Annotated in this window: 110 protein-coding genes, 7 tRNA genes and 2 pseudogenes (2 of these 119 running past the window's edge); 32 read left to right on the plus strand and 87 right to left on the minus strand. The window is 70.9% G+C overall.

Features of this window, described 5'->3' with window-relative positions:
- The 6 genes from carB to pyrR all read right to left on the minus strand — a co-directional run.
- Window positions 1–709 carry the 5' portion of a carbamoyl-phosphate synthase large subunit gene (gene carB / locus ADL25_RS00475; RefSeq protein WP_059125538.1) on the minus strand. 2600 nt of this gene lie to the left of the window's left edge, so 709 of the gene's 3309 nt are visible here — the first part of the coding sequence; its start codon is at window positions 707–709; its stop codon lies off the left edge, out of view.
- Window positions 702–1844: a glutamine-hydrolyzing carbamoyl-phosphate synthase small subunit gene (gene carA / locus ADL25_RS00480; protein ID WP_059125539.1), complete on the minus strand. Its 1143-nt coding sequence runs from the start codon at window positions 1842–1844 to the stop codon at window positions 702–704. The genes carB and carA overlap by 8 nt, the downstream gene beginning before the upstream one ends.
- Complete coding sequence (locus tag ADL25_RS00485; RefSeq protein WP_059125540.1) at window positions 1841–2401, minus strand: hypothetical protein; 561 nt, start codon at window positions 2399–2401, stop codon at window positions 1841–1843. The genes carA and ADL25_RS00485 overlap by 4 nt, the downstream gene beginning before the upstream one ends.
- A complete protein-coding gene (locus ADL25_RS00490) occupies window positions 2398–3684 on the minus strand; it encodes a dihydroorotase (RefSeq protein ID WP_059125541.1) in 1287 nt (428 codons plus the stop codon). Before ADL25_RS00490 ends, ADL25_RS00485 begins: the two co-directional genes overlap by 4 nt.
- Before the next feature lie 5 nt (window positions 3685–3689).
- Window positions 3690–4721 carry an aspartate carbamoyltransferase catalytic subunit gene (locus ADL25_RS00495; protein ID WP_059125542.1) on the minus strand — a complete coding sequence of 344 codons (1032 nt, stop codon included), beginning with the start codon at window positions 4719–4721 and terminating at the stop codon, window positions 3690–3692.
- A gap of 88 nt (window positions 4722–4809) precedes the next feature.
- Window positions 4810–5382: a bifunctional pyr operon transcriptional regulator/uracil phosphoribosyltransferase PyrR gene (pyrR, locus tag ADL25_RS00500; RefSeq protein ID WP_059125543.1), complete on the minus strand. Its 573-nt coding sequence runs from the start codon at window positions 5380–5382 to the stop codon at window positions 4810–4812.
- A gap of 266 nt (window positions 5383–5648) precedes the next feature.
- On the opposite strand from pyrR, the gene bldD reads away from it, so the two are divergent.
- Window positions 5649–6149, plus strand: a complete 501-nt coding sequence (bldD, locus tag ADL25_RS00505; protein WP_055492879.1) for a transcriptional regulator BldD — start codon at window positions 5649–5651, stop codon at window positions 6147–6149.
- Between the two features lie 156 nt (window positions 6150–6305).
- Here the strand turns inward: bldD and nusB are convergent, their stop codons facing one another.
- The 18 genes from nusB to ADL25_RS00595 form a co-directional block, all read right to left on the minus strand.
- Window positions 6306–6737: a transcription antitermination factor NusB gene (nusB, locus tag ADL25_RS00510; RefSeq protein WP_059125544.1), complete on the minus strand. Its 432-nt coding sequence runs from the start codon at window positions 6735–6737 to the stop codon at window positions 6306–6308.
- A gap of 2 nt (window positions 6738–6739) precedes the next feature.
- A complete protein-coding gene (gene efp / locus ADL25_RS00515; protein ID WP_059125545.1) occupies window positions 6740–7306 on the minus strand; it encodes an elongation factor P in 567 nt (188 codons plus the stop codon).
- 45 nt (window positions 7307–7351) lie between these two features.
- Window positions 7352–8458 (minus strand): aminopeptidase P family protein, encoded by a 1107-nt coding sequence (locus ADL25_RS00520; RefSeq protein ID WP_059125546.1) that lies wholly within the window; start codon window positions 8456–8458, stop codon window positions 7352–7354.
- 236 nt (window positions 8459–8694) lie between these two features.
- Window positions 8695–9567 carry a Pro-rich N-terminal domain-containing protein gene (locus ADL25_RS00525; RefSeq protein WP_079050099.1) on the minus strand — a complete coding sequence of 291 codons (873 nt, stop codon included), beginning with the start codon at window positions 9565–9567 and terminating at the stop codon, window positions 8695–8697.
- A gap of 258 nt (window positions 9568–9825) precedes the next feature.
- A complete protein-coding gene (gene aroB, locus ADL25_RS00530) occupies window positions 9826–10917 on the minus strand; it encodes a 3-dehydroquinate synthase (RefSeq protein WP_059125548.1) in 1092 nt (363 codons plus the stop codon).
- Window positions 10914–11429: a shikimate kinase gene (locus ADL25_RS00535; protein ID WP_107116470.1), complete on the minus strand. Its 516-nt coding sequence runs from the start codon at window positions 11427–11429 to the stop codon at window positions 10914–10916. Before ADL25_RS00535 ends, aroB begins: the two co-directional genes overlap by 4 nt.
- Entirely contained in the window at window positions 11426–12610 is a 1185-nt protein-coding gene (gene aroC / locus ADL25_RS00540; protein WP_059125549.1) for a chorismate synthase, read from the minus strand. Before aroC ends, ADL25_RS00535 begins: the two co-directional genes overlap by 4 nt.
- A gap of 182 nt (window positions 12611–12792) precedes the next feature.
- Window positions 12793–13635, minus strand: coding sequence for a shikimate dehydrogenase (locus tag ADL25_RS00545; RefSeq protein WP_059125550.1), 843 nt, complete (start codon window positions 13633–13635; stop codon window positions 12793–12795).
- Complete coding sequence (mltG, locus tag ADL25_RS00550) at window positions 13632–15473, minus strand: endolytic transglycosylase MltG (RefSeq protein WP_059125551.1); 1842 nt, start codon at window positions 15471–15473, stop codon at window positions 13632–13634. Before mltG ends, ADL25_RS00545 begins: the two co-directional genes overlap by 4 nt.
- A gap of 123 nt (window positions 15474–15596) precedes the next feature.
- Window positions 15597–16061, minus strand: coding sequence for a Holliday junction resolvase RuvX (gene ruvX, locus ADL25_RS00555; protein WP_059125552.1), 465 nt, complete (start codon window positions 16059–16061; stop codon window positions 15597–15599).
- 14 nt (window positions 16062–16075) lie between these two features.
- Window positions 16076–18748, minus strand: coding sequence for an alanine--tRNA ligase (gene alaS, locus ADL25_RS00560; protein WP_059125553.1), 2673 nt, complete (start codon window positions 18746–18748; stop codon window positions 16076–16078).
- Entirely contained in the window at window positions 18748–19095 is a 348-nt protein-coding gene (locus ADL25_RS00565; RefSeq protein WP_059125554.1) for a hypothetical protein, read from the minus strand. Before ADL25_RS00565 ends, alaS begins: the two co-directional genes overlap by 1 nt.
- A gap of 7 nt (window positions 19096–19102) precedes the next feature.
- Window positions 19103–19558: a DUF948 domain-containing protein gene (locus ADL25_RS00570; protein WP_059125555.1), complete on the minus strand. Its 456-nt coding sequence runs from the start codon at window positions 19556–19558 to the stop codon at window positions 19103–19105.
- Window positions 19559–19749: 191 nt separating this feature from the next.
- On the minus strand, window positions 19750–20364 hold the full coding sequence (gene rpsD / locus ADL25_RS00575) for a 30S ribosomal protein S4 (protein ID WP_059125556.1): 615 nt from the start codon (window positions 20362–20364) through the stop codon (window positions 19750–19752).
- A 340-nt stretch (window positions 20365–20704) separates the two neighbouring features.
- Window positions 20705–22060, minus strand: coding sequence for a replication-associated recombination protein A (locus ADL25_RS00580; RefSeq protein WP_059125557.1), 1356 nt, complete (start codon window positions 22058–22060; stop codon window positions 20705–20707).
- A gap of 79 nt (window positions 22061–22139) precedes the next feature.
- Window positions 22140–22796: a vitamin K epoxide reductase family protein gene (locus tag ADL25_RS00585; protein WP_059125558.1), complete on the minus strand. Its 657-nt coding sequence runs from the start codon at window positions 22794–22796 to the stop codon at window positions 22140–22142.
- Between the two features lie 421 nt (window positions 22797–23217).
- A complete protein-coding gene (gene hisS, locus ADL25_RS00590; RefSeq protein ID WP_059125559.1) occupies window positions 23218–24480 on the minus strand; it encodes a histidine--tRNA ligase in 1263 nt (420 codons plus the stop codon).
- 11 nt (window positions 24481–24491) lie between these two features.
- Complete coding sequence (locus ADL25_RS00595) at window positions 24492–25205, minus strand: MBL fold metallo-hydrolase (RefSeq protein WP_059125560.1); 714 nt, start codon at window positions 25203–25205, stop codon at window positions 24492–24494.
- A gap of 167 nt (window positions 25206–25372) precedes the next feature.
- Between ADL25_RS00595 and ADL25_RS00600 the strand changes: the two genes are divergently transcribed.
- The gene (locus ADL25_RS00600; protein WP_059125561.1) at window positions 25373–26194 is read left to right on the plus strand and encodes a peptidylprolyl isomerase; all 822 of its coding nucleotides are present in this window, start codon (window positions 25373–25375) and stop codon (window positions 26192–26194) included.
- Between the two features lie 134 nt (window positions 26195–26328).
- Window positions 26329–27558, plus strand: a complete 1230-nt coding sequence (locus ADL25_RS00605; RefSeq protein WP_059125562.1) for a DUF349 domain-containing protein — start codon at window positions 26329–26331, stop codon at window positions 27556–27558.
- Window positions 27559–27649: 91 nt separating this feature from the next.
- Here the strand turns inward: ADL25_RS00605 and ADL25_RS00610 are convergent, their stop codons facing one another.
- The 15 genes from ADL25_RS00610 to pgsA form a co-directional block, all read right to left on the minus strand.
- Entirely contained in the window at window positions 27650–30169 is a 2520-nt protein-coding gene (locus ADL25_RS00610; protein WP_059125563.1) for a RelA/SpoT family protein, read from the minus strand.
- Between the two features lie 204 nt (window positions 30170–30373).
- Window positions 30374–30913 (minus strand): adenine phosphoribosyltransferase, encoded by a 540-nt coding sequence (locus ADL25_RS00615; RefSeq protein ID WP_059125564.1) that lies wholly within the window; start codon window positions 30911–30913, stop codon window positions 30374–30376.
- The gene (secF, locus tag ADL25_RS00620) at window positions 30910–32025 is read right to left on the minus strand and encodes a protein translocase subunit SecF (protein WP_059125565.1); all 1116 of its coding nucleotides are present in this window, start codon (window positions 32023–32025) and stop codon (window positions 30910–30912) included. The genes ADL25_RS00615 and secF overlap by 4 nt, the downstream gene beginning before the upstream one ends.
- Before the next feature lie 3 nt (window positions 32026–32028).
- Complete coding sequence (secD, locus tag ADL25_RS00625) at window positions 32029–33792, minus strand: protein translocase subunit SecD (protein ID WP_059125566.1); 1764 nt, start codon at window positions 33790–33792, stop codon at window positions 32029–32031.
- 133 nt (window positions 33793–33925) lie between these two features.
- The gene (gene yajC / locus ADL25_RS00630; RefSeq protein ID WP_059125567.1) at window positions 33926–34417 is read right to left on the minus strand and encodes a preprotein translocase subunit YajC; all 492 of its coding nucleotides are present in this window, start codon (window positions 34415–34417) and stop codon (window positions 33926–33928) included.
- 164 nt (window positions 34418–34581) lie between these two features.
- Window positions 34582–35652, minus strand: a complete 1071-nt coding sequence (gene ruvB, locus ADL25_RS00635) for a Holliday junction branch migration DNA helicase RuvB (protein ID WP_059125568.1) — start codon at window positions 35650–35652, stop codon at window positions 34582–34584.
- A 37-nt stretch (window positions 35653–35689) separates the two neighbouring features.
- A complete protein-coding gene (ruvA, locus tag ADL25_RS00640) occupies window positions 35690–36295 on the minus strand; it encodes a Holliday junction branch migration protein RuvA (protein ID WP_059125569.1) in 606 nt (201 codons plus the stop codon).
- The gene (ruvC, locus tag ADL25_RS00645) at window positions 36292–36822 is read right to left on the minus strand and encodes a crossover junction endodeoxyribonuclease RuvC (RefSeq protein ID WP_059125570.1); all 531 of its coding nucleotides are present in this window, start codon (window positions 36820–36822) and stop codon (window positions 36292–36294) included. The genes ruvA and ruvC overlap by 4 nt, the downstream gene beginning before the upstream one ends.
- Before the next feature lie 141 nt (window positions 36823–36963).
- Window positions 36964–37716: a YebC/PmpR family DNA-binding transcriptional regulator gene (locus ADL25_RS00650; RefSeq protein WP_059125571.1), complete on the minus strand. Its 753-nt coding sequence runs from the start codon at window positions 37714–37716 to the stop codon at window positions 36964–36966.
- Between the two features lie 48 nt (window positions 37717–37764).
- Window positions 37765–38373, minus strand: a complete 609-nt coding sequence (gene pdxT / locus ADL25_RS00655) for a pyridoxal 5'-phosphate synthase glutaminase subunit PdxT (protein ID WP_059125572.1) — start codon at window positions 38371–38373, stop codon at window positions 37765–37767.
- 37 nt (window positions 38374–38410) lie between these two features.
- Window positions 38411–39322: a pyridoxal 5'-phosphate synthase lyase subunit PdxS gene (gene pdxS / locus ADL25_RS00660; RefSeq protein ID WP_059125573.1), complete on the minus strand. Its 912-nt coding sequence runs from the start codon at window positions 39320–39322 to the stop codon at window positions 38411–38413.
- Between the two features lie 152 nt (window positions 39323–39474).
- Complete coding sequence (locus tag ADL25_RS00665) at window positions 39475–40029, minus strand: hypothetical protein (protein WP_079050100.1); 555 nt, start codon at window positions 40027–40029, stop codon at window positions 39475–39477.
- A 303-nt stretch (window positions 40030–40332) separates the two neighbouring features.
- On the minus strand, window positions 40333–41493 hold the full coding sequence (locus ADL25_RS00670) for a glycosyltransferase family 4 protein (RefSeq protein WP_059125575.1): 1161 nt from the start codon (window positions 41491–41493) through the stop codon (window positions 40333–40335).
- Window positions 41490–42422: a phosphatidylinositol mannoside acyltransferase gene (locus tag ADL25_RS00675; RefSeq protein WP_059125576.1), complete on the minus strand. Its 933-nt coding sequence runs from the start codon at window positions 42420–42422 to the stop codon at window positions 41490–41492. The genes ADL25_RS00670 and ADL25_RS00675 overlap by 4 nt, the downstream gene beginning before the upstream one ends.
- 37 nt (window positions 42423–42459) lie before the next feature.
- On the minus strand, window positions 42460–43146 hold the full coding sequence (pgsA, locus tag ADL25_RS00680) for a phosphatidylinositol phosphate synthase (protein ID WP_059125577.1): 687 nt from the start codon (window positions 43144–43146) through the stop codon (window positions 42460–42462).
- 303 nt (window positions 43147–43449) lie between these two features.
- Between pgsA and ADL25_RS00685 the strand changes: the two genes are divergently transcribed.
- Together ADL25_RS00685 and ADL25_RS00690 are read left to right on the plus strand one after the other, a co-directional pair.
- Entirely contained in the window at window positions 43450–45648 is a 2199-nt protein-coding gene (locus tag ADL25_RS00685) for an elongation factor G-like protein EF-G2 (RefSeq protein WP_059125578.1), read from the plus strand.
- Between the two features lie 285 nt (window positions 45649–45933).
- On the plus strand, window positions 45934–47592 hold the full coding sequence (locus tag ADL25_RS00690; protein WP_059125579.1) for a hypothetical protein: 1659 nt from the start codon (window positions 45934–45936) through the stop codon (window positions 47590–47592).
- Between the two features lie 66 nt (window positions 47593–47658).
- Here the strand turns inward: ADL25_RS00690 and ADL25_RS00695 are convergent, their stop codons facing one another.
- The gene (locus tag ADL25_RS00695; RefSeq protein ID WP_059125580.1) at window positions 47659–48237 is read right to left on the minus strand and encodes an HIT family protein; all 579 of its coding nucleotides are present in this window, start codon (window positions 48235–48237) and stop codon (window positions 47659–47661) included.
- 67 nt (window positions 48238–48304) lie between these two features.
- Between ADL25_RS00695 and ADL25_RS00700 the strand changes: the two are divergent.
- Window positions 48305–48948, plus strand: a pseudogene (locus ADL25_RS00700) (two pore domain potassium channel family protein); the annotation flags it as partial.
- 37 nt (window positions 48949–48985) lie between these two features.
- On the opposite strand, the gene thrS reads toward ADL25_RS00700, so the two are convergent.
- From thrS to ADL25_RS00715, 3 genes are all read right to left on the minus strand, one after another.
- Window positions 48986–50962: a threonine--tRNA ligase gene (gene thrS, locus ADL25_RS00705; protein WP_059125581.1), complete on the minus strand. Its 1977-nt coding sequence runs from the start codon at window positions 50960–50962 to the stop codon at window positions 48986–48988.
- Window positions 50963–51062: 100 nt separating this feature from the next.
- Window positions 51063–52280, minus strand: coding sequence for a hypothetical protein (locus tag ADL25_RS00710; RefSeq protein ID WP_059125582.1), 1218 nt, complete (start codon window positions 52278–52280; stop codon window positions 51063–51065).
- Window positions 52277–52846 (minus strand): DUF4365 domain-containing protein, encoded by a 570-nt coding sequence (locus ADL25_RS00715; RefSeq protein WP_059125583.1) that lies wholly within the window; start codon window positions 52844–52846, stop codon window positions 52277–52279. The genes ADL25_RS00710 and ADL25_RS00715 overlap by 4 nt, the downstream gene beginning before the upstream one ends.
- A 169-nt stretch (window positions 52847–53015) precedes the next feature.
- On the opposite strand from ADL25_RS00715, the gene ADL25_RS00720 reads away from it, so the two are divergent.
- Complete coding sequence (locus tag ADL25_RS00720) at window positions 53016–53741, plus strand: 3'-5' exonuclease (RefSeq protein ID WP_059125584.1); 726 nt, start codon at window positions 53016–53018, stop codon at window positions 53739–53741.
- Window positions 53742–53786: 45 nt separating this feature from the next.
- Here ADL25_RS00720 and ADL25_RS00725 read toward each other — a convergent pair.
- The 4 genes from ADL25_RS00725 to ADL25_RS00740 form a co-directional block, all read right to left on the minus strand.
- Window positions 53787–53858 (minus strand) — tRNA-Val (locus ADL25_RS00725).
- Between the two features lie 39 nt (window positions 53859–53897).
- Complete coding sequence (locus ADL25_RS00730) at window positions 53898–54344, minus strand: SRPBCC family protein (RefSeq protein ID WP_059125585.1); 447 nt, start codon at window positions 54342–54344, stop codon at window positions 53898–53900.
- A 613-nt stretch (window positions 54345–54957) separates the two neighbouring features.
- Window positions 54958–55029, minus strand: a tRNA-Val gene (locus ADL25_RS00735).
- Between the two features lie 67 nt (window positions 55030–55096).
- Window positions 55097–55531 carry a TIGR02611 family protein gene (locus ADL25_RS00740; RefSeq protein WP_059125586.1) on the minus strand — a complete coding sequence of 145 codons (435 nt, stop codon included), beginning with the start codon at window positions 55529–55531 and terminating at the stop codon, window positions 55097–55099.
- Window positions 55532–55722: 191 nt separating this feature from the next.
- Here ADL25_RS00740 and ADL25_RS00745 point away from each other — a divergent pair, with 191 nt between their 5' ends.
- Both ADL25_RS00745 and ADL25_RS00750 read left to right on the plus strand, forming a co-directional pair.
- Window positions 55723–56136, plus strand: a complete 414-nt coding sequence (locus ADL25_RS00745) for an SsgA family sporulation/cell division regulator (RefSeq protein WP_003959770.1) — start codon at window positions 55723–55725, stop codon at window positions 56134–56136.
- Between the two features lie 307 nt (window positions 56137–56443).
- The gene (locus ADL25_RS00750) at window positions 56444–57001 is read left to right on the plus strand and encodes a CGNR zinc finger domain-containing protein (RefSeq protein ID WP_059125848.1); all 558 of its coding nucleotides are present in this window, start codon (window positions 56444–56446) and stop codon (window positions 56999–57001) included.
- A 99-nt stretch (window positions 57002–57100) separates the two neighbouring features.
- Here ADL25_RS00750 and ADL25_RS49600 read toward each other — a convergent pair whose 3' ends face one another.
- Window positions 57101–57253, minus strand: a complete 153-nt coding sequence (locus tag ADL25_RS49600) for a hypothetical protein (protein ID WP_181923014.1) — start codon at window positions 57251–57253, stop codon at window positions 57101–57103.
- Between the two features lie 188 nt (window positions 57254–57441).
- Window positions 57442–57888 carry a hypothetical protein gene (locus tag ADL25_RS00755; RefSeq protein ID WP_059125587.1) on the minus strand — a complete coding sequence of 149 codons (447 nt, stop codon included), beginning with the start codon at window positions 57886–57888 and terminating at the stop codon, window positions 57442–57444.
- Between the two features lie 230 nt (window positions 57889–58118).
- Between ADL25_RS00755 and ADL25_RS00760 the strand changes: the two genes are divergently transcribed.
- Window positions 58119–58640, plus strand: a complete 522-nt coding sequence (locus ADL25_RS00760) for a DsbA family protein (RefSeq protein WP_059125588.1) — start codon at window positions 58119–58121, stop codon at window positions 58638–58640.
- A gap of 3 nt (window positions 58641–58643) precedes the next feature.
- Here ADL25_RS00760 and ADL25_RS00765 read toward each other — a convergent pair whose 3' ends face one another.
- Genes ADL25_RS00765 through ADL25_RS00775 form a run of 3 tightly spaced genes read right to left on the minus strand, consistent with a single transcriptional unit; the run spans window position 58644 to window position 61391 of the window.
- Window positions 58644–59468, minus strand: a complete 825-nt coding sequence (locus ADL25_RS00765) for a GNAT family N-acetyltransferase (RefSeq protein WP_059125589.1) — start codon at window positions 59466–59468, stop codon at window positions 58644–58646.
- Between the two features lie 52 nt (window positions 59469–59520).
- On the minus strand, window positions 59521–60342 hold the full coding sequence (locus tag ADL25_RS00770) for an aminotransferase class IV (protein WP_059125590.1): 822 nt from the start codon (window positions 60340–60342) through the stop codon (window positions 59521–59523).
- Window positions 60339–61391 (minus strand): chorismate-binding protein, encoded by a 1053-nt coding sequence (locus ADL25_RS00775; protein WP_059125591.1) that lies wholly within the window; start codon window positions 61389–61391, stop codon window positions 60339–60341. The genes ADL25_RS00770 and ADL25_RS00775 overlap by 4 nt, the downstream gene beginning before the upstream one ends.
- Before the next feature lie 176 nt (window positions 61392–61567).
- Between ADL25_RS00775 and ADL25_RS00780 the strand changes: the two genes are divergently transcribed.
- The 5 genes from ADL25_RS00780 (at window position 61568) to ADL25_RS00800 (ending at window position 62031) form a co-directional block, all read left to right on the plus strand.
- Window positions 61568–61640 (plus strand) — tRNA-Gly (locus ADL25_RS00780).
- A 39-nt stretch (window positions 61641–61679) separates the two neighbouring features.
- Window positions 61680–61753: transfer RNA gene (locus tag ADL25_RS00785), tRNA-Cys, on the plus strand.
- 1 nt (window position 61754) lies between these two features.
- Window positions 61755–61826, plus strand: a tRNA-Val gene (locus tag ADL25_RS00790).
- Between the two features lie 19 nt (window positions 61827–61845).
- A tRNA-Val gene (locus ADL25_RS00795) sits at window positions 61846–61917 on the plus strand.
- Window positions 61918–61959: 42 nt separating this feature from the next.
- Window positions 61960–62031: transfer RNA gene (locus tag ADL25_RS00800), tRNA-Val, on the plus strand.
- A 130-nt stretch (window positions 62032–62161) separates the two neighbouring features.
- Here the strand turns inward: ADL25_RS00800 and ADL25_RS00805 are convergent.
- The 4 genes from ADL25_RS00805 to ADL25_RS00820 form a co-directional block, all read right to left on the minus strand.
- Window positions 62162–62446, minus strand: a complete 285-nt coding sequence (locus ADL25_RS00805) for a zf-TFIIB domain-containing protein (RefSeq protein ID WP_079050101.1) — start codon at window positions 62444–62446, stop codon at window positions 62162–62164.
- 98 nt (window positions 62447–62544) lie between these two features.
- Entirely contained in the window at window positions 62545–63462 is a 918-nt protein-coding gene (locus ADL25_RS00810) for a phosphotransferase family protein (RefSeq protein ID WP_059125593.1), read from the minus strand.
- Window positions 63463–63636: 174 nt separating this feature from the next.
- Complete coding sequence (locus tag ADL25_RS00815) at window positions 63637–63846, minus strand: hypothetical protein (protein WP_059125594.1); 210 nt, start codon at window positions 63844–63846, stop codon at window positions 63637–63639.
- Window positions 63847–64045: 199 nt separating this feature from the next.
- Window positions 64046–64321, minus strand: coding sequence for a hypothetical protein (locus tag ADL25_RS00820; RefSeq protein WP_059125595.1), 276 nt, complete (start codon window positions 64319–64321; stop codon window positions 64046–64048).
- A 196-nt stretch (window positions 64322–64517) separates the two neighbouring features.
- On the opposite strand from ADL25_RS00820, the gene ADL25_RS00825 reads away from it, so the two are divergent.
- Complete coding sequence (locus ADL25_RS00825) at window positions 64518–65825, plus strand: serine/threonine-protein kinase (protein ID WP_059125596.1); 1308 nt, start codon at window positions 64518–64520, stop codon at window positions 65823–65825.
- 63 nt (window positions 65826–65888) lie between these two features.
- Here ADL25_RS00825 and ADL25_RS00830 read toward each other — a convergent pair whose 3' ends face one another.
- The 10 genes from ADL25_RS00830 to ADL25_RS00875 form a co-directional block, all read right to left on the minus strand.
- On the minus strand, window positions 65889–66281 hold the full coding sequence (locus ADL25_RS00830; protein WP_059125597.1) for an NUDIX domain-containing protein: 393 nt from the start codon (window positions 66279–66281) through the stop codon (window positions 65889–65891).
- Between the two features lie 11 nt (window positions 66282–66292).
- Window positions 66293–67111, minus strand: coding sequence for a TrmH family RNA methyltransferase (locus ADL25_RS00835; RefSeq protein ID WP_059125598.1), 819 nt, complete (start codon window positions 67109–67111; stop codon window positions 66293–66295).
- 63 nt (window positions 67112–67174) lie between these two features.
- Window positions 67175–68407 (minus strand): uroporphyrinogen-III C-methyltransferase, encoded by a 1233-nt coding sequence (cobA, locus tag ADL25_RS00840; protein WP_059125599.1) that lies wholly within the window; start codon window positions 68405–68407, stop codon window positions 67175–67177.
- 176 nt (window positions 68408–68583) lie between these two features.
- Window positions 68584–72099, minus strand: a complete 3516-nt coding sequence (gene cobT, locus ADL25_RS00845; protein ID WP_059125600.1) for a nicotinate-nucleotide--dimethylbenzimidazole phosphoribosyltransferase — start codon at window positions 72097–72099, stop codon at window positions 68584–68586.
- A gap of 345 nt (window positions 72100–72444) precedes the next feature.
- Window positions 72445–73656, minus strand: a complete 1212-nt coding sequence (gene cbiE, locus ADL25_RS00850) for a precorrin-6y C5,15-methyltransferase (decarboxylating) subunit CbiE (RefSeq protein WP_059125601.1) — start codon at window positions 73654–73656, stop codon at window positions 72445–72447.
- A 126-nt stretch (window positions 73657–73782) separates the two neighbouring features.
- Complete coding sequence (locus ADL25_RS00855) at window positions 73783–74421, minus strand: GNAT family N-acetyltransferase (protein WP_059125602.1); 639 nt, start codon at window positions 74419–74421, stop codon at window positions 73783–73785.
- 151 nt (window positions 74422–74572) lie between these two features.
- Complete coding sequence (locus tag ADL25_RS00860) at window positions 74573–75406, minus strand: MetQ/NlpA family ABC transporter substrate-binding protein (RefSeq protein WP_059125603.1); 834 nt, start codon at window positions 75404–75406, stop codon at window positions 74573–74575.
- Between the two features lie 66 nt (window positions 75407–75472).
- On the minus strand, window positions 75473–76222 hold the full coding sequence (locus tag ADL25_RS00865; protein WP_059125604.1) for a methionine ABC transporter permease: 750 nt from the start codon (window positions 76220–76222) through the stop codon (window positions 75473–75475).
- Window positions 76219–77262: a methionine ABC transporter ATP-binding protein gene (locus tag ADL25_RS00870; protein WP_059125605.1), complete on the minus strand. Its 1044-nt coding sequence runs from the start codon at window positions 77260–77262 to the stop codon at window positions 76219–76221. The genes ADL25_RS00865 and ADL25_RS00870 overlap by 4 nt, the downstream gene beginning before the upstream one ends.
- A gap of 397 nt (window positions 77263–77659) precedes the next feature.
- Window positions 77660–78310, minus strand: a complete 651-nt coding sequence (locus ADL25_RS00875) for an HAD-IA family hydrolase (RefSeq protein ID WP_059125606.1) — start codon at window positions 78308–78310, stop codon at window positions 77660–77662.
- Between the two features lie 70 nt (window positions 78311–78380).
- Here ADL25_RS00875 and ADL25_RS00880 point away from each other — a divergent pair, with 70 nt between their 5' ends.
- Both ADL25_RS00880 and ADL25_RS00885 read left to right on the plus strand, forming a co-directional pair.
- Window positions 78381–78740: a hypothetical protein gene (locus ADL25_RS00880; RefSeq protein ID WP_059125607.1), complete on the plus strand. Its 360-nt coding sequence runs from the start codon at window positions 78381–78383 to the stop codon at window positions 78738–78740.
- A 1-nt stretch (window position 78741) separates the two neighbouring features.
- Window positions 78742–79182 (plus strand): hypothetical protein, encoded by a 441-nt coding sequence (locus ADL25_RS00885; RefSeq protein ID WP_059125608.1) that lies wholly within the window; start codon window positions 78742–78744, stop codon window positions 79180–79182.
- Between the two features lie 107 nt (window positions 79183–79289).
- Here the strand turns inward: ADL25_RS00885 and ADL25_RS00890 are convergent, their stop codons facing one another.
- The 3 genes from ADL25_RS00890 to ADL25_RS00900 all read right to left on the minus strand — a co-directional run bounded on the left by ADL25_RS00890 (window position 79290) and on the right by ADL25_RS00900 (window position 81605).
- Window positions 79290–79793 carry a GNAT family N-acetyltransferase gene (locus ADL25_RS00890; RefSeq protein WP_059125609.1) on the minus strand — a complete coding sequence of 168 codons (504 nt, stop codon included), beginning with the start codon at window positions 79791–79793 and terminating at the stop codon, window positions 79290–79292.
- 45 nt (window positions 79794–79838) lie between these two features.
- On the minus strand, window positions 79839–80345 hold the full coding sequence (locus ADL25_RS00895; RefSeq protein ID WP_059125610.1) for an RNA polymerase sigma factor: 507 nt from the start codon (window positions 80343–80345) through the stop codon (window positions 79839–79841).
- Window positions 80346–80444: 99 nt separating this feature from the next.
- The gene (locus tag ADL25_RS00900) at window positions 80445–81605 is read right to left on the minus strand and encodes a glycerophosphodiester phosphodiesterase (protein WP_059125611.1); all 1161 of its coding nucleotides are present in this window, start codon (window positions 81603–81605) and stop codon (window positions 80445–80447) included.
- A gap of 323 nt (window positions 81606–81928) precedes the next feature.
- Between ADL25_RS00900 and ADL25_RS00905 the strand changes: the two genes are divergently transcribed.
- Window positions 81929–82618 (plus strand): lysophospholipid acyltransferase family protein, encoded by a 690-nt coding sequence (locus ADL25_RS00905; RefSeq protein ID WP_079050102.1) that lies wholly within the window; start codon window positions 81929–81931, stop codon window positions 82616–82618.
- An 84-nt stretch (window positions 82619–82702) separates the two neighbouring features.
- Here ADL25_RS00905 and ADL25_RS00910 read toward each other — a convergent pair whose 3' ends face one another.
- The 5 genes from ADL25_RS00910 to ADL25_RS00930 all read right to left on the minus strand — a co-directional run bounded on the left by ADL25_RS00910 (window position 82703) and on the right by ADL25_RS00930 (window position 88694).
- Window positions 82703–84268 (minus strand): MFS transporter, encoded by a 1566-nt coding sequence (locus tag ADL25_RS00910; protein WP_059125613.1) that lies wholly within the window; start codon window positions 84266–84268, stop codon window positions 82703–82705.
- On the minus strand, window positions 84265–84816 hold the full coding sequence (locus ADL25_RS00915; protein WP_059125614.1) for a TetR/AcrR family transcriptional regulator: 552 nt from the start codon (window positions 84814–84816) through the stop codon (window positions 84265–84267). The genes ADL25_RS00910 and ADL25_RS00915 overlap by 4 nt, the downstream gene beginning before the upstream one ends.
- A gap of 80 nt (window positions 84817–84896) precedes the next feature.
- On the minus strand, window positions 84897–85868 hold the full coding sequence (locus tag ADL25_RS00920) for an aldo/keto reductase (protein WP_059125615.1): 972 nt from the start codon (window positions 85866–85868) through the stop codon (window positions 84897–84899).
- 74 nt (window positions 85869–85942) lie between these two features.
- Window positions 85943–87376: an argininosuccinate lyase gene (gene argH, locus ADL25_RS00925; RefSeq protein WP_059125616.1), complete on the minus strand. Its 1434-nt coding sequence runs from the start codon at window positions 87374–87376 to the stop codon at window positions 85943–85945.
- Window positions 87377–87491: 115 nt separating this feature from the next.
- Window positions 87492–88694, minus strand: coding sequence for an argininosuccinate synthase (locus tag ADL25_RS00930; protein ID WP_059125617.1), 1203 nt, complete (start codon window positions 88692–88694; stop codon window positions 87492–87494).
- A 379-nt stretch (window positions 88695–89073) separates the two neighbouring features.
- Here ADL25_RS00930 and ADL25_RS00935 point away from each other — a divergent pair, with 379 nt between their 5' ends.
- On the plus strand, window positions 89074–89661 hold the full coding sequence (locus ADL25_RS00935; protein ID WP_059125618.1) for a pyridoxamine 5'-phosphate oxidase family protein: 588 nt from the start codon (window positions 89074–89076) through the stop codon (window positions 89659–89661).
- Window positions 89662–89664: 3 nt separating this feature from the next.
- Window positions 89665–90366 carry a L,D-transpeptidase family protein gene (locus ADL25_RS00940; RefSeq protein WP_059125619.1) on the plus strand — a complete coding sequence of 234 codons (702 nt, stop codon included), beginning with the start codon at window positions 89665–89667 and terminating at the stop codon, window positions 90364–90366.
- On the opposite strand, the gene ADL25_RS00945 is transcribed toward ADL25_RS00940, so the two are convergent.
- Window positions 90363–91844 carry a sensor histidine kinase gene (locus tag ADL25_RS00945; RefSeq protein WP_234380272.1) on the minus strand — a complete coding sequence of 494 codons (1482 nt, stop codon included), beginning with the start codon at window positions 91842–91844 and terminating at the stop codon, window positions 90363–90365. The genes ADL25_RS00940 and ADL25_RS00945 overlap by 4 nt on opposite strands.
- Entirely contained in the window at window positions 91841–92581 is a 741-nt protein-coding gene (locus ADL25_RS00950; RefSeq protein ID WP_059125849.1) for a response regulator transcription factor, read from the minus strand. The genes ADL25_RS00945 and ADL25_RS00950 overlap by 4 nt, the downstream gene beginning before the upstream one ends.
- 203 nt (window positions 92582–92784) lie before the next feature.
- Here ADL25_RS00950 and ADL25_RS00955 point away from each other — a divergent pair, with 203 nt between their 5' ends.
- The 5 genes and pseudogenes from ADL25_RS00955 (at window position 92785) to ADL25_RS00975 (ending at window position 97390) form a co-directional block, all read left to right on the plus strand.
- Complete coding sequence (locus ADL25_RS00955) at window positions 92785–94134, plus strand: ferric reductase-like transmembrane domain-containing protein (RefSeq protein WP_059125620.1); 1350 nt, start codon at window positions 92785–92787, stop codon at window positions 94132–94134.
- 7 nt (window positions 94135–94141) lie between these two features.
- The gene (locus ADL25_RS00960) at window positions 94142–94636 is read left to right on the plus strand and encodes an FMN-binding protein (protein WP_059125621.1); all 495 of its coding nucleotides are present in this window, start codon (window positions 94142–94144) and stop codon (window positions 94634–94636) included.
- Window positions 94637–94760: 124 nt separating this feature from the next.
- A complete protein-coding gene (locus tag ADL25_RS00965) occupies window positions 94761–96098 on the plus strand; it encodes a ferric reductase-like transmembrane domain-containing protein (protein WP_059125851.1) in 1338 nt (445 codons plus the stop codon).
- Window positions 96099–96127: 29 nt separating this feature from the next.
- A pseudogene (locus tag ADL25_RS00970) lies at window positions 96128–96580 on the plus strand (FMN-binding protein); the annotation flags it as partial.
- 72 nt (window positions 96581–96652) lie between these two features.
- Window positions 96653–97390, plus strand: coding sequence for an FAD:protein FMN transferase (locus ADL25_RS00975; RefSeq protein ID WP_079050120.1), 738 nt, complete (start codon window positions 96653–96655; stop codon window positions 97388–97390).
- Between the two features lie 54 nt (window positions 97391–97444).
- On the opposite strand, the gene ADL25_RS00980 is transcribed toward ADL25_RS00975, so the two are convergent.
- From ADL25_RS00980 to ADL25_RS01010, 7 genes are all read right to left on the minus strand, one after another.
- Complete coding sequence (locus ADL25_RS00980; RefSeq protein WP_059125623.1) at window positions 97445–97981, minus strand: arginine repressor; 537 nt, start codon at window positions 97979–97981, stop codon at window positions 97445–97447.
- Between the two features lie 7 nt (window positions 97982–97988).
- Window positions 97989–99197, minus strand: a complete 1209-nt coding sequence (locus ADL25_RS00985; protein WP_059125624.1) for an acetylornithine transaminase — start codon at window positions 99195–99197, stop codon at window positions 97989–97991.
- Window positions 99194–100108 (minus strand): acetylglutamate kinase, encoded by a 915-nt coding sequence (gene argB / locus ADL25_RS00990; RefSeq protein ID WP_059125625.1) that lies wholly within the window; start codon window positions 100106–100108, stop codon window positions 99194–99196. The genes ADL25_RS00985 and argB overlap by 4 nt, the downstream gene beginning before the upstream one ends.
- Window positions 100105–101256 carry a bifunctional glutamate N-acetyltransferase/amino-acid acetyltransferase ArgJ gene (gene argJ / locus ADL25_RS00995; RefSeq protein WP_059125626.1) on the minus strand — a complete coding sequence of 384 codons (1152 nt, stop codon included), beginning with the start codon at window positions 101254–101256 and terminating at the stop codon, window positions 100105–100107. Before argJ ends, argB begins: the two co-directional genes overlap by 4 nt.
- Complete coding sequence (gene argC, locus ADL25_RS01000; RefSeq protein ID WP_059125627.1) at window positions 101253–102281, minus strand: N-acetyl-gamma-glutamyl-phosphate reductase; 1029 nt, start codon at window positions 102279–102281, stop codon at window positions 101253–101255. Before argC ends, argJ begins: the two co-directional genes overlap by 4 nt.
- A gap of 384 nt (window positions 102282–102665) precedes the next feature.
- Complete coding sequence (locus tag ADL25_RS01005) at window positions 102666–105383, minus strand: YfhO family protein (protein ID WP_420711329.1); 2718 nt, start codon at window positions 105381–105383, stop codon at window positions 102666–102668.
- A 350-nt stretch (window positions 105384–105733) separates the two neighbouring features.
- A complete protein-coding gene (locus tag ADL25_RS01010; RefSeq protein ID WP_059125628.1) occupies window positions 105734–106321 on the minus strand; it encodes an ABATE domain-containing protein in 588 nt (195 codons plus the stop codon).
- An 89-nt stretch (window positions 106322–106410) separates the two neighbouring features.
- Here ADL25_RS01010 and ADL25_RS01015 point away from each other — a divergent pair, with 89 nt between their 5' ends.
- From ADL25_RS01015 to ADL25_RS01030, 4 genes are all read left to right on the plus strand, one after another.
- Window positions 106411–107643, plus strand: a complete 1233-nt coding sequence (locus tag ADL25_RS01015; protein ID WP_059125629.1) for a cysteine desulfurase — start codon at window positions 106411–106413, stop codon at window positions 107641–107643.
- 51 nt (window positions 107644–107694) lie between these two features.
- On the plus strand, window positions 107695–108117 hold the full coding sequence (locus tag ADL25_RS01020) for a MerR family transcriptional regulator (protein WP_059125630.1): 423 nt from the start codon (window positions 107695–107697) through the stop codon (window positions 108115–108117).
- Window positions 108114–108554, plus strand: a complete 441-nt coding sequence (locus ADL25_RS01025; protein WP_059125631.1) for a carboxymuconolactone decarboxylase family protein — start codon at window positions 108114–108116, stop codon at window positions 108552–108554. Before ADL25_RS01020 ends, ADL25_RS01025 begins: the two co-directional genes overlap by 4 nt.
- Before the next feature lie 69 nt (window positions 108555–108623).
- A complete protein-coding gene (locus ADL25_RS01030; protein ID WP_059125632.1) occupies window positions 108624–109100 on the plus strand; it encodes a DUF6314 family protein in 477 nt (158 codons plus the stop codon).
- On the opposite strand, the gene ADL25_RS01035 is transcribed toward ADL25_RS01030, so the two are convergent.
- The 3 genes from ADL25_RS01035 to ADL25_RS01045 all read right to left on the minus strand — a co-directional run bounded on the left by ADL25_RS01035 (window position 109083) and on the right by ADL25_RS01045 (window position 111738).
- Entirely contained in the window at window positions 109083–109670 is a 588-nt protein-coding gene (locus tag ADL25_RS01035) for a histidine phosphatase family protein (protein ID WP_059125633.1), read from the minus strand. The two genes, ADL25_RS01030 and ADL25_RS01035, sit on opposite strands and share 18 nt — an antisense overlap.
- A gap of 45 nt (window positions 109671–109715) precedes the next feature.
- On the minus strand, window positions 109716–110201 hold the full coding sequence (locus tag ADL25_RS01040; RefSeq protein WP_059125854.1) for a GNAT family N-acetyltransferase: 486 nt from the start codon (window positions 110199–110201) through the stop codon (window positions 109716–109718).
- A 70-nt stretch (window positions 110202–110271) separates the two neighbouring features.
- Window positions 110272–111738 (minus strand): PLP-dependent aminotransferase family protein, encoded by a 1467-nt coding sequence (locus tag ADL25_RS01045; RefSeq protein WP_059125634.1) that lies wholly within the window; start codon window positions 111736–111738, stop codon window positions 110272–110274.
- On the opposite strand from ADL25_RS01045, the gene ADL25_RS01050 reads away from it, so the two are divergent.
- Complete coding sequence (locus tag ADL25_RS01050; protein ID WP_059125635.1) at window positions 111737–112711, plus strand: DMT family transporter; 975 nt, start codon at window positions 111737–111739, stop codon at window positions 112709–112711. The genes ADL25_RS01045 and ADL25_RS01050 overlap by 2 nt on opposite strands.
- Window positions 112712–112806: 95 nt before the next feature.
- Window positions 112807–113013, plus strand: coding sequence for a DUF1918 domain-containing protein (locus ADL25_RS01055; protein WP_059125636.1), 207 nt, complete (start codon window positions 112807–112809; stop codon window positions 113011–113013).
- A 13-nt stretch (window positions 113014–113026) separates the two neighbouring features.
- Here ADL25_RS01055 and ADL25_RS01060 read toward each other — a convergent pair whose 3' ends face one another.
- Window positions 113027–113103, minus strand: the end of a protein-coding gene (locus tag ADL25_RS01060; protein ID WP_059125637.1) for a glycoside hydrolase family 10 protein. The gene runs 1147 nt beyond the window's last position; the window shows 77 of its 1224 coding nt (coding positions 1148–1224); the start codon falls outside the window, past its right edge; the stop codon is at window positions 113027–113029.

Raw genomic sequence — 113103 nt, forward strand, 5'->3', positions numbered from 1 at the left:
CGACCACGACGTTGTCGTGCTTGTCGCGCATCAGCTCCAGCTCGTACTCCTTCCAGCCGAGGATGGACTCCTCCAGGAGCACCTCGGTGGTCGGCGACAGGGTGAGGCCCTGCCCGGCGATGCGGCGCAGTTCCTCCTCGTCGTGCGCGAAGCCGGAGCCGGCGCCGCCCATGGTGAAGGAGGGCCGGACGACCACCGGATAGCCGCCGAGCTGCTCGACGCCGGCCAGGACCTCGTCCATGGAGTGGCAGATCACGGACCGGGCGGACTCGCCGTGCCCGATCTTCCTGCGGACCTCCTCCACGACCTCCTTGAACTGGTCGCGGTCCTCGCCCTTGTGGATCGCCGCGACATTGGCGCCGATCAGCTCGACGCCGTACTTCTCCAGAACGCCGTTCTCGTCCAGCTTGATGGCCGTGTTCAGCGCCGTCTGACCGCCCAGGGTGGGCAGCAGCGCGTCGGGGCGCTCCTTGGCAATGATCTTCTCGACGAACTCGGGGGTGATCGGCTCCACATAGGTGGCGTCGGCGATCTCCGGGTCGGTCATGATCGTCGCCGGGTTGGAGTTGACGAGGACGACCCGCAGGCCCTCGGACCTGAGGACGCGGCACGCCTGGGTGCCGGAGTAGTCGAACTCGGCGGCCTGCCCGATGACGATCGGGCCGGAGCCGATGACCAGGACGGACTGGATATCGGTGCGCTTAGGCACGCTGGCCCTCCATCAGGGAAACGAAGCGGTCGAACAGGTAGGCGGCGTCGTGGGGGCCCGCTGCCGCTTCGGGGTGGTACTGGACGCTGAAGGCCGGCCGGTCGAGCAGTTGGAGGCCCTCGACCACGTTGTCGTTGAGGCAGACGTGGGAGACCTCGGCGCGGCCGTAGGGAGTGTCGGACACCTGGTCGAGCGGGGCGTCGACGGCGAAGCCGTGGTTGTGCGCGGTGACCTCGACCTTGCCGGTCGTACGGTCCTGCACCGGCTGGTTGATGCCGCGGTGGCCGTACTTCAGCTTGTACGTGCCGAACCCGAGCGCCCGGCCCAGGATCTGGTTGCCGAAGCAGATGCCGAACAGGGGCGTTCCGCGCTCCAGTACCGCCTGCATGACGGCGACCGGACGGTCGGCGGTGGCCGGGTCGCCCGGGCCGTTGGAGAAGAACACGCCGTCCGGGTTCACGGCGTACACGTCCTCGACGGTGGCCGTCGCGGGCAGCACGTGCACCTCGATGCCGCGCTCGGCCATGCGGCTGGGGGTCATGCCCTTGATGCCGAGGTCCACCGCGGCGACGGTGAACTTCTTCTCGCCGATCGCGGGCACCACGTAGGGCTCGGTGGTGGCGACCTCCGCGGCGAGGTCCGCGCCCTTCATCTCCGGGGCCTGACGCACCTCGGCGAGCATCGTGCCTTCGTCGGGCAGCGCGTTGCCGGAGAAGATGCCGACGCGCATGGCGCCGCGCTCGCGCAGGTGGCGGGTCAGCGCCCGGGTGTCGATGCCGCAGATGCCGACGACGCCCTGGTGGCGCAGCTCCTCGTCCAGCGAGCGCTTGGCGCGCCAGTTGGAGGGCACGCGCGCGGGGTCGCGCACGACGTAGCCCGCGACCCAGATCCGCTTGGACTCGGGGTCCTCGTCGTTGACGCCGGTGTTGCCGACGTGGGGGGCGGTCATCACGACGACCTGGCGGTGGTACGACGGGTCGGTGAGGGTCTCCTGGTAACCGGTCATGCCGGTGGAGAACACGGCTTCGCCGAAGGTCACCCCCACGGCCCCGTAGGCGCGGCCGCGGAACATCCGGCCGTCCTCCAGGACGAGTACGGCGGGAACCTTGGAGGCTTCCCTGGTGGAGGTCGTCATCGTGCGCCTTCCGTCTTGTTGATCATCTGGTTCAGGGTCTCGACCCAGTCGTTGTGCTCGGCCGCGTGGTCGGAGCGGAACCCGGAGTCGATCAGCCTGTCGCCGAGCTCCCAGGTCACCACCAGCAGTCCGCCCTCGGTGAGCACCTTGCCCGCGATTCCCTTGTCGAGGCGGGCACCGCGCAGCCGGTCGGCGGGGACGAAGAAGTCGCTCGCCCCGGGGCGGACCACGTCCAGACCCGCGTCGGTCAGCGTGAGCTCGACCCGGCTGCGGGTGCCGAGGCCGTGGGCCACGATGCGGTCCAGCCACTGCCCCGCGGTGGTGGAGCCGTGGTAACGGCCGCTCATGCCCAGTCTCGCCGGACCCGGCTCCGCGGGCGCGGTGAACGGCTCGGGCAGGCCGCCCTGGAGGGTGCCGCGCCACTTCCAGCCTTCGCGCATCAGCCAGTAGACGAGCGCGATGAACAGGGCGAGCCCCACCAGCCAGCCGATGCGCGCGGCCCAGTCGGTCACTTCCGCCGATTGCTTCTCTGCGGCGAGCAGGATTTCAGGTGTCACGCGAGCTTCCCGTCGACGAGCGTGGCCTTGCCCCGCAGCCATGTGTGCGTGACACGGCCCGGCAGCTCACGGCCCTCGTACGGGGTGTTGCGGCTGCGCGAGGCGAAGCCCGCGGGGTTCACGGGCCCACGGTATGCCGTGTCCACGAGCGTGAGGTTCGCGGGTTCACCCGCCGCGAGGGGGCGGCCGTGGCCGGTCGCCCGGCCGATCCTCGCGGGCTTGAAGGACATCCGGTCGGCGACGCCCGCCCAGTCGAGCAGGCCGGTGTCGACCATCGTCTCCTGGACGACGGACAGCGCGGTCTCCAGGCCGACCATGCCCATGGCGGCCGCGGCCCACTCGCAGTCCTTGTCCTCGTGCGGGTGCGGGGCGTGGTCGGTGGCGACGATGTCGATCGTGCCGTCGGCGAGCGCCTCGCGCAGGGCCGTGACGTCGCGCTCGGTGCGCAGCGGCGGGTTGACCTTGTAGACCGGGTTGTAGCTGCGCACCAGCTCATCGGTGAGGAGGAGGTGGTGCGGGGTGACCTCCGCCGTGACGTCGATGCCGCGGGACTTGGCCCAGCGGACGATCTCGACGGATCCGGCGGTCGACAGATGGCAGATGTGCACCCGGGAGCCGACATGCTCGGCGAGCAGGACGTCCCGCGCGATGATCGATTCCTCGGCGACCGCCGGCCAGCCGCCGAGACCCAGTTCGGCGGAGACGACGCCCTCGTTCATCTGGGCGCCCTCGGTCAGCCGCGGCTCCTGGGCGTGCTGGGCGACCACACCGCCGAACGCCTTCACGTACTCCAGGGCGCGGCGCATGATGACGGCGTCGTCGACGCACTTGCCGTCGTCGGAGAAGACGGTGACACCGGCCGCCGACTCGTGCATGGCCCCCAGTTCGGCGAGCTTCTGGCCCTCCAGCCCGACCGTGACGGCACCGACGGGCTGCACGTCGCAGTAGCCGTGCTCCCTGCCGAGCCGCCAGACCTGCTCGACGACGCCCGCGGTGTCGGCCACCGGGAAGGTGTTGGCCATGGCGAACACCGCCGTGTAGCCCCCGCTCGCGGCGGCCCGCGTACCGGTGAGGACGGTCTCGGAGTCCTCGCGGCCGGGCTCGCGCAGATGGGTGTGCAGGTCGACGAGGCCCGGGAGCAGCACCTTGCCTTCGGCATCCACCACCTCGGCGCCCTCGGCGCTCAGGCCGGTGCCCACGCCGGCGATCGTCTCGCCCTCGATCAGCACGTCCTGCGGCTCGCCGCCGAGCACTTTCGCACCACGGATCAGGATCTTGCTCATCTGTCTTACTTCTCCTCGTCCGTGGAAACGGTGTGCGCGGGGCGCCGGTCGGAAGGCTGCTGGGAGACGGACGGGCGCGCCTGGCCGACGGCGGGCTCGTTCCCTCCCAGCAGCAGGTAGAGGACGGCCATGCGGATGGAGACGCCGTTGGCCACCTGTTCGATGGCGGTGCAGCGGTCGGAGTCCGCGACCTCGGCGGTGATCTCCATACCGCGGACCATCGGGCCGGGGTGCATCACTATGGCGTCCGCGGGCATCTTGGCCATGCGGTCGGCGTCGAGGCCGTAGCGCCGCGCGTACTCCCGCTCGGTCGGGAAGAAGGCGGCGTTCATGCGCTCGCGCTGGACCCGCAGCATCATCACCGCGTCGGCCTTGGGCAGCGTGCTGTCGAGGTCGTACGACACCTCGCAGGGCCAGGACCCGATGCCGACCGGCAGCAGGGTCGGCGGGGCGACCAGCGTGACCTCGGCGCCCAGGGTGTGCAGCAGGTCGACGTTGGAGCGGGCGACCCGGCTGTGAAGCACGTCGCCGACGATCGTGATGCGCTTGCCGGCCAGGTCGCGGCCGAGCCCCACGTCCCGGCCGACGAGACGGCGGCGCATGGTGAAGGCGTCGAGCAGGGCCTGGGTCGGGTGCTGGTGGGTGCCGTCGCCGGCGTTGATCACGGCGGCGTCGATCCAGCCGGAGTTGGCCAGGGTGTACGGGGCCCCGGAGGCGCCGTGCCGGATGACGACGGCGTCGACGCCCATGGCCTCCAGGGTCTGGGCGGTGTCCTTCAGGGACTCGCCCTTGGACACGCTTGACCCCTTGGCGGAGAAGTTGATCACGTCCGCGGACAGCCGCTTCTCGGCGGCCTCGAAGGAGATCCGGGTGCGGGTGGAGTCCTCGAAGAAGAGGTTGACCACGGTGCGGCCGCGCAGGGTCGGCAGCTTCTTGATCGGCCGGTCCGCGACCCGGGCCATCTCCTCGGCGGTGTCGAGGATCAGGACGGCGTCGTCGCGGGTGAGGTCGGCGGCCGAGATGAGATGACGCTGCATCTTTCAGGCTCCGTAAAAAAGTTCATTCGGGAGATTTTGGGCAGGCGGGCGCGCGCCGGAGCGCACTCGCGGGACGTACGCCGGAGTGCTAGCGCTGCGCGCCCGGGACGGTCTGCTTCACACCGAGCAGCACGGTGTCGCGACCGTCCTCCTCGGCGAGCTGGACCTTGACCGTCTCCCGCAGCGACGTGGGGAGGTTCTTGCCGACATAGTCGGCGCGGATCGGGAGTTCGCGGTGTCCGCGGTCGACGAGGACCGCGAGCTGGACCGCGCGCGGGCGCCCGATGTCGTTCAGTGCGTCGAGGGCGGCGCGGATGGTGCGGCCGGAGAAGAGCACGTCGTCCACGAGGACGACGAGGCGGCCGTCGACGCCGTCACCGGGGATCTCGGTGCGGGCCAGCGCCCTCGGCGGCTGCATGCGCAGGTCGTCGCGGTACATGGTGATGTCGAGGGAGCCGACCGGGATCCTGCGGCCGGTCACCTGCTCCAGCTTGTCGGCGAGCCGCCGGGCGAGGAAGACGCCCCGGGTCGGGATGCCGAGGAGCACCACGTCGTCGGCGCCCTTGGCGCGCTCGACGATCTCGTGGGCGATGCGGGTCAACACCCGCGCGATGTCGGGGCCTTCGAGAACGGGCCGGGCATCGGAATGCTGTGTGTCCATACGAAACGGACCTCCTTCTCCGCCTCACGGGACGGACCTTAAAGGACGTCGGAATTGCGCCATACACGTTACCAGCCTTCCGAAGGGGCGCCGATCACCCCCCTGGGTTCACGCGTCACCCGTTCGGCGGCATCGCAGACCGCCTACCACGGAAGGGTCGGTCCGGACCATTCGGCTTGACGGGGCAGAGTCACGCTGCGTAACCTCACAGTGAGTCACCAGCCGCGCGGCCGAGCCGCACGTCGACACCGTGTCCGGGGAGCTATATGTCCAGCGAATACGCCAAACAGCTCGGGGCCAAGCTCCGGGCGATCCGCACCCAGCAGGGCCTTTCCCTCCACGGTGTGGAGGAGAAGTCCCAGGGACGCTGGAAGGCGGTCGTGGTCGGTTCGTACGAGCGCGGAGACCGCGCCGTCACCGTGCAGCGCCTCGCCGAGCTGGCGGATTTCTACGGGGTCCCGGTGCAGGAGCTGCTGCCTGGCACCACCCCCGGTGGTGCCGCCGAGCCGCCGCCGAAGCTTGTCCTCGATCTTGAGCGGCTGGCCAATGTGCCGGCCGAGAAGGCGGGCCCGCTTCAGCGCTACGCCGCGACGATCCAGTCGCAGCGCGGAGACTACAACGGCAAGGTGCTGTCGATCCGCCAGGACGACCTGCGCACGCTCGCTGTCATCTACGACCAGTCGCCCTCGGTCCTGACCGAGCAGCTGATCAGCTGGGGCGTACTGGACGCGGACGCGCGCCGCGCCGTCTCCCACGAAGAGAGCTGACCTCTCCACCCTTCAGCAGAAACGTGCCGCCGGGTCGGCCGGAACCGCTTGGCTCCGGACGGGCCGGCGGCTTTTCGACGGTGTCGCGGCGCTCTCCACCAACGCCGGAGGGGCCCGCAGCACCTGTGCTGCGGGCCCCTCCGGCGTTCGTGTACGTCAGCCCTCGCGGCGCAGGGACGGCTTGAGGTCCTTGAGCCGACCGAGCAGCCCATTGACGAACGAGGGCGACTCGTCCGTCGAGAACTCCTTGGCGAGCTGCACCATCTCGTCCAGCACCACGGCGTCGGGGGTCTCGTCGACCCAGATCAGCTCGTAGGCGCCGAGACGCAGGATGTTGCGGTCGACGACCGGCATCCGGTCGAGCGTCCAGCCGACCGCGTACTGCGCGATGAGCTCGTCGATGCGCCTTGCGTGCTCCGCGTAGCCCTCGACCAGCTGCATCGTGTACTCGCTCACCGGCGGCTGCCGGGTGTCGCCGCGCGAGTGCCGGATCCAGTCCGCGAGGACCGTGAGGACGTCGGCCCCGCGCTGGTCCCCCTCGAAGAGGATCTGGAAGGCGCGCTTACGGGCCGTATTACGGGCAGCCACGGTTAGCTGTTCACCCGGCCGAGGTAGTCGCTCGAGCGGGTGTCGACCTTGATCTTCTCACCGGTGGTGATGAAGAGCGGGACCTGGATCTGGTGACCGGTCTCCAGCGTGGCCGGCTTGGTGCCACCGGTGGAGCGGTCGCCCTGGACGCCCGGCTCGGTCTCGGCGACGGTCAGCTCGACGGCGGCCGGCAGCTCCACGAAGAGCACCTCGCCCTCGTGCTGCGCCACAACGGCCGTGAAGCCCTCGATCAGGAAGTTCGCCGTGTCGCCGACGGCCTTCGGGTCGATGTGCAGCTGGTCGTAGGTCTCCATGTCCATGAAGACGAAGTATTCGCCGTCCTTGTACGAGAACTGCATGTCGCGCTTGTCGACAGTGGCCGTCTCGACCTTGACACCGGCGTTGAAGGTCTTGTCGACCACCTTGCCGGAGAGCACGTTCTTGAGCTTGGTGCGCACGAATGCCGGGCCCTTGCCGGGCTTGACGTGCTGGAACTCGACGACGGACCAGAGCTGGCCGCCTTCGAGCTTGAGCACCATGCCGTTCTTGAGGTCGTTCGTGGAAGCCACGGTTGCGGAATCTCCTGGACTGACGTACGACCCCGGGGGCGCGCGCTAGAGCGCGAGCAGCTCCTTGGTCGTGATGGTGAGTAGCTCGGGTCCGCCGTCCGCCTCGGGGCGTACGACGAGCGTGTCATCGATCCGGACACCACCCCGGCCCGGGAGGTGGACCCCCGGTTCGACGGTGACCGGCACGCAAGCGTCCAGTTTACCCATGGCCGCGGGAGCCAACTGCGGGTCCTCGTCGATTTCGAGCCCCACGCCGTGCCCCGTCAGCGCCGGGACGCCGCTCCCGTACCCGGCGGAGTCCAGTACCTGGCGCGCCGCGCGGTCCACGTCCCGGTAGGCGGCTCCGGGCGTCAACGCCTGCCGTCCGGCTCGCTGGGCTGCGAACACAAGATCATACAGCTCGATCTGCCAGTCGGCCGGAGAGGTGCCGATGACGAACGTACGGCCGATCTCGCAGCGGTAGCCGCGGTACGTGGCCCCGAGGCACACGGAGAGGAAGTCACCCTCCTCCACGCGCCGGTCGGTGGGGCGGTGACTGCGGCGGCCGGAGTTCGGACCGGTGGCGACGGAGGTGGTGAAGGCAGGTCCGTCGGCACCGTGGTCGACGAGGCGCCGTTCCAGTTCCAGGGCGAGGTGGCGCTCGGTGCGGCCCACCAGGATCGACTCCAGGAGCTCGCTCAGAGCCTGGTCGACGATCTCCGCTCCGATCCGCAGAAGGGCGATCTCCTCCTCGTCCTTCACCACACGCAGCTGCTCGACGGCGCCGCCGAGGTCGCCGAGCCGCAGCCTCGGGGCGACGGAGTTCATGGCCCGGTACCGGCCGACGGTCAGATGGTTCTCCTCGACCGCCAGGGACTCGGCGCCCTGCGCGGACGCGAGGTCGGCCGCGGCCACGGCCGTGTCGCCTGCGGGTACCGGCAGCACCTGCACCCGCACCGCCTCGTCCGGCCGTCCGTCGGCGTAGTGGTCGTCCAGCGGTCCGGTGCACACCAGCACGTCCTGGTCCATGCCCAGCAGCAGGACCGCACCCTCGGGCGCGGCGCCCGAGAGGTAGCGGACGTTGGCAGGGCGGGAGATCAGCGCGGTCGCGCTGCCACCCGCGCTGCAGCATTCTCTCAGCCGCTCGCGGCGGGCCGCGTACACCTCTGACATGACCCGAGCCTACGAGCGTCTGCCGGATGTCGCCGGTCCAGAGGTCCGGACGGGCGGCGGGCGCCGTCCGATGGCATTCCGGGCGTGTCGGCTCACCGCGCAAAGGCGGTCGAAAACCCTTGAGAACCCTGCCGTGGTGCGTCGGGGAGCGGCGGCCCCTTCCTGCCGCACGCCGGGCGGCCGACCTGGCCGAAGGCCGCCGGCGACGCCGCCCGCGACTCGCCCTCCGTGTCACCTCACCACGTCGGTGGGCTCGCGATCGAGCGCACCAGCACTTCGTCCAGAACCCGGGCCGTGCCCGGCACGTCGAGCTGGGAGTTGTCGATGATCGGCAGCCCCGAGCCGTACCAGCCGGCCATCCGCCCGTGGATGCGGGCGACCTCCTCGTCCGTGAGGCGGCGGTTGCCGGTGCGCTCCGCGTTGCGCTCCAGGACCACCTCCAGGCCGGGCAGCAGCACGACCGGCAGCAGACCGGGTCCCACGTGCCGCTTCCAGCCGCCGAGACCGACGACGGGGCGATCGGGAAAGACGGCGTCGTCGAGGATGCACGAGATGCCGTTGGCCAGGAAGTTGCGGGCCGCGAAGCCGCAGGTACGGCGGGCGAGACGATACTGCGCCTCCGAGTTGTCGTTCCACCCCGACTGCGGGTCGGCGAAGCCCGAGCGCACCCATTCGCGCACGTCGTCGAGGCTGATGTGGGCCGTGGGGACGCGGCGGTGGTCGGCCCAGTACTTCGCCACACTCGTCTTGCCCGCGCCCGCCGGGCCGATCAGCAGCACGGCGAGTGTGGTGGACGAGGGATCGGGCGCCCCGCTGGCCGGCGGGGCGCTCGGTATGCCGACCGGGCCACCGGGCGGAAGCTGGACGTGGCCCGTCGTGTCGGGAGCCGGAGGAACCGGCGGCTGCGGAGGCGGGACATGGGCGGACGGTGCTCCCGGCGGCATGGGCGCTCCCGCGAAGCCCGGCGCCGATGCGGGCGGGGGCTGCGGAGCGGGTACCGGGTGGCCGCCCGGCTGTCCCGGGTGGTGTGCGTCCGGTGACCAGTCGGTCCCCGAACCCTGCCCCGGCTGGTGGGGCGGCGGCAGCGGAGCTCCCACTGCGTGCTGCATCCGGTGCCACTCCGTCTCGTCGTCTTCGGGGCTCGGCTCGCCTCCGGCTCGCTCGCCGCTGTGGCGATCGCCGCCGGCAGCGGGGCTTGACACCCCGCTCCCTACCGAACGGTACCGTCCCCGGCCGCCGTTGTGTGAACGGCCGGGGAGCGCCCGAAGTGCCCGTCGCCGCGGGCAAATCGGGTCAACCGCGCCGAGGGGAACGAGTCGCCCGCCGGACCGACCGGGGGCGCAACTGCCCCCTGCGGGCAGGCGCCGCTACTGCCCCACTTCGCCGAAGGCGGCGAGCAGGACGGCCGGGTCCGGGCCCTCCAGCACCGTGGGCTTGGCCAGGCCGTCGAGGACGATGAAGCGCAGCAGGTCGCCGCGGGACTTCTTGTCGAGCTTCATCGTCTCAAGAAGCTTGGGCCACTGGTCGTAGCGGTAGTGCAACGGCAGTCCGACGGCCTCGAGGACCGCACGGTGGCGGTCGGCGGTCGCGTCGTCCAACCGGCCCGCGAGTCTGCCGAGTTCGGCGGCGAAGTGCATGCCCACGGCGACGGCCGCGCCATGGCGCCACTTGTACCGCTCGTTCTTCTCGATCGCATGGCCGAGCGTGTGACCGTAGTTGAGGATCTCGCGCAGACCCGACTCCCTCAGGTCCGACGAGACCACCTCGGCCTTGACCTTGATCGAGCGCTCGATCAGCTCCGCGGTGTGCGGGCCTGCCGGGGTACGGGCGGCCTCGGAGTCCGCCTCGATCAGCTCCAGGATCACCGGGTCGGCGATGAAGCCGGCCTTGATGACCTCGGCGAGGCCGGACACGTAGTCGTTGACCGGGAGGGAGTCCAGCGCGGCCAGGTCGCACAGCACGCCCGCGGGCGGGTGGAAGGCGCCCACCAGGTTCTTGCCCTCGGCGGTGTTGATGCCGGTCTTGCCGCCGACCGCCGCGTCGACCATGGCCAGCACCGTGGTCGGGACGGCGATCCAGCGCACCCCGCGCAGCCAGGTCGCGGCGACGAACCCGGCCAGGTCGGTGGTCGCGCCGCCGCCCACGCCGACGATGACGTCGGTGCGGGTGAAGCCCGACTGGCCGAGCGCCTTCCAGCAGTAGGCGGCGACCTCGACGGTCTTCGCCTCCTCGGCGTTCGGGATCTGGATGGCGATCGCCTCGAAGCCCTGCTCGGCGAGGTCGGCGCGCAGCGCCTCACCCGTCTCGGTCAGCGCCTCGGGGTGGATCACCGCGATCCGCTTGGCCCGGTCGCCGATCAGGCCGGCCAGTTCACCGAGGAGCTGACGGCCGACCAGCACCTCGTACGGCTCCGTGCCCGCGGTGCCACCGACCTGGATCCGCGTCACTGCCTCGCTCATGCTTCCTTCAACTCCAGTGCGTCCAGGGCGGCTTGACCGACCTCTTCGGGGCTGCGGCCATCGGTGGCCACCACGGCCGTCGCGACCTCCTCGTAGAGGTGGCGGCGGGCCTCCATCAGTTCGCGCCACTGACGGCGCGGGTTGACCGCGAGCAGCGGGCGGGCCACGTTCAGGCCGGTCCGCTTGACCGCCTCCTCGACGTCCATCGACAGATAGACGACCCGGTGCCCGCCCAGCAGGGCACGCGTCTCCTCGTCGAGGATCGCGCCGCCCCCGAGGGCGAGGATCCCGTCGTGCTCGGCCAGCGCCGTGTGCACCGACCGCTTCTCCAGGGCGCGGAAGGCCGACTCCCCCTCGTCCACGAAGATGTCGGCGATCGAGCGGCCCTGCTCGGCGACGATGTCCTCGTCCGTGTCCCGGAAACCCACACCGAGCCGCTCCGCGAGGAGTTGCCCCACCGTGGACTTGCCCACGCCCATGGGGCCGACCAGGACCACCAGCGGCGCGCTCACCGGATCGCCAGGCTCTCGAGGTAGGACCGCACGTTGCGGTGGGTCTCGGCCACGCTGTCGCCGCCGAACTTCTCCGCCACGGCGTCCGCCAGGACGAGCGCCACCATCGCCTCCGCGACGATGCCGGCCGCCGGGACCGCGCACACGTCGGAGCGCTGGTGGTGCGCCTGCGCCTGCTCACCCGTGGCCACGTCCACGGTCCTCAGCGCGCGCGGGACGGTCGCGATCGGCTTCATCGCGGCCCTTACCCGCAGCAGCTCGCCCGTGGACAGGCCGCCCTCGGTGCCGCCGGAGCGACCCGTGGCGCGCCTGATGCCCTCCGGGCCCGTGACGATCTCGTCGTGCGCCTTCGAGCCCGGCACCCGGGCCAGTTCGAAGCCGTCCCCGACCTCGACGCCCTTGATCGCCTGGATGCCCATCAGCGCCGCGGCCAGCCGCGAGTCCAGCCGCCGGTCCCAGTGCACGTGCGAGCCCAGTCCGACCGGCACCCCGTAGGCCAGGACCTCCACCACACCACCGAGGGTGTCGCCGTCCTTGTGCGCCTGGTCGATCTCCGCGACCATCGCCTTCGACGCGTCCGCGTCCAGGCAGCGCACCGGGTCGGCGTCCAGGCGCTCCACGTCCTCGGGGGTCGGGTGGACGCCGTAGGGCGCCTTCGCCGAGGCCAGCTCGACGACGTGCGAGACGATCTCGATGCCCGCGGTCTCCTTCAGGTACGACCGGGCCACCGCGCCCAGCGCCACCCGGGCCGCGGTCTCCCGGGCCGACGCGCGCTCGAGGATCGGCCGCGCCTCGTCGAACCCGTACTTCTGCATACCGGCCAGGTCGGCGTGTCCGGGGCGCGGCCGGGTCAGCGGAGCGTTGCGGGCGAGGCCGGCCAGCACCTCCGGGTCCACCGGATCGGCCGCCATCACCTGCTCCCACTTGGGCCACTCGGTGTTGCCGACCATGACCGCCACCGGGGAGCCCAGGGTGAGGCCGTGCCGCACCCCACCCAGGAAGGTGACCTCGTCCCGCTCGAACTTCATCCGGGCACCGCGCCCATAGCCGAGCCGCCGTCGTGCCAGGTGGTCCGCCACCACCTCCGTGGTGATCGGCACGCCGGCGGGAAGACCCTCCAGCGTCGCGACAAGTGCGGGACCGTGGGACTCCCCCGCGGTCAACCAGCGCAACCTGCTCAACGGTGCTCCTCAGTGCTCGCGCTCTGGTACTGCCCTGCGTACGCACGTCCTCGCGTACGGCGACGGCACGACCGAGTGCGCGGCTACGGCCGGCCACCTACGATCCTCCCACGTCCGGTACCGGGAACAGCCCCAGGTCCAGCAGGCGGACGTGCGCGGGCCCTGCGGGGGGCCCGCTTCCGTCACCTTCGGCGGGCCGCCAGGGCGTGCTCCCCCGCCGTGCGCATGGCGTCCGCGGGGGCCGGGGCACAGCCGGTCATCTGCTCGACCTGGAGCACGGCCTGGTGCACCAGCAGGTCCAGGCCGCCGACGACGGCACCTCCGTACATCGACCAGCGGGCCGCGAGCGCGGTGGGCCAGGGGTCGTACAGCACGTCGAAAAGGGTCGTGGGGCGTTCGGGGACGGCCGCGGCCAGAGCGTCCGTCGTACCGGCGGGTGTGGTGGCGACGACGAGCGGGGCGCGCAGCGCCCGGTCGGCCTGCGACCAGTCGGCGGTGCGGACGTCGGCCTCGAGCCGCTCGCCCCACTGGCGCATCTCGGCGGCCCGCGCCTCACTGCGGACGTAGGCGACGATCTCGCCGGTGCAGACCCGGGCCAGCGCCGCCAGTGCGGAGGCGGCGGTGGCGCCGGCACCGAGGACGGCGGCGGAGTCGACCTGCTCGATGCCGCGCTCGCGCAGGGCGGCCACCATCCCGGGGATGTCGGTGTTGTCCCCGAGGCGTCGCCCGTCCTTCGTGAGTACGACGGTGTTGACCGCCTCCACCGAGGCGGCGGTGTCGCTGATGGAGTCGAGCAGCGGGATGACGGCCCGCTTCAGCGGCATGGTCAGCGACAGGCCCGCCCACTCGGGGCCGAGCCCCTCAACGAACCCCGGCAGCGCCGCATCGTCGATCTCGAACCGGTCGTAGGACCAGTCCTTCAGCCCGAGCTCGTCGTACGCGGCGCGGTGCAGCACCGGAGAGAGGGAGTGGGCGATCGGGGAACCGAGGACGGCGGCCCGGCGCCGGTCGGCGGTGCCCGTCATTGATTCTTCTTCTTCTGTTCTTCGAGGTACTTATCGCGGTTGCGGTTCTGCTCCTCGTTCGTCTCGGCGAAGAGGGTCTCGTTCTCGTTGATCGAGACGAAGTAGTACCAGTTGCCCTTCGCCGGCTTGAGGGCGGCCTTGATCGCCACGTCGCCGGGGTTGTCGATCGGTCCGGGCGGCAGTCCCTTGAACTTGTACGTGTTGTAGGGGTTGTTGATCTGCCGCAGCGCGTCGACGGAACCGGTGTCGAGCTTGGACTGACCACGCAGGTAGTTCACCGTGGAGTCGAAGTCGAGCAGTCCGTAGGTCTCGGTGTTGTCCGGCTTGAGCCGGTTGTAGACGACCGTCGCGACCTTCTCGAAGTCGTGCTTGTACTTGCCCTCGGCCTGGACGAGGCTCGCGACCGTGAGCACCTGGAGCGGATTCTCCAGGTTGAGGCTCTCGGCCTTGGCCTGGATGCCCAGTGCGGCGTACTTCTCCTTGGCCAGGTCGACCATCTGCTTCAGGACGTCCTCGGGCTTCATGCCCTTGGCGACCGGATAGCTGGAGGGATAGAGGAATCCTTCCAGCGGGTCCTGAATGGCCTTGTCGCTGTTGGCCCAGTCGGGAAGGCCGAAGCTCTTCCACTCCTTCTTGGCGACGCCCGCGGTGGTGCCCGCCTTGAGTTTCAGCCGCTCGTCGATCGCCGTGTAGATCTTCGTATTGCGCCAGCCCTCGGCGATGATCAGGTTGTTCTTGCTCCTGGGGCTGAGCATCAACTCGACGGCCGCGGCCGCGGACATCTGTTTGTTCAGCGTGTACGTGCCCGCCTGGATGCTCTTACCTGCGGAGTTCTGCTCCTGCGCGGCCACGAAGGCGTCGACGCTCTTGACGACACCCGCCTTCTTCAGCACCTGTCCGATGACGGAACCGGTGGCGCCCTGCGGGATGGTGACCGCTACCTGCTGGCCGTTCCCCTCGCCCTCGTAGTCGGGCGCCGGACCGAAATGGCTCTGATAGAACTGGTATCCGACATATCCGACACCGCCCACACCTCCGCCGAGCACCAGCACCACCGCCAGGCAGGCACACCCGTTGCGGCGCTTCTTGCCCGTGCCCTTGTCGCCGCGCCCCTTGCGGCCGTCGGCCGCCTCGTCATCGGCGTCGTCATCGGCGTCCCCGCCCGCGAAGAAGGCGTGCTCACCCCGGTCCGGTCCCGGGTCCCAGTCGGTCTCGGGCTCCGGCTCCGCCCGCCGCCGGTTCGGCGGCTCGGGCGGCGGATACGCGTCGGGGGTCTGGTAGAAGTCCGGCTGCTCGGAGCCGTACGGCGCCGACGGACCGTTCGCGTAGGGCGCGCCGGACTGACCGCTCGGGTCCCAGCCGGCGTTGCCGTGACCCTGCTGCGCCTGCCCGGGGTACTGCTGTCCCTGCTGCTGGCCGTACGGCTGTCCGGGCTGCGGGTACTGCTGCTGTCCGGGCTGCGGGTACTGCTGCTGCCCCGGCTGCGGGTACTGGGGCTGACCGTGCTGCTGCCCGGCCTGCGGATACTGCTGCTGACCGGGCTGCGGGTACTGGGGCTGTCCGCCCTGCGGGTACTGGGGCTGACCGTGCTGCGGGTACTGCTGCTGACCCGGCTGCGGATACTGCTGGTACCCCTGCTGTCCCTGGTCGTATCCGGCCTGCGGGGCGCTACCCCAGTCGCCGTAGTGCTGCTGCGGCTGCTCCGGGTGCTGCTGCGGCTGGCCGCCGTAGGGGGGCTGGGGCGCCTGGCCCTCATGCCCTCCCCATCCGCCGTCCCCGTACAACGGGTCCTCCGGATGCCACGGTGCGGAGCCTTGGCCCCGGCCATACTCAGTCATCGATCCCCTAGAGCCTCGAAGCGGCGGTCGCAGGCTCCGGTGGCCCGGCTTCCGTTCCGCCCCATTGCCGTGCGACGGCTGTTCGAACACCATCGCATCGCGCGGAACGTTACCGTATCGCGATCAGATGACCACTTCGACGCCCTCGCCGGGTGCTTTACCTGACACTCGCTCGGATTCCAGCGCCTGCTGGAGGATGATGACAGCCGCCGCCTGGTCGATCACCGACCGGCCCTTCTTGGACTTCACACCCGAGGCGCGCAGTCCCTGACCGGCGGTCACCGTGGTCATCCGCTCGTCCACGAGCCTGACCGGAACGGGCGTGATCAAACGCGCCAGTTCCTGCGCGAATCCCCGTACCTTCACGGCGGCCGGACCCTCCCCTCCCTTCAGGGAACGGGGCAGGCCGACGACGACCTCGACCGGCTCGTACTCCTCGACGAGCTGCTTCAGCCGGCGCTGGGCCGCCGGGACGTCCCGGCCGGGAACGGTCTCCACCGGAGTGGCCAGGATCCCGTCGGGGTCGCACGAGGCGACCCCGATCCGGGCGTCACCGACGTCGATCGCGAGTCGGCGTCCTCTTCTCATACCGGTGCCGATCCCTACTTGGCGGTCTCGGCGACCAGGCGCTCGACGGCCTCGACGGCCTCGCCGACGGCGCCCGGGTTCTGGCCGCCGCCCTGCGCGACGTCCGGCTTGCCGCCACCGCCGCCACCGAGGGTCTTGGCCGCCGTGCGGACCAGGTCACCGGCCTTGAGACCGCGCTCGCGGGCGGCGTCGTTCGTGGCGATGACCGTGAGGGGCTTGCCGTTGTTCACGGTGAACAGGGCGACCACGGCGGGCCGTCCCCCCTGGATCCGGCCCCGCACGTCCAGCACCAGCTTGCGCAGGTCGTCGGGTGTCGTGCCGTCCGGCACCTGGCCGGTGACCACGGCGACTCCGCGCACGTCCTTGGCGGACCCGGCGAGCCCGGCGGCGGCCTGCAGCACCTTCTCGGCGCGGAACTTCTCGATCTCCTTCTCGGCGTCCTTCAGCTTGCCGAGCATGCTGGAGACCTTGTCGGGCAGGTCCTCGGGGCGGCCCTTGAGCAGCTCGGTCAGCTGGTTGACGACCGTGTGCTCGCGGGCGAGGAAGTTGTAGGCGTCGACGCCGACCAGGGCCTCGATACGGCGCACACCCGAACCGATCGACGACTCGCCGAGCAGCTTGACCAGACCCAGCTGGGCGGTGTTGTGCACGTGCGTGCCGCCGCACAGCTCCTTGGAGAAGTCGCCGATGGTCACCACGCGCACGCGCTCGCCGTACTTCTCGCCGAACTCGGCGATGGCGCCCTGCTTCCTGGCCTCGTCGATGCCCATGATCTCGGCCTGGACGTCCAGATCGCGGGCGAGCACCTCGTTGATCTTCTGCTCGACGTCGGTCATCACGGTCGTCGGGACGGCCGACGGGGAGCCGAAGTCGAAGCGGAAGCGGCCGGGCTGGTTCTCGGAACCGGCCTGGGCGGCCGTCGGGCCGAGGGCGTCGCGCAGGGCCTGGTGGGTCAGGTGCGTGGCCGAGTGGGCACGGGCGATGGCCTTGCGGCGGCGGGTGTCGATCGAGGCATGGGCCTTGGCGCCGACCGTGACCTCGCCGACCTGGACCACGCCCTTGTGGACGTAGACGCCGGGGACCGGCTTCTGCGTGTCACGGATCTCGATCACGGCACCGGAGTCCGCCTTGATGCGGCCGGTGTCGCCGATCTGGCCACCGCCCTCGGCGTAGAACGGGGTGCGGTCGAGGACGATCTCGACCTCGTCGCCCTCCGTGGCGGCCGGGGAGGAGACGCCGTCGACGAGGATGCCGACGATCGTGGACTCGCCCTCGACGTCCGAGTAGCCGATGAAGTCGGTCTCGCCGGCGCTGTCGGCGATCTCGCGGTAGGCACCGAGGTCGGCGTGGCCGGTCTTCTTGGCCTGGGCGTCGGCCTTGGCGCGCTCCCGCTGCTCCTTCATCAGGCGGCGGAAGCCGTCCTCGTCGACGCTCAGACCCTGCTCGGCGGCCATCTCGAGGGTGAGGTCGATCGGGAAGCCCCAGGTGTCGTGGAGCAGGAACGCCTTGTCGCCGGACAGGATCGTGCCACCGGAGGCCTTGGTCTCCGTCACGGCGGTGTCGAGGATGTTGGTGCCCGCCTTCAGCGTCTTGAGGAAGGCGTTCTCCTCGGCGACGGCGACCTTCTCGATGCGCTCGCGCTCGCTGATCAGCTCGGGGTACTGGCGGCCCATCATCTCGATCACGGTGTCGATCAGGTCCTTGACCACCGGGCCGGTGGCGCCGAGCAGGCGCATGTTGCGGATGGCACGGCGCATGATGCGGCGCAGGACGTAGCCACGGCCCTCGTTGCCGGGGGTGACGCCGTCGCCGATCAGCATGGTGGCGGTGCGCATGTGGTCCGTGACCACGCGCAGCGAGACGTCCGACGCGTGCGAGTGGCCGTAGGCGACACCGGTGAGCCCGGTGGCCTTGTCGATCACGGCCATGGACGTGTCGATCTCGTACATGTTCTGCACGTCCTGCAGAATCATGGCGAGCCGCTCCAGGCCGAGCCCGGTGTCGATGTTCTTGCTCGGCAGGTCGCCGAGGATCTCGAAGTTCTCCTTGCCGATGCCCTCGCCGCGCTCGTACTGCATGAAGACGAGGTTCCAGATCTCCACGTACCGCTCGTCGTTGACGGCGGGACCGCCCTCGGCACCGAACTCGGGGCCGCGGTCGTAGTTGATCTCGGAGCAGGGGCCGCACGGTCCGGGCACGCCCATGGACCAGAAGTTGTCCTTCATTCCCAGGCGCTGGATGCGCTCCTTGGGCACACCGACGACCTCGTGCCAGATCTGCTCGGCCTCGTCGTCGTCCTTGTAGACGGTGATCCACAGGCGCTCGGGGTCGAGGCCGTAACCGCCCTTGTCCTGGGGCGAAGTGAGCAGCTCCCAGGCGAGTTTGATGGCGCCTTCCTTGAAGTAGTCGCCGAAGGAGAAGTTGCCGCACATCTGGAAGAAGGTGCCGTGCCGGGTGGTCTTGCCGACCTCTTCGATGTCGGGCGTGCGCACGCACTTCTGCACGCTGGTGGCGCGCACGAACGGCGGCTTGACCTCACCCAGGAAGTAGGGCTTGAAGGGCACCATGCCGGCCGGGACGAGCAGCAGAGTCGGGTCGTCCGCGATGAGCGACGCCGAAGGGACGACGGTGTGACCGCGCTCCTCGAAGAAGCTCAACCAGCGGCGGCGGATTTCAGCCGACTCCATCAGTGGTCCTCATTCCGGTTGTTCGAGTACATCGGGGGCTCGATGTACTTGGGGCTGTTGCGGTTCTCGATGACGGCGTGCCGCCGGGGTGCCGGGAGTTGGTCGACGGACGCGTTCAGGCCCAGCGCGTCGTCGAGTTCGGCTTCCCGCTGGGCCATGCCGGCGCGGACGTCGGACGCGAAGTCCGCTGCGCGGTCCTTGAGCCGGTGCCCCGCCTCCAGCGCCTTGTTCGCGGCCTGAGCGGCCAGACTCTCGGGCGTCAGCTGCCTCAACTTGCGGTTGACCTTGGTGGTGGCCCAGACACCGGCGGCGACGCCCGTGGTGAACCAGAACGTACGGCGGAACATCGCTCGGTCAGTCTCTCTTTTCCCGGGTGTTCCGCTTGCCCCGCCGCGGGGACGGGACGGTGCGGCCCACGATCACGGTACGCCGGGGCGCCTTGGCGGGCACGTTCTCACGGCGGCCGACGATCGCCCGGCGGACGCCGTAGCCGAATGCCGCGACCTTGACCAGGGGACCGCCGAAGGTGGACGCGACGGTCGTCGACAGCGCCGACGCGTTCGACGTGACCTCCTGGACGTCCGACGCGATCGCGTCGACCCGGTCGATCTGGGTCTGTGCGGAGCGCACCGCGCTGGAGGCGTCCGACAGCAGCGGAACGGCTTGGTCGGTCACCTCCGACACCAGCTTGGTGGTCGCCCTGAGCGTCTGGGCCAGCCTCGCCAGTGCGACGGCGAGGAAGGAGACCAGGATCGCCCAGAAGACCGCCACGAGGATCCCGGCCACCTCACCACCGGACACCGTGCGCACCCGCTCCCTGGAACGTGCCTGAACATCAAAAAGTCGTCCCCCGAGCCTATCGCGCCGGGGCGGCCGGTCCGTACCGGATTAGGGCTGTCCGCCGGCGGAATGCGACAGCCCGCCGGCTCGCCCGCCCGCGCGTGCGGGCGGAGAGACGGCGGGCTGCTGCGTGGGACGTACCCGTGTTCGCCGAGAAGTGATCAGCGGGCGTAGTACTCGACGACGAGCTGCTCGTCGCAGATCACCGGAACTTCCTTGCGGTTCGGCTCGCGGTCCAGGCGGAACGCCAGGGACTTGAGGTTCACCTGCAGGTAGCGCGGGGTCTCACCGTCGGGGGCGAAGCCACCCTCGCGGGCGATCTGGAAGAGCGTCTTGTCCCGGCTGCGCTCGCGGACCATCACGACGTCGTCGGGACGGACACGGAACGACGGCTTGTCGACCTTCTGACCGTTGACCTCGATGTGGCCGTGGACGACCATCTGGCGGGCCTGGTAGATCGTGCGGGCGATGCCCGAACGCAGGACCAGCGCGTCGAGGCGACGCTCCAGCTCGACGATCAGGGCCTCACCGGTCTTGCCCTGGATCTTCGACGCACGCTCGTAGGCGCGCACCAGCTGACGCTCGGAGATGTCGTACTGAGCGCGCAGACGCTGCTTCTCCAGCAGACGGACCTTGTAGTCCGAGTTCTGCTTGCGGCCGCGGCCGTGCTCGCCCGGCGGGTAGGGACGGGCCTCGAAGTACTTGACGGCCTTCGGGGTCAGCGCGATGCCGAGGGCACGCGACTTCTTGACCTTGGGGCGGGACTGGTTCGCCATGAACCAAACACCTCGTGTTTCTCTGTGGAATCGGCTTCACCAGGGTTAGGGGAGGTCGCATCCGCAGCCGGGGAATCCCTGCGGGTCCACATGGGACCTGCCGGGCAGCCGCTCCCCTGGTCTGGGCACATACGTGCAGCACGCGAGTGGCCCACCTACCTGTGACCCCCGGAATGACCGAAGGAGGTGGTGGGCTGCCCGCGACACCGTTCGACGGTGCGCGACGCTCCTGGATCCCCGCACCTGACGGCGACGGGGTTCCGGCTGGTTGTCCCGTTCTGGTGGTGTCCGGCCGGGGCCGGACACGGGACTCAGCACTCCGAGCAATTCTACAGGGTGGCTACGGCTGCTTTCGACGCAGGTGCTTACGGGTCCACTCCACGGCGTCCGCGTACCGCGCCTCCGCGCCGTGCCGGGAGGGCGTGTAGTACTCGCGGTCCTTGAGCGCGTCCGGTGCGTACTGCTGGGCGGCGATGCCCTCGGGCAGGTCGTGCGGATACACGTACCCCTGCGCATGGCCCAGCTTGGCCGCGCCCTTGTAGTGCCCGTCACGCAGATGCGGGGGCACGGGGCCGGCCAGCCCCTTGCGCACGTCCTCCATGGCGGCGCCGATCGCCGTGGTCGCCGCATTGGACTTGGGTGCGAGGGCCAGGGCGATCGTGGCGTGGCTGAGGATGAGCGCGGCCTCCGGGAAGCCGATCATCGCGACGGCCTGCGCTGCCGCGACCGCCGTCGGCAGCGCGTTCGGATCGGCGAGGCCGATGTCCTCGCTCGCGGAGATCATCAGCCGGCGGGCGATGAACCGGGGGTCCTCCCCCGCCTCGATCATCCGGGCCAGGTAGTGGAGCGCCGCGTCGACGTCCGAGCCCCGGATGGACTTGATCAGAGCGCTCGCCACATCGTAGTGCTGGTCGCCGTCGCGGTCGTACTTCACCGCGGCGCGGTCGACGGTCTCCTCCAGGGTCGTCAGAGCGATCTCCGACTCCCCCTTGTCGAGGGCCGCACCGGCGGCGGCCTCCAGAGCAGTCAGGGCCCGGCGGGCGTCGCCGCCGGCGATCCGCAGCAGATGGTCCTCGGTGTCCTCGGGGAGCGTGACGGCGCCGCCCAGTCCGCGCTCGTCGGTCAGCGCGCGGCGCAGCAGGCCGCGCAGGTCGTCGTCCGTGAGCGGTTCGAGGGTCAGCAGCAGGGAGCGGGACAACAGCGGGGAGATGACCGAGAAGTACGGGTTCTCCGTCGTGGCCGCGATCAGGGTGACCCAGCGGTTCTCGACGGCCGGCAGCAGGGAGTCCTGCTGGGCCTTGCTGAAACGGTGGATCTCGTCGAGGAAGAGGACTGTCTCCTTGCCGAAGCCGCCGGTGGCCCGCCGGGCGCCGTCGATGACCGCGCGGACCTCCTTCACGCCCGCGGTGATCGCCGACAGCTCGACGAAACGCTTGTTGGTGGCCTTGGAGACGACATACGCGAGGGTCGTCTTGCCCGTGCCGGGCGGACCCCAGAGGATCACCGACGAGGGTCCGGCCGGGCCGCCGTTGCCCTCGCCGACCAGTCTGCGCAGCGGAGAGCCGGGCTTCAGCAGATGCTGCTGGCCCACGACCTCGTCGAGGGTGCGAGGGCGCATCCGGACCGCCAGGGGGCTGCCGGTCGGGTCCTTCTCCTGGCGTTCTTCTGCGGCGGCGGTGAACAGGTCGGGCTCCACGCTGAAACCCTATGTCACCCCACTGACAACGCCGTCGCGCCCGTCGCCCGGTCCGGGGTCCGCCGCGCCGTGGAACCGCTCAGGCCCAGAGCTGACTGCCCCAGCGGGTCAGGATCAGCATGGCGATGATGCCGACGTGGGTGAGCGGCAGGACCCAGGTGAACTCGCCGAGGAAGTTCTTCACCGGGCGCGGGGCCCGCAGGAAGTCGTTGCGGACGTTGAACGACGTCACGTACCAGAACATGGTGATCGTGGCCACCCAGGCCAGCGAGCACCACAGGCACAGCGCGTTGATCCGGTACAGGGACTCGAACTGCAGCCAGGTGACGAAGCCCACGCCGAAGAGCGTGCCGAAGTTGAAGGTGAGCCAGTACCAGCGGGGGTAACGCGTACGGGCCAGCAGGCTCATCCCGACGCAGATCACGATGCCGTAGCAGACGAGGCCCAGCATCGGGTTGGGGAACCCGAAGGCCGCGGCCTGCTTGCTCTCCATGACGCTGCCGCAGGAGACGATCGGGTTGATGCTGCAGCTGGGCGTGAACGTCTTGCCGCTCACCTTGCCCTCGAGGATCTTGAACTTGTCGATCGTGATGACCCACGCGGCGAGCAGACCGGCCGCACCGGTGATCACCAGCAGCAGGGCGAACGCGCGACTGCCGCCCACCGTCCGGGGCGCGTCCGCGCGTTCCGACTCGGTCGACTCGGTGGAGACGTCCTTCACTGTCGTCTTGCTCATCACGTCGATTCCGATACTCGAGGGGCGGACCTGCGGTCAGTGGTCATTGTGCCGCACGTGAGCACGTGTCCACCGTTCGATGGACATAAGGAAGTACGGGCGGCCTCCGCCGAGCGTTCGGTTCCGGCCGGGGTCGTGGCCAGGGCCACACCCACGGACGGGCTCGCGTCGGAGGCCCGGGGCCTGCGCCGCCGCAGGGGACCGCGCTGCCCACCCGGACACGGGCCGGGCCGGCGGTGTCCTGCGGCCCCCGCGCACCGTGTGTGCCGCGCGCCCGAAAACGCATCATCCCGCTGGACCAATCGGCGTCCGCGGAATTGACGCTCCGCACGACGGCCCGGACCGTCCGTATCGCCGCCGCGTCACCCGGCGCGCATGACGAGGGCCCCGGGGATCGTCCCCGGGGCCCTCGTACGGACGCTCAGCCGAGCTTGGTCTCCAGTTCCGCCACGATCTCGTTCACACCGACCGCGGCCTGCTCCCCGGACTCCATGTCCTTGAGCTGGACCACGCCCTCGGCAAGATCCCGCTCGCCCGCCACGATCGTGTAGCGGGCGCCGCTGCGGTTCGCGTTCTTCATCGCGCCCTTGAGGCCCTTGGCGCCGTACGAGAAGTCCGCCGCGATGCCCAGCTTGCGCAGCTCGGTGACCTTGGCGAAGAGGATCCTGCGGGCCTCCTCGCCCAGCGGGACCGCGAACACGCTGGTGGACGCGGGCAGTTCGAGCTCGACTCCCTCCGCCTCCAGGGCGAGCACCGTGCGGTCGACGCCCAGCGCCCAGCCGACGGACGGCAGCGAGGGTCCGCCGATCATCTCCGACAGACCGTCGTAACGGCCGCCGCCGCCCACGGCGGACTGGGAGCCCAGACCGTCGTGGACGAACTCGAACGTGGTACGTGTGTAGTAGTCCAGGCCCCGCACCAGCTTGGGGTCGTCCTCGAAGGGCACGCCCGCCGCGGTGATCAGCTCGCGGACCTCCTCGTGGTACGCCTTGCAGGCGTCGCACAGGTAGTCGCGCAGCAGCGGGGCGCCGGTCAGCTGCTTCTGTACGGACTCCCGCTTGTCGTCGAGCACGCGCAGCGGGTTGATGTCGACCCGGCGGCGCGTGTCCTCGTCCAGGTCCAGTCCGCGCAGGAAGTCCTGGAGCGCGGCGCGGTAGACCGGTCGGCACTCCTTGTCGCCCAGGCTGTTCAGCAGGATGCGGAAGCTCCGCAGCCCGAGCGAACGGTAGGCCTGGTCGGCCAGGATGATCAGCTCGGCGTCGAGGAACGGGTCCTCCGCGCCGATCGCCTCCGCGCCGACCTGCGAGAAGTGGCGGTAACGGCCCTTCTGGGGGCGCTCGTAGCGGTAGTAGGAGCCGGAGTACCAGAGCTTGACCGGGAGGTTGCCCGCCTTGTGCAGGTTGGCCTCCAGGGCCGCGCGCAGCACGGAGGCGGTGCCCTCGGGGCGCAGGGCCAGCCTGTCGCCGCCCTTCGTCTCGAAGGCGTACATCTCCTTGGTCACGATGTCCGTGGACTCGCCCACGCCGCGTGCGAACAGCTCGACGCTCTCGAAGCCGGGCGTCTCGATGTACCCGTACCCGGAGTTGCGCAGCGGGGCCGCGATCGCCTCGCGCACGGCGAGGTACTTGGCGGACTCGGGTGGGATCAGGTCGTACGTGCCCTTGGGGGCCTTGAAGGTGCTCACGAAAGGTCTCGTCACATTCCTCGTCGGGGAGCGTCGTCGACGTTCGCTCCCGGGCCGGCGGCCACCTGTCGCAGATACGGATTGGCGGCGCGCTCCCGGCCGATGGTCGTCTGGGGGCCGTGACCGGACAGCACCACGGTCGAGTCGTCGAGCGGCAGGCACACGCGGGCCAGCGAGTCGAGCATCTCGGCCATGTCACCGCCCGGCAGGTCGGTGCGTCCGATGGAGCCGGCGAACAGCAGATCGCCCGAGAAGAGGATCGGCGGGATGTCCGCCGCCTCGGGCACGCCGAAGGTCACCGACCCCTTGGTATGGCCCGGCGCGTGTGCGACGGACAGCTCCAGACCCGCCAGATGCAGCCTCGCGCCGTCGCTCAGCTCCTTGACGTCGTCCGGCTCGCCCACCGCCAACTCGCCCATCAGCGGCATCCCGATCGAGCGCCCGAGCGCCTTCTCCGGGTCGCTCATCATGTAGCGGTCCTCGGGGTGGATCCAGGCCGGCACGCCGTGCGCGCCGCACACGGGGACGACCGAGGCCACGTGGTCGATGTGCCCATGGGTGAGGACGACGGCGACGGGCTTGAGCCGATGCTTCTCGAGTGCTTCCTCGACTCCCTGGGCGGCCTGGTGGCCTGGGTCGATGATCACGCACTCCTCACCCGCGGCGGGGGCGACCAGGTAACAGTTGGTCCCCCAGGCCCCGGCGGGGAACCCGGCAATGAGCACGATCGTCCTTCGTTGTGTAGTGCGGGGGTGACTGGCTGTGGGTCAGAGCCTACCGGCGCTGCCGATTCCTCAGCGAACCCATATACGGTACGGGGCACACGCCTGCGGACGGCACACCCGACGCACGCGTAACCGTCGGCGTACGAGACGCATGAGGAGACAACCCCGTGGTCAGCCAGGATCAGCGGCGGCGACAGCTCGCCCGGGAGAAGTTCTTGCGGCAGCAGCAGCGGCGCACGGAGACGCGGCGCAAGGCACAGACCCGCAACGCCGTGATCGCATCGGTCCTCGGCGTGGTCGTCGTGGGCAGCGTGGTGTCGTTCACCACCGGTGTCTTCACCGATGACGACAAGAAGGCGAACGCGAGCGCGGAGGTGACGCCGAGCGCCTCCGCGCCCAGCAAGGCGCCGGACCCTTGCCAGAAGCCCGCCCCCGGCAAGGTCGAGGCGCTGAGCTGGAAGAAGGAGCCGGCGATGACCATCGACACGTCGGCCAAGTACACGATGAAGCTGGCGACCACGTGCGGTGACATCGGCATCGCGATGAAGACGGCCGCGGCCCCGCACACCGTCAACTCCTTCGACTTCCTGGCGAAGAAGGGCTTCTTCGACCACACCAAGTGCCACCGGCTCACCACCAACGGCATCTACGTGCTGCAGTGCGGCGACCCGCAGGGCACCGGCGCGGGTGGTCCCGGCTACACCATCCCGGACGAGAACCTCAAGGACACGAGCCTGAAGGGGAACGTCTATCCGGCGGGCACGGTCGCCATGGCGAACACCGGGCAGAAGCACAGCGGAGGCAGCCAGTTCTTCCTCGTCTACCAGGACAGTCAGTTGCCGCCCAGCTACACACCGTTCGGAACCATCGACCCGGCGGGCATGAGCGTCCTGAAGAAGATCGCCGCCGCCGGTGAGAACACGGGCGCGGGTGACGGAGCGCCGAACGCGACCGTCGTGATCAACAAGGCGTCGGTGACGAAATCCTGACCGTCAACTGCGAAATTTCGGTCGCGCGGGATGCGGACAGCCGCCCCGCCGGTCGCCTATGTTGGCGGTGACGAAACTGTGGACGATGCCGGGGGCGCTGAGGCACCCCGCAGGCATCATGTGGAGGAGGCGCTGTGAGCAGCGACCCGTGGGGCCGCGTCGACGAGACGGGGACCGTGTACGTGCGAACGGCCGACGGCGAGAAGGTCGTCGGCTCCTGGCAGGCCGGCTCCCCCGATGAGGCGCTGGCCTACTTCGAGCGCAAGTACGAGGGCCTGGTGGTCGAGATCGGCCTCCTCGAGAAGCGCGTCCAGACCACCGACCTGTCGGCGAAGGACGCCCAGATCGCGATCGACCACCTTCGTGAGCAGGTCGAGGCGCACCACGCGGTCGGCGATCTGGACGCGCTGCGGGCACGCCTGGACAAGCTCGTGGGGACGGTCGATGCGCGCCGCGAGGAGCGCAAGGTACAGCGCGCCAAGCAGTCCGACGAGGCACGGCACTCCAAGGAGGCGCTGGTCGTCGAGGCGGAGGAGCTGGCCCAGTCCGACCAGTGGCGGGCGGCCGGCGAGCGGCTGCGGGCGCTGGTCGACACCTGGAAGGGTCTGCCGCGGCTGGACCGGAAGTCGGACGACGAGCTGTGGCACCGCTTCTCGCACGCCCGCTCGGCGTTCTCCAAGCGTCGCAAGGCCCACTTCGCGCAGCTCGACGCGCAGCGCGAGGACGCCCGCAAGACGAAGGAGCGGCTGGTCTCGGAGGCCGAGGCACTGTCGGGCTCGAGCGATTGGGGTCCCACGGCGGCGCGCTACCGCGATCTGATGGCCGAGTGGAAGGCCGCGGGCCGCGCCCAGCGCGAGCACGAGGACGACCTGTGGAACCGCTTCCGCGGCGCGCAGGACGTGTTCTTCGCGGCCCGCGGCTCGGTCTTCGCGGAGCGTGACGCCGAGCAGTCCGAGAACCTCAAGCTCAAGGAGGAGCTGGCCGAGGAGGCGGAGAAGCTGCTGCCGATCACGGACCTCAAGGCCGCCAGGGTCGCCTTCCGCTCGATCAACGAGCGTTGGGAGGCCATCGGCCATGTGCCGCGCGACGCGCGCCCGCGCGTCGAGGGCCGAATGCACGCGGTCGACCGGGCTCTTCAGGACGCCGAGGAGAACGAGTGGCGCCGTACGAACCCGGAGGCGCGGGCGCGCGCCGAGGGGCTCACGGGGCAGCTTCAGGCGGCCGTCGACAAGCTGCGGGCCCAGATCGAGCAGGCGCGCACCGCCGGCAACAGCTCGAAGGCCGAGAAGCTGGAGAGGGAGCTGGAGGGCCGTCAGGCGCTGCTGGACCAGGCTCTCAAGGGGCTGCAGGAGTTCGGCGGCTGACCGGTTCCGCGGGCTCGAACGAAAAGGGCTCCCGTACCTCGTGTACGGGAGCCCTTTTCGTGTGCCGGTCGTGTGCCGGGCCGCAGGACGACTACGACGGCCTGCGTGCCGACGTGACGCGGTAGACGTCGTACACGCCCTCCACGCCCCGGACCGCCTTCAGGACGTGCCCCAGATGCTTGGGGTCGCCCATCTCGAAGGTGAAACGGGAGGTGGCGACGCGGTCGCGGGACGTCTGGACCGCGGCCGAGAGGATGTTGACGTGCTGGTCGGACAGGACCCGGGTCACGTCCGAGAGCAGTCGTGAGCGGTCGAGCGCCTCCACCTGGATCGCCACGAGGAAGACCGAGGACTGGGTCGGGGCCCACTCCACCTCGAGGATGCGCTCGGGCTCCCGCGACAGCGACTCCACGTTGACGCAGTCGGTGCGATGGACCGACACCCCGCTGCCCCGGGTGACGAAGCCGATGATCGGATCGCCGGGGACGGGCGTACAGCAGCGGGCCAGCTTGACCCACACGTCCTCGACGCCCTTGACCACGACGCCCGGGTCCTGGTTGCGGCGCCGCTTGCGGCCGCGGCCCCGGGCCGGCGGAACGGCCTCGTCGATCTCCTCGGTGGCGGCCTCCTCGCCGCCGAGCGCCTGCACCAGCTTCTGCACGACGTTCTGAGCGGCCACATGGCCCTCGCCGATCGCCGCGTACAGGGACGAGATGTCCGGATAGCGCATCTCGTGTGCGAGCGTCACAAGGGAGTCGCCGGTCAGGATGCGCTGGATCGGCAGGTTCTGCTTGCGCATCGCCCGAGCGATCGCGTCCTTGCCCTGCTCGATCGCCTCCTCGCGCCGCTCCTTGGAGAACCACGCGCGGATCTTGTTGCGGGCACGCGGCGACTTGACGAAGCCGAGCCAGTCGCGGGACGGGCCCGCACCCGGTGCCTTGGAGGTGAAGACCTCCACCAAGTCGCCGTTGTCCAGGGTGGATTCGAGGGGTACAAGACGGCCGTTGACCCTGGCCCCTATCGTCCGGTGGCCGACCTCCGTGTGGACCGCGTACGCGAAGTCCACCGGGGTGGCACCGGCCGGAAGCGCTATGACGTCGCCCTTAGGCGTGAAGACGAAGACCTCGTTGCGGGACAGGTCGAAGCGCAGGGACTCCAGGAACTCGCTCGGGTCCTCGGTCTCCTTCTGCCAGTCCAGCAACTGGCGCAGCCACGCCATGTCGTTGACGGCGTCCTTGTCCTTGGCGTTCGAACGAGGCGCGTCGGTACGGACCTTGGAGGCGCCCGCGACGGCCTCCTGCTTGTACTTCCAGTGCGCGGCGATGCCGTACTCGGCGCGGCGATGCATGTCGAACGTGCGGATCTGCAGTTCGACGGGCTTGCCGTTGGGCCCGATGACCGTCGTGTGCAGCGACTGGTACATGTTGAACTTGGGCATCGCGATGTAGTCCTTGAACCGCCCCGGAACCGGGTTCCAGCGGGCGTGGACCGTGCCCAGTGCCGCGTAGCAGTCGCGGACCGTGTCGACGAGCACGCGGATGCCGACCAGGTCGTAGATCTCCGCGAAGTCACGGCCGCGGACGATCATCTTCTGGTAGACGCTGTAGTAGTGCTTGGGTCGGCCGGTGACGGTCGCCTTGATGCGTGCCGAGCGCAGGTCGGCCTGGACCTCGTCGGTCACTATGGCGAGGTACTCGTCGCGCTTGGGGGCGCGCTCGGCGACCAGGCGCACGATCTCGTCGTACATCTTGGGGTAGAGGATCGCGAAGGCGAGGTCCTCGAGCTCCCACTTGATGGTGTTCATGCCCAGCCGGTGGGCGAGCGGCGCGTAGATCTCCAGCGTCTCGCGCGCCTTCTTCTCCTGCTTCTCGCGCTTGAGGTAGCGCATGGTGCGCATGTTGTGCAGGCGGTCGGCGAGCTTGATCACCAGGACGCGCGGGTCCTTGGCCATGGCGACGACCATCTTGCGCACGGTCTCGGCCTGCGCCGCCTCGCCGAACTTCACCTTGTCCAGCTTGGTGACGCCGTCGACGAGGAGCGCGACGGTGTCCCCGAAGTCACGGCGCAGCTGCTCGAGACCGTACTCGGTGTCCTCGACGGTGTCGTGCAGCAGCCCCGCCATCAGGGTCGCCGGGTCCATGCCCAGCTCGGCGAGGATCGTCGTCACCGCGAGCGGGTGCGTGATGTACGGGTCGCCGCTCTTGCGTTTCTGGCCGCGGTGCCAGCGCTCGGCGACCTGGTAGGCGCGCTCGATCTGGCGCAGCGTCGCGTTCTCGATCTTGGGGTCGTTGCTGCGCACTATCCGCAGCAGCGGCTCGAGGACCGGGTTGTACGGGTTGGCACGCTGCACACCGAGCCGGGCGAGGCGCGCCCGCACACGGTTCGAGGAGCCGGAGCGGGAGGGCGGGGCCGGAGTGGGGCGAACCGCCGCGGAGCGCTCGGCGGGGGCCGGCTTGGGGCGCGACTGCTCGGCGGCCTGGCCGACGGGCGCCGACTGGGCGTGCTCGACCGGCCCGTGCGGGGCGTCCTTCGCACTCCCTGCGGGCTTCGCCGCGGCCTTCGACGTCGGCTCGGGCTTGGCGGCGGTCAGTGGCTGGGCCTCGTCTGGCAACAGGGCTCCTCTGCGCGTTCCGGGTCCCTCGGGCAGGCCCCGGAGACCCCATGGTAGCGATCCTGGGCTCCGGGCTCGCCTCCAGTGTGTGGGGACGACCTTCGCTCGTACAAACGCACGAGGCGGGCGCCGGATTCCTCCGGGCCCGCCTCACGGTGTACTGCGGCCCTCCGCACCCTTGCGCTCGGGTTACCGCAGTGGGTCTCAGACCTGAAGCAGCGCCTCCAGCGGTGCCCCGTCGAGGGCCGGCGCCAGGCGGGCACGCCCGCCAAGGAAGCCCAGCTCCATCAGCACGGACACACCGGCCACCTCGGCGCCCGCCCGGCGGATGAGCCGGAGCGAGGCCTCGGCGGTGCCGCCGGTGGCGAGGACGTCGTCGACGACCATCACGCGGTCCTCGGCGGACAGGTCCTCGGCGTGCACCTCGATCTCGGCGGTGCCGTACTCCAGGTCGTACGCCTGCCTGAGGGTGGCACCGGGGAGCTTGCCCGCCTTGCGCACGGGGACGAAGCCGACGCCCGCGCGGACGGCGACCGGGGCGCCGAGGATGAAGCCCCGGGCCTCCAGACCGACGATCTTCGTCGCCCCGTACCGCGCGGTCAGCTCCGCCAGCGCCTCGGTGAGTGCGGAGAACGCCGCCGGGTCCGCGAGCAGCGGCGTGATGTCCTTGAACATCACGCCCGGCTCCGGGTGGTCCGGGACGTCCCGGATACGGCTGAGGAGCAGGGTGCGTATGTCGGTCATCGGCGCTTTCCGGAGGGTCGGCCGCGACCACGGGTGCGCGACGCGGGCTGGTGACGCTGACCCACGACGGCAGGCGCGGCGTCATCCGGCTCGAAGTCGTCCGGGTCCCCGGCCGCCCGTTCGTCGAGGGGTTCCTCCGCCGCGGCGGCCTGGGCCCGCTTGGCGAGAACGCGCTTCTTGAGGGCCTTCATCTGCGGCTCGCGCTCCTTGAGGTCGGCGACGAGCGGCGTGGCGATGAAGATCGACGAGTACGCACCGGCCGCGAGACCGACGAAGAGCGACAGGGAGATGTCGTTCAGCGTGCCCGCGCCGAGGAAGCCACCACCGATGAACAGCAGACCGGCGACCGGCAGCAGCGCCACCACGGTGGTGTTGATGGAACGCACCAGGGTGCTGTTGATGGAGCGGTTGGCGACGTCGCTGTAGGTCCAGCGGGTCTGCTTGGTGAGGTCCTTCGTCTGCTCCTTGAGGCTGTCGAAGACGACGACCGTGTCGTAGAGCGAGTAACCGAGGATCGTGAGCAGACCGATCACCGTACCGGGCGTGACCTCGAAGCCGACGAGGGCGTAGATACCGGTCGTGATGGTGATGTCGTGGATCAGCGCGACGAGAGCCGCGACGGCCATGCGCCACTCGAAGGCGATCGCCAGGTAGATCACGACGAGGACCATGAAGATCGCCAGGCCCTGCCAGGCCTTGCTGGCGACCTGCTCGCCCCAGCTGGGACCGACCAGGTCCGCGTTGATCTTCTCGGAGTCGACGCTGAGGTCCTTGGCGAGCTGGTCCTTGATCTGGTCGGCCTTGCCGGTGTCGACACCGGCGATCTGGATGCGCAGACCGCCCGTGCCGAGCTTCTGCACGACCGCCTGGTGACCCGCGGAGTCCTCCGCGTACGTCTCGGCCTGCGCGACCGAGACGCTGGTCTTCGGGGTGGTGAAGACGGCACCGCCCTGGAACTCGATGCCCATGTTCAGGCCGCGCACCGTCAGGCCGAGGATGGCCGCGAGGGTGATCAGGATCGAGACGCCGTACCAGATCTTGCGATTGCCGACGAAGTCATAACCGACCTCGCCTCGGTGGAGCCTGGCGCCGAGGTTGCCGAGCTTGGACATCTCTCACGCCTCCTTCGGGTCGACGGGGGCGGAGGGACGACGGGTACGCCGCAGGGGCGGCTTGGCGCCGAGACGCTTGGGGTCGAGGCCGGACCAGGTGTGGCCGCTCGCGAAGAACTTGCGGCGCGCGAGGATCGTCATCAGCGGCTTGGTGAACAGGAAGACGACGACCACGTCGAGAACCGTGGTGAGACCGAGCGTGAAGGCGAAGCCCTGTACCTTGCCGACGGTGACGATGAACAGCACCGCCGCGGCGAGGAACGACACGAAGTCCGAGACCAGGATGGTGCGCCGGGCACGCGGCCAGGCCCGCTCGACGGCGGGCCGCAGCGAGCGGCCCTCTCGGATCTCGTCCCGGATGCGTTCGAAGAACACGATGAACGAGTCCGCGGTGATACCGATGGCGACGATGGCACCACAGACCGCCGGCAGGTTCAGCGCGAAGCCGATGGTCGGGCCCAGCAGCGACATGATCACGTAGGTGAGGACGGCCGACACCAGCAGCGACGCGATCGCGATCATCGACAGACCGCGGTAGTAGACCACCAGGTAGATCACGACCAGCGCGAGGCCGATCGCACCGGCGATCAGACCGGCGTGCAGCTGCTCACCGCCGAGCGCGGCGGTGACGGTCGTGACGCTCTGCTCCTCGAAGGAGAGCGGAAGGGCACCGTAGGACAGGACGTTGGCCAGGTCCTTGGCCTCGGTCTGGTCGAAGCTGCCGGTGATCTCGGCGTTGCCGCCGGTCAGCGCCTGCTGGACGTAGGGGTCCGAGACGACCTCACCGTCGAGGACGATGGCGAACTGGTTCTGCGGCGACTGGTTCTGCGCCAGCTTCCCGGTGATGCTCGCGAACTTCTTGGCACCCGCGGACGTGAAGTCCATGGTGACCTTCCAGCCACCTGCGCCCTGGGTGTCGTAGACCGCCTGGGCCTTCTTCACGTCCGTACCGGCGACCTCGGCCGGGCCGAGGACGTACTTCTGCCACTGCTTCTGCGAGTTCTGACCACAGGCGACCGTGGGCTCGGTGGGCTTGGCGCCCACACCGGCCTTGGCACGCACGGCCGGGGCGGCGCAGTCCAGCGCGGCGTACTGGGCCTGGAGCGCGGCGGTCGCGTCGGAGCCGCCGCTGGGCGACGGGGAGGCGCTGGGTGCGCTCGAGGAGGCCGGGGCGGAGCCGGACGGCGTCGGCGACGAGGTGGCCTTCAGGGCGTCCGTCACCGGGCGGCCCTGCGAGGTGGCGGTCGCCGACGGCGTGGCGGACCCGGACGGAGTCGGGGAGCCGGACGAGGTCGCCTTGCTGCCGGACTGCGCGGAAGGGCTGCCGGAGGCGCTCGGCGTCGCGCCCGGGGAGGCCGCGGCGCCGCTGACCTCGGTGGCCAGAACGGGGCGGAAGTACAGCTTGGCCGTGGTGCCGACCTGGTCCCGGGCCTGCTTGGAGTTCGTGCCCCGGGGGATGTTCACGATGATGTTGCGATCACCCTGCGTCTGGACCTCGGCCTCCGAGACACCCAGACCGTTGACACGGCGGTTCATGATGTCGACCGCGGTGTCCATGTTGGTCTTGTTGATCGCGGATTCCTGGCCGCTCTTCGCCGCGAGCGTGATGCTCGTGCCACCGGCGAGGTCGATGCCGAGACGCGGAGTGGTGTGTCCGGAGGCGAACATTCCCCCGGTGAGCGCCGCGATGGCGATCAGGATGAGGGCCAGCGAGCGACCTGGCTTGCTCTGGGCGCTCGCGCTCCGGCCCTTCTTCGGTGCTGCCACCTTCTCGTACTCCCTCTCAGGCCGCCGCGCGCGGGGTCAGCGTGCGGGGGGCCATGACATTTTGTCGGGATTCCGCGCGAAAACCGCACAACCCGGGACCGGGGCGCGTCGGCGCTCCGGTCCCGGGACACGGCTACTTCGCGTCGGCCTCGCCGTCGGTCTTCTTGAGCTCTGCTGCGTCGGCCTTCGCCTCGGCCGGCTTGTCGGCGGCGTCCTCGGCCGCGTCCTTCTTGCCGAGGTCCACGGGCTTGTCGTCGGAGGCGTCGGCGGCGGGCTCGTCGGTCTCGGTGAGGGAGGAGGCGTCGTCCGGCACCACACTGCCGTCGGCCTTCAGATCGTGCTCGACGCCGTGCACGATGCGGTTGTACTCGTCGTCGGTGAGGACGGCGCCGATCGCGTTCTTCGCGAAGAGCAGTTCCACGCCCGGGCCCGCGTCAAGAAGGACCGTGTCCTCGTTGACCTCCTTGACCGTCGCGTACATGCCCCCGATCGTGCGGACACCACTGCCGGGCTGCATGTCGTTGCGCATGTTCGCGGCCTGCTGCTGCTTGCGCTTGGCCGAACGGGTCATGAGGAACATCGCCGCGATGAGCACGATGAACGGGAGGAGGGTCAAGGTATTCACGGGACGGAGTTTCCTTCGCACGACCGCTGAATCGGCGGCCTGGTGGATGGGGGTGGTCGGCACCGCCCCTTAGAGGCGGCATCGGCGGAGTCTAAGCGAGTCCGCACGCATGGAACAACGCTCAGCATGGCACCGGGGTTCCTGGTGGTGCGAGTACCGCGCCGTCACGCCCCGAACAGGTCCTGTTGTCCGTTTCCCCCCGTGGATCCGTGGGGCGCGGTGAGGCCGAGATGGGTCCAGGCCGCCGGGGTCGCCACACGTCCTCGCGGGGTGCGGGCGAGAAGGCCCTCCCGGACCAGAAACGGTTCGGCGACCTCTTCCACGGTCTCACGTTCCTCCCCCACCGCGACCGCCAGCGTGGACAGGCCCACGGGGCCGCCGCCGAACAGCTTGAGCAGCGCTTGGAGGACCGCACGGTCGAGCCGGTCGAGGCCGCGGGCGTCCACCTCGTAGACGCCGAGCGCCGCGCCCGCGATCTCGCGGGTGATCACGCCGTCGGCCTTGACCTGCGCATAGTCCCGGACACGGCGCAGCAGGCGGTTGGCGATACGGGGGGTGCCACGCGACCGCCCAGCGATCTCCGCCGCCCCGTCGGTGTCGATCTCGACGTCGAGGAGGCTCGCCGAGCGGTGGATGACCCGCTCCAGCTCCACGGGCTCGTAGAACTCCATGTGCGCGGTGAAGCCGAAGCGGTCGCGCAGCGGGGGCGGCAGCAGCCCGGCCCGGGTGGTGGCGCCGACCAGGGTGAACGGCGGCAGCTCCAGAGGGATGGCGGTGGCGCCCGGTCCCTTGCCGACGATCACGTCGACGCGGAAGTCCTCCATCGCCATGTAGAGCATCTCCTCGGCGGGCCGGGACATGCGGTGGATCTCGTCGAGGAAGAGGACCTCGCCCTCCTGCAGGGAGGAGAGGATCGCCGCGAGGTCGCCGGCGTGCTGGATGGCGGGACCGCTGGTGATGCGGATGGGAGCGCCCATCTCCGCCGCGATGATCATCGACAGCGTCGTCTTGCCGAGGCCGGGGGCGCCGGACAGGAGTACATGGTCGGCGGTGGCGCCCCGGGCGCGGGCGGCGCGCAGCACGAGGTCGAGCTGCTCGCGCACCTTCTCCTGGCCGATGAACTCGTCCAGGTCCTTGGGGCGCAGCGCGGCCTCGACGGCCTGGTCCTCACGGTCGGCGGACGCGCCGACGAGCCGCTCGGCGGCGGGGGTGTCGGACGTGTCGTCCCAGTTCATGTGGTGTGCCTCGGGGTGTGGTGGTCGGGCCGGCGGGTCAGCGGGCTCGGTTCAGGGTCTGCAGGGCCGCCTTCAGGAGGACACCGACCTGCGGTGCGCCCTCGACGCTCTCCGCCTGCGGGGCGACCGCGGCAACGGCCTCGTCCGCCTCGCGGGTGGCATATCCGAGGCCGATGAGGGCCGCGTGCAGCTGGTCGCGCCAGCCGGAGGTCACCGGCCTGCCGACCGCGGGAGCGCCGATGGGCTCGCCGAGGCGGTCCTTCAGCTCCAGGAGCAGCTTCTGGGCGCCCTTCTTGCCGATGCCGGGGACCGCGATGAGCGCCTTCTCGTCACCGGTCGCCACGGCACGCCGCAGGGCGTCCGGGCTGTGCACCGCCAGCATCGACTGGGCCAGGCGCGGACCGACACCGCTCGCGGTCTGCAGCAGCTCGAAGACCTGGCGCTCGTCGTCGTCCGCGAAGCCGTACAGGGTCAGCGAGTCCTCCCGCACGACCAGGGAGGTGGCGAGCTTGGCCTGCCGGCCCACCCTGAGGCCGGAGAGGGTGTTCGGCGAGCACTGGACGGCGATGCCCACGCCGCCCACCTCGACCACCGCGGAGTCCGGGGCGACGGCGGCGACCGGGCCGCTGACGAAGGCGATCATGAGGAGCGGCCTTTCGATGCGTGCAGGGCGACGGCCTGCTGGAGTCGGTTCTGTGCGGGGGCGCGCCAGATGTGGCAGATGGCGAGGGCCAGGGCGTCGGCGGCGTCGGCAGGCTTGGGCGGGGCGTCGAGCCGGAGCAGCCGGGTGACCATGGCACCGACCTGTGCCTTGTCGGCACGTCCCGCGCCGGTGACGGCGGCCTTGACCTCGCTGGGGGTGTGCAGGGCGACGGGGATGCCGCGCCGGGCGGCGCAGAGCATGGCGACGGCACTGGCCTGGGCGGTGCCCATCACCGTCCGTACGTTGTGCTGGCTGAACACCCGCTCCACGGCGACGAATTCGGGCCGGTGCTCGTCCAGCCACTGCTCGATGCCCTGCTCGACGGCGACGAGGCGGTGCCCGAGATCGGCGTCCACGGGGGTACGGACGACGCCCACGCCGAGCATGGTCAACGGCCGCCCGGGAACGCCCTCGACGACCCCGACACCGCATCGGGTCAGTCCGGGGTCCACCCCAAGTACGCGCACGCGCCCCTCCGTTCGATCTCGCCGGGCCGCCGACGAGCGGTTTCCCCGGTTCGTGCAGGCTATCGGGTGCCACCGACAACGATCGGCAAAGCGACGGGCCGACGGGTGATGTCCCGTCGGCCCGGTCGGTTCGCGGCGGTGTTACGCCTCGACCTTCTCCATGATCTCGTCGCTGACGTCGAAGTTCGCGAAGACGTTCTGCACGTCGTCGCTGTCCTCGAGCGCGTCGATCAGCCTGAAGATCTTCACGGCGCCTTCCTCGTCCAGCTCGACCTGTACGGAGGGCACGAAGTTGGCCTCGGCGGAGTCGTAGTCGATCCCGCCCTGCTGGAGCGCGGTTCGGACCGCGATCAGGTCGGTCGCCTCGCTGATCACCTCGAAGGACTCGCCGAGGTCGTTGACCTCCTCGGCGCCCGCGTCGAGCACGGCACCCAGTACGTCGTCCTCGGTCAGCTCGCCCTTGGGGACGATCACGACACCCTTGCGGGTGAACATGTACGACACGGAGCCCGGGTCGGCCATGGAGCCGCCGTTGCGGGTCATGGCGACGCGGACGTCGGAGGCGGCGCGGTTGCGGTTGTCGGTGAGGCACTCGATGAGCACCGCGACACCGTTCGGGCCGTAACCCTCGTACATGATGGTCTCGTAGTCGGCACCGCCGGCCTCGAGGCCCGCGCCGCGCTTGACCGCGGAGTCGATGTTCTTGTTCGGGACAGACTGCTTCTTCGCCTTCTGGATGGCGTCGTAGAGGGTCGGGTTGCCGTCCGGGTCCGACCCGCCCGTGCGGGCGGCGACCTCGATGTTCTTGATCAGCTTCGCGAAGAGCTTGCCGCGCTTGGCGTCGATCACGGCCTTCTTGTGCTTCGTCGTGGCCCATTTAGAGTGGCCGGACATCTGCCTGTCTCCTTCGCGTAACCCATCTCTGTGTGAACGCCAGAGATCCTACAAGGACTCCGCCGTCCGTTCGGCTCGCACCATGTCGACGAACAGGGCGTGCACGCGATGGTCGCCGGTCAGTTCCGGATGGAACGACGTGGCGAGCGCGTTGCCCTGGCGAACGGCGACGATGTGGCCGTCGTACTCCGCGAGCACCTCGGCCCCCGCTCCGACGGACTCGACCCAGGGGGCGCGGATGAAGACGCCCTCTACAGGATCTCCCTCGACACCGTCGACGTCGACCGCCGCCTCGAACGACTCGTTCTGACGTCCGAACGCGTTGCGGCGCACGATCATGTCGATGCCGCCGACGGTCTCCTGGCCCGACCGCGGGTCGAGGATCTTGTCGGCGAGCATGATCATGCCCGCGCAGGTGCCGTAGACGGGCATCCCGCCGCGCACGCGTGCGCGGAGGGGTTCCATCACTCCGAAGAGGACGGCCAGCTTGGAGATGGTGGTGGACTCGCCGCCGGGGAGGACGAGGCCGTCGACCTCGGCGAGCTCTTCGGGGCGCCGCACCGGCCTGGCCACGACGTCTGCCGCGGCCAGGGCGATGAGGTGCTCCCGTACGTCGCCCTGAAGGGCCAGGACGCCGATCACGGGTGCGTCGGTCATGTACGTGGTGTCCTCTGTGATGTGGTGCCGGCCCGGTCTACCAGCCGCGGTTGGCGTAGCGCTCGCTCTCGGGGAGAACGTCGCAGTTGATGCCGACCATGGCCTCGCCGAGGTTGCGGGAGGCATCGGCGATGATCTTCGGGTCGTCGTAGAAGGTGGTCGCCTTCACGATGGCGGCGGCACGCTTGGCCGGGTCGCCCGACTTGAAGATGCCGGAGCCGACGAAGACGCCCTCGGCGCCGAGCTGGCGCATCAGCGCGGCGTCGGCGGGGGTGGCGACACCACCGGCGGAGAACAGCACGACCGGGAGCTTGCCCAGCTCGGCGACCTCCTTGACCAGCTCGTACGGGGCCCGCAGCTCCTTGGCGGCGGCGTACAGCTCGTGGTTGTCGTAGCCGCGCAGGCGGGCCATCTCGTTCTTGATCTGGCGCAGGTGGCGCACGGCCTCCACGACGTTGCCGGTGCCGGCCTCGCCCTTGGAGCGGATCATGGCCGCGCCCTCGGCGATACGGCGCAGGGCCTCGCCGAGGTTGGTGGCGCCGCAGACGAACGGCGTGGTGAAGGCCCACTTGTCGGAGTGGTTGACCTCGTCGGCCGGGGTCAGCACCTCGGACTCGTCGATGTAGTCGACGCCGAGGGACTGCAGGACCTGGGCCTCGACGAAGTGGCCGATCCGGGACTTGGCCATGACCGGGATCGAGACGGCTTCGATGATGCCCTCGATCATGTCCGGGTCGGACATACGGGCCACCCCGCCGTCCTTGCGGATGTCGGCCGGGACCCGCTCCAGAGCCATGACGGCGACGGCGCCCGCGTCCTCGGCGATCTTCGCCTGCTCCGGCGTGACGACGTCCATGATCACGCCGCCCTTGAGCTGCTCGGCCATGCCGCGCTTGACGCGGGCTGTGCCGGTCTCGGGGTTCTGGGGGGTGGAGAGCGTGCTGGACACGGGTGGGACCTCACTCTGCGAAAGAGGAAATTCTGCTCGACGAGAGAAAACGTGAGGTGAACAGGCCACGGCAAGGGCCAATGGTGAGCCGGTGGATCGTTTTGCCCCGGCAGGGGGTGCCACCGGCGGGTTTCACCCCGTCTCGCGGGCGGTCACACGGTCGAACGGCCCACGAGCCCGGTCGGTGGCTCGTCGTCCATTTCGAACGCCATCGGGAAGGGCGCGTGGCCGGCGAGACGGAACAGGCGCACCTTGCGGTGGCGCCGCAGTGCCCGCGCGGCGCGCACCGCGTCGTTGTGGAAGCGCCGGGCCATCGGCACCTTGCGCACGGCCTCGGTCAGCTCCCGGGCCGCCTCCTCGCCGCCCGGTGCCTGCTGCACCGCCTGCACCTGCGGGGCCTCCTCGAAGACGGCCCGCAATGCCTGGCTCAACTCGCTCTCGGCGACCTCGCGCTGATCCTCCTCCGCCTGGCGGGCGGCGTGCGCCGCCTCGTACAGCACGATCGAGGCGGCCGGGTCGAGTACGCCGGAGGTCGCCAGCTCCTGGGTGATCGACGCACGCCGCAGCAACTGCGCGTCGAGCGCGGCACGCGCCGCGTCGATCCGGGCGTGCAGCCGGTCGAGGCGCCCCGCGGTCCAGCTCAGATAGAGGCCGATCGCGACGAGGACGACGAGGATCCAGATGAGGGTTGGGCTCACGGGCCGCAAGGCTACCGGGCCGCTCGCGCACGCCCCTCGCGTCCTACCCGGCCACGGAGGCGGCCCACGGCTTCCGTGCGGGGGTCGGACGGCGCCCGGCGGGCCTACGGGGTTCGGCACGTCCCGCACAAGCACGCGACCACGCCGGGGATCGCCCAGGCACCCGTACACGGCGCCCGCGCCCTCCGTAGCCGACTCGCAGACCGGCCGGAGCCCGCCGACCGGCACGCGCAGCAGCACCTGGGACCAACCGCGCCGAACGCCCGCCCGACAGCACGCGCACGCGTCCATGCCGGAAGACGGCGCCCGGGCTCAGTCCCGCGCCAGACCCAGTCGTGCCCGCAGGCTCGCCCGCTCGTCCGCGGCCACGGCGGCCGCGCCCTCCGTCACCGTCTCGTAGACCGACAGGATCTCCGCACCCACCGTCGACCAGTCGAAGCGCCGTACATGGGCGCCGCCCCGCCGCCGCAGCTCCTCGCGCCGCTGCGGGTTCTCCAGCAGCCGCACGGCGGCGTCGGCGAGTGCGTCGGCGTCCTCGTTGGCGAACAGTTCGCCGGCCGCGCCCCGGTCGAGGACCTGGGCGAAGGCATCGAGGTCGGAGGCGAGCACGGCCGCCTGTGCGGACATCGCCTCCACCAGGATGATCCCGAAGCTCTCACCGCCGGTGTTGGGCGCCACGTACAGGTCGACGCTGCGCAGGAAGCGGGCCTTCTCCTCGTCGCTGATCATCCCGAGGAACTCCACTCGCGGGCGCAGGTCCTCGGGAAGTGTCTCGACCGCCTCCTTCTCGTCGCCGCGTCCGGCGACCAGGAGCCGCGTCTGCGGCCGGGCGGCGAGGATCTTCGGCAGGGCCCGCATGAGAACGGGCAGTCCCTTGCGCGGTTCGTCGATGCGCCCCATGAAGCCGATCGTGTCGCCCTGCCACTCCGGCTTGGGCTTGGCCTTGGCGAAGAAGTCGACGTCCACGCCGTTCGGGATGACCACCGCGTCGCCGCCCAGGTGCTCCACGAGCGTGCGCCGGGCGTACTCGCTCACGGCGATCCGGGCGCTGATCTTCTCCAGAGCCGCCTGGAGGATCGCGTAGGCGGCGATCATCGCCCGGGAGCGCGGGTTCGACGTGTGGAAGGTGGCCACGATGGGGCCCTGCGCCGCCCAGCAGGCCAGCAGGCCCAGCGACGGCGAGGCCGGCTCATGGATGTGGATCACGTCGAACCTGCCTTCGTGCAGCCAGCGCCGCACCCGGGCGGCGCTGAGGAAGCCGAAGTTCAGCCGGGCCACCGAGCCGTTGTACGGCACCGGCACCGCGCGGCCCGCCGAGACGACGTACGGCGGCAGGGGGGTGTCGTCGTCCGCCGGGGCGAGCACGGAGACCTCGTGCCCGAGGCGGATGAAGTACTCGGCCAGATCACGGATGTGGAACTGGACGCCACCCGGCACGTCCCAGGAGTACGGGCAGACGATGCCGATCCTCACGGGGTCCCCTTCTCGGGCCGCGAGGGGGCCTTGGCCGGGTCCAGGTCGGCGAGCCACAAGCGCTGCAGCATGTGCCAGTCCTCCGGATGCTCGGCGATCCCCGTGGCGAAGGCGTCGGCCAGCGCCTGTGTCATGACAGACGTCTTCTCGGCCCGGGCACCTGTCCCGGGTACCTCGACGGGGGGATGCAGGCGGCCCTGCATGACGGGTGACTCGTCGTACCAGAGGGTCACGGGCACCAACTGCGCACCGGTCTGCTGGGCGAGCAGCGCCGGTCCCGCGGGCATGCGGGCCGTCTCGCCGAAGAAGGACACCTCGGTGCCGGAGGCGGACAGGTCCCGGTCGGCGACCAGACAGACCAGGCCACCGTCACGCAGCCGCCGGGCCAGGGTGCCGAAGGCGGAGCCGCCGCTGTGTGGAAGCACCTCCATGCCGAGGCCCTCGCGGTAGGCGACGAAACGGTCGTAGAGAGTCTCGGGCTTGAGCCGTTCGGCCACCGTCGTGAACGGAATCCCCAGCTTGGTGGTCACCCAGGCGCCGGCCAGGTCCCAGTTGGCGAGGTGCGGCAGCGCCAGGACGACGCCCCGGCCCTCGGCCAGTGCGTCGGTCAGGTAGTGCAGGTCCTTCGGGTCGAAGCCGTCCCTGACACGCTCGGCGCTCCATGCGGGGAGCCGGAAGGACTCCATCCAGTACCGCAGGTATGAGCGCATGCCCGCCCTGCTCAGTTCGGCGAGCCGCTGCGGACTCGCGCCGGGCACCACGCGCGCGTAGTTGCTCTCGAGGCGCTGCACGCTCGTGCCGCGCCGCTTCCAGGCGAGGTCCGCGATACCGCGGCCCAGCCGCACTGCGACGGGCTCGGGCAGCGTCTTGACGGTGCTCCAGCCGAGGCCGTACAGCCCGTCCGTCAGCCGCTCCTGGAAGCTGGTCACGTCGGCGCCTCGCTCTTCTGCACGTTCCGCCCGCGGATCACTTCGCCGCCCCGCTCCCGTGCCCGGCGTTCTCGCCCTTTTCCGCTGCCGCGGCGGCGTCCGCCTCGGCCGATTCCCGGCGCACCGTGACCACTCGCTGGATCAGCGTGACCAGGCTGCCGACGGCGACGATCCAGAGCGCGATCGGCAGCAGCACCTGGATACCGGGCACACCGAACTTGTGCAGTCCGGCGAAGCCGGCCGCCACCAGCGAGATGACCAGCCGCTCCGCGCGCTCCACGAGTCCGTTGACCGCCACGGGCAGGCCGATCGACTCGCCCCGGGCCTTGGTGTACGACACCACCTGTCCGCTGGCCAGGCAGAAGAGCGAGACAGCACACAGGAGGTCATTGTCGCCCTTGCCCGCGTACCACAGGGCGAAACCGCCGAAGATCGCGCCGTCCGCGACCCGGTCCAGCGTGGAGTCGAGGAAGGCGCCCCAGCGGCTGGAGCGGCCCAGCTGGCGGGCCATGTTGCCGTCGACGAGGTCCGAGAACACGAACAGCGTGATGACGACCGTGCCCCAGAAGAACTCGCCCCGGGGGTAGAAGACCAACGCGCCCGCGATCACACCTGCGGTACCGATCAGTGTGACCGTGTCGGGGCTGACACCCCGGCGGATCAGAAACGCGGCGAACGGTGTGAGGACACGCGTGAAGAATGCACGCGCGTACTTGTTCAGCATGGCCTTCCCGACGGTCGGTGAGCCGCGCGGTCCTGGTGGCCGCCGGCTGGCCCATCGTAGCCACGAGCGGGAGCGGGCGACGGCCGGGCACCCACACACTGTGTCACGTGCCCGTGGCATCACGATCACGAACGGGCCGCCCGCGCAAGCCTCGGTCGAACGGCGGGATCGCGTCCTTCGTATGGACGCACCGTGACGCGAGTGCAAAGCTCGAATTCACCGCGGGCGTCACGGAGCCGCCATCGCACGCGGATCCGCATGTCCGCGCCCCCAGTGACCTCACCGTGCACGGGAGGCAGGATCATGGGCGACAAGGCGAATGCACACACCGGAGCCGCCGGCAGGGCTACGGCGGCCGACCACCCCGCGTCCGTACGGAATGTGGGGCTGGTCGGCCACAGCGGATCGGGCAAGACGACCCTGGTCGAGGCTCTCGCGCTGACAGCGGGAGCGGTGAACCGGGCGGGCCGCGTGGAGGACGGCGGCACCGTCTCGGACTACGACGAGATCGAGCACCGGCAGCACCGCTCGGTGCAGCTCTCCCTGGTCCCCGTCGACTGGGACGGGGTCAAGATCAATCTTTTGGACACTCCTGGATACGCCGACTTCGTCGGGGAGCTCCGGGCCGGTCTGCGCGCCGCGGACGCGGCCCTTTTTGTCATCTCCGCCTCGGACGGGGTGGACGGCTCGACCCGCATGGTGTGGGACGAGTGCGCCGCCGTCGGCATGCCGCGCGCCCTCGTGATCACGCACCTGGACGGCTCCCGGGCGGACTTCGACGAGATGACCCGGGTCTGCGCCGACGCGTTCGGCGGGGACGACCCCGACGCCGTACTGCCGCTGTACCTGCCGTTGCACGGCGCACACGGATCGGACGGGCACACGCCTGTGACCGGGCTGACCGGCCTGCTCACACAGAAGCTGTTCGACTACTCCTCCGGCGAGCGCAAGGAGTCCGAGCCGGGGCCCGACCAGCAGCCGCTCATCGACGAGGCCCGCAACCGGCTCATCGAGGGGATCATCGCCGAGAGCGAGGACGAGACCCTCATGGACCGCTATCTGGGCGGCGAGGAGATCGAACTCGGCACCCTGATCAAGGATCTGGAGCGAGCCGTCGCACGCGGGACGTTCTTCCCGGTCCTGGCCGCGGCACCGGCCACCGACGGCGGGCGCCAGGGACTGGGAACGGTCGAACTGCTGGAACTGGTCAAGGGCGGCTTCCCGACCCCGCTGGAGCGGGAGGCGCTCGCGGTCACCACGCCGGACGGCAAGCCGCGTGAGCTCGCGCTGTGCGACCCGGACGGACCGCTCGTGGCGGAGGTCGTCAAGACGTCCTCCGATCCGTACGTGGGCCGCGTCTCGCTGGTGCGGGTGTTCTCGGGCACCCTGCACCCCGACGACACGGTGCACGTGTCCGGGCACGGGCTGGCCGACCGCGGGCACGAGGACCACGACGTCGACGAGCGCATCGGGGCGCTGTCCGCGCCGTTCGGCAAACAGCAGCGCTCCCTGAGCCATTGCATCGCGGGCGACCTGGCGTCCGTGGCGAAGCTGAACCGGGCCGAGACCGGGGACACGCTCTCGGCCAAGGACGACCCGCTGCTCATGCAGCCCTGGGAGATGCCCGACCCGCTGCTGCCGCTGGCCATCCAGGCGCACAGCAAGGCCGACGAGGACAAGCTCAGCCAGGGACTCGCACGGCTGGTCGCCGAGGACCCGACCATGCGCCTCGAGCAGAACCAGGACACCCACCAGGTCGTGCTCTGGTGCCTCGGCGAGGCACACGCGGACGTGGCCCTCGAGCGGCTGCGCAGTCGCTACGGCGTCCAGGTCGACGTGGTCCCGTACAAGGTCTCCCTCCGCGAGACGTTCGCGGGCAGGTCCGCCGGGCGCGGCCGCCATGTGAAGCAGTCCGGCGGGCACGGCCAGTACGCGATCTGCGAGATCGAGGTCGAACCGCTGCCCGGCGGCTCCGGCGTCGAGTTCGTGGACAAGGTGGTCGGCGGAGCCGTACCGCGGCAGTTCATCCCCTCCGTCGAGAAGGGCGTGCGCGCCCAGGCCGCCAGGGGTGTGGCCCTGGGCCATCCGATCGTCGACATCCGGATCACGCTCCTGGACGGAAAGGCGCACTCGGTGGACTCCTCCGACGCTGCCTTCCAGACGGCCGGCGCGTTGGCTCTGCGCGAGGCGGCGGCCGGGACCACGATCCACCTCCTGGAACCCGTGGCCGAGGTGAGTGTGCTCGTCGGTGACGACTACGTGGGCGCCGTGATGAGCGACCTTTCCGGGCGCCGCGGCCGGGTCCTCGGCACCGAGCAGACGAGCGGCGGCCGCACCCTGGTGCGGGCCGAGGTGCCGGAGATCGAGATCGGCCGCTACGCGGTCGATCTGCGCTCCCTCTCGCACGGCACCGCCCGCTTCAGCCGCTCCTACGCGCGGCACGAGCCGATGCCGCCGCAGCTTGCGGCGAAGGTTCGTCAACAGGCGCAGGAGGCCTCGTAGTCGGACCCCGCGCCCCCGGCTCGCGTGCACGGCACGATCGAGCCGGGGGCGCCGGTGCCGGGGACCGGGCGGTCTCCCCGCGACCGGGCGGGCGCGCGCCGAGGGCGAACGCGCGCCCGCGCGCCCGGACTTGTGGGCCGTCCGCCGACGAACGCCGCTGTGTGCGGATACGCTGATCACCTGATCACGCAGGGATGCGATCGGCGCGATGGCCTGTTCAACAGGTGTGCGGAGCAAGGAAGTCGGGAAGGCCGCAGGAGCGGGTTCGGCGGCGAGGGGGCGGCAGTGACGGACGGGTTCGATTTCAGCCCCGGGGCGCAGGTGCCCCTCTCGGGCTCCGCGGGCCAGACGGCGGCGACCTATGCCCTGGCGTCTGCCGCCTACCGGGACGCGAAGGTCGAGACGATCCTCGACGCCAACAACGAATGGCACGAGTCGACCGTCAGCACCGGCCGTCCCTGGGCGAAGATCTTCCGGCCCAACCTCGGTGAGGCCTTCTCGCTCGCGGTGCGGGACCGCATGCTGGGGGCCAATCGCAAGGCGCTCATCCAGTCCTTCGGTACCGAGCCCCAGGTGGTCGTGGAGCACTGCCTGGCCGCCCACCGCATCCGCCGGGAGCGGGACAACTGGCTCTCGGCGGTGACGGTGCTCTGCGGAGTGCTGTTCCTGCCGGGGATGCTGGTGTGGCTGCTGGTCTTCCAGATCCGCGCCTCGGTGGCCAAGCGCGACGACAAGCGCGCCTCCGCGCTCGGTACCGCGCTGCTGTTCGGTGTGGGCGCCCTTGCGGTGATCTTCCTGATCCGTATGCCCTTCACGGGTTTCTGGGCGTGGTACGCACGCGCCTCGGTCGTCATGCCGGTCGTCGGCTGGTTGTGGGCGAAGCAGATCTGCGAGCGGACCGCGAAGGATCTGCGCGACCGCTGGGAGAGCCTGCTCGCCGGTGGCGGCCTCGGCGCCAAGATCCCCGAGGCGGTGCCCGGAAGCCCCGGCGAGACCTCGGCCGAGCGGCTGCGCCAGGCGCTCGCCCGGCTCAGCGCCGAGCAGCAGTCCAACTCCGTCTTCTACGCCGGGCCCAAGGGCATCCTGGGCATGGGCACCCGCTGGGGCAGCTGGCAGTTGGCCGAGGACCTGGTGCCGCGCGAGAAGGACAAGGAGATTCACCCCTTCCGCAGCTGGGACGTGATCAAGGCCATCCACGACCAGTTGGGGATGCTGGTGCGCGGCCCGCTCAACACCGGCGGCTTCCCCACCCCGTCGATCCGGCACTGGATCGTCAGTCCCATCGGGGAGAAGGCCAAGGAGGTCTCGCGTCCCAAGGGAACGGACGTGGACGCGTACCAGATCAAGACCCACGCCATACAGGAGATCTGCAACAAGCAGCAGTTCGGTGGGGGTGAGCGGCACTACCTGGGGGTCCAGTGGACGCTCTGGGACGGTCAGTTGATCATCACCATGCTGATCACGGTGACGGTGCTGCACGAGACGCTGCGCATCGAGGTGACCGGGCATGCTCTCGGACCGGTGAACGCGCTGTTCACGACCAAGCCCTCGGCACCGACCAAGAAGGTGCAGAAGCAGGTCAGGTTCTGGGAGACGCGGGAGGTGAAGCTTCCGCTGGTGGACACGGACGAGGTGGTGCGCCTCTCGGTCCGCGCCCCGTTCACCTGGTATCCGCCCCTGCTGAACTGGCTCGGCGGCTCGCTGACGCTGCCCGAGCCGTTCGGACTGCGGCACGCCTGGGCGGACCAGCCCTGGCGGCACCGCTTCATGGCGGACGACGCGCTGCGCGCGGCCACGCCCGTGCTGCGGGTGGTGCACGCGGCGGCGATCCGGGTGCTGGAGGAGAACGGCGTGGACACGGAGAAGTTCGGCACGCGGTCGGCGTTCCTCAGCACGCAGGTGCAGGACGTGTCACCGCGGAAGGCCGACGTCTACGACGCGTAGCGCCCGCGCCGGCCGCACGGACGGGGCGGACGCCCTCGGTGGCCTGCGCCCCGAGGCGCCTCGCCCCTACTCCCCGGACGGGCCGCTCTGCGCGGGCCAGGCCTCCGCCAGCATCTTGCGGGTGTCCGCGAGCAACTGCGGCAGCACCTTCGTGTGACCTATGACCGGCATGAAGTTCGTGTCACCGCCCCAGCGCGGGACGATGTGCTGGTGCAGATGGGCGGCGATGCCCGCGCCCGCGACCGTGCCCTGGTTCATGCCGATGTTGAAGCCGTGGGCGCCCGAGGCCGTGCGCAGGGCGGTCATGGCCTGCTTGGTCAGCTCGGCGAGTTCCACGGTCTCCGGCCGGGTGAGGTCCGTGTAGTCGGCGACGTGGCGGTAGGGCACGACCATCAGATGGCCGCCGTTGTACGGGTACAGATTGAGCACCGCGTACACCTGCTCACCGCGTTTGACGATCAGCCCGTCCTCATCGGAATTGGCCGGAATCGCGCAGAACGGGCAGCCGTCACCGGCCCCCGGACCGGTCGGCTTGTTCTCGCCCTGGATGTAGGCCATCCGGTGGGGCGTCCACAGACGCTGGAACGCGTCCTGCGTCCCTACTCCGATCTGCTGCTCCGGCTCACTGGTCATGCAGTGCAGCATATGGCTTCGCCCGTTCGCGGCGTGTCGGCGGGGCTCGGCGAAAACCGTCCCGAGCCAAGCCGGCCGGATGGACGACGACAGCCGTACGGCCCGCTGGGAGCGACGGATGGGGGTCCCGCTCGGGATCGCCTCACTGCTGTATCTCGCCTCGTTCGCGGTACGGGTCCTCGGGCGCGGGCTGCCCTGTCCGGTGCGTGATCTGTGTCTGGCGGTGACCTGCGCCGGATGGGCCCTGTTCGTCGTCGACTACGCGGTGCGCCGGCGTCGTGGCTCTCTGGGCGCCCGCTTCGTCCACCGGCACTGGCTGGACTCGGTGGTCGTACTGCTCCCCCTGCTGCGGCCGGTTCGCGTCATGCGGGTCTATGACGCCGTGCGGAAGCGCAAGGGACATCCTCCCCGGTTGTCCCTCCAGGGGCGGGTGATGCTGTACGCGGCACATCGGGCACCCTGCTCGGTCTCATCGCCGCTCTCACGGTGTACGACCTGGAGCGGGATGCCCGCGCTCGACGATCCACACCTTCGGCGACTCGCTGTGGTGGGCCGTGTCCACTCTGTGACTACGGCGACGCCGTCCCCGTGACACCGCCGGGGCGGCTGGTCGCCGCTCTGATGGGCTGCGGGCTCGCGCTCCTGGGCGCGGTGGCGGGCTGCTTCTCCTCGTGGCTGATGCAGGAGTTCTCACGCCGGGGGGAACGGCCAAGGGCCCCCGGGGAGCTGAACGTCCCGGGGGCCCTCCGTCACGTACGTGTCAGACCTGCGCCCGCTCCTCGACGACGTTCGCGATCTTCGCGACGGCCTCGTCGAACGGGATGCCGTTCTCCTGCGAGCCGTCCCGGAAGCGGAACGAGACCGAGCCGGCCGCCATGTCCTCGTCGCCCGCGATGACCATGAAGGGCACCTTCTGCTTCTGGGCGTTGCGGATCTTCTTCTGCATCCGGTCCGAGGAGGAGTCCACCTCGACGCGCAGCCCCTTCTTCCGGGCCACGGCGGCGAATCGCTCCAGGTACTCCACGTGCGCGTCGCCGATCGGGATGCCGACCGCCTGCACCGGGGCCAGCCACGCCGGGAACGCGCCCGCGTAGTGCTCGAGCAGCACCGCGAAGAACCGCTCGATAGACCCGAACAGGGCGCGGTGGATCATCACCGGGCGCTGCTTCGCACCGTCCGGTCCTGTGTACTCGAGATCGAAGCGCTCGGGCAGGTTGAAGTCCAGCTGGACCGTCGACATCTGCCAGGTGCGGCCGATCGCGTCCTTCGCCTGGACGGAGATCTTCGGACCGTAGAAGGCCGCGCCGCCCGGGTCCGGGACCAGCGGGAGACCCTGCTTCTCGGCGACCTGGCGCAGCGTCTCGGTGGCCTCCTCCCAGGCCTCGTCCGAGCCGACGAACTTCTCCGGGTCCTTGGTGGACAGCTCCAGGTAGAAGTCCGTGAGGCCGTAGTCGCGCAGCAGGTTCAGCACGAAGGTGAGCGTCTTGTCGAGCTCCTCGGCCATCTGCTCACGCGTGCAGTAGATGTGCGCGTCGTCCTGGGTGAAGCCGCGGGCCCGGGTCAGGCCGTGCACGACGCCCGACTTCTCGTACCGGTACACGGTCCCGAACTCGAAAAGGCGCAGCGGCAGTTCACGGTACGAGCGGCCGCGCGCGTCGAAGATCAGGTTGTGCATCGGGCAGTTCATGGGCTTGAGGTAGTAGTCCACGCCCTCGTCGAGCTGCATGGGCGGGTACATGCCGTCGGCGTACCAGTCCAGGTGGCCCGAGGTCTCGAAGAGCTTCCCCTTCGTCGCGTGCGGGGTGTAGACGAACTCGTAGCCCTCCTCCTCGTGGCGGCGGCGCGAGTAGTCCTCCATCACCCGGCGCACGATGCCGCCCTTGGGGTGGAAGACCGCGAGGCCCGAGCCGATCTGCTCGGGGATGGAGAACAGGTCGAGTTCGGAGCCCAGCTTGCGGTGGTCGCGCTTCTCGGCCTCGGCGAGGAAGTCCAGGTACGCCTTCAGCTCGTCCTTGGACGGCCAGGCGGTGCCGTAGATGCGCTGCAGCATGGGGTTCTTCTCGCTGCCGCGCCAGTAGGCGGCCGCGTTGCGCATCAGCTTGAACGCCGGGATGTTCCGGGTGGAGGGCAGGTGGGGACCGCGGCAGAGGTCCTTCCAGCACAGCTCGCCGGTCTTGGCGTCCAGGTTGTCGTAGATCGTCAGCTCACCGGCACCGACCTCGACGTCCGCGCCATCCTCGCTGGACGCCGAGCCCTTGAGGCCGATCAGCTCCAGCTTGTACGGCTCGTCCGCCAGCTCCTCGCGGGCGGCCTCGTCGGTGACGACGCGGCGGGAGAAGCGCTGGCCGCGCTTCTGGATCTCCTGCATCTTCTTCTCGACGGCCTTGAGGTCCTCGGGCGTGAACGGCTTCTCGACGTCGAAGTCGTAGTAGAAACCGTCCTTGACCGGCGGGCCGATGCCCAGCTTCGCCTCGGGGAAGAGTTCCTGCACGGCCTGGGCCATGACGTGCGCGGTGGAGTGCCGCAGGATGTTCAGGCCGTCCTCGGAGGAGATCTCGACGCCTTCGACCGTCTCACCGTCCTGGACCTCGTAGCCGAGGTCCTTCAGCTCACCGCCGACCCGTGCCGCGATGATCGAGCGCTCGCCGGCGAAGAGGTCGGCGGCCGTGGTGCCCGTCGTCACCGTGCGCTCTTCCCGCTCGGAATCGCGTTGGATGATCACACGGACGTCTGACACCGGTCTCTCCTGACTGCTGGCGGATGCGGCGCCATACCTGGAGCGCGCGCATGAGTGGGATCGTACCGACCCGGCGCGGCCCTCCGCGAAACGGTCGCCGTCAGTCCCCGCCGCAGGCCTCCTCGAAGAAGTCCAGGTTCTCCTGGAGGGACTTCATCAGCCGGTCCCGCTCCGCCTCGTCGACCTGTACCGGAGCCACATCGGACGCGGCGACCAGGCGCCGGAAACCGCCCCGGCTCTCCAGCCGTCCGTGCACCCGCACCGGCAGCCCGACGAGATGGGCCTGGCCCGCGATCCGGTAGGACTCCTCGTCCAGCGTCATCCGTACGTGGGGGACCTCGGCCCCTGCGATGACCCGCAGCCGTACCGTGCCCTCACCGCGCGGGCCCGCCCGGCGCAGCCGCACGACGGCCCCGGTGATCCGCACCGGCATGGACGGCTCCTCCCGCTGGTAACGGGCCGATGCCTCGCGCAGCACGGGCAGGTCGCCCGGTGAGAACTCGACCGGTTCGCCGGGCGCCGCGCACCCCTCGGGGACGCCGGCCGCGGGCGCCCACTCGACCGCGATCCGGGCACCCTCGGAGCCGCGCACGAGGGCGACCAGCGCCTCGGTCAGCTCATGGCTCACGCCCGCCTCCACGGCGGCGTCGAAGGCGTCCATGCCGCCGGTGGCCCGCTTGTAGTCGATGGCCTCCCTGGCCGCGTTCAGGGCCTGGTGCAGGCGTACGGCGAGCGGCCTGCCGGTGGTGACGGGTGTGAATGCGGTGAGCCGGCGGCCGCCGGCGGCCGCGCCGACCAGCACGTGTTCCAGGGACGCCGCGGCGGGCCTGCGGTGCCGGGCGCCGTAGTAGCCGGCACGCGCGCGGGTGGCCAGCGCGCCCGCCATCAGCATCTGGCGGGCGGCCGAACGCAACTGGTCCTCGACGGCCCAGGGCGCCGCGCCCGCGGGGCCGGCGGGGACGTCCCGCCACCAGTGGATCTCGTCGCTCGGAACGGCAAGCCCGAGCAGCACGTCCCGGGCCGCGGGTGAGCCGCTGCGGGAGAGCGCGACGAGGGCCTCGCCGATCAGGTCGTCGCTGTCGGGGAAGGCCCGGCTCTCCGGCACCAGCAGACTCGTACGGCCGCCGCCGGGGCCCGGCGGGGTCCACCGGCCGTAGCGCCCGGCGGCCCCGCCCCGGCGCTGCCAGCCATGGCGGTCGAGCAGGGCGCTGAGCACGGTGGGATCGACCTGGTCGGGCGCGGGCGGCTGGTTCCACAACGGCTCGGCCGGGTGCGGCCGCACGGCGCGGGCCGGCTCGTCGAGGGGACGGTGTGTCACGGTCTGCCTCCCGTTCCGACCCGGGTCATGATCTCGCACAGGGCTCGGTCGTCGAATATGCGTGCGGTGGGGACGCGTACGGTGGTGCGGCGCCGGCCCGTGATCGGGTGTCCGGCCAGATTGACCCAGTAGCAGCAGTGCCGCAGGTCGAGCCGGTCGTGTCCGGCCCGCAGCCATTGCTCCTGGGACCGCGGAACGATCATCACGACCAGGATCTTGTGCACCGACACGGGCGTGCGGGCGAGCTTCGCCAGGTGGTCGTTGTCGAGCGTGAAGGAGAAGAACCGGCCGGGCGGGTTCGGCGGGATCTGGTACGTGCACTTCAGCTGCACCTTGATGGTGACCTCGTCGTCGACCGTGTGCCCGGGCGCGCTGTGACTGACGTGCCAGTCGATGCCGTTGTCCGGAAAGGGCTGCGACAGTGAGCAGCCGGCCGCGGCGGCGACGGCGTGCAGATAACCCACCTGCAAGGTCTCCATGCAGGCGGTGGTGGCGAGTGTGCCGCGGTGATGGGGTGCCGTCCGTTCGGGCAGCAGCCCGCCCCGTTCGGGCTGCGCTATCGCCATGACCAAAAAGCCTTCCCGGCTGAGAGAGTCCCCGTGACGGGCCCGTGAACTGCAAAGACCCGTACTCCTGTTGTGTCCTTCCGGCGTACGACGCAAACAGCCCGGGTATCACCAAACGGGCAGAAGACGGTGCGTCAGCTGCCAAGGGTGAACGAGGAGTTGTGTAGGCATGACGTGCTGGTATGAAGGGCCTCTGGCCGCATTCGACACGGAGACCACGGGCGTGGACGTCGAGACCGACCGGATCGTGTCGGCCGCCGTCGTCGTCCAGGACGCCCCGGGCACCCGGCCGCGGGTGAGCCGTTGGCTGGTGAACCCGGGCGTGCCGGTGCCCGCGGAGGCGACGGCGGTGCACGGGCTGACGGAGGAGCATCTGCAGCGCGAGGGCCGCTGGCCGTCGCCGGTGATGGAGGAGATAGCCAAGGAGTTGGGCGAGCACGCCGCCCGCGGCCGGCCGCTGGTGGTGATGAACGCGCCGTTCGATCTGACGCTGCTGGACCGGGAGTTGCGCCGTCATCGCGCGTCCTCGCTCGACGGCTGGTTCACCTCGGCGCCACTGCGTGTGCTGGACCCGCGGGTCCTCGACAAGCATCTGGACCGCTATCGCAAGGGCCGCCGTACGCTCACCGACCTGTGCGCGCACTACGGGGTCGCCCTGGACGGCGCGCACGACGCGGCGGCGGACGCGGTGGCCGCGATGGATGTCGTACGGGCGGTGGGGCGCCGTTTCGCCACCCGTCTCGACCGGTTGACGCCGGCCGAACTGCACGCCCTGCAGACGGGGTGGCACGCGGCGCAGGCACGCGGGCTGCAGGCGTGGTTCGCGCGCAGCGGTACGGAGGAGTCGGTGGATCCCGCGTGGCCGCTGCGGCCGGACCTGCCTGCAGCAGCCTGAGCAAACGAAAAACCGGCCCGCCGCGACGGACCGGTCTTCTCCGGGTGGGCGATACTGGGTTCGAACCAGTGACCTCTTCGGTGTGAACGAAGCGCTCTCCCACTGAGCTAATCGCCCGGGAACGCACTGAACAATACAGGTCCCGGCCGGGTTCCTTCAAACCGCTTGGAGACGGGCGAGAAGTCCCCGCCGTCCGGCCCGCATCATCAGCCAGTGGTTGGCACGGAAGACGGGCCGCCCCGGCACGGCGAGCCGGCTCAGCAGAGGCTTGTTCACGTCGACCACCTGGTCGTAGCGGGCGAGGGAGCCCGACGGGGTCGCGGTGACCGTCCAGCGCGCCCAGCCGTGGAGGTCGCCGGACAGCGCGGCCTCCAGGACTCCGGCCGACGGGTCGCGCCGTACCTCGCGCACCGTGAAGCTCAGGTCGTACGGCAGGAACGAGCGGATCCGGACCACACCGGTCGTGTCGTCGAGCCGGGTCACGTCCCGCACCTGGCGCCACCACGTCGGGTACTCCTCAGCCCGCTCCAGCGCCTCGTACACGGCGGCGGGCGGGACGGGCAGGGACCACAGGGTGCGGAAGCGGTAGTGCGTCCAGTCCATGGGCAGAGTCTGCCCCGCGACCGGCGCCGCGATTGAGTACCCGTACTCATGCAGTACGGAGGGCCGCGGACCCAGAATGCGGCTGCGAGCGCCGCCGCCCGTGCGGCGGCGCTCCCCCGAGAGCGCCGCGCTCCGCCGTCATCGGGCACTTCGGAACGTCCCGCTCGGCGGTCGCAGCCTTCGACGCCGCTCCGCCGGATCCCCCGCCCGAAGTCCCCGTCGTTCTCCGGGAGGTGGCCCGGCTTCACATTCCGGACGTCCGGCGGCACTTGAAACCGAGCAGAACACGCCTTTTGTCGTACTTCCGCAGAAATACCTCGGCGTTCCGGAATAGGGTGACGCATTTCTGTCCGCGGCCCATTCTCCGAGTCCGCCGCACCTCGATCTTCTTGATCCACGGACAGTTCTTTTCGAAGAACACGACGGGTCGTCCGGCTCTTTTCCCGGACCCTCGACCGCTCGCCGGAAGTAACGGAACGTGACCGACCGGTTCCTTCGCCGAGCCGTTGTGTGAATCGTTCCATTCGGGATGCCCGCCGCCCGGCCGGAGCGGACATACGACGAGGGCGGCGTGACCCACGGTGTCCGCGAGTACACGCCGCCCTCGATCTTGTGGGCGATACTGGGTTCGAACCAGTGACCTCTTCGGTGTGAACGAAGCGCTCTCCCGCTGAGCTAATCGCCCGGGCGCACGGAGAACATTACCGCATGTCAGGTGCGTCTCCGACCATGCGCCGGCGGCAGCGAAGCGGCTACTCCTCGACGTTCCAGGGCATGGCCGCACCGAACCGCCAGACGTAGACACCGGCGAGCACGGCCACGATCGTCACGCCGAGGGTGGTCAGCACGATGTTGCGCCGGCGCACCTTGGGGTCGAGCGCGCGCTGTGCAGCCTCGGTGACCTTGCGCTTCGTCCAGCGCAGCACCAACTGCGCCCAGACGAACTCGGTCGCCCAGAGCGCCAGGCCGGCGAAGATCACCAGCCAGCCCGGACCGGGCAGCGGAAGCAGGACCACACCCACGGCCACGACGGCGAGTCCGGCCACGAAGACGCCCACCTGCCAGCTCAGATGCAGCGCCTTCCGTGCCTTGATGAATTCCGGCGCCCGGGAACCGAGCTCCCGCTCCGCCTTCGCCTCGCTCGCAGCCACGGCGATCTCGCCCGGCTCGTCACTCGCCGTATTCATACGAACAAAGCCTACCGGAGAGAAACCGGTCACCAGAATGGGCGTACCACGCAAACACCATCTCGGCCGGATGAGCTACGCATAGACAGGCAAAACACTCAGAGGGGTTTACAACGGCACCGTAGGTGGCATGTCGATTTCGCCGACGTGCGAATCCCCGAGCGCACACTGAGCGAAAGGCCCTGGCGCTTATGAACACCACGGTCAGCTGCGAGCTGCACCTGCGCCTCGTTGTGTCGAGCGAGTCCTCACTGCCTGTACCCGCGGGACTGCGGTATGACACGGCCGATCCCTACGCCGTGCACGCCACTTTCCACACCGGAGCCGAGGAAACCGTCGAGTGGGTGTTCGCCCGCGACCTCCTCGCAGAGGGCCTGCACCGGCCCACAGGGACGGGCGACGTCCGCGTCTGGCCGTCCCGCAGCCACGGTCAGGGCGTCGTATGCATCGCCCTGAGCTCCCCGGAGGGTGAGGCCCTGCTCGAGGCCCCGGCGCGGGCCCTCGAGTCGTTCCTGAAGCGTACCGACGCGGCCGTGCCACCCGGCACGGAGCATCGTCATTTCGATCTCGACACGGAGCTCTCCCACATCCTGGCCGAGAGCTGAAGCGACACCTCGAACCGCCCGACGCCGTCCACTCGGGGAGACGGCTCGGGCCAGGACAACCGCATACGGCACACCCAGGGCGCCGTCGCCGCGAACCTTCGTGGTGACGGCGTTCGAGGTGCACGCGCACGGTCACGACGTTGTCCCGGATCGTGACGGAGGGGCCCCGCACCGCGGCCCGGAGCCGTCCCGTCCGCGCGGCGGCGGACTTCCCGCCCGGCTGCGCCCGTCCACGGCGGCGAGCGAGCCGCTAGGCTCGGCCAGCATCGGCGGGCGTCCGCCCGACCTCCAGGCCAGGGAGCGACACGTGCTGATCACCCACGACACCCGGTGCGCGCTCGACCTCGTGGTGGATCTGGTGAACACCGCACCCGAGGGCGACGAGGCAGACGCGCTCCCGGACGTCGCCGCCCTCGACGATTTCGCGCGCAACCACGATCTGAGCGATGTCGGCGTCCTGTCGGAGTTCGATCTCTCGGCCGTGCGGAAGATCCGCGGGCGGTTCGCCGCGGTCTTCGCCGCCCATGACGCCCGGACCGCGGCCGGGCTGATCAACGAGTTGGTCGCCGCGGCGGGAACGACGCCGCGCCTCACCGACCACGACGGCTACGACTGGCACGTGCACTACTTCGCACCCGGTGCCTCGGTCGCCGATCACATCGCCGCGGACTGCGGTATGGCCCTGGCGTTCTTCGTGGTCGCCGGGGAGCAGGAGCGGCTGCGCCGCTGCGAGGCGCCCGACTGCCGGCGTGCCTTCGTCGACCTCTCGCGCAACCGATCGAGGCGCTACTGCGACAGCCGCACCTGTGGAAACCGCCTGCATGTGGCCGCCTACCGGGCGCGCCGCAAGGAGGCGGCGGGCTGAGCGGGCCGTTGCCGGACGTTCCCGTCGTACGTTCCCCCTCGCGCGGGGCGGGGGCTGACGGAGCCCTCGGCGGGTGGCGCCAGGGGCTCCGCATACGGCTCAGAGCATCAGCAGATCGTGCAGTGATGCCATGAGCAGCAGGCAGCCGATAACCGCAAGGAAGATCATCAGCGGTGGCTGGGAAAGCGCGAAGAGACAACCCCGGCGTTCCTCGGGAGGAACAGCGGTGTCGCTCTGGGTTCTGTCCAGCATCTCGCGGCGATGATGACGCAGCCCGCACCCGCTACGCGATCAACACGCTCGGAATGACGGGGAGTTCTCCCATATCCGTGATCTACGGAACGAAGCTGATCCCGGCGTGTGCAACCTTGATCATCCGACGGCGTCGCGCGACCGTTGTGTCGTTTCAAAACGGCGCTCGCGCCGGGCGGCGCGCCTCCTCAGATGCCGTGCTTCTTGAGGATGGCCTCGATGTCGCTGAAGTCGTCCGATGAGTCGCCCGCAAGGGGGGTGGCCTTGGGGCGGGTCGCCGGAGGGCGGGAGGCGCCGAGCGCCGGTGCGGAGGCCGCCGGTGCCACCGGCTCGCGCTCGGCGGTCCGGGCCGCTCTGCGTTCCTTGCGGGTACCGTCGCCGCGTCGGCGCTCCACCGCCCGTGTGGTCGCGAACAGCAGCCACGCGACGGCGAGCACACAGAAGCCCGCCCATGCCGTCGGACTGAACGCCGTGTCGGCCAGCCAGCCCACGACACCCGTCATCACCAGGCCGACCGGCACCAACGCGTAGGCCGCGATACGGGCCGCGGCCAGAAAACGCTTGCGCCAGGCCGTTACCGCGGCGATCCCCAGACCGGCCGCGGAGACGGCGGAACAGACTGTCTCGGCAATCATCCGGACCTCCAGGGCGGTGATCGGTCGGGCAGGGTCGGTTCGTCCCTTCCATCCTGCACCGCCGCACACCCCGCGGGCCACGGTCCGAGCGGACCTCAGGGAGATCTCCGGGTCGGCTCCTCCTCAGGGCGCGGCCCCTTCTGCACCCCGCGCACCACAGGCACCGCCGACGCCCCCCGCCGGTCAGGTCCGGTTGGGGAGGCGTCCGCGGTCCTGGGAGACTGTCGCCCATGAACGATTCCTCCCCCGCCCGTGCCGCCGCCCCCGTCCTGGACGTCTGGTGCGAGCTCCAGTGCCCCGACTGCCGCACCTCCCTCGAGGACCTGCGAGCGCTGCGCGAGCGCTACGGCGACCGGCTGGAGCTGCGGCTGCGGCACTTCCCGCTGGAGAAGCACCAGCACGCCTTCGCCGCGGCGCAGGCCGCCGAGGAGGCACTGGCGCAGGGACAGGGCTGGCCGTACGTGGAGGCCGTGCTGGCCCGGGTCGACGAGCTGAGCCGCCGGGGCGAGGCGCTCCTTGTCGAGGTGGCCGGCGAACTCGGCCTGGACGCGGAGGAGTTCGACACCGCCCTGATCGACGGCCGGCACATCCTGATCGTCGACGCCGACCAGGCCGAGGGCAAGGCGATCGGTGTGACCGGCACCCCCACCTATGTGATCGACGGACTGCGTCTCGACGGCGGCAAGAGCCAGGAAGGCCTGCGGGAGCGCATCGAGGAGATCGCGGACCGGCTCCTGGCCGAGGGGGCCTGAGCCTCAGGCCAGGTCCTTGTAGAAGTTGTACGAGGTGGTCTCGTACCCCAGCGAGGTGTAGAGGCGTTCGGCCGGGGCATTGCCCGCGAAGACGTGAAGGGCGATGCTGTCCTTGCCGCCCTCGGCCGCCTGCGCCTCGGCGAGCAGCATCAGTGTGCGCCCGTGACCGCGGCCCCGGTGCTCGGCGTGGACCTCCACGTCCAAGACGAACGCGCTGTCCGGCCACAGTCCGAGCCACAGGACGCCGACCGGGTCCCCGTCGCTCTCCAGGACGCTGATCACCGTGTTCTCGCTGGCGAGGCCGTCCGGCAGGAATCGCACGTCGCTCTGCTCGGCCTTGGCGTACGCCTCGGCGGTGGACGCTCCCCGCTCGATCAGGCTGCGCGCGAAGCCCTCCCGCGCCTGTGCCCGCCACGGGCCGTACTCGGCCTCGGTCATGGGACGGGCCACGAGGCCGGCCGGCAGCCGGGGCACGTCGGCCTCCAGCCGCTTCTCCATGTTCCGGCTGCGCAGGACGTACCCGAGTGCCGTCGCCAGCCGGCGGGCCGCCTCGGCGTCACCGGGCACGGAGCCCTCGATGCGCTTGCAGCCCCAGCCGCGCGCCACCTCCTCGGCGGCCAGCGCGGCCACCGTGCCCCTGCCCCTTCCGCGGTCCGGCTCCTCGATGCACAGCTCCCCGAGGCAGGCCACGGTGGGCCCGTACTCGGGGTGCGTGGACAGGTGTATCCCACCGATCGGACGGCCGTTCACACACACCTGATAGCGCTGTGAACGCGTTCCGTCCGGGTCGTGGCGAAGCGGCTCGGTCGGCCGCAGGGTCGTGGTCATCACAGGTGTTCTACCCGGTACCGCGCCGCGGGGCAGCCGAATTTCGCCCGGCTCAGGGGTCGAGGTCGTTCCCCGCCCGCTCGTCGAAGATCCGCATCGCCTTGGCGGTCACCGGACCCGGCGCACCCGGCAGTTCCCGGCCGTCGACCCGGTGCACCGCCTGCACGTCCCGCAGCGTGGAGGTGAGGAAGACCTCGTCCGCGCGCTCCAGGACGTCCAGCGGCAGATCGGTCTCCTTGGCGCCCGTCCAATCGACGGTGAGCGCGCGGGTGATGCCCGCGAGACAGCCGGAGGCGACCGGCGGGGTGTGGATCTCGCCGTCGAGGACCACGAAGACGTTCGACCCGGTGCCTTCGCAGAGCCGCCCGACCGTGTTGGCGAACAGCGCCTCGGAGGCGCCCTGTTGGGAGGCGCGGGCCAGGGCGACGACGTTCTCGGCGTACGACGTGGTCTTCAGGCCGGCCAGCGCGCCGCGTTCGTTGCGGGTCCACGGCACGGTGATCACTGCTGTGGCGTCGGGTCGACGCTTCGTCGCTCCGACGGCGACCACGAGCGTCGGGCCCTGGTCGCCGCGGTCGGAACCGAGCGGGCCGTAGCCGCCGGTGTACGTGATGCGCAGCCGGCCGAGCGGCACCGGCTCGGCCTCCAGCACGGCGGCGCAGGCCCGCCGGACCTCGTCCAGGTCGGGGTCGGGCAGCCCGAGGCCGCGCGCCGAGCGAGTGAGCCGGTCGAGGTGACGGGTCAGCGCGAACGGCCGTCCGTCGACCGCCTTGACGGTCTCGAAGATGCCGTCGCCGACGGTCAGTCCGTGATCGAGGACGGAGACGCGGGCGGACTCGAGGTCCTGCAGCCCGCCGTCCAGCCAGATCTTCACGTGAGGGTCCCTCCACTCGCCTCGTACGCCCCCGACGCTACCGTGAGCAGTCGGGCGGCCTTCAGTTCGGTCTCCTGCCACTCCCCCTCCGGGTCGGATCCCCAGGTGATGCCCGCCCCCGCGCCGAAGCGCAGCACGGCGGCGTCGCCCGGAGTCCGGTCGATCCAGAACGTGCGGATGCCGACCGCCAGCTCCCCCACCCCCCGGTCCGCGTCGACCCAGCCGACACCGCCGCAGTAGGGGCCCCGGGGTGCGGTCTCCAGGGCGTCGATGATCCGCAGGGCGCTGGATTTGGGCGCACCCGTGATCGAGCCGGCCGGGAAGGTGGCGTCGAGCAGCTCCGGCCAGCCCACCTCCGCGCGCAGCTCGCCGCGGACCGTTGAGACGAGGTGCACCAGACCGGGATGCTTCTCGACGGCGCACAGGTCGGGCACGGACACACTGCCGGAGGTGCAGACACGGCCGAGGTCGTTGCGGACCAGATCCACGATCATCACGTTCTCGGCGTAGTCCTTCTCCAGAAGGTCCTCCTCGGTGCGTCCGGTGCCCTTGATCGGGCCGGACTCGACACTCCGGCCGTCTCGGCGCAGGAAGAGCTCGGGGGAGGCGGTGGCGACCTCCACCCCGTGTCCGGGAAGGCGGATCGTTCCTGCGTAGGGAGCAGGGTTGCCGCGCGCCAGCACGGCGGTCAGCGCGTCCACGTCCGCGTCGGCCGTCACCGGGGCGGAGAGCACCCGGCAGAGGTTCACCTGGTAGACCTCGCCGGTCGCGATGTGCTCGCGGATCTTGCGCACCCCCGCCGTGTACGCGTCGCGCTCGAGCGACGACGTCCAGTCACCGGTCGACGGGCCCCGCCATCGACCGGGCACCGGTGCGGGCACGGGCTCCTCCCGTACGTCCTGGAAGCGGGCGCAGGTCAGACGCCCCTCGTAGTCCGCGCAGACCGCCCAGAAACCGGTGGAGTCGAGGGCCGCGGGATCGTCGGTGACATCGAGGAGACCTGTGGCCACGCGGTCACCGAAACGTGCGAGAGGAGGGAGGTGGAGCACACAGTCGAGTCTATGGCGGTGTCGCGCCGGTGGCCCGGACATGTCCCCGTGGGGCCCTGACCATGACCTTGACCAGGTGCAGGGCAGCACGCTGCACAAACGCGTTTTTGTACTGGCTCCGGAATCCGCTAGAGTTCAACTCGTCGCCGGGACGCGGGAGCGTACCGAAACGACAGGCGGACGTAGCTCAGTTGGTAGAGCGCAACCTTGCCAAGGTTGAGGTCGCGAGTTCGAGCCTCGTCGTCCGCTCGAAGGAATCAGGGGATCTTCCCGACCCCCTGCACTCCGGGTGGAGTGGCCGAGAGGCGAGGCAACGGCCTGCAAAGCCGTCTACACGGGTTCAAATCCCGTCTCCACCTCCAAGGACGATTAGCTCAGCGGGAGAGCGCTTCCCTGACACGGAAGAGGTCACTGGTTCAATCCCAGTATCGTCCACTGGTCCGCGAGGATCCCCGCGCGATTAGCTCAGCGGGAGAGCGCTTCCCTGACACGGAAGAGGTCACTGGTTCAATCCCAGTATCGCGCACGCAGCAACCACGGCCGTCTCTGCCGAGCGGCCATGGCCCGAGGACGATTAGCTCAGCGGGAGAGCGCTTCCCTGACACGGAAGAGGTCACTGGTTCAATCCCAGTATCGTCCACCGGATCGAGGGTGGCCCGTACCGTGCGAAGAGCGCGGCCGAGCCACCCTCGTCGTTTTCCCTTGTCCTCGACGCGCGTTGCGGGACGACAAAGCCCCCCGGCCCTGTGGGCGGGGGGCTTCTGCGTGCCTCAGCTGGAGAACAGCATGTGGCCGAAGCTCTTGTGGCGCTGGTGGCCGTAGTGCCCGTGCCCCCCGTGGCCGCCGTGCGGTGCGCCCCAGGCGGGGGCGGCAGGGTAGGCCTGCGGGGCGGGCGGGGGCGGCGGAGCGGGCTGCGTCCACTGGGACTCCAGGCGGGTCAGCGCCTCGAGCTCCCCGTAGTCCAGGAAGATGCCGCGGCAACCGCTGCACTGCTCGATCTGGACGCCGTTGCGGTTGTACGTGTGCATCGGCGCATGACACTTCGGACACTGCATGGTCGGCTCAACTCCTCGCCGGTCGGTGGTGCTTCGCCAGGTAGGGACTCACTTCCGTGCTGGCCGGTTGCAGCCTACGTCCTTCACCCTCGCGCCAACTACGGCACTTCGGCACTCATTCGAACACACGCTTGGACGACGGCCTGCTCCACCTCGTCCAGGGGACGGTCCGCTGTGACCGACTTGGCGACGGCCAGCGCCGCAGTCTGCACGGTGAGGGCGCGGGCGGGGACGTCGAGCGCGGCCCAGGGGTCACCGTCGAGCGGGACGGCCGGTCCGCCCTCCTGCCGGTAGGCGGTGAGGAACCGGGACCACTCGTCGGGCGGAAGCAGCCCGCAGGCGTACCACGCGGCCGGCCGGGCCAGGTCCCAGGCCGGGTCGCCCGCACCGAGGTCGTCGACGTCGATGAGGAGCCAGGAGCCGGCGTCCGGGGGGTGGCGCACGAGCTGGCCGAGGTGGAGGTCGCCGTGGCACAGAGCGCGCGGGGGCGGCGGGGCCGCCTCGTCGCGGGCCCACGCCGGGAGGGCCGCCCAGGCCTTGAGCACGGGCTCGGCGGCAGGGTGCGGGCCGGCCGCGCCCATGCGCCGGATCGCACGGGCGGCCTTGGCCGGCCCCCGCATGGGCGGCAGGCCTGCGGGCACGGGGGCCCGGTGCAGCCGGGCGAGGAGGCGCGCGGCGGCCTCCCAGGGGGCGGCCTCAGGGCGGTCGGGGTCGACCGGGGTGCCGTAGGGCCAGAAGGTCACGAGGCGACCGTGGAGGGTGACCGGAGTGGCGTCGAGGGGGGCGAGCAGGGTGCCGCCGAGGCGGGTGGCCGCGGCGAGGCGGAGCGAGAGCTCGGCGGGGTCGGTGCCCGGCGCATGGGCCTTGGCGACGGTGGCGCCGTGGCGGACGACGGCGGCGGTGTCGCTGCGCTCTGCGAGGACCGCGTCCGAGGTCGTGCACCTGCACTCCGCATCGGGGTTCGAGTGCACCGTGGCACGTGCTCGTGCGGCGAGTGCGGGCAGGAGTGCGTTCATGGGCCCTCGGAGTGTACGTACGGCTGTGCGGGGAGCGTACGCCGCGAACAGGACAACGCCCGCGCAGCTCCCCAGCTGCGCGGGCGTTTGTGCCGTCCGCCGCACCCCCGTCCCCACGGGGTCTTATGGGTGGATGTCCCCGCCCGGACCGCTCTTCCGGGCCTGGGGCGCCGCTCAGCGCCCCAGCATCACACCCACGGACGACGCTTGTGTGACCACTGCATCCCAGCCGCCGAAGGCGTATACGAGCAGGGCCGCCAGGGGAAGGACCATCGCTGTCGCCACCAGCGGGTGGCGGCGGCTCGAACGGCCGGTGCCGAACGCGGCGCCGTATGCCTTGCGTCCCTGCATGCGGATCAGCGTCCGCGGTGCCGTCTGGGCCATGGTCCCTCTCCTGACCGTTGTGCTGTTGTCCTTGGCAGCGGCGGGTGTCTGACCTCGGGGGACGAGTGCTGCACCCGCCGCTTGACCTCAAATCTAGGTGCCGGGCCGACGGGGGGCGTCATGCCCTCGTACCGATTGCCTGGCCTCCCGGAGGATGACCGATGACCTGCGGTGTACTCCCCTGGGTGGAGACGAGGTCCTAGGTCTCGGGGTCTTCCCCGAGGGGACGCCCCGAACGTCCCCCGTGCTCCGATGCGTCCTCCCGCGGGACCGGCTGCTCCACGAGCGCCAGCACCCGGTTCGCCATGAACCGGGCGGTGCGCACGACGGAGCCGTTCCGGGTGACTTCGCTCACTTCCACCACTCCCCTGCGCACCGCCGTCTCCACCCGGCGGCCCGCCCTGCTCGCCACGACCTCGTAGGTGCGCGTCGTGTCCCCGGCGTCCACGACTATCTCCACACGATCACCCTTCACGGGCTCAATCCCCCTTCCGCCGCGGGAGGTTGGGATCACAGGCAGCACAAGGCCGGCCTGTTTGCGCCTCCCCTGACCACCCCTCAAGTCTCGCACCCGGCAGTGACAATCGATCGGGGCGAGAGGGCGCGGCCTCTGCGCGCACCCGGCCGCGGAAACGTAAGCTGTGGCTCGTCAGACGGACCGGGCAGCGGGGATGGACATGGCGATGATGCGCCTGAGGCGTGAGGACCCGCGTGTCGTCGGCTCGTTCAGGCTCCACCGGCGGCTCGGCGCGGGCGGGATGGGCGTCGTCTACCTCGGTTCCGACAAACGGGGCCAGCGGGTGGCGCTGAAGGTGATCCGGCCGGACCTGGCGGAGGATCAGGAGTTCCGGTCGCGGTTCGCACGCGAGGTCTCGGCGGCACGGCGGATCCGGGGCGGATGCACGGCGCGGCTCGTGGCCGCGGACCTGGAGGCGGACCGTCCGTGGTTCGCCACACAGTACGTGCCCGGCCCCTCCCTGCACGACAAGGTGGCCGAGGAGGGCGCTCTGTCGGCCGCCGACGTGGCCGCGGTGGGCGCCGCACTGTCCGAGGGCCTCGTCGCGGTGCACGAGGCCGGGGTCGTCCACCGCGACCTGAAGCCGTCCAACATCCTGCTGTCCCCAAAGGGGCCGCGGATCATCGACTTCGGCATCGCCTGGGCGACCGGCGCCTCGACGCTCACGCATGTCGGCACGGCCGTCGGATCGCCCGGTTTCCTCGCCCCCGAGCAGGTTCGCGGTGCGGCCGTCACCCCGGCCACGGACGTGTTCTCGCTGGGCGCCACGCTGGCGTACGCGGCGACCGGTGACTCGCCCTTCGGGCACGGCAGTTCCGAGGTCATGCTCTACCGGGTCGTGCACGAGGACCCGCAGCTGCACGGCGTGCCCGACGCCCTGGCCCCGCTCGTCCGCGCCTGTCTGGCGAAGGACCCCGAGGAGCGGCCGAGCACCCTCCAACTCTCGCTCCGCCTCAAGGAGATCGCGACTCGGGAGGCCCAGGGCCTCGTGGACGCGCGGCCGACCGCGCAGTCCGGTGGACCTGACCGGCCCACCGGGCGGCTGGCGGAGCAGTACGCCGACCAGCGCACCGTACGGCGCCCCCCGGGGCCGGGCACTCCCCCGCCCCGCAGCAACGGCTCACGGCCGGGGTCGCGCCCGACGCCGGTCCAGCGCACCGCGCCCCGCTCCGGCGGTCGTCCCGCACCGCGCAGCGGGGCCGGACGTCCCGCGCCGCGGACCACCGGGACAGGCCGGCGGCCGGCCAACCCACGACTGCTGCGCCAGCGGCTGTTCGTCTTCGTGGTGGTGACGCTGCTGGTGGCACTCGGCATCGCGGCGGCCCAGGGCTGTCAGGGCCCGGCGCGTGGCCTGGACCGCGGGGACATGCGCCGGGAGGTGGGCCAGGAGCGGTTGTACGCCCCTCCCACGGGTGAGGCGATGGCCGACCGGCACGCGGGCGGGCCGAGCGCGGCGGGCTGACGGGCGATCAGCGCGAGGCGTCCGCGGTCGTCCCGGCGACCGCGTCCGCACCCGCGGCGGCCGTCACAGCCCCGGAAGGATCCGTTCGAAGAACTCACGGTCGCCGTCGAAGATCAGATCCATCGCCAGGTACTCCTCGACGGTGACCCAGCGGGCCTCGGCCACCTCCCCGGGGTCGGCGACCACCTCGTCCGTGCCCACCGCCGCGGTCCACCAGTGGAGGCGGAAGACGCCGTCGTCGGTCTCGGACTCCCAGACCTTCGCCAGCGGTGCGACGGTCAGACCGACCTCCTCGCGGACCTCCCTGACCAGGGCCTCCTCCTGGGTCTCCCCGGGCTCGAGCTTGCCGCTGAGCGGCGCCCAGTAACCGGAGCGACGCGCCTCGGGCCCGCGTTTGACGACGAGCACCCGGTCACCGCGCCGCAGCACGGCGACGATCGCCTCCCGCAGGGCCATCGGGCTCCTCCTCAGGGCAGGGGGCGACCGGTGGCCACCGCGTAGAAGGCGACGGCCGCCGCCGCTCCCACATTGAGTGAGTCGACCCCGTGCGCCATGGGGATGCGCACCCATTCGTCCGCGGCGACCAGCGCCTGCGTGGACAGACCGTCGCCCTCCGCGCCGAGCATCAGCGCGACCCGCTCCATCTTGTGCGGCGCGGTCTCGTCGAGGGTCTTGGCCTTCTCGTCGGGGGTGAGGGCGAGCAGCGCGAATCCGGCCTCGCGCACCGACTCCAGGCCCTTGGGCCAGGTCTCGAGGCGTGCGTACGGCACCGAGAAGACCGCGCCCATGGAGACCTTCACGCTGCGGCGGTAGAGCGGGTCGGCGCAGTCGGGCGACAGCAGGACCGCATCCATCCCGAGGGCCGCGGCGGAGCGGAAGATGGCGCCGATATTGGTGTGGTCGTTCACGGATTCCATGACCACCACACGACGGGCGGTGGACAGGAGCTCGTCCGCCGTCGGCAGTGGTCTGCGCTGCATCGAGGCGAGCGCGCCACGGTGGACGTGGTAGCCGGTGACCTGCTCGGCGAGTTCCGGGCTGACGGCGTACACCGGCGCCGGGAGCTCGTCGATGACGTCCCGCATGACGTCGACCCACTTGGCGGAGAGCAGCATGGAGCGCATCTCGTAGCCGGCGTCCTTGGCGCGTCTGATGACCTTCTCGCCCTCGGCGATGAACAGGCCCTCGGCGGGTTCGCGCTTGCGGCGCAACTCCACATCGGTCAGACCCGTGTAGTCGCCGAGGCGCGGGTCGTCGGGGTCCTCAACGGTGATGAGATCGGCCACAGGGTGATACTGCCTTGTCCTGGGAGTGGTGCCAACGGCTGGAACGGGCCGGGTTACCCCGGGTTACTCGACAGGCCGCGGAGCGGCCTTCACGACCTCGCCGATGACGATGACGGCCGGCGGCTTCACGCCCTCGGCCCGCACGGTTGCGGCGACCGTGGCGAGGGTGGCGTCGACGCGGCGCTGGGCCGCCGTCGTGCCTTCCTGGACCAGGGCGACCGGGGTGTCGGCGGCCTTGCCGTGGCCGACGAGCGTCTCGGCGATCTTCCCGATCTTGTCGACGCCCATGAGGATCACCAGCGTGCCGGTGAGCCGGGCAAGGGAGGGCCAGTCGACCAGGGACCGCTCGTCGTCCGGAGCGACATGGCCGCTGACCACCGTGAACTCGTGTGCGACACCCCGGTGGGTGACCGGGATGCCGGCCGCGCCCGGCACCGAGATCGAACTGGAGATGCCGGGAACCACCGTGCAGGAGATGCCCGCCTCGGCGAGCGCCTGCACCTCCTCCATGCCGCGGCCGAAGACGAACGGGTCCCCGCCCTTGAGCCGCACGACCGACCTGCCCTGCCGGGCGTGCTCGATCAGGGCGTCGTTGATGGCCTCCTGGGCCATGGCACGGCCGTACGGGATCTTCGCCGCGTCGATCACCTCGACGTGCGGCGGGAGTTCGGCGAGGAGATCACGAGGACCGAGGCGGTCCGCGATGACCACGTCGGCCTCGGCGAGCAGGCGGCGGCCGCGGACCGTGATCAGGTCCGGGTCGCCGGGGCCGCCCCCGACCAGCGCGACACCGGGGGTGCGGGTGCGGTGGTGCGGTGCGACGAGCGTGCCGGCGCGCAGGCCCTCGACGACGGCGTCGCGGATGGCGGCGGTGTGCCGCGGGTCGCGGCCCTTCGCGGCGGTGGTGAGGACGGCGACGGTGACGCCTTCGCTGTGACCGGTCGCCGGGGTCCAGGCGGTGGCCGCGTCGGCGTCGTCGGAGCGCACGCACCACACACGGTGGCGCTCGGCCTCGGCTGAGGCGGCGGCGTTGGCCTCGGGATCACTGCTGGCGATCAGGGCGTACCAGGCCCCCTCCAGATCCCCGGGCCGGAACGGGCGCCTCAGCCAAGTGATCTCTCCCGCGTCCGCCATGGCCTCGACCGAGGGTGTCGCCTCAGGTGACACGAGCAGTACGTCGGCGCCCGCCGCGATCAGGGCCGGAAGTCGGCGCTGGGCGACCTGGCCGCCGCCGAGAACGACCACACGACGACCGGAGAGACGGAGCCCTACGGGGTAAGGGGGGTGTTCGGCCATGGCGGTACGGCTCCTCGTCCAGGCGATGCGGAAGACGGCCCCTACGCCTTTGGAGCGGCCCTGACGTGGGAATTTTACGTTCGGCCCGGCCGGATGGCGCAGGTGGGTGCGCCCGGTGGACAGGACCGGGACGGATCGCGGGGAACCCGGGCCCGGCGCCCGGGTCCCGTCCCCGCCTACTTCTCGGTCACCCCTGCCGAGTCGAACGTCGCCACCTCGTGCATCGCCCGCGCGGAGCTCTGCACGAGCGGCAGCGCGAGGAGCGCTCCGGTCCCCTCGCCCAGACGCAGGTCCAGGTCGACCAGAGGACGCAGACCCAGCTTGTTGAGGGCGGCGACATGACCGGGCTCCGCGCTGCGGTGGCCCGCGATGCACGCCGCAAGGACCTCGGGCGCGATCGCTCGGGCCACCAGAGCGGCGGCTCCCGCGCTGACACCGTCGAGGATCACCGGTGTGCGCAGGGACGCGCCGCCGAGCAGCAGGCCCACCATCGCCGCGTGTTCCAGACCGCCGAACGCGGCGAGCACGCCGATCGGATCGGCCGGGTCGGGCTGGTGCAGTTCGATGGCGCGGCGCACGACCTCGGTCTTGCGGGCCAGCGTCTCGTCGTTGATGCCCGTCCCGCGGCCGGTCACCTCGGAGGGGTCGGTGTCCGTGAAGACCGCGATCAGGGCGGCCGAGGCCGTCGTGTTCGCGATGCCCATCTCACCTGTCAGCAGCGCCTTGTTGCCGGCCGCCACGAGGTCGCGGGCCGTCTCGATGCCGACCTCGATCGCCTGCTTGACCTCCTCGCGGGTGAGCGCGGGGCCGGTCGTCATGTCCGCCGTGCCCGCGCGGACCTTGCGCGGCAGAAGACCAGGGGTCGCCGGCAGGTCGGAGGCCACGCCCACGTCGACGATGCAGACCTCGGCGCCCACCTGGTTGGCGAAGGCGTTGCAGACCGCGCCGCCGCCGAGGAAGTTGGCCACCATCTGACCGGTGACCTCCTGCGGCCAGGGGGTGACGCCCTGGGCGTGCACCCCGTGGTCACCGGCGAAGATCGCGACGGCGGCGGGCTCCGGGATCGGCGGCGGGCACTGCCGGGACAGGCCGGACAGCTGTGCGGAGATGATCTCCAGCATGCCGAGCGCGCCCGCGGGCTTGGTCATGCGCTTCTGCCGCTCCCAGGCCTCGCCGAGGGCCTTGGCGTCCAGTGGACGGATGCCCGCCACGGTCTCGGCGAGCAGGTCGTGCGGCTCCTCGCCGGGCAGTGCCCGGCGGCCGTACGTCTCCTCGTGCACGACCCAGGACAGGGGACGGCGCTTGGACCAGCCCGCCTGCATCAGCTCGGGCTCCTCGGGGAACTCGTCGACGTATCCCACGCACAGATAGGCGACGATCTCCAGGTGCTCGGGCAGTCCGAGGGCGCGGACCATCTCACGCTCGTCGAAGAAGCTGACCCAGCCGACACCGAGGCCTTCGGCACGGGCGGCGAGCCAGAGGTTCTCGACGGCGAGCGCGGAGGAGTACGGGGCCATCTGCGGCTGGGTGTGCCGGCCGAGCGTGTGGCGGCCGCCCCGTGTCGGGTCGGCGGTGACGACGATGTTCACCGGCGTGTCGAGGATGGCCTCGATCTTCAGTTCCTTGAACTGCTTCGCCCGGCCCTTGGGCAGCGACTTGGCATAGGCCTCACGCTGACGCTGTGCCAGTTCGTGCATGCTGCGGCGGGTTTCGGCCGAGCGGATGACGACGAAGTCCCACGGCTGGGAGTGCCCCACCGAAGGCGCCGTGTGGGCGGCCTCCAGCACGCGCAGCAGCACCTCGTGCGGGATGGGGTCGCTGCGGAAGCCGTTGCGGATGTCACGGCGCTCGCGCATCACGCGCAGCACCGCCTCACGCTCGGCGTCGTCGAATCCGGGCGCCGCCGGGCCGGTGGACTCCTGTACGTCTTCCACTGCGGCCGTGCTCTCTTCCTGCTCGGCGGCCCTGGTGTCCAGGTCCTCCGCCTGTTGTGCTGCCACGGGCCCCGATTCCGCGACCGGCGGCTCCGGGACGGCCGACTCGCCCTCACGGGGAGCGGGGACGACGAGGATCTGTTCCTCCGGCGCCGGGGCGGCGGCCTGCTCCTCCTGCTCGGCCGAGGCCGGAGCGGGGTCCTCGGCGGCCGGCTGCTCCTGGTCCGGCAGCGGAGGCACGCTCAGTCCGTGCGGCGGGGTCGGGGCCAGGTGCGGCGTGGTCGGCACGATGCCGTCGACGGGGACGAACTGGCCCAGTGAGTGGTCCGCCCCGAACTCCGCCGCGACGCCGTGCTCGCCGACCGGCTCACCGGTCGCGTGCTGCCCGGTGGGTGTCCGCTCACCGTGCGCCTGTTCGCCGGGCGACGGCTCGCCGTACGCCTGGACGGCGACGGCACCCGGCGCCACGGCCTCGACGGACACGCCGACGGGAACGGCCCGGACGGACCCGGGGAACGCGGGCTGCGCCTCCTCGGCGCCGTGCGGCTCGGGCGGCGCGAACTGCGCCCCGGCGTCCGGGAGCACCGGCGCCTCGTCCGCCGCGGGGGCCGGCTGCTCGGACGCCGGTGCGTGCGCAGCGATGCCCTGGGCCGGGGTGTGCTGTGCCGCGGCCCGGACGTGCGCGGCCGGCACCATGACGCCGGACGCGGGGGTGTGCGCGTCGGCGGGGGTCAGGAGCGCCCCGGTCCCGGTCACGGGCGCGGGTGTGCCGTCGTACGGGGTGCCGCCCGTGGGCTGCACGGGTTCCGCGACGGGTGCGGCGGCGGAGAGATGCGGGTCCGGCGCGAAGTCCACCGCGGGCTCCGCTTCCCGGGCGGCGCCCGAGGCGATCGGCCCGTCCGGCGCCGGGGCGCCGATGTGCGGGGTGCCGTGGGCGGGCGTGCCGTCGGCGGCGAGCCCGGTCACGGGCATCGGGACGACGGGCGGGGTGTCCGGAACCTGATGGACGGACGGCGCGGCCGCCTGCGCTCCCCAGGAGTCGTGCGGTGTTTCCGCGGAGTACTGCGCCTCGACTCCGACGGGCGTCGCGGGTGTCTCGAACGCCGGGGAACCGGCCGGGGTCCCCGGTCCGTGGAGCGTGCCGGAGCCCTCGGCGACCCCGGACACGGCGTCGGGGGCGACCGGTGCGGGGAACGGCTCGGGGGCCGCCGGGGGAACGACCGTTTCTTCAGCCGTCCCCTCGGGAACGGCCGGCGGCACGGTCTGGGTCTGCGTCGAGGAGCCCCACGGTGCTGCGCCCTGGGGGGAGTTCTCGAGCTGGGACACGTCCAGGTACTCGGGGCCGGTCGTCGGCGGCCCGGAGGCGCGCATGGGAACGCCCGCAGGTCCACGGTCGGCGAGCGAACGCACCAGGCTCGAGGAGGCGTCCGGGGTGGGCGGCCCGAGGTGCAGCGGACGGCGCTGCGGCGCGGGCGCGGCGGCCGCCGCGCGGACCGCGCCGAGGTCGATCGAGCCGCTGTCCCGGCCGGCCGTCTCGTGCGGGCCGGGCTCGTGCGGGAACGGAGCCGGCGCCGGCTGCGCCATCTCGTTGCCCCACGCGCCCTGCTGGCCGGGCATCAGGAGCAGGTCGTCCTCTTCGGCGGGGGTGTCGGAGTGGTCGAGGTAGGTGTACGCGCCCGGCGCGAGGACGCCTGGCTGTTCCACCATGCCTGCGTTCTCCGGCAGTCCCTCGCCCGGGACCTGGCCGGTGTCGGTCATGCGTATCCCTCGCCCATCGGTTTAGTGCTCCTACGACCAGCTCGCCCGGAAGGACTCGCCGACCGCCCGCAATGAAGAACGAGCGTCCGCGCCCAGCGGCACGAACGACCCGCCAACAATGACGACAAAGCCATTGAACGGCATTCTTCCGGTCACCCGTCCACCGCGTCAGCCTGATCCACGACGGCCCGCTGTGGACTGCGCCACGTTGCGCGCCCTCCGGTTCCGCCGTACCACCCATGCCCCAAAAGGGATGCGCTTTCCGGACATTGGCTGACGATGTGCCGGATCACCCAAGTGCGGTACAACGGTCGGCCAGCCTACCGCGCCGGTAGGACAACAGGATCACGGGGCGCGTTCGGGCAATCGCCCGCTGAGCAGGAACGCGACGCTCCGTTCCTTCTCCGTCCAGGCCCGCGTGTCGAGTTCGACGGACTGCAGCAGGGCGCACTCGACCTCGTAGCCGTGCTCCGACAGGCCCCTGCCGACGAGCTCGGCCTCGTCGCGAGTGGCGGCGTGCGCGACGATGCACTGCGGGCGGCGGTCCGCCACGGCCGAGACGACCGCGGCCCCCCCGCCGCCGACGCGTACGACGTCCGGTTCGGGCAGGTTCTCCAGGATGTGCGGGGCCGTGCCCTGGACGACCTGGAGCTGTACCCCGAAGGTGCGGGCGGCCGCCGTCGTGCGGGCGCAGGCGTCCGGGTCGAGGTCGACGGCGATGACGGCGGCCCCGCAGCGGGCGGCCTCCACGGCGAACGCCCCGCTGCCGCTGCCGATGTCCCACACCAGGTCGCCCACCCGTGGGCCCAGCCGGGCCAGTTGGGCGGCACGCAGCAGATCCGTTTCGCCTTCGCCGAGCCCTCCGCCGTACGCCTCGGCGGGCAGCGCCCAGCCGCGCGGCTCGGCGCCCGGGTCACGGCCGGCGATCCAGCCGCCCCCTTCGACCGCGGTCACGGGTCCGCCGATGACGATGACGACATTGGGGTCGCGCCAGGTGTGGTCGGCCGCCTTGTCCGAGGTCACGACCGTGACCTGCTCGCGGTCGGTGCCGAGCTCCTCGCAGATGACGAAGGTGCGGTGGACCCCTTCGAGCAGCAGGCCCAGCTCGGCCGGTCCGGCGCCCGGTGAGGTGAGGACCGCGACTTTGGTGTGGGCCCTGCACACGTTCACCGCGCGGCGCAGGGTGCGGGGGTGTGCGACGACCACCTGTGCGTCGTCCCACGGCATACCGGCGCGTGCGAAGGCGGCGGCCACCGCGGAGACGGCCGGCACGACTTCGACCTCGAGGCCGAACTCGGGAGCGCGCAGGGTGCGTACGACGCCGAAGAAGCCGGGGTCACCGTCCGCCAGGACGACGGCGGTGCCTCGGTGGGCTGCGATACGGCGGGCGGCGAGGGCGAGGCTGCCCAGCCGGATGCGTTCGGCCGTCGCGGGCACCTCGGGGAGTGCGAGGTGGTGCGCCGCGCCGGCCACGAGCGTGGCGGCTCCGAGGGCGGAGCGCGCCGCAGCCGTCAGCGGCGAGCCGTCCCAGCCGATCACCGTGACGCGGTCGGCCATCGTCGTCAGTCTCCAGGAGGTTCTGCGGGTCGTCAGGGACAGCCCGCACGGCGGGCTCCGTGAGACTACCCGGTGCGGCCGGGTGTGCCCGTCACGGGTCCGGCCGGTGGGAAGAATCCCTCGAGGTCAGTTCCAGTCCGAGAACGATGTGAAACCACCCGTGTCGGCCAGTTCCTCGCTGACCCCGTCGAGGTCCTCGGGCAGCAGGCTCCACACGATGAAATCGGTCCGTACGTCCGTCCAGGTGCCGTCCTCGATGCGGACGTGCGCTATGCAGGCGTTGCGCAGGACGCCCTCGCTGATGCAGCCGATCTTCTGGGCGACCTGCTGGGAGGCGGTGTTGTCTGCTGCCGTGCGCAGTTCGATCCGCTCGAACCCCTGGTTCCCGAAGAGCCATTGGGCGGTGGCGAGCGCGGCCTCGGAGGCATAGCCCTCGCCGCGCGCCCACGGGGCGACGATGTACGACAGCTCGGTGGACCGGATGTGCCAGTTCGTCTTGGTCAGCTGGACGAGGCCGACCAGACGCTGGGTGATGAACTCGGTGACCGCGAAGTCGAGGCCGCGGCCCGCCTCCCGCTGCGCCGGCGCGTACTCGGTGATCCAGGTGCGGGCGCCCTGCTCGGTGAACGGCTGGGGCACGTCGGTCCAGGCGCCGACCAGCTCGTCGTTCATCATCTCGGTCAGCGCCTGGAGGTCGTCCTCGTCGAGAGGGCGCAGTACCAACCGCTCCGTACTGATGGAGACGTTGGGGAAGGTGCTCGTCATTGCGCCGCTCCGTAACCTTCGGAAACCGTCATGGCCTGCTGAGCTGCCCAGCATGCAACATGGAAGCACCGAACCGCACCACGGGGTCCGCTCCGTGCGGAACGGACCCCGTGCGCGGCGCCGCGGGTTTCCCGGTGCCGGCCGGGCCGGATCAGAAGGACGGGACGACCGAGCCTTGGTACTTGTCCTCGATGAACTTCTTCACCTCGGGCGAGGTGAGGAGCTTGGCGAGCTTCTTCACGCGCGGGTCCTTCTCGTTGCCCTTCTTGACTGCAAGGAAGTTGCCGTACGGGTTGTTCTCGGAGGACTCAAGGACAAGAGCGTCCTTGGCGGGCTTGAGACCCGAGGAGATGGCGTAGTTGCCGTTGATCACCGCGGCGTCCACGTCGTCCAGGGAGCGCGGGGTCTGGGCCGCCTCCAGCTCCTTGAACTTCAGGTTCTTCGGGTTCGCGGTGATGTCCCGGGGGGTCGCCTCGCTGCCCACGCCGCTCTTGAGCTTGATCAGTCCGTTGGCGTCGAGCAGCTTGAGCGCCCGCGCCTCGTTGACCGTGTCGTTCGGAACGGCCACGGTCGCACCGCTCTTCAGCTCATCGACCTTGCCGACCTTGTGGGAGTACAGGCCGAGCGGCTCCAGATGGACCGTGACGACCGGCACGATGTGGGTGCCGTTCTTCTTGTTGAAGTCGTCGAGGTACGGCTGGTTCTGGAAGTAGTTGGCACCGACGGAGCCGTCCTCGGTGGCCGTGTTCGGCGTGACGTAGTCGGTGAACTCCTTGACCTCCAGGTCGAGGCCCGCCTTCTTCGCCAGGTTCGTCTTGACGAAGTCGAGGATCTCGGCGTGCGGGGTGGGGCTGGCGGCGACGACCAGCGGCCCGCTGTAGTCGGAGGAGGCGGAGGAGCTGTCGCCGGAGCCGCAGGCGGTGAGCCCGAAGGTGAGGGCTCCGGCGGCGAGGACGGCTGTGGTGATCTTGGCGGTGTTACGCACGAAAAGTGCCTTTCCTTATGGGTGGTGCGACCCCGTCGTCGGTGCGAGCGGGGAGATGGGGGCGGTTCAGGCGGCCCTGTTCACATCGGAGGCGATGGCCTCGGTGGCGGGCGTCCTGTTCTTCAGCAGCCGCAGCCGGGGCGCGACGGACGAGTCGCCGCCACGGCGGTGGAGCGCGCGGGCCGCGTAGTCGCCCGCGAACTGGATGAGCGAGATGACGACGGCGAGGATCGCCACGGTGATCCACATCAGCTGTGTCTCGAAGCGCTGATAGCCGTAGCGGATGGCGATGTCGCCGAGACCGCCCGCGCCGACCGTGCCGGCCATCGCCGAATAGCCGATGAGGGCGACCACCGTGGTGGTGGCGGACGAGATCAGCGAGGGCAGGGCCTCGGGTACGAGGACTTTGCGCACCACGGTCCAGGTGTTGCCGCCCATCGCCTGCACGGCTTCGACCAGTCCGCCGTCCACTTCCCGGACGGCCGTCTCGACCAGGCGGGCGAAGAACGGGATGGCGCCGATGGCCAGCGGCACGATCGCGGCCTCGCGGCCGATCGTGGTCCCCGTGATCGTCCGGGTGAAGCTCATCAGCGCGACCATGAGGATGATGAAGGGCATCGAGCGGGCGATGTTCACGACCTGCCCGATCACCTTGTTGGCGGCGAGGTTCTGGAGGAGTCCGCCCCGGTCGGTCAGTACGAGCAGGACGCCGAGCGGGAGGCCGCCGACCACCGCGATGACCGTGGACCAGCCGACCATGTACAGGGTGTCGCCGGAGGCCTCGGACAGCAGCGGCTGCATCTCGGACCAGGTCACTTGGCACCGTCCTTCGCCGGCACGGCCTGCGGTTCCGCACGGTCGAGGACGTCGATCTGCAGGCCCTGCTCGCGCAGGAAGCCGATCGGCACCACGTTCTCCTCGTAGCGGCCCGGCAGTTCGATACGCATCCGGCCGACCTGCTTGCCGCCGACGGTGTCCATCGCGGCGCCGAGGATCGATATGTCGATGTTGTAGGTGCGCGCGAGCTGGGAGACGACCGGCTGGGTGGCCGCGTCGCCGTGGAAGGTGACGTCGACGACGGTGCGGTCGTCGCCGGACGCGTCGCCGCCGACCGGGAAGAGCGCGGCGGCCAGTTCGGAGCCGGGGGTGGCGAGCAGTTCGCTGACCGTCCCGGACTCGACGATGCGGCCCCTGTCCATGAGGGCGGCCGAGTCGCAGATGGTCTTGACGACGTCCATCTCATGCGTGATGAGCAGAACGGTCAGGCCGAGCTGCCGGTTGAGGTCGCGGAGCAACTGGAGGATGGACCGCGTGGTCTCCGGGTCGAGGGCACTGGTCGCCTCGTCGGAGAGCAGGACCTTGGGGTCGCCTGCGAGGGCGCGGGCGATCCCCACACGCTGCTTCTGCCCTCCGGAGAGCTGGGCCGGGTAGACGCCCGCCTTGTCGGCGAGACCGACGAGGTCCAGCAGTTCCAGGGCCTTGCGGGAACGTTCCTTCCCGGACTTGCCGAGGATTTCGAGCGGCAGCTCGACGTTGTCCTGGACGGTGCGCGACGACAGCAGGTTGAAGTGCTGGAAGACCATGCCGATTCGGCTGCGCGCCTGCCGCAGTTCCCTGCCGGCGCGCGGTCCGCGGCCGGCGAGCGCGGTGAGGTCCTGCCCGGCCACGGTGACCGTGCCGGAGGTGGGGCGTTCCAGGAGGTTGACGCAGCGGATGAGCGAGGACTTCCCGGCGCCGGACTGGCCGATGACGCCGTACACCTCGCCTTCGCGTACGTGCAGGTCGACGCCGTCTAGGGCGGTCACCTCGCGGCCGCGCGAGCGGTAGACCTTGGTCAGGCCCGATGTGGTGATCACTGGGGATTCCGTCACTGTCGAGTGCAGGGCGTGGATGTGCGCCGGCACGGGTGCATGCGTGGGAACGCGGCACGGTTCTCGCCAAGGCGATGGAAACCGGGGAGAACGTGTGCGCGGGGTGTGGTCCCCCAGGCGCTTCAGGCGGTGGGGGCGGCCGGGTCACGTACGACACGGGCGTACGGACGTGCCACTGGGGGCTCGCTTCGGGGCGCGAGACTCTGGGTCGTGCAGGGGCCCTCTAGCAGGCGCACATTCGACACATACAACGAGCACCGGGCGTCATGGTCGCCTCGGTCGCAAGGGTGCGGCTGCTCGTCGTGGTCATGGGCCCAAGTAAATCAGACGGGCGGCGGGGAGATGCCACGGCTGCCCGAATGGCGGACAGCCGTGGACGGCGTCAGCCGCGTACGGAGATCTCCACCGCGTGGTCGGTGACCAGTGCGGACAAGGCCGAGAGGTCCTTCACCACCAGATCGGCGTCCAGCTCGTGGGAGCGGTGCGTTGTGGCCAACGCCACGGTGGTCATCCCGGCGGCGCGAGCCGCCGCCAGTCCCGCCGGGGCGTCCTCGAAGACCACGCAGCGGGACGGCTCGACGCCCAGCTCACGGGCGGCGAGGAGGTAGGGCTCGGGATCCGGCTTGCCGCGGGTGACGTCCTCCGCGGTGACCAGGGTCTTGGGTCGGATGCCTACGGCTTCGAGCCGGGCCTCGGCGAGGCGGCGCGTGGCGGAGGTGACCACGGCCCAGCGGTCGGCCGGCAGCGCGTCCAGGAACTCCCGGGTGCCCGGCAGCAGCTGCACTCCCCCGTTCGGCACGTCCTCGACCTCCAGCAGCTCGATGCGTGCGACGGCTTCGGGGACGACGTCGGCGGGCAGCAGGTCGGCGGCTATCTCCATGGCCGTACGGCCATGGAGCGCGATGCTCCCGAAGGCCTCCGCGGTGATCCCGTACTCCTGCACCCATCGCGTCCAGCACCGCGTGACCGACTCGAGGGACGAGACGAGCGTCCCATCGTTGTCGAACAGCAGCGCGTCAGCATGGATCTTCATGTCCTCGACCCTACGCAGGCAGGACGGGGGCGAGCGCATCGGGTCTTTTGGACCGTAATAGGGTCGCGGCATGCTTGATGCCCTGACGCTGGCGACCGGCGTCGCCGCGCTGCTGCTCGCCGCCTGGTGCGGCTGGGCGGCCCACCGCGACCAGCCCACGAAGGACTGGCACTTCATCGGCATGGCCGTGGTGACGCTGCTGGCCGTGATCCAGCTGATCGTCGGCATCGTGCAGTTGGCGCGCGGCGAGAAGCCGGAGCAGGGCACGACGATCTTCGTCGCGTATCTGCTCGGGGCGTTCGCCTGCATCCCCGCGGCGGGGTTCATGTCCCTCACCGAGCGGTCGCGGTGGGGTTCGGTGACGGTGGCGGCCGGCGGTGTGGTCCTCGCCGTGCTCGAGGTGCGGCTCTATGACATCTGGGGAGGCTGAGATGGCGGCCACGCAGGAGAAGCCGGCGAAGACCCGGCTCATCGCGGGACCGGGCATGCTGCTGGTCTGGCTGTACGGCGTGATGGTCGTCGGCGCTGTGTCGCGCTCGGTAGTCCAGATCTCCACGCAGTTCGACCAGGCCCCGCTGGCGTATTCGCTTTCCGCGGTCGCCGGAGTCGTCTACGGCTTCATCACCTACTCGCTGGTCCGCGGTGGTGAGACGGCCCGCAGGGCGGCGTTCGTGTGCTGCGCCGCCGAACTGGTGGGGGTGCTGACGGTCGGCACCTGGACATTGGTGGACCCGTCGGCCTTCCCCGACGCGACCGTGTGGTCGGACTACGGCATGGGGTACATCTTCATCCCCGTGCTGCTGCCGCTCTCGGCGATGTACTGGCTCCGCAAGGCTCGTGCGGAGCAGGCACCGGCGGCTGCGCGCGGCTAGGACCTGTCGTTCGGATCGGGTCGACCGAGAGTGACTGCGGCTTTCAGCCGACCCGACCGGGGGGTGGTGCGTGCAGCTGCAAGGCGGTGGAGGGCGGCGACGGGCCTCTAGGCCGTCGTGGCGTACGAGCCCGCCCCCACCTGCTTCTCCAGGACGATCATCGGGACGCCGTCGTCGCCCTGGGAGGTGCCGACCCGCTCGTAGCCGACGCGGCGGTACAGGCGGAGGCTGACCTCGCTGCGGTGGCCGGTGCTGAGGCGGAACCTCTTCGCGCCGCGCTCCTCCGCCAGCGCCTCCTCCGCCACTCGCAGCAGCCGGGCGCCGATGCCGTGGCCCTGGAGCCGCGGGTGCACACAGAGCTTGCCGATGGAGGCCGCGCCGTCCTCCGTCACGCTGCCGCGGACCGAGCCGACCACCTCGTCGCCCAGCCGCGCCACGAAGACGCAGTCCGAGACGACCTCGTCACGGACCGAGTCGAGGCTCTGGACGAGCGGGTCGATGCGGTAGTTGCCGTAGAGCGCGGCCTCGCTCTGGAAGCACAGGTACTGCAACCTGAAGATCTGCTCGGCATCCCGCTCGGTCGCCACAGAGATGGTCACGCTCATGCCCATGTGCGCACGCCTCCCGCTCACCTGATCGCCGTATGTTCCTCACTCCTATCCCCGCCGTTCGCCGGCCGCAACCTCCGCCGCAAGCAATCGCCGTAGACATCCCAGGCATTTGGAGCGTTCCGGGCCGAGACTGCCCTGTGAGATACCCAACTCCCCCGCGATTTCCCGATAGGTCGGGTCCTGTGAGGACAGCAGCGCCGCCACGAGTCGGGGGCACCGGCCGGGAAGTCGGCCTACCGCCGCGTGCAGCGCCCGGCGGCCCGCCTCCATGAGCGCCTGTTGTTCCGGACCGGGGTGGCGGTCGTCGGCGGGCTCGGCGCGGTACGGCAGTTCGAGACGGGTCGTTCGGCGCCCGCGGCGCGCCTCGGACCGAACGGCCCGGCGCAGCCAGCCCGGTGGGTCCGCGGGCGGCCCGTCCGCCGCCAGCCGCTCCAGAAGCCGAAGCCACACCGCCTGTTCCAGGTCGCCGGGCTCCATCCCGCACGCGTGGGCCTCGGCAACGGCCTCGGCGACGAGCAGGGGGCGCAGGGCCGTGAGCATCTCGGGGGTCATGTGCGGCGTGACGCGGCCGCCCCGGCAACGGGTTGCCGGGGCGGTCGAGAGTCACCCCAACCGGGGTGCGCCGATCATGTGTTGACGTGTCGGCGCCGCTCAGCGGCGCAGGAAGTCCTCGCGAGCGAGCAGTCCGGTGTCGGCGTTGTCGGTGAAGACGCCGTCGATGCCGGTCGCGAAGTACGCCTTGAATGCCCCCAAGGCGTCACCGTAGGCCGTCGGGTCCGTGCCCCGCGCGAAGTTCGCCGGCAGGAAGGTGTTCTCGTTGCGCATGGTGTACGGGTGCAGGATCAGGCCCGCGGCGTGCGCGTCGGCGACGAGCGTGGACGGCTTGGTGAGGTTGCCGCTCGCGTCCTTCGGGATGACCAGGTCGAGCGTCGGGCCGATGCCCTGCGCGTACGACGCGATCTCCTTGAGGCCCTTGGGCGTGACGAGGTCGGCGACGGTGCGCGGGTCGCCCGCGTCGACGAAGTCCCAGGGACGGGTGTTCGCGGCGGACAGGAGCACGGCGAGCGGGTTGTCGACGAGCTTGTTCAGTCGCTGGATGCTGGTCGGCTCGAACGACTGGACGATGACCGGAGCGTTCCTGCCGTCCTTGCGGTGCCGGCGCAGGATCGTCGCCAGCCGCTCCTCGAGACCGAGGCCCAGCTTGCGGAAGTAGGTGGGGTGCTTGGTCTCGGGGTAGATCCACACCTGCTTGCCGCGCTTGCGGGTCTGCTCGTCCTGCCAGCGGAGCACCTCCTCGAAGGTGGGGATCTCCCAGCGGCCGTTGTAGAGCGTGTTGCGCTGGCGGGTAGCGGGGATGCGCTCGATCGCGCGCAGGGTCTTCAGCTCCGCGAGCGTGAAGTCCTCGGTGAACCAGCCGGTGGTGGGGACGCCGTCCAGGACCTTGGTGGTCTTGCGGCCGGCGAACTCCGGGTGGTCGGCGACGTCGGTGGTTCCGCCGATCTCCGGCTCGTGCCGGCACACGAGGTGCCCGTCCTTGGTCGGCACCAGGTCACCGGCCTCCACGATGTCCGCGCCCATGTCGAGGGCCAGCTGGTAGGAGCCGAGGGTGTGCTCCGGCCGGTAGCCGCTGGCCCCGCGGTGACCGATGATCGTGGGCACGGGCAGGCCCTTCAGTCCGCCGCCGTGGCGGCTGTCCGCGCTCGCGGCACCCGGCAGCCCGAGGACCGCCCCGCCCGCCCCCAGCACCGCGGCGCCGAGCAGCGCCCGCCGTCCCGTCCCTCGTCCCTGCTCGTACGACCCCTGCGTCCCCATCAGTACCCTCCCGGCGCATCCGTCGAAGCGGGTCGATCGTAGGTGCGCGGCCGTGACGACCGGGCGACGTCCGCACAAACGCGCGGCGGACGGGTGCCGTCCTGCCGGTTGCATGGGAAACACCTTGGGGGGCACTCGACATGACGCCGCGTCATTCGCCGGCGCGAGGTTCGTCACACCCGTACGGCGGATGACGAACGTGCAACACGACGCCACCGCAGGTAAACAGTCGTCGACGACGCGTATCCTCCGCGTGACCCGATGTGCTGCATGGCGGGCATCGCGAGTATCGTCCTCACCTGCACAGACTCCAACCGAATCCCTTGACACCGGAGGGCCCGTTGTCCCGCTTCGCGCTCATCAAGGCAGTGCTCGGACCGATCATGCGCCTGATGTTCCGCCCCCAGGTGGAGGGCGCGGAGCGCATCCCGGGTGACGGCCCGGTCATCCTGGCCGGCAACCACGTGACGTTCATCGACTCGATGATCCTGCCGCTGGTCTGCGACCGCCAGGTCTTCTTCATCGGCAAGGACGAGTACGTCACCGGCAAGGGCTTCAAGGGCCGGCTGATGGCCTGGTTCTTCTCCGGCGTCGGCATGATCCCGGTCGACCGCGACGGCGGCAAGGGCGGTGTCGCGGCGCTGATGACCGGCCGCCGGATCCTGGAGGAGGGCAGGGTCTTCGGCATCTACCCGGAGGGCACGCGTTCCCCCGACGGCCGCCTGTACCGGGGGCGCACCGGCATCGCCCGGCTGACGCTGATGACGGGCGCGCCCGTGGTCCCCTTCGCCATGATCGGCACCGACAAGATCCAGCCCGGAGGCGCGGGCATGCCCCGGCCCAGCAAGGTGACCGTGCGCTTCGGTGAGCCGCTGGAGTTCTCCCGCTACGAGGGGATGGACCGGGATCGCTATGTGCTGCGGGCCGTGACCGACTCCGTGATGACCGAGGTCATGCGGCTGTCCGGCCAGGAGTACGTCGACATGTACGCCACGAAGGCGAAGGCCGCCTAGCACCGGCCGCCGCCGGGCAGCCGTCCGTCGGCGCAGCCGCACCTCGTGCTCGCCCCGCACTCCCGTCGGGGCGCGGGGCCGTGGTCACGAGGAGCCCTCCAGCCGCTGTCCGCGCAGCAGGAACCACGCAGCAACCGCCGTGGCCAGCAGCACCGCGGCACCGACCCCCGTCGCCAGCGCCAGGCCGTCCACGAACGCCTCCCGGGCCGAGGCGAGGAGTTCCCGGCCGGTGCCCGACGGCATCCGCGACGCCACCTCGACGGCACCGCCCAGCGACTCGTGCGCCGCGGCGGGAGTGCCCGCAGGCCCGGTGAACCCGCGGTAGACGCCCGTCACGATCGACCCGAGCAGGGCGATGCCCAGTGCCGCGCCGAGCTCGTACGCCGTTTCCGAGACGGCGGAGGCGGCGCCCGCCTGATCCTTGGGCACGCTGGAGAGGATGACGTCCGCGGTCACGGTGAACGACAGGCCCGCGCCGACCCCCACCACGAGCAGCGCGGCGCCGATGAGCGGATAACCGGTGCTCCGGTCGACCACGGCGAGGGCGGCCAGCGCCAGCCCCACCGCGGCCAGCCCGCTCGCGACGACGGCCCGCACCGAGAAGCGCCTGGCCGCCGTGCCCGCGACCAGGCCCGCCGCGACCGCGCCGACGGCGGCCGGGAGTTCGGCGAGGCCTGCCTCGAACGGGTGCCGGCCCTGCACCAGTTGCAGGAACTGGGAGAGGAAGAAGACCAGCCCGGACATCCCGAGGATGGTCAGCAGGTCGGCGAGAACGGCGCCGCTGAACCCGCGGCGGCGGAACAGCCGCATGTCCAGCAGCGGCACCGGCAGGGTCAGCTGGCGGCGCACGAAGCCGTGCAGTGCGAGGGCACCGAGCGCGCCCGCGGCCGCGCCGGGCCAGGTGAACCCCTCGGCCGCCGCCTCCTTCACGGCGTACACGACGCCGATCATGCCGACGAGCGACATCACGACGCTCGCCAGGTCCCACGGACCGGGGCGCGGATTGCGGGACTCGGGCAGGGTCCTGATGCCGACGAGGACGAGGACCACCATCACGGGCACGTTGATCAGGAAGACGGAGCCCCACCAGAAGTGCTCGAGCAGGAAACCGCCCACGATCGGGCCGATCGCCGTGCCTGCCGAGGCGGTGGCGCCCCAGATGCCGACGGCGAGGCTGCGCTCGCGCGGATCGTGGAAGATGTTGCGGATCAGGGCGAGCGTGGCCGGCATCAGGGTCGCTCCCGCGACACCCAGTAGCGCACGCGCCAGGATCATCATGCTCGGCGTCGCGGCATAGGCGTTGAGCACGGAGACCAGCCCGAAGGCGGTGGCGCCCCCGAGCAGGATCCGCTTGCGTCCGATGCGGTCGCCCAGGCTGCCCATGGAGACGAGCAGACCGGCGATGACGAAGGAGTAGACGTCACCGATCCAGAGGAGCTGGGTGCCGGAGGGCTTCAGGTCCTCGCTGATGTAGGGGGTGGCCAGGCCGAGCACGGTCGCGTCGACGGCGACCAGCAGCACGGCGAGGACGAGGACCGCGAGCGCGAGCCACCGGCCCGGACGTCCCTCGCCCGGCGATGCGATCCGTCCCGGGCCGGCGGCCTCTCCCCCACTGCGGGGGGCACCCTCGTGCCGCAGGGTGCTGGTCATGGTTCCTCTCTTCGTAGTGCGCCGCCGAGCAACAGCTCGACGATCATGTAGGTGAAGTCCTTGGGGGCGAGTCGCCCCTCGGCCACGGCCCAGGCGCCGGAGGCCATCAGTCCGTACAGGGCCTCGGTGAGCCACGCGGGGGTGAGGTCGATCCGGAACTCACCGCTTGTCTGGCCGCGCCGGAACAGTGCGGCGATCCGGGCGTCGATCCGGGACCAGCCCTCGTTCTGCGCCTCGCCCTCGAAGAGCTGGTTCTCGGTGTAGAGGAAGGCGAGGAGCCCCGCGGCGGACTCGATCTCGGTCACGAACCGGCGCAGGGCCTCCCGGGCCGGACCGTCGTCGAGCCGGGCTGCGTCCAGCGCGGCCTCGCTCTCCTCGATGCCGAGCGCCTCCAGCGCCCGTACGAGTGCGTCGCGTCCGGCGAAGTGGCGGTGCAGGGTGGCCCGGCTGATCCCGGCAGCCCTGGCGACCTCGTCCATGGTCGCGGTGGACTTGCGGGTGAGCAGGGCGGCCGCACTGCGCAGCACATGGTCTCGGTCGACAGCCATGAGACAACGATAGCCCAAGTGAGACGTGAACGTCTCACAAGAATCACGTACGTCTCATCGAGTCCCTGCTCGGACCGATCTCAGTGCCAGGGCAGCTGCCCGCGCTGCTCCCAGTACGTGTCCGGGTCCTCGGCGAGGGTCTCCAGGCGCGCGAGCTGTTCCTCGTCGAGGTCGGCGACGGTGGCGTGCAGATTGGAGCCGAGCTGGTCGACCGTGGCCGCTCCGGAGAGGACCACCCCGGCCCAGGGCCGGCGCAGGATGACGGCCAGGGCGATCGCGTCACAGCCGAGGGAGGCCTCCGCGGCCACCGCCCTCAGCGCCTGCGGCGCTCGCTCGCCGGCCAGCCGCCCGTTGGCCATGCCCTCCTTGACGAGCACCGTGAGCCCGGCGTCGTGGGCCTCTGCGAGCGCGGGGGCGGCCGAGGTCTCCAGCAGGTTGTACGTGGACTGGACGGTACGGAAGAGGGGTTCGCCGTCGACGGTCACGGCGAGCGCGGCGCGGATCGTGTCGGCCTGCCCCGGGCCGCTGGTGGAGAAGCCGATCGTGACGCCACCGGCCGCGGCCTCGGCGAGCCTTGCGTGCAGTTCCTTGTCGGTGAGAGCCGGACTGTCGGGGGTCAGCGAGTGGATCTGGTAGAGATCGAGCCGGTCGCCGAGCAGGGCCGCGGTCTCGGCGTGCTGCCGCTCGAAGGTGGCGACACTGTGGTCCTTCACCTCGTGCTGCTCGGCGTCGGTGCTCCAGTCGGCGGTGTAGGTGTAGCCCCACTTGCTGCCGACGACGATGTCGTCGACGGCGGGCCGGGCGTGCAGCCAGTCGGCGAGGAACTCCTCCGCGCGGCCGTAGGAGCGGGCGGCGTCGAAGTAGCGGACGCCCTGGGCGTAGGCGGCGTCCAGCAGCTCATGGGTGCGCCCGCGCAGCGCGTCGACACTGCGTACGGGCGGCAGGTCCTGACCCCGGCCGAGGTTGATGTAGCCCGGGCGGCCGACGGCGGCCAGGCCGAGGCCGATGTGGCAGGTGGGAGTCGTCGCTGAGGCGAGGCGTGCGAAGGGCATCGCGGGCTCCGTTCGGTCGGCTCCGTGCGGCTCGGACCAACCTAACCCGCGACGCCCTCCGCGCAGGCGACCGGCTACTTCCCGCGCTTCGCGGCGGCCCACGCGTGCTGGGCCGCCAGGTCCGTCTTCACCTCGGCCAGCTGGACGGCGACAGCCTCGGGGGCCGTGCCCCCTCGGCCGTTGCGGGAGGCGAGGGCGCCGGGAACGCTGAGGACGCTCCGCACCTCGGGGGTCAGATGCGTGGAGATCTTCGCGAACTGCTCGTCCGTGAGCTCGTCCAGCTCCTTGCCCTCGGCCTCGGCCGCCTTCACGCACTCGCCCGCGACCTCGTGCGCGACCCGGAACGGCACACCCTGCTTGACCAGCCACTCGGCGATGTCGGTGGCGAGCGAGAAACCGGCCGGCGCCAGCTCCGCCATCCGCTCACGGTGCACGGTCAGCGTCGCCATCATGCCGGTGAAGGCCGGGAGCAGGACCTCCAGCTGGTCGATGGAGTCGAAGACCGGCTCCTTGTCCTCCTGGAGGTCGCGGTTGTAGGCGAGGGGGAGCGCCTTCAACGTCGCCATGAGACCGGTCAGATTGCCGATGAGGCGGCCGCTCTTGCCGCGCGCCAGCTCCGCGATGTCCGGGTTCTTCTTCTGCGGCATGATCGAGGAGCCGGTGGAGAAGGCGTCGTGCAGGGTGACGAAGGAGAACTCCTTCGTGTTCCAGATGATGACCTCCTCGGCGATGCGGGAGAGGTTCACCCCGATCATCGCGGTGACGAAGGCGAACTCCGCGGCGAAGTCGCGGGAGGCCGTGCCGTCGATGGAGTTGGCCGAGCTGCCGTGCTCGAAGCCGAGGTCCTCGGCGACCGCCTCCGGGTCGAGCCCCAGGGAGGATCCCGCGAGCGCGCCCGAGCCGTACGGGGAAACGGCCGTGCGCTCGTCCCACTGGCGCAGCCGCTCGGCGTCCCGGGACAGGGCCTGTGCATGGGCGAGAACGTGGTGCGCGAAGAGCACGGGCTGGGCGTGCTGCAGGTGCGTACGGCCAGGCATCGCCGCGTCGGGGTGCGCCTCGGCGAGACCGACCAGTGCGTCCTGGAGCTCGGCGATCAGCCCGCCGATGACCCGGGCGTGGTCGCGCAGATACATCCGGAAGAGGGTGGCTACCTGGTCGTTGCGGGAGCGGCCCGCGCGGAGCTTGCCGCCGAGATCGGGGCCGAGATGCTCCAGGAGGCCGCGCTCCAGGGCGGTGTGGACGTCCTCGTCGGCGACGGTGCCGGTGAACTCGCCCGAGGCCACGTCGGCCTCGAGCCGGTCGAGTCCGTCGAGCATGCGCGTCAGTTCGTCGTCCGTCAGGAGCCCCGCCTTGCGCAGGACGCGCGCGTGGGCACGGGAACCGGCGATGTCGTACGGCGCGAGGCGCCAGTCGAAGTGGACGGATGCGGACAGCTTCGCCAGGGCTTCGGCGGGACCGTCGGCGAAACGGCCGCCCCAGAGCCGGACGTCACCGCTGTTGCTGCTCACTGCGTTGCTCCTCGAAGGTGGCGATGTGCGACCGCCTCCCCACTGTCGGCAAGTGAGGAGGCGGCTGTCAGGCTAGTACGTGCGGGGGTGGCCCGGCGGTCACGCCGGACCGGCGTCAGGCTCCGCCCGCGAGATCACGCCGTGCGGCGATCTTCGACGACAGGCTGTAGATGTCGATGAAGCCCCTGGCGGCGGACTGGTCGAAGGTGTCACCCGTGTCGTACGTCGCGAGGTTGAAGTCGTACAGCGACTCCTGGGAGCGCCGGCCGGTGACCACCGCGCGGCCGCCGTGCAGGGTCAGGCGGACGTCGCCCGAGACGTGCTGGTTGGCCTCGTTGATGAAACCGTCGAGCGCGCGCTTGAGCGGGGAGAACCACTGGCCGTCGTAGACCAGTTCGCCCCAGCGCTGCTCGACCTGGCGCTTGTAGCGGGCCAGTTCACGCTCGACGGTGACGTTCTCCAGCTCCTGGTGGGCGGTGATCAGCGCGATCGCCCCCGGAGCCTCGTACACCTCACGGGACTTGATACCGACCAGCCGGTCCTCGACCATGTCGATCCGGCCGACGCCCTGGGCGCCGGCGCGCTCGTTGAGCTGCTGGACGGCCTGCAGGACCGAGACGGACCTGCCGTCGATGGCGACGGGGACACCTTCCTTGAAGGTGATGATCACCTCGTCGGCCTCGCGGGCCTCGGCCGGGTTGGAGGTGTACTCGTAGATGTCCTCGATCGGGGCGTTCCAGATGTCCTCCAGGAAGCCCGTCTCGACCGCGCGCCCGAAGACGTTCTGGTCGATGGAGTACGGGGACTTCTTGGTGGTGGCGATCGGGAGCTGCTTGTCCTCGCAGAAGGCGATCGCCTTGTCCCGGGTCATCGCGTAGTCGCGGACCGGGGCGATGCACTTGAGGTCGGGCGCGAGGGCGACGATGCCCGCCTCGAAGCGGACCTGGTCGTTGCCCTTGCCGGTGCAGCCGTGCGCGACCGTGGTGGCACCGTGCTTCTTGGCCGCGGCGACGAGGTGCTTGACGATCGTCGGCCGGGACAGCGCGGAGACCAGCGGGTAGCGGTCCATGTAGAGGGCGTTGGCCTTGATCGCCGGGAGGCAGTACTCGTCGGCGAACTCGTCCTTGGCATCGGCGACCTCGGCCTCGACGGCTCCGCACGCGAGCGCGCGCTTGCGGATCACGTCCAGGTCCTCGCCGCCCTGGCCGACGTCGACCGCAACGGCGATGACCTCGGCGCCCGTCTCCTCGGCGATCCAGCCGATGGCGACGGAGGTGTCCAGACCGCCGGAGTAGGCGAGTACGACGCGCTCGGTCACGGGTTTCTCCCTCACAGTGCATTCGCTGGCATGCATGAGTATGCAGGAGGTTGCATGGTTCGTCAATCTTGGACGTCACCTCGGCGCGGCTGGGCAGGCGACGGCGCCACACCCGGAGGAACTCTCCGGTCTCCTGGACGCCCGAAATGCCCTTCTCATACCTTTGGCCGGACGCGGCGCGGGCCCATCGGGCGGCCGCTCCCGACCCGTCCGGAACAGCGGCCCTCCGGCGGCCGGCACGCTCACCGCGTGTCGTGACAGGCTCCGTGGCCGCCCCGCGCGCCGGCCGGGGCGGCCACGGACGTGCGGCGGGCGCCGGACACGACCGGACGGCGCAATTCCTTAGACAGTCGAAGGAATTTCCCTCATCATCGAGGCCATGGGAAAGACCTATGAACGCATCGACGGCAGGCTGCGTACGTTCATCGAAGCGCAGCCCCTCTTCTTCACCGCCACCGCCCCGCTGTCGGGGGACGGCACGGTCAATCTCTCCCCCAAGGGCCTCAAGGGTTCGTTCGCCGTCGTCGACGAGCGGACCGTCGCCTATCTGGACTTCGCCGGAAGCAACGCCGAGACCATCGCCCACCTGCGGGAGAACGGCAGGATCACCCTCATGTGGTGCGCCTTCCAGGGACCGCCGAACATCGTGCGGGTGCACGGCAGCGGTGAGCCGGTCTTCCGCGACGACCCCCGTTTCAAGGAACTCCTCACCCACTTCCCCTGCATCGACCCGACCCCGCACGGGCTGCGGGCGATCGTCGTCGTGACGGCCCGGCTCATCCGGGACACCTGTGGCTACGCGGTGCCCTTCATGGCGTACGAGGACGACCGCGAACTGCACGGCAGGCGGTTCGCGCGCGAGGACGACACCTCCCTGAACGACTACTTTCGAAGGAAAGAGCACATCGAATCCAGCCTGGACGGCCTGCCGGGCCTGCCGTTGCCGCTGCCGCCGTCTACGTTCTGAACCATGCGCCCCGGTGTCGTCACCCTCGCCTCCACCGCTGTCCTGCTGCTCGCCCCCGCGCCCGGCGCGGCCGAAAATGTGCCGCTGCCGGAACGAATGGCGGACACGGGCGGCGGCACACAGTTGATCACTGCGGAGGCGCCCACGGCCGACGCGACATCAGGCATGGTCACCTGGTGGGACCGCCGGGGCGGGCGCTGGAACAAGGCCGGTTCGGCGGCGGCGCGCTTCGGCGCGAACGGGCTCGTCGAAGGCGGCATCCGGAAACAGGGCACGAACACGACGCCGGCGGGTCTGTACGGACTGCCCTACGCGTTCGGCATCAAGGCCGCGCCGGCGGGCACGAGAGCGCTGTATCGCCCGGTCCACCAGGGCTCGTGGTGGTGCCAGGACGACGCGTCCGCCTCCTACAACCGCTGGACGGAACCCCTCCCGGCCGACTGCCGCGCCTCCGAGTCGGAGCATCTGATCACCTTCGACCCCCAGTACGACTACGCCTTGGTGATCGGCTTCAACTACGACAAGCCGGTGCGCGGGCGCGGCGCCGGCATCTTCCTGCACGTCAACGGCAAGGGCGCCACGGCGGGTTGTGTGTCGGTGCCGCAGGACGCGATGCGCCGGATCCTTCAGTGGGCCGATCCGGCGCACAGGCCGCACATCGCCATCGGGACCTCCAGCGGAGCGACGGGCATCACACGCTACTAGCCGACGGGCAGCCGCACGGTGAACGTCGTCGATCCTGCGCCGCCGGTCAGTTCCACGCTCCCTCCGTGCGCCTGCGTCACCGCCGCCACGATCGACAGGCCGAGGCCCGCACCGCCACCCTGGTTGTCCGGACGACGGCGGTGGTCGGCCCGGGTGAACCGTTCGAAGACACCCGGCCGGATGGCGTCGGGGACGCCGGGTCCGTCGTCGTGGACCCCGAGGACCGCCGTCGCCGCGTCGGTCCCGAGCGAGACGGTCACCTGAGTGCCCTCGGGCGTGTGCAGACGCGCGTTGGCCAGCAGATTGGCGAGCACCTGATGCAGGCGATGCGCGTCGCCCTGCACGGTCAACGGCTCCTCGGCCAGTTCCAACGTCCAGCGGTGGCCTGGACCGGCCGCGCGTGCGTCGCTCACCGCGTCCAGCACCAGGCGGGTCAGATCGACCGGGCGCCGCTCCAGGGGCCGGCCCGCGTCCAGCCGGGCCAGCAGCAGCAGGTCGTCCACCATCTCGCCCATGCGCGCCGACTCGGCGGCGATCCGTTCGAGGGCTCGGGTCACCTCCGCGGGAACCGGACCCGGGTGCAGCAGTGCCAGCTCCGCATGGCCGCGGACCGAGGCGACCGGTGTGCGCAGTTCGTGGCTGGCGTCGGCGGCGAAGACGCGCAGCCGCTCCTCACTTGCGTGGCGCTTGGTCAGCGCGTCCTCGACATGGCCGAGCATGCGGTTGACGGCGGTGGCGACCCGGCCCACCTCACTGCGCGGCTCGTTCTCGGGCACCCGCGGCGGCAGCGCGACCTCACCGCTGGCGAGCGGGAGCTCGCTGACCCGGGTGGCGGTCGCGGCCACCCTGCTCAGCGGCCGCAGCGACCAGCGCACCCAGACGGCTCCCGCGACGCCGGTGGCCGCGAGAGCCGCGCCGAAGACCGCGGCGGCGACCGACTCCAGCCGGTGCACCGCGGACTCCACCGGTTCCAGCGGGAGTCCGGTGACGAGGACGTCGCCGTCCATGCCCTTGACCGCCATCAGGCGGTATCCGCCGAGTGACGACAGCCGCACACTGTGCCCCGTGCCGTCCGCGGGGACCGCGGCGAGGGAGCGCTTGTCCCGAGTGTCCAGCGGGGCCGTCAGGCCGGCGGTGTCGCTTCCGGGGCGGACGACCGCCGCGTTGGTGACCGACGCCCCGAGCAGCCGGGCGCCGAAGGTGCCCGCGGACTGCTTACGGGTGTCCCCGTACTCGTCGCCGTCGTGGTCGGAGGGTCTGCCGGGACCATGCTCCAGACTCGCGGGGAAACGCGGGCCGAGGTCCCGCAGCTGCTGGTCGAGCCGGCCGGTGAGAAATCCGTTGAGCTCGACCACCGCCGCCACCCCGACCGCGGCACAGCTGAGTGCCAGCAGCACGACGAGCCCGGTGGTCAGCCTGGCCCGCAGCGTGCGCGGCCACGGCAGGCACCGCACCACGGCCCGGAACACGCGGCTCACCGTGCCACCGGCTTGAGCACGTAACCGGCTCCGCGCACCGTATGGATCATGGGGTAACGCCCCGCGTCCACCTTCTTGCGCAGATACGAGATGTACAGCTCCACCACATGGGCCTGGCCTCCGAAGTCGTAGGACCACACCCGGTCGAGGATCTGCGCCTTGCTCAGCACACGCCGCGGGTTGCGCATCAGGAAACGCAGCAGTTCGAACTCGGTGGGCGACAGTTCGATCAGTTCGCCGGACCGGGTCACCTCACGGGCCTCCTCGTCCATCACGAGGTCGCCGACGCACAGCCGGGGTCCCTCCTCCAGCTGCCGGGCCATACCGGCCCGCCGCAGCAGCCCGCGCAGCCGGGCGACGACCTCCTCCAGGCTGAAGGGCTTGGTCACATAGTCGTCGCCGCCCGCCGTGATGCCGGCGATGCGGTCCTCGACGGCGTCCCGCGCGGTCAGGAAGAGTACGCACACATCGGGTTTCACGGTGTGCAGCGAGCGCAGCACACCGAACCCGTCGGTGTCCGGGAGCATCACGTCCAGGACGACGGCGTCGGGCATGAGGTCCCGGGCCTCCGTGACGGCCGCGGCCCCGTCGCCGGCCGTACGCACCTGCCAGCCCTCGTAGCGCAGGGCCCCGGACAGCACCTCGGCGAGGTCCGGATCGTCGTCGACGACGAGGACGCGCAGGGGTGTGCCGTCCGGGCGGGCGAGGGCGGGGCGGCCGGTGCGGGGTGTGGTCATGGCGCCTTCCAGCATCCCTCTTCCCGGGAGCGGCCGGAGGTGCCGAGCCCTCTGAGTTCGCTATGAGTGCCGGTCACATCCGCCCGGACCTCCCCCGCCGGTGCCGTTCCCCAGGATTTTTCAGGTCGGACTCAGGGTCCTCAGAGCCGTCTCAGAAGTTCCGCCTGCACAGTTGCGTCCTCGATGCCGGAAAGGAACCGATCATGACCACGGTGTACCAGCAGCAGACGCCGCTCGTGCCGCCGGTCGTCCGGCGATCCCCGGCGGGCCCGGTGCTGGCCTTCCTGTGGACCGGGGCGGCCGCCGTGGTCGCCCTGTGGTGGCAGGACACCGGCTCCGTGGTGGGGACGGCCGGCTGGCTTCTCGGGGCCGGGCGGATCGCCGGGCTGCTGTGCGGCTACTCCTGCGCGGTCCTGGTCGCGCTGATGGCCCGCGTCCCGCTCCTGGAACGGCGCATCGGGTCGGACCGGGTGACGCGCTGGCACGCGATGGCCGGGCGGTACACGCTCTGTCTGCTGGTCGCGCACGTCGTACTGGTCCTCCTCGGGTACGCCGCCCAGGACCGGGCCTCGATCGTGCACGAGACGGTCACGGTGGTGCTGCACTACCCGGAGATGCTCAAGGCGACCCTCGGCACGCTCGTGCTGTGTGCCGTGGGCATCACCTCCGTCCGTGCCGTGCGCCGCCGGGTCGGCCACGAGTTCTGGTACTACGTGCACCTGCTGACGTACGGGGCGGTCTTCCTCGCCTTCGGTCACCAGTTGGCGCTGGGCGGGCAGTTCGTCGGGAACGCGCCGGCCCGGGCCGCCTGGTACGCGCTGTACCTGAGCGTGGCGGCCCTGGTCGGGTGGTTCCGGGTGCTCACACCGGTGCGGCTGAACCTTCGCCACCGGCTGCGGGTGGAGGCGGTGCACCGGGAAGCGCCGGGCGTGTGGTCCGTCGTCATACGGGGGCGGCGCCTGGACGACCTGGGCGCCCGGCCCGGTCAGTTCTTCCGGTGGCGCTTCCTCGCCCAGGGCCTGCGCTGGACGTCGACGCCGTACTCGCTGTCGGCGCCGCCGCGCCGGACCGAGCTGCGCATCACCGTCAAGGCGCTGGGCGACCACAGCGCGTCGGTGGCCCTGCTACGGCCCGGCACCCGGGTGTGGGCGGAGGGCCCGTACGGATCGCTCACTGCGGAACGGAGCTCCACCGGCAGGGCGCTGCTGATCGCGGGAGGCGTCGGAGTCACCCCGCTGCGGGCCCTGTTCGAGACACTCCCGGGTGAGGTGACCCTTCTGTACCGGGCGAGCTCGGTACAGGACCTGGCGCTGGGCGCCGAGCTGGAGGCCATAGGCCGGTGGCGCGGTGCACGGGTGCTGTACGCCCTCAACGGGGAGGACGGCGCGCGCCCGCGGCTGACGCCGGGCGCCCTCCTCGCGGCGGTACCGGGCCTTGCCGATCACGACGTCTATCTGTGCGGGCCGCCCGGATTCGCCGGAGACATGTACGAGGCGCTGTGCGCCGCCGGCGTCCCCGACCGCCGTATCCACCACGAGTCGTTCGAGCTGTGAGGCCACCATGCACACGCTGAGGAGAAGGAGCCCACTGCGGCGGATCGTGCTCGCGAGTGCCGCCACCGTCACGGGGACGGTGCTGCTGCTGTCGATGAAGCCGCACACCACGCCCCACATCGTCACGGCCGCTCCCGCCCCGTCCGGCAGCGCGAGCGTCCCGGCCGGATCCGCCGGTTCCGGTGGCTCGGGTGCGGACCGGTCACGCGGGTCCGCCGCGGCGGGTACGAAGACCGTCACCGGCGATTCGGCCCCGACCCGTTACGGCCCCGTCCAGGTCCGGATCACCGTGAGGAACGGCAAGCTCACCGATGTGACGGCCGTGACGTATCCGCAGGAGAACCCGAGGGACCAGGAGATCAACGGTTATGCCGTCCCGCAGTTGCGCCGGGAGGCGCTGGCGGCGCAGAGCGCGGACATCGACGTCGTCTCCGGGGCCACGTACACGAGCCAGGGTTACCAGCAGTCGCTCCAGTCGGCGCTGGACTCGATGGGCGGTTGAACGCACGGACGTTCCCTCACGTACCTGTGGGCCAAGGGGGCCACTGGCCTCACCCGTCCCTCGCAGGAACACGGAGGAGACCGTGTCCACGATCGCCGGTGGCCGCGCCGCGCGGCGCCAGACGATGCGCGCCATCCGCCCACGCCGCTCCCCTGCCGTCCCGCTGCTGGTCGCCCTCTGGGCGGGCGCGGCGGGCGTCATCTGGATGTGGTGGTCGAACACCCCGTCCATCGCCGACAACTCCGGCCGGATCCTGAACGCGGGGCGCATCACCGGCCTGCTGGCCGGGTATCTGATGGCGCTGGTCGTGCTGCAGATGGCACGCGTGCCCGCGCTGGAGCGCCGGGTCGGCTCCGACCGGGTCGCCCGCTGGCACGCGATGACCGGCCGGTACACCATCTGCCTCGTCCTCGCCCATCTGTTCCTGACGATGTGGGGCTACGCCCTTCAGGCCGGGACCGGGCTCGGCGGGATCGTCCAGCAGACCGTCGACTCGGTGCAGCAACTGCCGGACGTGGGCAAGGCCGCCATCGGCGCGGGTCTGCTGCTCCTCATCGGCCTGATCTCGATCGGCCCGATCCGCCGCAGGCTCTCCTACGACCTCTGGTACCACGTCCATCTGCTCACCTACGCCGCCACCTACCTGTCGTTCTGGCACCAGCTGTCGACCGGCAACGAGTTCGTCGCGCAGGCGTGGGCGCGGACGGCCTGGTACGCGCTGTACGGGTCGGTGACCGCACTGGTGATCTGGTACCGGATCATCACGCCGATCCGGCTCAACATGCGCCACCGGCTGCGGGTCGAGGCCGTCGTCGAGGAGACGCCCGGCATCGTCTCGGTCCTGATGACCGGCCGGAAGCTGCACCGCATGGGGGCGGCCGCCGGGCAGTTCTTCCGCTGGCGCTTCCTCGCTCCCGGCATGCGCTTCAGCTCGCATCCCTACTCGCTGTCGGCGGCGCCGCGCCCCAACATGCTGCGCATCACGGTCAAGGCGATCGGCGACCACAGCTCCGCGCTGCGCGATCTGCGACCCGGTACCCGGGTGTGGGCGGAGGGCCCCTACGGAGCGCTCACCGCCGACCGGCGCAGCCGCGGCAAGGTGCTGCTGGTGGCGGGCGGCGTGGGCATCACCCCGATGCGGGCGCTGTTCGAGACGCTGCCCGGCGCCGCGGGCGACCTGACACTGCTGTACCGGGCCAACAGCACCCAGGACCTGGCCCTGTGGGACGAGCTGGCCCAGATCGCCGAGGAACGCGGCGCCCGGCTTATGTACGCGGTCAACAGCCCGGAGGGGGAACGCCCCGACATCTCCGCGGACACGCTGCGCCGCAAACTGCCCGACATCGATCGGCACGACGTCTTCATGTGCGGGCCGCCCGGCTTCGCACAGCAGGTGTACGAGGCACTGCGCGGCGCGGGGGTCCCTGCCCGCCGTATCCATCACGAGTCGTTCGAGATGTGAGCGACGGGGAGTCAGGAGCTTTGGGAGCGATGAGGAAGAGTCACCCCGTCCGGCGTGCCGTACTCGCCGGCGCCGCGACGGTCTCGGGCATCGTGCTGCTGCTGGCGCTGAAGCCGGCCTCCGACCCGGCATCGGCCCAGGCCGCGGGCGGTGTCGCCGCGCAGCGGAGCGCCGCGGCCCAGGAGTCGCCGCAGGGCGGCAGCGGGCAGCAGACGGGCGCACGGACCGTCACCGGCGATGTGGCCACGACGCAGTACGGCAACGTCCAGGTCCGCCTGACGGTGAGCGGCGGCAGGATCACCGCGGCCGAGGCCGTGCAGGCGCCGAAGGGCGGGGTCAGCGACCAGAAGACCGCCCTGGCCGTACCCCGGCTGAACCAGGCCGCCGTCGCCGCGCAGAGCGCGGACATCGACGCGGTCTCCGGGGCGACCTACACCAGCACGGGGTACAAGCAGTCGTTGCAGTCGGCCCTGGACAAGGCCGGTGGCTGAGTGGTCGGCCAGGTGACCGACCCGGCGGGGGGACCGTCCGCGCTGCGCCATGCGGAAGAGGTGATGGGCACCGTCGTCTCCTTCGACGTACGCGGTGGTGAGCCCGGGGCCGTGCGGACCGCGCTGGAGGAGGCGGTCGCCGGGCTGCACCGTGTGGACGAGGTGTTCAGCACCTACCGGGAGGACAGCCAGGTCTCGCGACTGGGCCGGGGCGACGTGACCCTCGAGCAGTGTGATCAGGAGGTCGCCGAGGTGCTCGCGTCGGGAGCCGAGGCGGAGCGGCTCAGCGACGGCTGGTTCAGCACACGGTACGAGGGACGGATCGACCCGACCGGGATCGTGAAGGGCTGGGCAGTCGAACGCGCGGCGCGGCACCTGGCGGCGAGCGGGGCCGACGGGGTGAGTGTCAACGGCGGCGGTGACGTGCAGATGTACGGGGTGCCCGGGCCGCACCGGCCCTGGCGGGTCGGGATCGCGGATCCGCTGCGCCCAGGCGGGCTCGCGGCGGTGGTCTCCGCCGCCGGCGCCGCCGAACTGGCCGTGGCCACCTCGGGAACAGCGGAGCGAGGCGCCCACATCGTGGATCCGCGCACCGGCAGGTCGGCCGTCACCGACCTGGTGGCCGTGACCGTGGTGGGTCCCCGGCTGATCTGGGCGGACGCCTGGGCGACGGCGGCCTTCGCGATGGGTTCGCGGCAGGCTCTGGACTGGCTGGAGTCGCTGCCGGACGTAGAGGCCCTGCTGATCACGGCGGGTGACGAGGTGCGGTGCACGGGTGGGCTGGCGGCGCGTCTGGGCTGAACCGGGCAGGCAGCTGGGGAGGGGGCACACCGGACGGTGTGCCCCCTCCCCAGCTCAGTGGTGGTTCTGCGCCAGCCGCAGCAGATGGTCCGCCAGCGCCTGGCCGCCGCTCGGCTCGCGGCTGATCAGCAGCACCGTGTCGTCGCCCGCGATGGTGCCGAGGATGTCGTGCAGTTCCGCCTGGTCGATGGCCGAGGCGAGGAACTGGGCCGCGCCGGGCGGCGTACGCAGGACCACGAGGTTGGCGGAGGCCTCCGCGGAGATCAGCAGTTCCTGGGACAGGCGCCTCATCCGCTCCTCCTTGGCCGACTCACCGAGCGGCGCGCGCGGGGTGCGGAAGCCGCCCTCGCTGGGGACCGCGTAGATGAGGTCGCCGTCGGTGTTGCGGATCTTCACCGCGTTCAGCTCGTCCAGGTCCCGGGAGAGCGTCGCCTGGGTGACGTTCAGCCCGTCGTCGGCGAGGAGCTTCGCCAACTGGCTCTGGGAGCGCACCGGTTGCCGGTTGAGGATGTCCACGATCCGGCGGTGGCGTGCGGTGCGGGTCTGCGGCACGGATGGCCCCGCCGCGTCGTGGTCCTGCGCCTGGCTCATCGTCGTCTCATTCCCCGGATCGTCCGTCCCCGTTGCCTGCATCGAGGACGCCGGGGAGCGCCCGGAGGAACACCTCCACCTCGTCGTCGCCGATGTTCAGCGGCGGCATCAGCCGTACGACGTTCGGGGCGGGCGCGTTCACCAGGAGACCGGCGTCCTGAGCCGCCTGCTGCGTCTGCTGCGCCAGCGGCTCGGTGAGCACGATACCCAGGAGCAGGCCCGAGCCCCGGACATGGCCGACGAGCGGGTGGCCGAGCGACTCGATCCCGTCCCGCAGTCGCTCGCCCTGACGCTTCACGTTCTCCAGCAGTCCCTCGGCCTCGATGGTGTCGAGAACGGCGAGGCCGGCGGCGCACGCGACGGGATTGCCACCGAAGGTCGTGCCGTGCTGTCCGGGCTGGAGCAGTCCGGCGGCCCTGCCGAAGGCCACGGTGGCGCCGAGCGGGAGCCCGCCGCCGAGGCCCTTGGCGAGGGTGACCACGTCGGGCAGGACACCCTCGTGGGCCTGGTACTCGAACCAGTGCCCGGTGCGGCCGACACCCGTCTGCACCTCGTCCAGGACGAGCAGCGCCCCGGTGGCGGCGGTGATCGCCCGGGCCGCCTTCAGATACCCGGCGGGCGGGACGACCACCCCGTTCTCGCCCTGGATCGGCTCGATGATCACCAGGGCGGTGTCCTCGGTGACCGCTGCGGCCAGGGCCTGGGCGTCGCCGTAGGGGACGTGCGTGACCTCTCCGGGCAGCGGCAGGAAGGGTTCCTGCTTGCCGGGCTGGCCGGTGAGCGCGAGGGCGCCCATGGTGCGGCCGTGGAAGCCGCCCTCGGTGGCGACCATATGGGTGCGCCCGGTCAGCCGGCCGATCTTGAAAGCACCCTCGTTGGCCTCGGCGCCGGAGTTGCAGAAGAACACCTTGCCGTCCCGGCCGAAGAGCTGGAGCAGACGCTCGGCGAGGACGACGGGCGGTTCGGCGATGAACAGGTTCGAGACGTGGCCGAGCGAGGCGATCTGCGTGCTGACGGCCTCGACGACCGCGGGGTGGGCGTGACCGAGCGCGTTCACCGCGATGCCGCCTACGAAGTCGAGGTACTCCGTGCCCTCGGCGTCCCACAGCCTTGCGGCCTCGCCGCGGACGAGGGGGAGCCGCGGCGTGCCGTAGTTGTTCATGAGCGCGCCCTGCCAGCGCCGGGTGAACTCCTCGTTGGCCGTCGTTCCCGTCATGCGTCGTCCCCCTCGTGCTTGTCGGGCAGCACCATCGTGCCGATGCCCTCGTCGGTGAAGATCTCCAGCAGGATCGAGTGCTGGACCCGGCCGTCGATGACGCGGGCGGTGTTGACGCCGTTGCGCACGGCGTGCAGGCAGCCCTCCATCTTCGGCACCATGCCGGAGGACAGGTCCGGCAGCAGCTTCTCCAGCTGGGAGGCCGTGAGGCGGCTGATCACCTCGTCGCTGTGGGGCCAGTCCTCGTAGAGACCCTCGACGTCCGTGAGGACCATGAGGGTTTCGGCGCCCAGTGCCGCAGCGAGTGCCGAAGCCGCCGTATCAGCATTGACGTTGTAGACATGTCCGTCGTCCTGACTCCGGGCGATCGACGAGACGACCGGGATACGGCCGTCGGCGAGCAGCGCCTCGATCGCGCCCGTGTCGATCGCGGTGATCTCGCCCACCCGTCCGATGTCGACCAGTTCGCCATCGATCCGCGGATGGTGCTTGGTGGCGGTGATGGTGTGCGCGTCCTCGCCGGTCAGGCCGACGGCGAGCGGGCCGTGCTGGTTGAGCAGCCCGACCAGCTCGCGCTGCACCTGCCCGGCCAGCACCATGCGCACGACGTCCATGGCCTCCTCGGTGGTGACGCGCAGACCCGCCTTGAACTCGCTGACGATGCCGTGCCTGTCGAGGGCCGCGCTGATCTGCGGGCCGCCCCCGTGCACGACGACGGGCTTGAGGCCGGCGTGCCGCAGGAACACGACGTCCTGGGCGAAGGCGGCCTTCAGCTCCTCGTTCACCATGGCGTTTCCGCCGAACTTGATGACGATCGTCTTGCCGTGGTGCCGGGTCAGCCAGGGCAGCGCCTCGATGAGGATCTGGGCCTTGGGCAGCGCGGTGTGCTTACGGGTCGTTCCGTTGCTCATGAGGAGTACGCGCTGTTCTCGTGGACGTAGTCGGCGGTGAGGTCGTTGGTCCAGATGGTGGCGGTCTCGGCGCCAGCGGCGAGGTCGGCGACGATGTGCACCTCGCGGTAGCGCATGTCGACGAGCTCGCGGTCCTCGCCCACGGAGCCGTTCCTGCAGACCCAGACGCCGTTGATGGCCACGTTGAGCCGGTCGGGCTCGAAGGCGGCCTTGGTGGTGCCGATCGCCGACAGGACGCGGCCCCAGTTGGGGTCCTCGCCGTGGATTGCGCACTTGAGGAGGTTGTTGCGGGCGATGGAGCGGCCCACCTCGACGGCGTCGTCCTCGGAGGCGGCGCCCACCACCTCGACCTTGATGTCCTTGCTTGCGCCCTCGGCGTCACCGATGAGCTGCCGCCCGAGGTCGGCGCAGACCTCCCGTACGGCCTCGGCGAAGTCCCCGAACTCCGGGGCGATGCCGGAGGAGCCGGAGGCGAGCAGCAGCACGGTGTCGTTGGTGGACATGCAGCCGTCCGAGTCGACGCGGTCGAAGGTCACTCTGCAGGCCGCCCGCAGGGCCTCGTCCAGGGTCTCCGACTCGAGGTCGGCGTCCGTGGTGAGCACGACGAGCATGGTGGCCAGGCCCGGTGCGAGCATGCCGGCCCCCTTGGCCATGCCGCCCACGGTCCAGCCCTCCCCGGTCACCACGGACGTCTTGTGGACGGTGTCGGTGGTCTTGATGGCGATGGCGGCCTTCTCACCGCCGTGCTCGGACAGCTGGGCCGCGGCCTTCTCGACCCCCGGCAGGAGCACGTCCATCGGGAGCGGGACGCCGATGAGTCCGGTGGAGCAGACGGCGACCTCGATGGCTCCGCGGCCGAGGACGTCCGCGACCTTCTCGGCCGTGGCGTGCGCGTCCTGGAAACCCTTGGGTCCCGTGCAGGCGTTGGCACCGCCGGAGTTGAGCACGACCGCGGAGACCTGGCCGGCCTTGATCACCTGCTCCGACCACAGCACCGGAGCGGCCTTGACGCGGTTGGAGGTGAAGACGCCCGCGGCGGCACGGCGGGGACCGTTGTTGACCACGAGGGCCAGGTCCGGGTTGCCGCTCGCCTTGATGCCTGCGGCGATGCCCGAGGCGGTGAACCCCTGGGCGGCGGTGACGCTCACGGTGCGACTCCGATCGTGGAAAGCCCGGTGGTCTCGTCGAGGCCGAGGGCGATGTTCATGCTCTGGACGGCACCGCCCGCGGTGCCCTTGGTCAGGTTGTCCATGGCGCTGATCGCGATGATGCGGTGCACGGCGGCGTCGTATGCGACCTGCAGCTGAACGGCGTTGGAACCGTGGACGGACGCGGTGGCGGGCCACTGCCCCTGCGGCAGGAGATGTACGAAGGGCTCGTCGGCGAACGCCTTCTCGTAGGCGGCGCGGACCGACTCCGCCGTGACACCCGGCTTCGCCCTGGCGGTGCAGGTGGCGAGGATGCCGCGCGGCATCGGGGCGAGCGTCGGCGTGAAGGAGACGGCCACGGCACCGCCCGCGGCCGCGCCGAGGTTCTGGACGATCTCGGGGGTGTGCCGATGCACGCCGCCGACACCGTACGGCGACATCGACCCCATGACCTCACTGCCGAGCAGGTGTGGTTTGGGCGCCTTGCCGGCTCCCGAGGTGCCGGAGGCGGCGACGATCACGGCCTCGTTCTCGGCGAGTCCCGCGGCGTAGGCGGGGAAGAGCGCGAGCGAGACGGCGGTCGGGTAGCAACCGGGTACCGCGATGCGCTTGGACCCCTCCAGCGCAGCGCGGGCACCCGGCAGTTCGGGGAGGCCGTAGGGCCAGGTCCCGGCGTGCGGGGTGCCGTAGAACCTCTCCCAGTCGGCCGCGTCCTTCAGCCGGAAGTCGGCACCCATGTCGATCACGAGCACGTCCGGACCGAGCTGCTCGGCGACGGCCGCCGACTGCCCGTGGGGCAGTGCGAGGAAGACGACGTCATGTCCGGCGAGCGCCCCGGGGGTGGTCTCCTCCAGCATGCGATCGGCCAGGGGCAGCAGATGCGGCTGGAGCGCGCCGAGCCGCTGCCCGGCGTTGGAGTTCCCGGTCAGGGTGCCGATCTCGATCCCGGGATGCGCCAGAAGCAGACGCAGCAACTCCCCGCCCGCGTAGCCGCTGGCTCCGGCCACCGCCGCACGTACCGTCATGAACCCTCCTCCTGGACGGCATGACTATACGTTGCCTTGCACGTTTATGCAATACCGGCGATGGGGTCCGGTCTTGCGCCGCGGGGGCGGGCAACGGCTTCACAAGCCTGCGAAAGACGGGAGTCACCGGGGGTGCGGCCTGGTCGGGGGCGGTGGCGTGGAATTCCCGCCACTGCGGCCGCTCCCCCGGATGGACCCCGCGTTCAGGAAAACAGATCCGGCCCCAACGGAGGACGGAGGCCTGCCGAGAAACAGGTCAACAAAAAGGGAACACCGAACAAAGCCATGGACGGGGAACGAGGTCGATGGCCCCTACCGCCGAGAAGTCGGGAAACCGTCCCGGAACCAGGCACGCATTCACGGCGCACACAAGGAAAGAACGCGTCAATTCGTGATGACCGCCGCACGTCGTCGGCGGACGACGGGGAGAGCGGTGAGCACCACCAGGGTCAAAAGCGTGGCACCGCCGACGGCCGAGCCCAGCCGCAGGCCCGGCGGGTGGAACGTACACGTGAGGCTGGTCGAGGAACCGTCGAGGGGGACGGCGATCAGCCCGTGGTACTCCCCCGCCGGGATGGCGGGACCGTCACCGGTGGCACAGCGCCACCCGGCGATCCGGGGGGCCGCCACGACCGCCGTCCCGGTGGTGCCGGCCGGCAGTTCGGCCCGGACGGTGCCGTCGGAGACGGTCAGCCGGCGGGCACCGGTGGCCTTGAGCCGCTGGGCGACCCCGTCCAGCGCCGTGGTGTCCAGGCATCCGACCGCGCCGTCCGGTACAAGGCTCGTCCGGTCGGGAGACAGCTCGATCCGGAGGTGCCCGGATGCCGGGACCCGCCCGAGGCGCTCCATGGCGGCGATCTTGGTGACTCCGTGGTCGGACCGGAACCGCCCGGTCAGTGCGGGGGCCTGAGTGCCGCCGAGCCGTGCGGTTCCCGAGAAGTCCGGGGCCCAGAGATAGACCTCGCTGCCGGCCCGGCAGTCGGCCGTGATCGTCGGCCTCGGCACGGCGTTCCCGGCGGGCACCGCGTCGAGGCGCAGACCCCGGCGCTCGGCCGCACTTCGGTCCTGCGGCTCGCCGGCGGCGTCGCGCACCGTGATGCGGGGCACCGCGTAGACCCGGGCGCCCAGCAGCAGTTCCTGGTTGCGGTAGGGCGACGGTCCGAACGAGGACGTGTCCGTGCGTGTGCCGGCGGGCACCGACGGCCGCACCGTGACCAGGGGCGGCACGTCCTGGCGGGTCACGTACACATGGCTCCCGTCCTGCGGGAACCAGTTCTGATAAGGGTCGGGCGGGGAGTGCACCCGCGCGCCGACGGAGAAGATCACGTCCGTGACGGCGTTGTCGATGCTCTGCAGATTCCGCCCCCGCGAGGTCCAGCCGCCCCCGAGCTCGGTGATCAGGGTGCTGAGGACGTCGGAGGTGTGGCTGCTGTAGTACTGGGCACCCTGGCCGCCCAGCAGCATCGGGTCGTTGCCGACCGTCTGCTCCCGGCCCGGGTCCGTGCGGTACCGGGGCCAGCCGTCGGCCTTCTCGATGGCCTCCGACTGCTGCTGCTGGCGCGCCCCCCAGGGGGCGTAGTCGTCCATGCGCGAGAGCCGCATCCGGGTGGCCGCGGCGGTGGTGGCCGTGGTCTCCCCGAGCTGCGTGCCGACGAGCAGCGCCACGGCGCAGCCGACGAGCAGAGCGCGGTGCCCGCCCGTGGCGAGTCGCCCGCGCTGCGTCCCGGCGTAGAGGGCCAGTCCGGCAAGCGTGCCCGCGGCGGCGAGCGCGAGCACCGGCCATGCGAAGGAACGGACCAGGCCGCTGCGGCTCGCGAGAGCCGTGATCAGTGCCAGCAGCACGCTCGCGGCGATCAGGGCGCGCCGGTCGGGCGGCCCGTACGAGAGGGCGTACCAGGCGGCCATGACGAGCAGCGCGCACAGGACGAAGGCCTCGCGGTACGGACTGCCCTGCGGGGTGGTGAAGGCGTGCCAGAACAGATGGGTCGGCGTCCACTGCATCGACAGCGTCACCGCGATCACCGGCACCGTCCATCCGGCGCGCACCCGCCGGGGCACCGCCCGGTGGAACGGCAGGGCGAGGGCGAGCACCAGTGCCGTGATGCCCACGTACACGGCCGGTGTGCCGAAGCTGTACGTCGTCGGCAGCAGCCGGGCCAGCAGGTCCTGGCCCGCCACGGGTTCGAACCCGGTGAACCTGCCGGGCGAGGCGTGCTTGGTGCCGAAGTACACCACCGTCACCAGCGGCGCGGCCAGGCCCATGCCGAGGGCGAAGGTGAGGGCGGCCCGGCCCGCGGCGGCCAGCGCCTGCCGGCGGGTGAGTCCGGCGAGGAGCAGCCGAACCAGCAGCACCACAGCGGCGCCGATGGTGGCCATGTATCCCGTGTAGAAGTTGGCGATCCACACGAGGGCGACCAGGAGCACGCCGGGGAGCCGGCGCCGCCCGTTCAGCGCCCACTCGCCGACCAGGCACAACAGGGGCAGGCCGATGAGGCCGTCGAGCCACATCGGGTTGTACGACGCGTCCGCCACGCTCCAGCCGCACAGGGCGTAGGAGGCGCCCAGCAGTCCCGCGGCCCACCAGCGGCCGGACCGCAGACGGAGCAGCAGCCAGGCCATGACGGCGCCCGCCGTCGCCGTTTTGAGCACGGTGATCACGTACACCGCGAGGTCGATCCCGTCCCGCGGGAACACGGCGACCAGCAGGGCGAAGGGGCTGGTCAGATAGGTGCCGAGGTCGGGCAGGAAACTGGCGCCGAAACCGGACTGCCAGTTGACGAGGAGTCCGCCGTCGGCCCTTCCGTGCAGCAGGTCCCACAGATGGGCGTGGTAGGGCACGTACTGGTTGCCCATGTCGTTGATGCTGCGGGTGCGGGGGCCGAAGGGGAAGCTGCGGGCGACGGCGCCGGCCGCGCAGAACACCGTGACGGTGAGGGCAGCGGCCAGCAGGGCGGCGGACTGCCTCGGCCCGGTCGGCAGCCGGAGCCGCGAAGGGCGTCCGGTCGTCGAGGCAGGCTCGCTGGGCCGGCGTTGCGCGGGCACGGACGGCGCCTTGTCACCGTGTACGGCGGTCCTCGGCTCCGGCTGGGTTGTCGGTTTCACATCCAGTTCCTGTCCGGACGTCGCGGCGAGGTCCCGTGATGCGTGCCACTCGGAGCCGGGGGCGACGCCGGTACGGCGGCCGTGGGCAGGGTCGAGCGATGCATTTCTTGGCGAGCCCCCTGAAAGCGTGGGACGCATGGCGTCCCGGTCCGGGGGCGTGCCTCCCCCACGTGTCTCATTTCGCCAGCTGAGACGGGCGTTGATTCCGAAAGGTTGTGCCGCCTCCGGAAAGTGATGGGAGCAATTCCGAAAGCGCTCGCCCGAGCCGATGCAGATCCTCGTCGCAAGGAAAAGGAAAGTCGCACCGCACATGAATTGCGGGTGAATGAAATCCGACCGCCGGGGATTGTTCAGCGCGTCTTGCGTGCCGCGTAGGCCCGTGCCGCCCGTACCCGGTTGCCGCACTTGGTCGTGCACCAGCGTCGTGCTCCGTGCGAGCGCAGGAACCAGCGGGCACAGCCCTGCGCGGCGCACTCGGTGAGCTGGTCGGCCTCGGAGCCGGTGAGCAGTTCGGTGGCGTCCTCCGCCAGCACGGACAGCGCGGCGGCGGCCGGGTTGCCCGCGTCCGGCTCGTCGCAGCGGCGCGGGCCGTCGGCCGTCCAGGCCAGCCGGGGGGTGGCGGGCGCCGCCGCCAGGGCGGCGTTCAGGGTCGCGAGGTCCTGCGCCGAGGGGATCCCATGGGCCTCGTGGGCCTGGAACAGCGCGCGCAGCGCCTCGCGCAGGCCCAGCAGCCGTCCGGACTGCCTGCCGTTCAGCGCGACCCTGTCCGGCAGCAGCCCGTGCCGGACGAGCCACAGATGCGCGGCGTCCGTGCCGTCGAGCAGGTCGACGGGGCCGTGGCTGACGGTGAAACGCGTGTTGACCAGCGCCAGGGAGGCATAACGCTCCTCCCCGGGGACCGGGAGCTGGTGCAGGTAGACAGGGCTGTCGTGATCCACGCCCTCATGCTAATGCTTGCGATTCTCCGTGAGGAGACCTAGCGTTTCTCACGGAGAATCGCAACAGATAGCGTGAGAGGTGAGAGGCCGTGACCTTCGACGTGGACGCCCTGCGCAAGGACTTCCCGATCCTGGAACGGACGGTCGAGGGCGGTGCCCGCCTCGTCTACCTGGACTCCGGTGCCACCACACAGAAGCCCCTCCAGGTCCTGGACGCCGAGCGGGACTTCTACCTCCGGCACAACGCCGCCGTGCACCGCGGCGCGCACCAGCTGGCGGGTGAGGCGACGGACGCGTACGAGAACGCCCGGCAGACCGTCGCCCGCTTCATCGGAGCCGCCGACGACGAGGTGGTCTTCACCAAGAACACCACCGAGGGCATCAATCTCGTCGCGTACGCCCTGGGCAACGACCGCAGGCTCGGACCGGGCGACCGGATCGTGGTGACGGAGATGGAGCACCACGCCAACCTGGTGCCCTGGCAGCAGCTCGCCGAGCGCACCGGGGCGACGCTGGACTGGTTCGGTCTCACCGACGACGGCCGTCTCGACCTCTCCCGGGTCGACGAACTCCTGGACGAGCGCACCAAGGTGCTCGCCCTCGCGCACCAGTCCAACGTCCTCGGCACCATCAACCCCGTACGGGCGCTCGCCGACCGGGCCCACGCGTTCGGCGCGCTCGTCGTGGTCGACGGAGCCCAGTCGGTGCCCCACCGGCCGGTCGACGTGGGCGAACTGGGCGCCGACTTCCTGGCCTTCTCCGGGCACAAGATGCTGGGCCCGAGCGGAGTCGGCGTGCTGTGGGGCCGGCGCGAGCTCCTCGCCGCCCTCCCGCCCTTCCTGACCGGCGGCTCGATGATCGAGATCGTCGAGATGGATCGCACCACCTTCCTGCCGCCGCCCCAGCGCTTCGAGGCGGGTGTGCCGATGACGGCTCAGGCGGTCGGCCTCGCGGCAGCGGTGGACTACCTCCGAGCGCTGGGCATGGACGCGGTGGCCGCACACGAGGACCGGCTCACCGCCCGCGCCCTGGACCTGCTTGGCGAACTCCCGGGCGTAAGCATCGTCGGCCCCCGGGACCTCACCGACCGCGGATCGGCCGTGTCGTTCACGGTCGACGGCATCCACCCCCACGACGTCGGCCAGGTCCTGGACGAACGGGGTGTCGCGGTCCGCGTGGGTCACCACTGCGCCCGCCCGATCGTGCGCCGCTACGGAATCCCGGCGACGACCCGGGCGACCTTCTACGTGTACAACACGCCCGATGAGGTGGATGCCCTGGTCGAGGGTGTCCGCGCAGCTCAGGCCTACTTCGGGGGATGACGGACGGGAGCACTTGACCTGGAGCGCGCTCCAGGTCCTACGGTCTTGTCCATGACCAGCGCGCAGCCTGCCACCCCCGACGGGGAGCCGACCCTCACCATCGCCCAGGTCGCCGAGCGCACCGGCCTCACACACGACACGCTGCGCTACTACGAGAAGGCCGGCCTGATCGAGCGGGTCGGCCGGACCGGCGGCAACCAGCGGCGTTACGCGGCCGCCGATCTGGCCTGGCTGGAGTTCCTGCTGAGGCTGCGCGAGACGGGCATGCCGATCGCCGAGATGCAGCGCTTCGCCGGACTGCGCGCTCGGGGCGAGGCCACGGTCGCCGACCGGCTGGCGATGCTCCGGGAGCACCGTGCCGGGGTGGCGCGGCGTATCCGCGCCCTGCGCCGCAACGCTGCCGCGCTGGACGACAAGATCGACCACTATGAACGGCTGCTCGAAGGGCAGCCGGGGACGGATGAACCGGCATGAACGCGAGCACCTCCCGTGAAGAACGTTTCGCCCATGGGCTGGAGGTCCTGAAGCGGGTCGACGGCCGAGCCGGGCAGCGTGTCGTGGACGCGCTCGCCGACGTCAGCCCGGAGCTCGGCCACCAGATCGTCGCCTGGGCCTTCGGGGACGTCTACGACCGGCCGGAGCTCGCCCCGCGCGACCGCCAGTTGGTGACGCTGGGCATGCTGACCGCGCTCGGCGGCTGCGAGGCCCAGCTGGACGTGCACGTCAACGCGGCACTCAACGTGGGTCTCACGCCTGAGCAGATCGTGGAGGCCCTGCTCCACTCGGCGGTCTACTGCGGCATGCCCAGGGCGCTGAACGCGACCTTCGCCGCGAAGCGGGTCTTCGCCGAGCGCGGGCTGCTGCCGCTCGGAGGCCGGTCCCCGCAGGAGCCGGCCCCTCCCTCCGTCTGACGAGGGGAGGGCCCGCGCGATCCACGGCTCCGTGCCGGGCACGGCGGTGCGGGACGTAGGGTCGAACGCATGGTGGATCGTGAGTTCTGGCCCGTGCGGGACCTGCTGGCCCATCTCGCCGGGCGCTGGCACGTGGAGCGCACCGTGCGGGACCTCGCGAGCGGCGAGGAGGGCAGCTTCGGCGGAACGACCCTGTTCTCGCCCCTGGAGGACGGCGGGGACGGGTTGCTGCACCACGAGTCGGGCACGTTCGTCTGGCAGGGCACCCCGCGTCCGGCCGAGCGGACGCTGTGGTTCCTGCCCGGGCCGTCAGCGGGCGCCTCTCAGGTGCGGTTCGCCGACGGCCGCCCGTTCCACGACCTCGACCTCACGAGCGGCCGCCATCTCGCCGAGCATCCGTGCGCCGCGGACCTCTACCGGGGCGAGTTCACGGTCCACGACGAGGACCACTGGCGGACGGTCTGGCGAGTCGGCGGGCCCGCGAAGGCCCTCGTCCTGACCACCGACTACACGCGCGGGCGGCTCGAGTCAGCCCCTTCCCTGTGACGGAGCCTCCAGCCGGAGGTTCCAGCGTCCGTTGCGGCCCGCGAGCGTGACCGTCGACAGGGGGCGCACATCGATGTTCCAGTACGCCGACGGCTGTGCCCGCAACGCGTAGACGAGCGCCGCCCGCACCACCGACGGCTCCGTCACGGCGACGATACGGCTGCCGTCCTCGACCGGACGGGTCTCCAGCCAGCCGCCCACCCGGGAGATGAAGGACATCAGGGTCTCTCCGCCGTGCGGCGCGGAGCGGGGATCGGCGAGCCAGGCGTCCACCGCCGCCGGCTCCCGGGCCATCGCCTCGCCCAGCGTGAGTCCGCGCCAGCGGCCCATGCTGCAGTCCCGCAGCGCCGGCTGCACCAGTGGGGCGTATCCGAGCGCGTCTCCGGTCGCCCGGCTCCGCGGGGTCGGCGAGCAGTAGCGCAGCTCGGCAGCCGCCAGCGGTACCAGGTCCCCGGCGGCACGCTGCACTTCGTCCCAGCCGGCCTGGTCCAGCGGCCGGTCGTCCTCGAAGCGCTCCGCGAGCAGCGAGGAGCTGCGCGCCGCGGCGACGAACGTGACCCGAAGATGCATGCGGCGATCGTGTGCCGCCCAAGTGGGCAGGTCAAGGGACGTTACTCAGGAGTGACCAAAGGTGTCGAGACCTTGACGTGCGCCCCGGCCGGACCGGTCGAGCCAGAGCACCATCCACTGGTCCGGCCTGTCGAGCGGCTCGAAACCGTGCTGGGCGTAGACGCCGTGCGCGTCCTCCGTGGCGAGCAGGACGCGGCGCACGCCGAACGGTGCGAGGTGCTCGCGCACCGCGCCGACCAGGGCGGTGCCGATGCCCTTGCCGCGCGCCTGGCGGTCGACGTACACATCGCAGAGCCAGGCGAACAGCGCCTCGTCGGTCACCACGCGTGCGTAGGCCACCTGGGCTCCGGAAGCGGCCTCGTACACACCGAAGTTGAGGGATTTCGCGACCGCGCGCTCATGCTGCTCACGGGGCCGGTCGAGCGCCCAGTACGCGTCGGTCGACAGCCAGTGATGCGTGCGGTCGACGTCGATGCGGGCGGGATCGGCGGAGAACTCGTACCCGTCGGGAAGGCGCGGCGCGTCGGTCATGGCGCGAGAGTCGCAGGCCACACGGGTGCTGTCGAGCGGTTTTCGGGCTCCTGCGCCGCAGCGCGACGCCTCATCCCGCTGCACTCGTTCCACTGGCGCGGTGCGGAAGTACCTCGTCGCAGGCGCTCCGCAGACGCCGCACCCCCTCCGCGATCTCCCCGGCGCCCGCCACCGCCGCGAAGCTCAACCGGAGGTGGGCCGCCGGAGGTTCGGCACTGAAGTAGGGGCGCCCGGGGGTGACCGCCACTCCCGCACGCAGGGCGCCCGCGACGAGGGCGGGCTCGTCGGTGCCGTCGGGCAGTCGCACCCAGAGGTGGTAGCCGCCCGACGGGACGTGCGGCAGCGCCAGTTCGGGCAGACGCAGGCCCAGCGCGGCGGTCATCGCGTCCCGGCGGCTCATCAACTCGGAGGAGACGGCCCGCAGATGCCGCGGCCAGGCGGGCGAGCCGACGAGTTCGAGTGCCGCCTCCTGCAGCGGACGCGGCACGAAGAACGTGTCGACGATCTGGATGGCACGCAGCCGCTCAAGGACCGGGCCGCGGGCGGCGAGGGCACCGACCCGGAAACTCGGCGAGGTCGCCTTGGTGAGCGAGCTGACGTGCACGACGACGCCCTCGGGATCCTCGGCGGCGAGCGGCGGCGGCAGGGGCCCCGCGTCCTCGTGCACCAAGCGGCGCACGAAGTCGTCCTCGATCACGAACGCGCCGGCGTCCCGCGCGATGCGCAGCACCTCGCGGCGGCGCTCGGGCGCGAGGACGGCACCGGTCGGGTTCTGGAACAGCGGCTGGCAGACGAAGACCCGGGCGCCGCTCGCCCGGAACGCGTCCGCCAGCAGGGCCGGTTTCACCCCGTCCGCGTCGACCGGGACGGGCACCGGCCGGAGCCCGGCCGCGCGCGCGATCGCGAGCATTCCGGGGTATGTGGGCGATTCGACCAGGACCGGCGCGCCCGGGGGCGCCAGCGCCCGCAGCGCGGTGGTGAGCGCGGACTGGCCGCCCGCCGAGATCAGCACGTCCGCCGTGGTGACCGCACCGCCTATGCTCCGCGCGAACCACTCACGCAGCTCCGCGATCCCCTCCATGGGCGGCCGGGCCCAGGCACCCGGCCGGCGCCCGGCCCGCGACAGAGCCGCGCCCATGGCGCGTTCGGGCTGGAGCACGGGATGCAGATAGCCTCCGTTGAACTCGACGACCCCGGCGGGCGGGGCGGCAAGCGAGGTCAGCACCCCTGAGGCGTCGACGCTGCGCGGCACGAGTTCGGCGGAGGCTTCCGCGCTGAGGGCGACCTCCTGCCAGGAGGTGTCCCCGACCGCTCGGGCGACAGCCCGGGGCTCGGCGCGGAACGCGCCGGCCCCGGGCCGCGTCACCACGATTCCCTCGGCGGTCAGCTGGGCAAGCGCGCGCGACACGGTCACCGGGCTCACCCGGAACCGCTCGACGAGCGCACGACTCGACGGCAGCTTCTCACCCGGAGAGTAGCGCTTCACCTCAGTTCGCAGATGTTCCGCGAGTTCACCCACACTGCTACGCTCATGCATGAGAGCAGAGGATAGCGCTACTACGCACACGTCGATAGCGGCCGAGTCGGGCCCCGGCATCGCGCCCCGCACCGCCGGCACCCCGGCCCGTACCGGACCGGGCGAACGGTCTCCCCGCAGGCGGGCCGGCGTGCTCCAGGCGGGGCTCGGGGTCCTCGCCTTCTCGCTCACCTTCCCCGCCACCGCCTGGGGGCTCGAGGGCTTCGGGCCGTGGACGCTCATCGGTCTGCGCAGTGTGCTGGCCGCGGTCATCGCGGGCGGATGTCTGCTCGCGCTGCGCGTCCCCCTTCCCGCACGGCAGCACCGGGCGGGGCTCGCCGTGGTCGCGGCCGGTGTCGTGCTCGGCTTCCCGCTGCTGACCACCCTCGCCCTCGAGACCTCGACCACCGCCCACGCCGCCGTGGTCGTGGGGCTGCTGCCCCTGACCACCGCCCTGTTCTCCGCGCTGCGCGTCGGCAACCGGCCGTCCCGGACGTTCTGGCTCGCGGCGCTGGCCGGCGCCGCCGCCGTCATCGGCTTCACCGTGCAGCAGAGCGGCGGCACTCTGACGGGGGCGGACGCCTACCTCTTCGGCGCGCTCCTCGTCTGCGCCGCCGGTTACACCGAGGGCGGCCGGCTGGCCCGGGTCATGCCCGGCTGGCAGGTCATCGGCTGGGCGCTGGTGCTCTGCCTGCCGATCACGCTGCCGGGTGCGCTCGTGGCCCTGGCGTACGAACCGGTCCACCTCACCGTGCACGGCCTGGCAGGGCTGCTGTGGGTGGCGGCGGGTTCGCAGTTCCTGGGGCTGGTCGTCTGGTACCGGGGCATGGCCGCGATCGGTATACCCAAGGCCAGCCAGTTGCAGCTCGCGCAGCCGCTGCTCACACTGGTGTGGTCGGTACTGCTCCTCGGCGAGCATCTCACTCCGGCCGCGCCGCTCACGGCCGCCGCGGTGCTGATCTGTATCGCGGTCACCCAGAGGGCGCGTGGCTGACCGGGTGGGGTGCACGGACAGGGTCGGCCGGCGCAACCAGGCCGTGGACCCACGGCCACGGACCGATACTCCCGCACGTGACGAGGAGGCCCCAGATGCGCGCAACTGTGGGCGACAAGCTTGTGCAGCACGGCAGGATCGTCGGGCAGCACGACAAGATCGGCGAGATCGTCGAGGTGATGGGGACGAACGGCAACCCGCCGTACCGCGTCCGCTTCCAGGACGGGCACGAAGGTGTGTGCTCGCCCGGCCCCGACACCGAGATCCGCCACAGGGAACTGGAGCAGCCGATCGGTCAATGACGAGGGAGGGGAGTCACCGTGGTGGCTTCGCCGGCTGCCGGTAGTGGTCGGCCGTCACCCTCGACATCGCTCCGATCGGATCCTCCGCGA

It is taken from the genome of Streptomyces sp. NRRL F-5122 (genome assembly GCF_001507435.1).
GTDB lineage: Bacteria > Actinomycetota > Actinomycetes > Streptomycetales > Streptomycetaceae > Streptomyces > Streptomyces lannensis.

Bases quoted from the DNA above. Each gene is read 5' to 3' on its own strand.
- carA (WP_059125539.1), bottom strand. From the start codon at position 1,844: ATGACGACCTCCACCAGGGAAGCCTCCAAGGTTCCCGCCGTACTCGTC.
- ADL25_RS00490 (WP_059125541.1), bottom strand. From the start codon at position 3,684: ATGAGCAAGATCCTGATCCGTGGTGCGAAAGTGCTCGGCGGCGAGCCG.
- ADL25_RS00495 (WP_059125542.1), bottom strand. From the start codon at position 4,721: ATGCAGCGTCATCTCATCTCGGCCGCCGACCTCACCCGCGACGACGCC.
- pyrR (WP_059125543.1), bottom strand. From the start codon at position 5,382: ATGGACACACAGCATTCCGATGCCCGGCCCGTTCTCGAAGGCCCCGAC.
- bldD (WP_055492879.1), top strand. From the start codon at position 5,649: ATGTCCAGCGAATACGCCAAACAGCTCGGGGCCAAGCTCCGGGCGATC.
- ADL25_RS00520 (WP_059125546.1), bottom strand. From the start codon at position 8,458: ATGTCAGAGGTGTACGCGGCCCGCCGCGAGCGGCTGAGAGAATGCTGC.
- ADL25_RS00525 (WP_079050099.1), bottom strand. From the start codon at position 9,567: ATGCAGCACGCAGTGGGAGCTCCGCTGCCGCCGCCCCACCAGCCGGGG.
- aroB (WP_059125548.1), bottom strand. From the start codon at position 10,917: ATGAGCGAGGCAGTGACGCGGATCCAGGTCGGTGGCACCGCGGGCACG.
- ADL25_RS00545 (WP_059125550.1), bottom strand. From the start codon at position 13,635: ATGACGGGCACCGCCGACCGGCGCCGGGCCGCCGTCCTCGGTTCCCCG.
- mltG (WP_059125551.1), bottom strand. From the start codon at position 15,473: ATGACTGAGTATGGCCGGGGCCAAGGCTCCGCACCGTGGCATCCGGAG.
- ruvX (WP_059125552.1), bottom strand. From the start codon at position 16,061: ATGAGAAGAGGACGCCGACTCGCGATCGACGTCGGTGACGCCCGGATC.
- alaS (WP_059125553.1), bottom strand. From the start codon at position 18,748: ATGGAGTCGGCTGAAATCCGCCGCCGCTGGTTGAGCTTCTTCGAGGAG.
- ADL25_RS00565 (WP_059125554.1), bottom strand. From the start codon at position 19,095: ATGTTCCGCCGTACGTTCTGGTTCACCACGGGCGTCGCCGCCGGTGTC.
- rpsD (WP_059125556.1), bottom strand. From the start codon at position 20,364: ATGGCGAACCAGTCCCGCCCCAAGGTCAAGAAGTCGCGTGCCCTCGGC.
- ADL25_RS00585 (WP_059125558.1), bottom strand. From the start codon at position 22,796: ATGAGCAAGACGACAGTGAAGGACGTCTCCACCGAGTCGACCGAGTCG.
- ADL25_RS00615 (WP_059125564.1), bottom strand. From the start codon at position 30,913: ATGACCGACATACGCACCCTGCTCCTCAGCCGTATCCGGGACGTCCCG.
- secF (WP_059125565.1), bottom strand. From the start codon at position 32,025: ATGTCCAAGCTCGGCAACCTCGGCGCCAGGCTCCACCGAGGCGAGGTC.
- ruvB (WP_059125568.1), bottom strand. From the start codon at position 35,652: ATGAACTGGGACGACACGTCCGACACCCCCGCCGCCGAGCGGCTCGTC.
- ruvA (WP_059125569.1), bottom strand. From the start codon at position 36,295: ATGATCGCCTTCGTCAGCGGCCCGGTCGCCGCCGTCGCCCCGGACTCC.
- ADL25_RS00650 (WP_059125571.1), bottom strand. From the start codon at position 37,716: ATGTCCGGCCACTCTAAATGGGCCACGACGAAGCACAAGAAGGCCGTG.
- pdxT (WP_059125572.1), bottom strand. From the start codon at position 38,373: ATGACCGACGCACCCGTGATCGGCGTCCTGGCCCTTCAGGGCGACGTA.
- pgsA (WP_059125577.1), bottom strand. From the start codon at position 43,146: ATGCTGAACAAGTACGCGCGTGCATTCTTCACGCGTGTCCTCACACCG.
- ADL25_RS00685 (WP_059125578.1), top strand. From the start codon at position 43,450: ATGGGCGACAAGGCGAATGCACACACCGGAGCCGCCGGCAGGGCTACG.
- ADL25_RS00695 (WP_059125580.1), bottom strand. From the start codon at position 48,237: ATGCTGCACTGCATGACCAGTGAGCCGGAGCAGCAGATCGGAGTAGGG.
- ADL25_RS00715 (WP_059125583.1), bottom strand. From the start codon at position 52,846: ATGGCGATAGCGCAGCCCGAACGGGGCGGGCTGCTGCCCGAACGGACG.
- ADL25_RS00720 (WP_059125584.1), top strand. From the start codon at position 53,016: ATGACGTGCTGGTATGAAGGGCCTCTGGCCGCATTCGACACGGAGACC.
- ADL25_RS00730 (WP_059125585.1), bottom strand. From the start codon at position 54,344: ATGGACTGGACGCACTACCGCTTCCGCACCCTGTGGTCCCTGCCCGTC.
- ADL25_RS00740 (WP_059125586.1), bottom strand. From the start codon at position 55,531: ATGAATACGGCGAGTGACGAGCCGGGCGAGATCGCCGTGGCTGCGAGC.
- ADL25_RS00745 (WP_003959770.1), top strand. From the start codon at position 55,723: ATGAACACCACGGTCAGCTGCGAGCTGCACCTGCGCCTCGTTGTGTCG.
- ADL25_RS49600 (WP_181923014.1), bottom strand. From the start codon at position 57,253: ATGCTGGACAGAACCCAGAGCGACACCGCTGTTCCTCCCGAGGAACGC.
- ADL25_RS00755 (WP_059125587.1), bottom strand. From the start codon at position 57,888: ATGATTGCCGAGACAGTCTGTTCCGCCGTCTCCGCGGCCGGTCTGGGG.
- ADL25_RS00760 (WP_059125588.1), top strand. From the start codon at position 58,119: ATGAACGATTCCTCCCCCGCCCGTGCCGCCGCCCCCGTCCTGGACGTC.
- ADL25_RS00765 (WP_059125589.1), bottom strand. From the start codon at position 59,468: ATGACCACGACCCTGCGGCCGACCGAGCCGCTTCGCCACGACCCGGAC.
- ADL25_RS00805 (WP_079050101.1), bottom strand. From the start codon at position 62,446: ATGCAGTGTCCGAAGTGTCATGCGCCGATGCACACGTACAACCGCAAC.
- ADL25_RS00810 (WP_059125593.1), bottom strand. From the start codon at position 63,462: ATGAACGCACTCCTGCCCGCACTCGCCGCACGAGCACGTGCCACGGTG.
- ADL25_RS00815 (WP_059125594.1), bottom strand. From the start codon at position 63,846: ATGGCCCAGACGGCACCGCGGACGCTGATCCGCATGCAGGGACGCAAG.
- ADL25_RS00825 (WP_059125596.1), top strand. From the start codon at position 64,518: ATGGACATGGCGATGATGCGCCTGAGGCGTGAGGACCCGCGTGTCGTC.
- ADL25_RS00830 (WP_059125597.1), bottom strand. From the start codon at position 66,281: ATGGCCCTGCGGGAGGCGATCGTCGCCGTGCTGCGGCGCGGTGACCGG.
- cobA (WP_059125599.1), bottom strand. From the start codon at position 68,407: ATGGCCGAACACCCCCCTTACCCCGTAGGGCTCCGTCTCTCCGGTCGT.
- cobT (WP_059125600.1), bottom strand. From the start codon at position 72,099: ATGACCGACACCGGCCAGGTCCCGGGCGAGGGACTGCCGGAGAACGCA.
- cbiE (WP_059125601.1), bottom strand. From the start codon at position 73,656: ATGGCCGACCGCGTCACGGTGATCGGCTGGGACGGCTCGCCGCTGACG.
- ADL25_RS00855 (WP_059125602.1), bottom strand. From the start codon at position 74,421: ATGACGAGCACCTTCCCCAACGTCTCCATCAGTACGGAGCGGTTGGTA.
- ADL25_RS00875 (WP_059125606.1), bottom strand. From the start codon at position 78,310: ATGAAGATCCATGCTGACGCGCTGCTGTTCGACAACGATGGGACGCTC.
- ADL25_RS00880 (WP_059125607.1), top strand. From the start codon at position 78,381: ATGCTTGATGCCCTGACGCTGGCGACCGGCGTCGCCGCGCTGCTGCTC.
- ADL25_RS00885 (WP_059125608.1), top strand. From the start codon at position 78,742: ATGGCGGCCACGCAGGAGAAGCCGGCGAAGACCCGGCTCATCGCGGGA.
- ADL25_RS00890 (WP_059125609.1), bottom strand. From the start codon at position 79,793: ATGGGCATGAGCGTGACCATCTCTGTGGCGACCGAGCGGGATGCCGAG.
- ADL25_RS00895 (WP_059125610.1), bottom strand. From the start codon at position 80,345: ATGACCCCCGAGATGCTCACGGCCCTGCGCCCCCTGCTCGTCGCCGAG.
- ADL25_RS00900 (WP_059125611.1), bottom strand. From the start codon at position 81,605: ATGGGGACGCAGGGGTCGTACGAGCAGGGACGAGGGACGGGACGGCGG.
- ADL25_RS00910 (WP_059125613.1), bottom strand. From the start codon at position 84,268: ATGACCAGCACCCTGCGGCACGAGGGTGCCCCCCGCAGTGGGGGAGAG.
- ADL25_RS00915 (WP_059125614.1), bottom strand. From the start codon at position 84,816: ATGGCTGTCGACCGAGACCATGTGCTGCGCAGTGCGGCCGCCCTGCTC.
- ADL25_RS00920 (WP_059125615.1), bottom strand. From the start codon at position 85,868: ATGCCCTTCGCACGCCTCGCCTCAGCGACGACTCCCACCTGCCACATC.
- ADL25_RS00935 (WP_059125618.1), top strand. From the start codon at position 89,074: ATGGGAAAGACCTATGAACGCATCGACGGCAGGCTGCGTACGTTCATC.
- ADL25_RS00940 (WP_059125619.1), top strand. From the start codon at position 89,665: ATGCGCCCCGGTGTCGTCACCCTCGCCTCCACCGCTGTCCTGCTGCTC.
- ADL25_RS00950 (WP_059125849.1), bottom strand. From the start codon at position 92,581: ATGACCACACCCCGCACCGGCCGCCCCGCCCTCGCCCGCCCGGACGGC.
- ADL25_RS00955 (WP_059125620.1), top strand. From the start codon at position 92,785: ATGACCACGGTGTACCAGCAGCAGACGCCGCTCGTGCCGCCGGTCGTC.
- ADL25_RS00960 (WP_059125621.1), top strand. From the start codon at position 94,142: ATGCACACGCTGAGGAGAAGGAGCCCACTGCGGCGGATCGTGCTCGCG.
- ADL25_RS00965 (WP_059125851.1), top strand. From the start codon at position 94,761: ATGCGCGCCATCCGCCCACGCCGCTCCCCTGCCGTCCCGCTGCTGGTC.
- ADL25_RS00975 (WP_079050120.1), top strand. From the start codon at position 96,653: ATGGGCACCGTCGTCTCCTTCGACGTACGCGGTGGTGAGCCCGGGGCC.
- ADL25_RS00980 (WP_059125623.1), bottom strand. From the start codon at position 97,981: ATGAGCCAGGCGCAGGACCACGACGCGGCGGGGCCATCCGTGCCGCAG.
- ADL25_RS00985 (WP_059125624.1), bottom strand. From the start codon at position 99,197: ATGACGGGAACGACGGCCAACGAGGAGTTCACCCGGCGCTGGCAGGGC.
- argB (WP_059125625.1), bottom strand. From the start codon at position 100,108: ATGAGCAACGGAACGACCCGTAAGCACACCGCGCTGCCCAAGGCCCAG.
- argC (WP_059125627.1), bottom strand. From the start codon at position 102,281: ATGACGGTACGTGCGGCGGTGGCCGGAGCCAGCGGCTACGCGGGCGGG.
- ADL25_RS01020 (WP_059125630.1), top strand. From the start codon at position 107,695: ATGACCAGCGCGCAGCCTGCCACCCCCGACGGGGAGCCGACCCTCACC.
- ADL25_RS01025 (WP_059125631.1), top strand. From the start codon at position 108,114: ATGAACGCGAGCACCTCCCGTGAAGAACGTTTCGCCCATGGGCTGGAG.
- ADL25_RS01030 (WP_059125632.1), top strand. From the start codon at position 108,624: ATGGTGGATCGTGAGTTCTGGCCCGTGCGGGACCTGCTGGCCCATCTC.
- ADL25_RS01035 (WP_059125633.1), bottom strand. From the start codon at position 109,670: ATGCATCTTCGGGTCACGTTCGTCGCCGCGGCGCGCAGCTCCTCGCTG.
- ADL25_RS01040 (WP_059125854.1), bottom strand. From the start codon at position 110,201: ATGACCGACGCGCCGCGCCTTCCCGACGGGTACGAGTTCTCCGCCGAT.
- ADL25_RS01050 (WP_059125635.1), top strand. From the start codon at position 111,737: ATGAGAGCAGAGGATAGCGCTACTACGCACACGTCGATAGCGGCCGAG.
- ADL25_RS01045 (WP_059125634.1), bottom strand. From the start codon at position 111,738: ATGCATGAGCGTAGCAGTGTGGGTGAACTCGCGGAACATCTGCGAACT.
- ADL25_RS01055 (WP_059125636.1), top strand. From the start codon at position 112,807: ATGCGCGCAACTGTGGGCGACAAGCTTGTGCAGCACGGCAGGATCGTC.